Origin of the sequence: Salmonella sp. SAL04213 (assembly GCF_046550535.1) — a bacterium.
Lineage (GTDB): Bacteria > Pseudomonadota > Gammaproteobacteria > Enterobacterales > Enterobacteriaceae > Salmonella > Salmonella enterica.
The window spans coordinates 284,422-399,764 of record NZ_JBGDXS010000003.1; the positions used below are offsets into that span (position 1 = coordinate 284,422).

100 protein-coding genes, 1 pseudogene and 1 riboswitch (2 of these 102 only partly in view) are annotated in these 115,343 nt (G+C 53.8%); of the genes and pseudogenes, 55 read left to right on the plus strand and 46 right to left on the minus strand.

Annotation, left to right across the window (positions count from 1 at the left end):
* From oadA to citS, 3 genes are all read right to left on the minus strand, one after another.
* A protein-coding gene (oadA, locus tag ACLJPQ_RS10820; protein ID WP_138010016.1) for a sodium-extruding oxaloacetate decarboxylase subunit alpha crosses the window boundary here: on the minus strand, positions 1 to 1,572 show its 5' portion. 207 nt of this gene lie to the left of the window's left edge; 1,572 of the gene's 1,779 nt are visible here — the first part of the coding sequence; its start codon is at positions 1,570 to 1,572; its stop codon lies beyond the left edge, outside the window.
* A gap of 15 nt (positions 1,573 to 1,587) precedes the next feature.
* Positions 1,588 to 1,830, minus strand: a complete 243-nt coding sequence (locus ACLJPQ_RS10825; RefSeq protein WP_001537788.1) for an oxaloacetate decarboxylase subunit gamma — start codon at positions 1,828 to 1,830, stop codon at positions 1,588 to 1,590.
* Between the two features lie 158 nt (positions 1,831 to 1,988).
* The gene (gene citS / locus ACLJPQ_RS10830; protein ID WP_000183602.1) at positions 1,989 to 3,329 is read right to left on the minus strand and encodes a citrate/sodium symporter CitS; all 1,341 of its coding nucleotides are present in this window, start codon (positions 3,327 to 3,329) and stop codon (positions 1,989 to 1,991) included.
* Positions 3,330 to 3,573: 244 nt separating this feature from the next.
* Here citS and citC point away from each other — a divergent pair, with 244 nt between their 5' ends.
* The 7 genes from citC to dapB all read left to right on the plus strand — a co-directional run bounded on the left by citC (position 3,574) and on the right by dapB (position 9,775).
* On the plus strand, positions 3,574 to 4,617 hold the full coding sequence (gene citC / locus ACLJPQ_RS10835; RefSeq protein ID WP_001181445.1) for a [citrate (pro-3S)-lyase] ligase: 1,044 nt from the start codon (positions 3,574 to 3,576) through the stop codon (positions 4,615 to 4,617).
* A gap of 29 nt (positions 4,618 to 4,646) precedes the next feature.
* Positions 4,647 to 4,940 carry a citrate lyase acyl carrier protein gene (citD, locus tag ACLJPQ_RS10840; RefSeq protein ID WP_000691461.1) on the plus strand — a complete coding sequence of 98 codons (294 nt, stop codon included), beginning with the start codon at positions 4,647 to 4,649 and terminating at the stop codon, positions 4,938 to 4,940.
* A complete protein-coding gene (gene citE / locus ACLJPQ_RS10845) occupies positions 4,937 to 5,806 on the plus strand; it encodes a citrate (pro-3S)-lyase subunit beta (RefSeq protein ID WP_080185004.1) in 870 nt (289 codons plus the stop codon). Before citD ends, citE begins: the two co-directional genes overlap by 4 nt.
* Before the next feature lie 10 nt (positions 5,807 to 5,816).
* Positions 5,817 to 7,337 (plus strand): citrate lyase subunit alpha, encoded by a 1,521-nt coding sequence (citF, locus tag ACLJPQ_RS10850; protein WP_000665573.1) that lies wholly within the window; start codon positions 5,817 to 5,819, stop codon positions 7,335 to 7,337.
* Complete coding sequence (citX, locus tag ACLJPQ_RS10855; RefSeq protein WP_000679051.1) at positions 7,337 to 7,888, plus strand: citrate lyase holo-[acyl-carrier protein] synthase; 552 nt, start codon at positions 7,337 to 7,339, stop codon at positions 7,886 to 7,888. The genes citF and citX overlap by 1 nt, the downstream gene beginning before the upstream one ends.
* Positions 7,866 to 8,774 (plus strand): triphosphoribosyl-dephospho-CoA synthase CitG, encoded by a 909-nt coding sequence (gene citG / locus ACLJPQ_RS10860; RefSeq protein WP_001103238.1) that lies wholly within the window; start codon positions 7,866 to 7,868, stop codon positions 8,772 to 8,774. Before citX ends, citG begins: the two co-directional genes overlap by 23 nt.
* Before the next feature lie 179 nt (positions 8,775 to 8,953).
* The gene (gene dapB, locus ACLJPQ_RS10865) at positions 8,954 to 9,775 is read left to right on the plus strand and encodes a 4-hydroxy-tetrahydrodipicolinate reductase (protein WP_000544038.1); all 822 of its coding nucleotides are present in this window, start codon (positions 8,954 to 8,956) and stop codon (positions 9,773 to 9,775) included.
* Between the two features lie 120 nt (positions 9,776 to 9,895).
* Here dapB and ACLJPQ_RS10870 read toward each other — a convergent pair whose 3' ends face one another.
* Together ACLJPQ_RS10870 and ACLJPQ_RS10875 are read right to left on the minus strand one after the other, a co-directional pair.
* Positions 9,896 to 10,030, minus strand: a complete 135-nt coding sequence (locus ACLJPQ_RS10870) for a hypothetical protein (protein WP_254892585.1) — start codon at positions 10,028 to 10,030, stop codon at positions 9,896 to 9,898.
* 204 nt (positions 10,031 to 10,234) lie between these two features.
* Positions 10,235 to 10,426 carry a hypothetical protein gene (locus ACLJPQ_RS10875; RefSeq protein ID WP_080185003.1) on the minus strand — a complete coding sequence of 64 codons (192 nt, stop codon included), beginning with the start codon at positions 10,424 to 10,426 and terminating at the stop codon, positions 10,235 to 10,237.
* A gap of 213 nt (positions 10,427 to 10,639) precedes the next feature.
* Here ACLJPQ_RS10875 and carA point away from each other — a divergent pair, with 213 nt between their 5' ends.
* From carA to caiF, 3 genes are all read left to right on the plus strand, one after another.
* The gene (gene carA, locus ACLJPQ_RS10880) at positions 10,640 to 11,788 is read left to right on the plus strand and encodes a glutamine-hydrolyzing carbamoyl-phosphate synthase small subunit (RefSeq protein WP_000597276.1); all 1,149 of its coding nucleotides are present in this window, start codon (positions 10,640 to 10,642) and stop codon (positions 11,786 to 11,788) included.
* Between the two features lie 18 nt (positions 11,789 to 11,806).
* The gene (carB, locus tag ACLJPQ_RS10885; RefSeq protein WP_080185002.1) at positions 11,807 to 15,034 is read left to right on the plus strand and encodes a carbamoyl-phosphate synthase large subunit; all 3,228 of its coding nucleotides are present in this window, start codon (positions 11,807 to 11,809) and stop codon (positions 15,032 to 15,034) included.
* Positions 15,035 to 15,307: 273 nt separating this feature from the next.
* A complete protein-coding gene (gene caiF / locus ACLJPQ_RS10890) occupies positions 15,308 to 15,703 on the plus strand; it encodes a carnitine metabolism transcriptional regulator CaiF (protein ID WP_000333324.1) in 396 nt (131 codons plus the stop codon).
* Positions 15,704 to 15,780: 77 nt separating this feature from the next.
* On the opposite strand, the gene caiE is transcribed toward caiF, so the two are convergent.
* The 6 genes from caiE to caiT form a co-directional block, all read right to left on the minus strand.
* Entirely contained in the window at positions 15,781 to 16,377 is a 597-nt protein-coding gene (caiE, locus tag ACLJPQ_RS10895; protein ID WP_000122864.1) for a carnitine operon protein CaiE, read from the minus strand.
* Positions 16,378 to 16,486: 109 nt separating this feature from the next.
* The gene (gene caiD, locus ACLJPQ_RS10900) at positions 16,487 to 17,272 is read right to left on the minus strand and encodes a crotonobetainyl-CoA hydratase (protein ID WP_000004376.1); all 786 of its coding nucleotides are present in this window, start codon (positions 17,270 to 17,272) and stop codon (positions 16,487 to 16,489) included.
* A 53-nt stretch (positions 17,273 to 17,325) separates the two neighbouring features.
* A complete protein-coding gene (gene caiC / locus ACLJPQ_RS10905) occupies positions 17,326 to 18,879 on the minus strand; it encodes a crotonobetaine/carnitine-CoA ligase (RefSeq protein WP_080185001.1) in 1,554 nt (517 codons plus the stop codon).
* Between the two features lie 62 nt (positions 18,880 to 18,941).
* Positions 18,942 to 20,159 carry an L-carnitine CoA-transferase gene (gene caiB / locus ACLJPQ_RS10910; RefSeq protein WP_001016209.1) on the minus strand — a complete coding sequence of 406 codons (1,218 nt, stop codon included), beginning with the start codon at positions 20,157 to 20,159 and terminating at the stop codon, positions 18,942 to 18,944.
* 111 nt (positions 20,160 to 20,270) lie between these two features.
* Complete coding sequence (gene caiA / locus ACLJPQ_RS10915; RefSeq protein ID WP_000347134.1) at positions 20,271 to 21,413, minus strand: crotonobetainyl-CoA dehydrogenase; 1,143 nt, start codon at positions 21,411 to 21,413, stop codon at positions 20,271 to 20,273.
* A 34-nt stretch (positions 21,414 to 21,447) separates the two neighbouring features.
* Positions 21,448 to 22,965: an L-carnitine/gamma-butyrobetaine antiporter gene (gene caiT / locus ACLJPQ_RS10920; protein ID WP_000787073.1), complete on the minus strand. Its 1,518-nt coding sequence runs from the start codon at positions 22,963 to 22,965 to the stop codon at positions 21,448 to 21,450.
* 480 nt (positions 22,966 to 23,445) lie between these two features.
* Here caiT and ACLJPQ_RS10925 point away from each other — a divergent pair, with 480 nt between their 5' ends.
* From ACLJPQ_RS10925 to ACLJPQ_RS10955, 7 genes are all read left to right on the plus strand, one after another.
* Entirely contained in the window at positions 23,446 to 24,216 is a 771-nt protein-coding gene (locus tag ACLJPQ_RS10925) for an electron transfer flavoprotein FixA (RefSeq protein WP_080185000.1), read from the plus strand.
* Between the two features lie 15 nt (positions 24,217 to 24,231).
* Positions 24,232 to 25,173, plus strand: coding sequence for an electron transfer flavoprotein subunit alpha/FixB family protein (locus tag ACLJPQ_RS10930; protein WP_080184999.1), 942 nt, complete (start codon positions 24,232 to 24,234; stop codon positions 25,171 to 25,173).
* Positions 25,174 to 25,222: 49 nt separating this feature from the next.
* Complete coding sequence (locus tag ACLJPQ_RS10935) at positions 25,223 to 26,509, plus strand: FAD-dependent oxidoreductase (protein ID WP_001287773.1); 1,287 nt, start codon at positions 25,223 to 25,225, stop codon at positions 26,507 to 26,509.
* Positions 26,506 to 26,793 carry a ferredoxin-like protein FixX gene (fixX, locus tag ACLJPQ_RS10940; protein ID WP_000203736.1) on the plus strand — a complete coding sequence of 96 codons (288 nt, stop codon included), beginning with the start codon at positions 26,506 to 26,508 and terminating at the stop codon, positions 26,791 to 26,793. The genes ACLJPQ_RS10935 and fixX overlap by 4 nt, the downstream gene beginning before the upstream one ends.
* 146 nt (positions 26,794 to 26,939) lie before the next feature.
* The gene (locus tag ACLJPQ_RS10945; RefSeq protein WP_001187057.1) at positions 26,940 to 28,280 is read left to right on the plus strand and encodes an MFS transporter; all 1,341 of its coding nucleotides are present in this window, start codon (positions 26,940 to 26,942) and stop codon (positions 28,278 to 28,280) included.
* Positions 28,281 to 28,368: 88 nt separating this feature from the next.
* Complete coding sequence (locus tag ACLJPQ_RS10950) at positions 28,369 to 28,599, plus strand: YgdI/YgdR family lipoprotein (RefSeq protein ID WP_001172089.1); 231 nt, start codon at positions 28,369 to 28,371, stop codon at positions 28,597 to 28,599.
* A gap of 299 nt (positions 28,600 to 28,898) precedes the next feature.
* Positions 28,899 to 29,315 (plus strand): hypothetical protein, encoded by a 417-nt coding sequence (locus tag ACLJPQ_RS10955; RefSeq protein ID WP_161976238.1) that lies wholly within the window; start codon positions 28,899 to 28,901, stop codon positions 29,313 to 29,315.
* A gap of 223 nt (positions 29,316 to 29,538) precedes the next feature.
* On the opposite strand, the gene srfN is transcribed toward ACLJPQ_RS10955, so the two are convergent.
* The gene (gene srfN / locus ACLJPQ_RS10960) at positions 29,539 to 29,829 is read right to left on the minus strand and encodes a DUF1471 family virulence protein SrfN (RefSeq protein WP_000745961.1); all 291 of its coding nucleotides are present in this window, start codon (positions 29,827 to 29,829) and stop codon (positions 29,539 to 29,541) included.
* Between the two features lie 897 nt (positions 29,830 to 30,726).
* Here srfN and ACLJPQ_RS10965 point away from each other — a divergent pair.
* The gene (locus ACLJPQ_RS10965) at positions 30,727 to 32,616 is read left to right on the plus strand and encodes a sulfatase-like hydrolase/transferase (protein ID WP_080184997.1); all 1,890 of its coding nucleotides are present in this window, start codon (positions 30,727 to 30,729) and stop codon (positions 32,614 to 32,616) included.
* 351 nt (positions 32,617 to 32,967) lie between these two features.
* Here the strand turns inward: ACLJPQ_RS10965 and ACLJPQ_RS10970 are convergent.
* Positions 32,968 to 33,048: pseudogene (locus ACLJPQ_RS10970) on the minus strand (hypothetical protein); the annotation flags it as partial.
* Between the two features lie 121 nt (positions 33,049 to 33,169).
* On the opposite strand from ACLJPQ_RS10970, the gene kefF reads away from it, so the two are divergent.
* From kefF to folA, 3 genes are all read left to right on the plus strand, one after another.
* Positions 33,170 to 33,700 (plus strand): glutathione-regulated potassium-efflux system oxidoreductase KefF, encoded by a 531-nt coding sequence (gene kefF, locus ACLJPQ_RS10975; RefSeq protein ID WP_000600706.1) that lies wholly within the window; start codon positions 33,170 to 33,172, stop codon positions 33,698 to 33,700.
* On the plus strand, positions 33,693 to 35,555 hold the full coding sequence (kefC, locus tag ACLJPQ_RS10980; RefSeq protein ID WP_000377169.1) for a glutathione-regulated potassium-efflux system protein KefC: 1,863 nt from the start codon (positions 33,693 to 33,695) through the stop codon (positions 35,553 to 35,555). Before kefF ends, kefC begins: the two co-directional genes overlap by 8 nt.
* 198 nt (positions 35,556 to 35,753) lie before the next feature.
* The gene (gene folA, locus ACLJPQ_RS10985; RefSeq protein WP_080184995.1) at positions 35,754 to 36,233 is read left to right on the plus strand and encodes a type 3 dihydrofolate reductase; all 480 of its coding nucleotides are present in this window, start codon (positions 35,754 to 35,756) and stop codon (positions 36,231 to 36,233) included.
* 105 nt (positions 36,234 to 36,338) lie between these two features.
* On the opposite strand, the gene apaH is transcribed toward folA, so the two are convergent.
* From apaH to lptD, 6 genes are read right to left on the minus strand one after another with little or no spacing between them, the layout of a single operon-like run.
* On the minus strand, positions 36,339 to 37,187 hold the full coding sequence (gene apaH, locus ACLJPQ_RS10990) for a bis(5'-nucleosyl)-tetraphosphatase (symmetrical) ApaH (protein ID WP_000257211.1): 849 nt from the start codon (positions 37,185 to 37,187) through the stop codon (positions 36,339 to 36,341).
* A 10-nt stretch (positions 37,188 to 37,197) separates the two neighbouring features.
* Entirely contained in the window at positions 37,198 to 37,575 is a 378-nt protein-coding gene (gene apaG / locus ACLJPQ_RS10995) for a Co2+/Mg2+ efflux protein ApaG (RefSeq protein WP_000610894.1), read from the minus strand.
* A 2-nt stretch (positions 37,576 to 37,577) separates the two neighbouring features.
* Entirely contained in the window at positions 37,578 to 38,399 is an 822-nt protein-coding gene (rsmA, locus tag ACLJPQ_RS11000; RefSeq protein ID WP_001065397.1) for a 16S rRNA (adenine(1518)-N(6)/adenine(1519)-N(6))-dimethyltransferase RsmA, read from the minus strand.
* Positions 38,396 to 39,385: a 4-hydroxythreonine-4-phosphate dehydrogenase PdxA gene (gene pdxA / locus ACLJPQ_RS11005; protein ID WP_080184994.1), complete on the minus strand. Its 990-nt coding sequence runs from the start codon at positions 39,383 to 39,385 to the stop codon at positions 38,396 to 38,398. The genes rsmA and pdxA overlap by 4 nt, the downstream gene beginning before the upstream one ends.
* Positions 39,385 to 40,671, minus strand: coding sequence for a peptidylprolyl isomerase SurA (gene surA, locus ACLJPQ_RS11010; RefSeq protein ID WP_000800482.1), 1,287 nt, complete (start codon positions 40,669 to 40,671; stop codon positions 39,385 to 39,387). The genes pdxA and surA overlap by 1 nt, the downstream gene beginning before the upstream one ends.
* A gap of 53 nt (positions 40,672 to 40,724) precedes the next feature.
* A complete protein-coding gene (lptD, locus tag ACLJPQ_RS11015; protein ID WP_000746116.1) occupies positions 40,725 to 43,085 on the minus strand; it encodes an LPS assembly protein LptD in 2,361 nt (786 codons plus the stop codon).
* A 253-nt stretch (positions 43,086 to 43,338) separates the two neighbouring features.
* Here lptD and djlA point away from each other — a divergent pair, with 253 nt between their 5' ends.
* Positions 43,339 to 44,151, plus strand: a complete 813-nt coding sequence (gene djlA, locus ACLJPQ_RS11020) for a co-chaperone DjlA (protein WP_001200595.1) — start codon at positions 43,339 to 43,341, stop codon at positions 44,149 to 44,151.
* Between the two features lie 94 nt (positions 44,152 to 44,245).
* Here djlA and rluA read toward each other — a convergent pair whose 3' ends face one another.
* From rluA to ACLJPQ_RS11040, 4 genes are all read right to left on the minus strand, one after another.
* Positions 44,246 to 44,905 carry a bifunctional tRNA pseudouridine(32) synthase/23S rRNA pseudouridine(746) synthase RluA gene (gene rluA, locus ACLJPQ_RS11025; protein ID WP_000525196.1) on the minus strand — a complete coding sequence of 220 codons (660 nt, stop codon included), beginning with the start codon at positions 44,903 to 44,905 and terminating at the stop codon, positions 44,246 to 44,248.
* An 11-nt stretch (positions 44,906 to 44,916) separates the two neighbouring features.
* Positions 44,917 to 47,823: an RNA polymerase-associated protein RapA gene (gene rapA / locus ACLJPQ_RS11030; protein WP_001116966.1), complete on the minus strand. Its 2,907-nt coding sequence runs from the start codon at positions 47,821 to 47,823 to the stop codon at positions 44,917 to 44,919.
* Positions 47,824 to 47,996: 173 nt separating this feature from the next.
* Positions 47,997 to 50,348, minus strand: a complete 2,352-nt coding sequence (gene polB, locus ACLJPQ_RS11035; RefSeq protein ID WP_080184993.1) for a DNA polymerase II — start codon at positions 50,346 to 50,348, stop codon at positions 47,997 to 47,999.
* Between the two features lie 43 nt (positions 50,349 to 50,391).
* On the minus strand, positions 50,392 to 51,012 hold the full coding sequence (locus tag ACLJPQ_RS11040) for a YdcF family protein (RefSeq protein WP_000877512.1): 621 nt from the start codon (positions 51,010 to 51,012) through the stop codon (positions 50,392 to 50,394).
* A gap of 517 nt (positions 51,013 to 51,529) precedes the next feature.
* Between ACLJPQ_RS11040 and ACLJPQ_RS11045 the strand changes: the two genes are divergently transcribed.
* Complete coding sequence (locus ACLJPQ_RS11045; RefSeq protein ID WP_080184992.1) at positions 51,530 to 51,949, plus strand: DUF4751 family protein; 420 nt, start codon at positions 51,530 to 51,532, stop codon at positions 51,947 to 51,949.
* A gap of 5 nt (positions 51,950 to 51,954) precedes the next feature.
* Here ACLJPQ_RS11045 and araD read toward each other — a convergent pair whose 3' ends face one another.
* From araD to araB, 3 genes are all read right to left on the minus strand, one after another.
* Positions 51,955 to 52,650 carry an L-ribulose-5-phosphate 4-epimerase gene (gene araD / locus ACLJPQ_RS11050; protein WP_023209240.1) on the minus strand — a complete coding sequence of 232 codons (696 nt, stop codon included), beginning with the start codon at positions 52,648 to 52,650 and terminating at the stop codon, positions 51,955 to 51,957.
* A 140-nt stretch (positions 52,651 to 52,790) separates the two neighbouring features.
* Positions 52,791 to 54,293 carry an L-arabinose isomerase gene (araA, locus tag ACLJPQ_RS11055; protein WP_080184991.1) on the minus strand — a complete coding sequence of 501 codons (1,503 nt, stop codon included), beginning with the start codon at positions 54,291 to 54,293 and terminating at the stop codon, positions 52,791 to 52,793.
* 10 nt (positions 54,294 to 54,303) lie between these two features.
* A complete protein-coding gene (gene araB / locus ACLJPQ_RS11060) occupies positions 54,304 to 56,013 on the minus strand; it encodes a ribulokinase (RefSeq protein WP_080184990.1) in 1,710 nt (569 codons plus the stop codon).
* 340 nt (positions 56,014 to 56,353) lie between these two features.
* Between araB and araC the strand changes: the two genes are divergently transcribed.
* Complete coding sequence (gene araC, locus ACLJPQ_RS11065) at positions 56,354 to 57,199, plus strand: arabinose operon transcriptional regulator AraC (protein WP_000852387.1); 846 nt, start codon at positions 56,354 to 56,356, stop codon at positions 57,197 to 57,199.
* A 118-nt stretch (positions 57,200 to 57,317) separates the two neighbouring features.
* Positions 57,318 to 58,085, plus strand: a complete 768-nt coding sequence (locus tag ACLJPQ_RS11070) for a DedA family protein (protein ID WP_001148369.1) — start codon at positions 57,318 to 57,320, stop codon at positions 58,083 to 58,085.
* A 38-nt stretch (positions 58,086 to 58,123) separates the two neighbouring features.
* Here ACLJPQ_RS11070 and thiQ read toward each other — a convergent pair whose 3' ends face one another.
* The 4 genes from thiQ to sgrR form a co-directional block, all read right to left on the minus strand.
* Positions 58,124 to 58,831 carry a thiamine ABC transporter ATP-binding protein ThiQ gene (gene thiQ / locus ACLJPQ_RS11075; protein WP_000915973.1) on the minus strand — a complete coding sequence of 236 codons (708 nt, stop codon included), beginning with the start codon at positions 58,829 to 58,831 and terminating at the stop codon, positions 58,124 to 58,126.
* Positions 58,815 to 60,425, minus strand: coding sequence for a thiamine/thiamine pyrophosphate ABC transporter permease ThiP (gene thiP, locus ACLJPQ_RS11080; RefSeq protein ID WP_000235635.1), 1,611 nt, complete (start codon positions 60,423 to 60,425; stop codon positions 58,815 to 58,817). The genes thiQ and thiP overlap by 17 nt, the downstream gene beginning before the upstream one ends.
* Positions 60,401 to 61,384, minus strand: a complete 984-nt coding sequence (gene thiB / locus ACLJPQ_RS11085; RefSeq protein ID WP_000915326.1) for a thiamine ABC transporter substrate binding subunit — start codon at positions 61,382 to 61,384, stop codon at positions 60,401 to 60,403. The genes thiP and thiB overlap by 25 nt, the downstream gene beginning before the upstream one ends.
* Positions 61,385 to 61,415: 31 nt before the next feature.
* A riboswitch (TPP riboswitch) is annotated at positions 61,416 to 61,515 on the minus strand.
* 46 nt (positions 61,516 to 61,561) lie between these two features.
* Positions 61,562 to 63,220 (minus strand): HTH-type transcriptional regulator SgrR, encoded by a 1,659-nt coding sequence (gene sgrR, locus ACLJPQ_RS11090; RefSeq protein ID WP_001726866.1) that lies wholly within the window; start codon positions 63,218 to 63,220, stop codon positions 61,562 to 61,564.
* A 92-nt stretch (positions 63,221 to 63,312) separates the two neighbouring features.
* On the opposite strand from sgrR, the gene sgrT reads away from it, so the two are divergent.
* Positions 63,313 to 63,435, plus strand: a complete 123-nt coding sequence (gene sgrT, locus ACLJPQ_RS11095; protein WP_001248755.1) for a glucose uptake inhibitor SgrT — start codon at positions 63,313 to 63,315, stop codon at positions 63,433 to 63,435.
* Positions 63,436 to 63,769: 334 nt separating this feature from the next.
* On the opposite strand, the gene leuD is transcribed toward sgrT, so the two are convergent.
* The 5 genes from leuD to leuL form a co-directional block, all read right to left on the minus strand.
* Positions 63,770 to 64,375 (minus strand): 3-isopropylmalate dehydratase small subunit, encoded by a 606-nt coding sequence (gene leuD / locus ACLJPQ_RS11100; RefSeq protein ID WP_023206635.1) that lies wholly within the window; start codon positions 64,373 to 64,375, stop codon positions 63,770 to 63,772.
* Positions 64,376 to 64,385: 10 nt separating this feature from the next.
* Positions 64,386 to 65,786 carry a 3-isopropylmalate dehydratase large subunit gene (gene leuC / locus ACLJPQ_RS11105; RefSeq protein WP_001140632.1) on the minus strand — a complete coding sequence of 467 codons (1,401 nt, stop codon included), beginning with the start codon at positions 65,784 to 65,786 and terminating at the stop codon, positions 64,386 to 64,388.
* A 2-nt stretch (positions 65,787 to 65,788) separates the two neighbouring features.
* Positions 65,789 to 66,880: a 3-isopropylmalate dehydrogenase gene (gene leuB / locus ACLJPQ_RS11110; RefSeq protein WP_001523171.1), complete on the minus strand. Its 1,092-nt coding sequence runs from the start codon at positions 66,878 to 66,880 to the stop codon at positions 65,789 to 65,791.
* Positions 66,880 to 68,451: a 2-isopropylmalate synthase gene (gene leuA / locus ACLJPQ_RS11115; RefSeq protein WP_000082819.1), complete on the minus strand. Its 1,572-nt coding sequence runs from the start codon at positions 68,449 to 68,451 to the stop codon at positions 66,880 to 66,882. The genes leuB and leuA overlap by 1 nt, the downstream gene beginning before the upstream one ends.
* An 87-nt stretch (positions 68,452 to 68,538) precedes the next feature.
* Entirely contained in the window at positions 68,539 to 68,625 is an 87-nt protein-coding gene (leuL, locus tag ACLJPQ_RS11120; protein ID WP_001575587.1) for a leu operon leader peptide, read from the minus strand.
* Positions 68,626 to 69,281: 656 nt separating this feature from the next.
* Between leuL and leuO the strand changes: the two genes are divergently transcribed.
* From leuO to mutT, 23 genes are all read left to right on the plus strand, one after another.
* On the plus strand, positions 69,282 to 70,226 hold the full coding sequence (leuO, locus tag ACLJPQ_RS11125) for a transcriptional regulator LeuO (RefSeq protein WP_001115420.1): 945 nt from the start codon (positions 69,282 to 69,284) through the stop codon (positions 70,224 to 70,226).
* Positions 70,227 to 70,547: 321 nt separating this feature from the next.
* Positions 70,548 to 72,272 carry an acetolactate synthase 3 large subunit gene (ilvI, locus tag ACLJPQ_RS11130; RefSeq protein WP_000425612.1) on the plus strand — a complete coding sequence of 575 codons (1,725 nt, stop codon included), beginning with the start codon at positions 70,548 to 70,550 and terminating at the stop codon, positions 72,270 to 72,272.
* Between the two features lie 2 nt (positions 72,273 to 72,274).
* A complete protein-coding gene (gene ilvN / locus ACLJPQ_RS11135; protein WP_001563086.1) occupies positions 72,275 to 72,766 on the plus strand; it encodes an acetolactate synthase small subunit in 492 nt (163 codons plus the stop codon).
* Positions 72,767 to 73,049: 283 nt separating this feature from the next.
* Complete coding sequence (gene cra, locus ACLJPQ_RS11140) at positions 73,050 to 74,054, plus strand: catabolite repressor/activator (RefSeq protein WP_000762406.1); 1,005 nt, start codon at positions 73,050 to 73,052, stop codon at positions 74,052 to 74,054.
* Positions 74,055 to 74,659: 605 nt separating this feature from the next.
* Positions 74,660 to 75,118, plus strand: a complete 459-nt coding sequence (gene mraZ, locus ACLJPQ_RS11145) for a division/cell wall cluster transcriptional repressor MraZ (protein ID WP_000488294.1) — start codon at positions 74,660 to 74,662, stop codon at positions 75,116 to 75,118.
* 1 nt (position 75,119) lies between these two features.
* A complete protein-coding gene (rsmH, locus tag ACLJPQ_RS11150; RefSeq protein ID WP_000970444.1) occupies positions 75,120 to 76,061 on the plus strand; it encodes a 16S rRNA (cytosine(1402)-N(4))-methyltransferase RsmH in 942 nt (313 codons plus the stop codon).
* The gene (ftsL, locus tag ACLJPQ_RS11155; protein WP_000625651.1) at positions 76,058 to 76,423 is read left to right on the plus strand and encodes a cell division protein FtsL; all 366 of its coding nucleotides are present in this window, start codon (positions 76,058 to 76,060) and stop codon (positions 76,421 to 76,423) included. The genes rsmH and ftsL overlap by 4 nt, the downstream gene beginning before the upstream one ends.
* Positions 76,424 to 76,438: 15 nt before the next feature.
* The gene (gene ftsI / locus ACLJPQ_RS11160) at positions 76,439 to 78,205 is read left to right on the plus strand and encodes a peptidoglycan glycosyltransferase FtsI (RefSeq protein ID WP_000642235.1); all 1,767 of its coding nucleotides are present in this window, start codon (positions 76,439 to 76,441) and stop codon (positions 78,203 to 78,205) included.
* Positions 78,192 to 79,679: a UDP-N-acetylmuramoyl-L-alanyl-D-glutamate--2,6-diaminopimelate ligase gene (gene murE / locus ACLJPQ_RS11165; protein ID WP_000775065.1), complete on the plus strand. Its 1,488-nt coding sequence runs from the start codon at positions 78,192 to 78,194 to the stop codon at positions 79,677 to 79,679. The genes ftsI and murE overlap by 14 nt, the downstream gene beginning before the upstream one ends.
* Positions 79,676 to 81,034 (plus strand): UDP-N-acetylmuramoyl-tripeptide--D-alanyl-D-alanine ligase, encoded by a 1,359-nt coding sequence (gene murF, locus ACLJPQ_RS11170; RefSeq protein WP_017441561.1) that lies wholly within the window; start codon positions 79,676 to 79,678, stop codon positions 81,032 to 81,034. Before murE ends, murF begins: the two co-directional genes overlap by 4 nt.
* Positions 81,028 to 82,110, plus strand: a complete 1,083-nt coding sequence (gene mraY, locus ACLJPQ_RS11175; protein WP_000964138.1) for a phospho-N-acetylmuramoyl-pentapeptide-transferase — start codon at positions 81,028 to 81,030, stop codon at positions 82,108 to 82,110. The genes murF and mraY overlap by 7 nt, the downstream gene beginning before the upstream one ends.
* A 2-nt stretch (positions 82,111 to 82,112) precedes the next feature.
* Positions 82,113 to 83,429 (plus strand): UDP-N-acetylmuramoyl-L-alanine--D-glutamate ligase, encoded by a 1,317-nt coding sequence (gene murD, locus ACLJPQ_RS11180; protein WP_000796445.1) that lies wholly within the window; start codon positions 82,113 to 82,115, stop codon positions 83,427 to 83,429.
* The gene (gene ftsW, locus ACLJPQ_RS11185) at positions 83,429 to 84,673 is read left to right on the plus strand and encodes a cell division protein FtsW (RefSeq protein ID WP_001239803.1); all 1,245 of its coding nucleotides are present in this window, start codon (positions 83,429 to 83,431) and stop codon (positions 84,671 to 84,673) included. The genes murD and ftsW overlap by 1 nt, the downstream gene beginning before the upstream one ends.
* A complete protein-coding gene (murG, locus tag ACLJPQ_RS11190; RefSeq protein WP_080184989.1) occupies positions 84,670 to 85,737 on the plus strand; it encodes an undecaprenyldiphospho-muramoylpentapeptide beta-N-acetylglucosaminyltransferase in 1,068 nt (355 codons plus the stop codon). The genes ftsW and murG overlap by 4 nt, the downstream gene beginning before the upstream one ends.
* A 118-nt stretch (positions 85,738 to 85,855) precedes the next feature.
* On the plus strand, positions 85,856 to 87,331 hold the full coding sequence (murC, locus tag ACLJPQ_RS11195; RefSeq protein ID WP_001096072.1) for a UDP-N-acetylmuramate--L-alanine ligase: 1,476 nt from the start codon (positions 85,856 to 85,858) through the stop codon (positions 87,329 to 87,331).
* Positions 87,324 to 88,244 carry a D-alanine--D-alanine ligase gene (locus ACLJPQ_RS11200; RefSeq protein ID WP_000763895.1) on the plus strand — a complete coding sequence of 307 codons (921 nt, stop codon included), beginning with the start codon at positions 87,324 to 87,326 and terminating at the stop codon, positions 88,242 to 88,244. Before murC ends, ACLJPQ_RS11200 begins: the two co-directional genes overlap by 8 nt.
* 1 nt (position 88,245) lies before the next feature.
* Positions 88,246 to 89,076, plus strand: a complete 831-nt coding sequence (gene ftsQ, locus ACLJPQ_RS11205) for a cell division protein FtsQ (RefSeq protein WP_080184988.1) — start codon at positions 88,246 to 88,248, stop codon at positions 89,074 to 89,076.
* Entirely contained in the window at positions 89,073 to 90,335 is a 1,263-nt protein-coding gene (gene ftsA / locus ACLJPQ_RS11210) for a cell division protein FtsA (protein ID WP_000588463.1), read from the plus strand. Before ftsQ ends, ftsA begins: the two co-directional genes overlap by 4 nt.
* 60 nt (positions 90,336 to 90,395) lie before the next feature.
* A complete protein-coding gene (ftsZ, locus tag ACLJPQ_RS11215) occupies positions 90,396 to 91,547 on the plus strand; it encodes a cell division protein FtsZ (protein WP_000462785.1) in 1,152 nt (383 codons plus the stop codon).
* 100 nt (positions 91,548 to 91,647) lie between these two features.
* The gene (lpxC, locus tag ACLJPQ_RS11220) at positions 91,648 to 92,565 is read left to right on the plus strand and encodes a UDP-3-O-acyl-N-acetylglucosamine deacetylase (protein ID WP_000595487.1); all 918 of its coding nucleotides are present in this window, start codon (positions 91,648 to 91,650) and stop codon (positions 92,563 to 92,565) included.
* Between the two features lie 278 nt (positions 92,566 to 92,843).
* Positions 92,844 to 93,341 carry a secA translation cis-regulator SecM gene (gene secM, locus ACLJPQ_RS11225; RefSeq protein ID WP_000014336.1) on the plus strand — a complete coding sequence of 166 codons (498 nt, stop codon included), beginning with the start codon at positions 92,844 to 92,846 and terminating at the stop codon, positions 93,339 to 93,341.
* 61 nt (positions 93,342 to 93,402) lie between these two features.
* Positions 93,403 to 96,108: a preprotein translocase subunit SecA gene (secA, locus tag ACLJPQ_RS11230; RefSeq protein WP_000905756.1), complete on the plus strand. Its 2,706-nt coding sequence runs from the start codon at positions 93,403 to 93,405 to the stop codon at positions 96,106 to 96,108.
* A 151-nt stretch (positions 96,109 to 96,259) separates the two neighbouring features.
* Positions 96,260 to 96,655: an 8-oxo-dGTP diphosphatase MutT gene (mutT, locus tag ACLJPQ_RS11235; protein ID WP_000736059.1), complete on the plus strand. Its 396-nt coding sequence runs from the start codon at positions 96,260 to 96,262 to the stop codon at positions 96,653 to 96,655.
* 33 nt (positions 96,656 to 96,688) lie between these two features.
* Here the strand turns inward: mutT and ACLJPQ_RS11240 are convergent, their stop codons facing one another.
* Positions 96,689 to 97,678 carry an aldo/keto reductase gene (locus tag ACLJPQ_RS11240; RefSeq protein ID WP_001534422.1) on the minus strand — a complete coding sequence of 330 codons (990 nt, stop codon included), beginning with the start codon at positions 97,676 to 97,678 and terminating at the stop codon, positions 96,689 to 96,691.
* 85 nt (positions 97,679 to 97,763) lie between these two features.
* Here ACLJPQ_RS11240 and ACLJPQ_RS11245 point away from each other — a divergent pair, with 85 nt between their 5' ends.
* Positions 97,764 to 98,705, plus strand: a complete 942-nt coding sequence (locus ACLJPQ_RS11245; RefSeq protein ID WP_001622534.1) for a LysR family transcriptional regulator — start codon at positions 97,764 to 97,766, stop codon at positions 98,703 to 98,705.
* On the opposite strand, the gene yacG is transcribed toward ACLJPQ_RS11245, so the two are convergent.
* Genes yacG through coaE form a run of 3 tightly spaced genes read right to left on the minus strand, consistent with a single transcriptional unit; the run spans position 98,702 to position 100,266 of the window.
* Positions 98,702 to 98,893: a DNA gyrase inhibitor YacG gene (gene yacG / locus ACLJPQ_RS11250; protein WP_001286419.1), complete on the minus strand. Its 192-nt coding sequence runs from the start codon at positions 98,891 to 98,893 to the stop codon at positions 98,702 to 98,704. The two genes, ACLJPQ_RS11245 and yacG, sit on opposite strands and share 4 nt — an antisense overlap.
* A 9-nt stretch (positions 98,894 to 98,902) precedes the next feature.
* Positions 98,903 to 99,646 carry a cell division protein ZapD gene (gene zapD / locus ACLJPQ_RS11255; RefSeq protein ID WP_410967604.1) on the minus strand — a complete coding sequence of 248 codons (744 nt, stop codon included), beginning with the start codon at positions 99,644 to 99,646 and terminating at the stop codon, positions 98,903 to 98,905.
* Positions 99,646 to 100,266, minus strand: coding sequence for a dephospho-CoA kinase (gene coaE, locus ACLJPQ_RS11260; protein ID WP_079954552.1), 621 nt, complete (start codon positions 100,264 to 100,266; stop codon positions 99,646 to 99,648). Before coaE ends, zapD begins: the two co-directional genes overlap by 1 nt.
* 225 nt (positions 100,267 to 100,491) lie before the next feature.
* On the opposite strand from coaE, the gene ACLJPQ_RS11265 reads away from it, so the two are divergent.
* Complete coding sequence (locus ACLJPQ_RS11265; RefSeq protein WP_001217365.1) at positions 100,492 to 101,535, plus strand: GMP reductase; 1,044 nt, start codon at positions 100,492 to 100,494, stop codon at positions 101,533 to 101,535.
* Between the two features lie 30 nt (positions 101,536 to 101,565).
* Here ACLJPQ_RS11265 and hofC read toward each other — a convergent pair whose 3' ends face one another.
* The 4 genes from hofC to nadC form a co-directional block, all read right to left on the minus strand.
* Positions 101,566 to 102,768 (minus strand): protein transport protein HofC, encoded by a 1,203-nt coding sequence (hofC, locus tag ACLJPQ_RS11270; RefSeq protein WP_076735326.1) that lies wholly within the window; start codon positions 102,766 to 102,768, stop codon positions 101,566 to 101,568.
* Positions 102,758 to 104,143 (minus strand): type II secretion system protein GspE, encoded by a 1,386-nt coding sequence (gene gspE, locus ACLJPQ_RS11275; RefSeq protein ID WP_080184987.1) that lies wholly within the window; start codon positions 104,141 to 104,143, stop codon positions 102,758 to 102,760. Before gspE ends, hofC begins: the two co-directional genes overlap by 11 nt.
* A 9-nt stretch (positions 104,144 to 104,152) precedes the next feature.
* Entirely contained in the window at positions 104,153 to 104,590 is a 438-nt protein-coding gene (ppdD, locus tag ACLJPQ_RS11280; RefSeq protein ID WP_000414989.1) for a prepilin peptidase-dependent pilin, read from the minus strand.
* A gap of 221 nt (positions 104,591 to 104,811) precedes the next feature.
* The gene (nadC, locus tag ACLJPQ_RS11285) at positions 104,812 to 105,705 is read right to left on the minus strand and encodes a carboxylating nicotinate-nucleotide diphosphorylase (protein ID WP_001135136.1); all 894 of its coding nucleotides are present in this window, start codon (positions 105,703 to 105,705) and stop codon (positions 104,812 to 104,814) included.
* Positions 105,706 to 105,792: 87 nt separating this feature from the next.
* Between nadC and ampD the strand changes: the two genes are divergently transcribed.
* Positions 105,793 to 106,356, plus strand: coding sequence for a 1,6-anhydro-N-acetylmuramyl-L-alanine amidase AmpD (gene ampD, locus ACLJPQ_RS11290; RefSeq protein WP_000936326.1), 564 nt, complete (start codon positions 105,793 to 105,795; stop codon positions 106,354 to 106,356).
* Entirely contained in the window at positions 106,353 to 107,207 is an 855-nt protein-coding gene (ampE, locus tag ACLJPQ_RS11295; RefSeq protein WP_000172039.1) for a beta-lactamase regulator AmpE, read from the plus strand. The genes ampD and ampE overlap by 4 nt, the downstream gene beginning before the upstream one ends.
* Before the next feature lie 91 nt (positions 107,208 to 107,298).
* Here the strand turns inward: ampE and ACLJPQ_RS11300 are convergent, their stop codons facing one another.
* The 3 genes from ACLJPQ_RS11300 to aroP all read right to left on the minus strand — a co-directional run bounded on the left by ACLJPQ_RS11300 (position 107,299) and on the right by aroP (position 111,192).
* A complete protein-coding gene (locus tag ACLJPQ_RS11300; RefSeq protein WP_076937524.1) occupies positions 107,299 to 108,249 on the minus strand; it encodes a family 43 glycosylhydrolase in 951 nt (316 codons plus the stop codon).
* On the minus strand, positions 108,249 to 109,655 hold the full coding sequence (locus ACLJPQ_RS11305) for a glycoside-pentoside-hexuronide (GPH):cation symporter (protein ID WP_000357539.1): 1,407 nt from the start codon (positions 109,653 to 109,655) through the stop codon (positions 108,249 to 108,251). The genes ACLJPQ_RS11300 and ACLJPQ_RS11305 overlap by 1 nt, the downstream gene beginning before the upstream one ends.
* A 163-nt stretch (positions 109,656 to 109,818) precedes the next feature.
* Positions 109,819 to 111,192 (minus strand): aromatic amino acid transporter AroP, encoded by a 1,374-nt coding sequence (gene aroP, locus ACLJPQ_RS11310; RefSeq protein WP_000969487.1) that lies wholly within the window; start codon positions 111,190 to 111,192, stop codon positions 109,819 to 109,821.
* A 562-nt stretch (positions 111,193 to 111,754) separates the two neighbouring features.
* On the opposite strand from aroP, the gene pdhR reads away from it, so the two are divergent.
* Together pdhR and aceE are read left to right on the plus strand one after the other, a co-directional pair.
* Positions 111,755 to 112,519, plus strand: coding sequence for a pyruvate dehydrogenase complex transcriptional repressor PdhR (gene pdhR, locus ACLJPQ_RS11315; RefSeq protein WP_000331771.1), 765 nt, complete (start codon positions 111,755 to 111,757; stop codon positions 112,517 to 112,519).
* Positions 112,520 to 112,825: 306 nt separating this feature from the next.
* On the plus strand, positions 112,826 to 115,343 hold the 5' portion of the coding sequence (gene aceE, locus ACLJPQ_RS11320) for a pyruvate dehydrogenase (acetyl-transferring), homodimeric type (RefSeq protein WP_000003841.1). Its footprint extends 146 nt past the window's final position; the window shows 2,518 of its 2,664 coding nt (coding positions 1-2,518); the start codon lies at positions 112,826 to 112,828; its stop codon lies off the right edge, out of view.

Here is a 115,343-nt window from a genome sequence, read left to right on the forward strand (position 1 = left end):
GGTGCCGGCGCCTGCCGGGGCGGTGGCAGGAGCAGAAGAGGCAGCAGGTGCAGCCGCAGTGAGCTGGCTGATATCGCCGCCGTCGCTGACCTTCACCACAAAGGCTTTGCCTTCCACTTCCACGGTGTAGATACCGGAAGCGGCGGGTTTTGCGGTTTTTTCCTCTTTCACGGCAGGTTTCGCGGCTTCCGCCTGCGGCACCGGCTCAAACGCCGCCGGGTTATTGCGGTTCTCAAGGAATTTGAGGCCGATTTGCGGGAACAGCGCCACGGTGAGCACGTCGTCGATGGCGTTTCCCGCCAGAGTAATGCCCTTCTCCTGCGCCTGGCGCCTGACGTCGGCTTCCAGTTGCGCCAGTTCCGGCTTCAGTAAATCCGCCGGGCGGCAGGTCACCGGTTCAGCCCCTTCCAGCACGCGGGCCTGTAACGCGGCGTTCACCGGCACCGGGGTGTGGCCGTATTCGCCTTTCAGAATGCCCGCCGTTTCTTTGGCAATGGTTTTGTAGCGCTCGCCGGTCAGGACGTTGAGCACCGCCTGGGTGCCGACAATCTGCGAGGTCGGGGTCACCAGCGGGATAAAGCCGAGGTCCTCGCGCACGCGGGGGATTTCCGCCAGCACTTGGTCCAGCCTGTCCGCCGCGTTCTGCTGCTTCAGCTGGCTTTCGAGGTTGGTCAGCATTCCGCCCGGTACCTGGGCCACCAGAATACGGCTGTCATAGCCTTTCAGCTGGCCTTCAAAGGCGTGATATTTCTTGCGCACCTCGCGGAAGTACGCGGCGATGCTCTCCAGCTTCAGGATATCCAGCCCGGTGTCATGCTCAGTACCTGCCAACGTCGCCACCAGCGCTTCGGTGGCCGGGTGGCCGTAGGTGGCGCTCATGGAGGAAATCGCCGTGTCCACGCCGTCAACACCCGCCTCGATAGCCTTCAGCAGGGCCATCTCCGCCATCCCGGTGGTGGCGTGACAGTGCAGGTGCAGGCGCACCTCAAAACGTTTTTTGATTTCGCTGACCAGCTCATACGCCGCCATCGGTGTAAGAATGCCGGACATATCCTTGATGGCAATCGAGTCAACGCCGGTTTCCAGCAGTTGCTCTGTTAAATCCAGCCAGGTCTGCAACGTGTGCGCCGGACTGGTGGTGTAGGAGAGTGTGCCCTGGGCGTGCGCGCCGTGGCTGCGCACCGCCTGCAGGGCGGCCTTCATATTGCGCGGGTCGTTCATGGCATCGAAGACGCGGAACACGTCCATGCCGTTTTTCACCGCCCGCTCAACGAAGCGTTCCACCACATCATCGGCGTAGTGGCGGTAGCCGAGCAGGTTCTGGCCGCGCAGCAACATCTGCAGCGGGGTTTTGGGCATGGCTTTTTTGAGCTCGCGCAGGCGGACCCACGGGTCTTCGCCGAGGAAACGGATGCAGGCGTCAAAGGTGGCGCCGCCCCAGCACTCCAGCGAGCCGTAGCCCACGTCGTCGAGCTGAGCGGCAATTGGCAGCATATCGTCAAGACGCAGGCGGGTGGCGAAAAGGGACTGGTGGGCGTCGCGCAGGACGACATCGGTAATGGCAATGGTCATGGATTCCTCCGGGAATTAAGGGTTAAGGCGGCGATGGTGGTGGATAGCGGCGGCAATCACCGGCTTGAGGCGGGCAAAGTCGTCCGCGGCGGGAACGGCGCGCGGTGCGGGCGCGGCGACGGGTTCCGGGAAGAAGCGAGTAATCACGGCGGACATGCCGCGGATGGCAAAGATGAGCAGGAACAGAAAGCTCAGTACGAACCCCATCCCTAAAAACATCAGGGTGAAACCTTCACCTAGTAGTACAGCTTCATTCATGAATCATTTTCCATAATGAGAGGCACGACGGTGGTCTTGACGACAACCTTCCTGGTGAATCCGGCTAAGGAGTAGAGTGGATTTCCCTTGGCCACCTCTGGCTTTGGCCTCTACTTTTCTCCAGGTCGTTTGCTGCCAAGACACCGCCGTGCGTTTTTTTACACCATCATGCTGAACACGATGCTAGCGATAACCAGCACAATACCGCCGCCCAGACGAGAGGAAATTTGTGCATATGAAATGAGGTTCATACGGTTACAGGCGGAGAGCACTTCCAGATCGCCGGAGCCGCCGCGGTTGGCCATACAAAGACCCGCAGTAATGGATGATTCAATCGGGTAGAAGCCAATCAACCAGCCCCCGATAGCCGCGCCAACGACAGCGCCGACCACGATGATCGCGGCGATAACGACGTTCGCGAACGTCAGGGCATCGATGATCTCTTGCAGATCGGTGTAGCAAACGCCCACACCGACCATCAGCACCCACAGCAGTTGTTTAGAGAAGAAGTCAGAAAGACGTTTCGCCCCGGCTTTAATCTCCGGAGAGCAAAGACCTGATGCGTTCAGCGCAGCAACAATCAGAACCATCCAGGCGAAGTAGTGAATAGAGACGCCGCCGATGCTTGGCAGAATTTTCTTGGCAACAACATAGGCCAGCAGGAAGCAAGTGGTGGATAACACCATGCCAACCGCCGTTTCACGATGGGTAATCTGACCGGCCTTTTCATCATCTTCGGTTTTGAAGGAAGCCTTACGAACCAATTCACCTTCACCGCTAAGCCAGGTGTATTTTTTGCCTATCATATCGAGGAGGGCGGCGAAAATAATGGCGAAGATATTCGCAATGGTCAGAATAGCAATAGCCGTTGAGTAATACTCTTCGCGAGAACGTCCGGTAACCGAGTGATAAATTTCAGACAGAGGCACGGCGCCCGCGCCGTTACCACCGCCCATAATCGGCAGAACGTACAGCATCATGATACGGTCGACCGGGATACCGAAGCACAAACCAATGACGATACCGAAAAGGGACGCGCCGACAATCCCGGCGAGGATGGTTGGGATATAGCCCAGCAGTGATTTTAATAGCAGCTTACGGTTTACCGACAGGATCGCGCCTGTGATCAACACTGCGATAAACAGGTTAAGGAAGTTGCTTTTATCCATTACGTTGCTGATCGCATCAATTTCTTTCTGCGTAAATATGCCAGCATAGACAAAATAAGCTGCAACCAGAAATATCATAACCGGTGCGCCGCCAATATATTTATTGAAGATCGGTAAACGTTTGCCGATTTCACCAAAAATGGCCCCCATAACAAACATAAGAGCAAAACCACCGACTAAGTCAGTCGGTATAGCGTTATAGAAATGAGACAGTAATAAAGTAATTAATGCAAAGGCATAAAGCGGTAGCGGCATACCAAAGATTTTGAATCTGAGTAAATCGCTGGCCCCCTTTTTCTCCGTCGCCGAAGCCTGGGTCATGTTGGTCATAAACATTTTCCTGTGTATTGATGGGTAACAAGACCCGCGCATACTAATAAATTCAATGAACCGTGAGATGTGACTATCTTCACTGAATGGTTGTGTTTTTAATTAATTTAATTATTTTTATTAACTCTGGTTAATTAAGGAAATAAAAACCATAAAGCTTATAAAAGCAAGGGGGAAAGTGTGATGTCTATTCCAGACGAGTAATACAAACGCTGGCGAAATATGCGACGTTATTTGCTGACGGATGCAGAATAGAGTGAATCTAATATTTAAACGCATTTATTTGCAAAAGGATGTATTGCGTCGCGAGTCGGTCGCCATGTTTCTGGAGGGCGTGGGACTCGCCCTGGAAGATGATTGTGAAATCGCGGTATGCGCATATTGGCAGGGTGAGATAGTTGGATGCGGCTCGCTGGCCGGGAACGTACTGAAATGCATCGCCGTTTCCCCGGTTTTACAAGGGGAAGGGCTCAGCCTCAAACTGCTGACTGAGCTGCTTACATTGGCCTACGAGTTAAACCGCAGCGAGCTTTTCCTGTTCACTAAGCCGCAAAATCGGTTGCTGTTTTCTGGCGCGGGGTTTTGGCCCATTGCGCAGGCAGGTGAGCTGGCGGTGTTAATGGAGAACAGCAGTGAACGGTTAGCGCGCTTTTGTCGCCAACTGGCGCTTTATCGTCAACCGGGAAAAACGATCGGCGCCATCGTCATGAACGCCAATCCGTTTACCTTGGGCCACCGTTACCTGGTGGAGCAAGCGGCTGCGGCCTGTGACTGGTTGCATCTGTTTGTAGTCAAAGAAGATGCTTCATTTTTTTCCTATACCGACCGTTGGGCGCTGATCGAACAAGGAATCGCGGGCATTGACAACGTCACGTTGCATTCCGGCTCCGCTTATATGATCTCGCGTGCGACGTTCCCCGGCTATTTCCTCAAAGAAAAAGGGGTTGTGGACGACTGCCATTGCCAGATCGATCTGCAACTCTTCCGTGAACATCTGGCTCCAGCGCTGGGAATTACCCATCGTTTTGTCGGCAGTGAACCGTTTTGTCCGCTGACCTGTGCCTATAACCAGCGAATGCACGACATTTTGCACGATCCGAAGCGTAGCGGCCCGGTTATTGAGGTCGTCGAGTTGGCGCGGGTGGAGAAAAACGGCGTGGCTATTTCCGCCTCTCGCGTCAGAAAACTGTATAGCGAACGTAATTGGCCGGCGATAAGCGCGCTGGTGCCTGTTGGCACCCTGGCATATCTGCAGCGGCATGCCGCCAGACACACTGAAACCATATGACGTAACACCGTTAACAAGGAACATAACTAATGAAAATCATTAAAGATGCCCTGGCAGGCACGCTGGAATCCAGCGATGTGATGATCAGGATTGGTCCATCCAGCGAGCCAGGAATTCGGCTGGAGCTAGAGAGTCTGGTGAAGCAGCAGTTTGGCGCGGCGATTGAGCAGGTGGTTCGGGAAACGCTGGCGAAGCTGGGCGTTGAACGCGCGCTGGTTAGCGTCGATGACAAAGGCGCGCTGGAGTGTATTTTACGCGCCCGAGTACAGGCGGCGGCGTTACGCGCTGCAGAACAAACGGAAATTCAATGGAGTGCGTTATGAGACCTCGTCGCAGTATGTTGTTTATTCCCGGCGCAAATGCGGCCATGTTGAGCACCTCGTTTGTCTATGGTGCGGACGCGGTGATGTTCGACTTAGAAGACGCCGTAGCGTTACGTGAGAAAGATACCGCCCGTCTTTTGGTTCATCACGCGCTTCAACATCCGTTCTATCAGGATGTTGAAAAAGTGGTGCGCATTAATCCACTGAACACGCCGTTCGGTCTGGCCGATCTTGAGGCCGTCGTGCGTGGTGGCGCGGATATCGTGCGTCTGCCGAAAACCGACAGCAAAAACGATGTGCTGGAGCTGGAAGCGCAGGTTGAACGGATCGAACGTGAATGTGGACGTGAAGTCGGCAGTACCAGGCTGATGGCGGCGATCGAATCAGCGAAAGGCGTGGTCAATGCCGTCGACATCGCCACCACCAGCCCGCGCATGGTGGCAATTGCGCTGGCGGCATTTGATTACGTGATGGATATGGGCACCAGCCGGGGCGATGGCACCGAGCTGTTCTACGCCCGCTGCGCAGTGCTGCATGCGGCGCGCGTTGCGGGTATTGCCGCCTATGATGTCGTTTGGTCGGATATCAATAATGAAGAAGGCTTCCTGAAAGAAGTGCAGTTGGCGAAAGGGCTTGGTTTTAACGGTAAGTCCTTAGTGAACCCACGTCAGATTGAGCTGTTACATCAGGCTTATTCTCCGACACGTAAAGAAGTTGAGCAGGCGTATGAGGTGATTGCCGCCGCTGAAGAGGCTGAGTCTCGCGGTCTGGGCGTCGTTTCACTCAACGGCAAAATGATTGACGGCCCGATTATCGACCACGCGCGCAAAGTGGTGGTGCTGTCGGCTTCCGGTATTCGTGATTAAGGAAGGAACCATGAAAGAGACTGTAACCATGCTCAACCAGCAATATGTCGTACCGGAAGGATTACAGCCCTACCAGGGGGTAACAGCGAACAGCCCGTGGCTTGCCAGTGAAACGGAAAAGCGTCGGCGTAAAATTTGTGACTCGCTTGAAGAGGCTATCCGTCGTTCCGGGCTTAAAAATGGCATGACGATATCCTTCCACCATGCGTTTCGTGGTGGCGACAAAGTCGTCAATATGGTGATGGCGAAGCTGGCGGAAATGGGATTCCGCGATCTGACGCTTGCCTCCAGCTCATTAATTGATGCCCACTGGCCGCTTATCGAACACATTAAAAATGGCGTGGTGCGGCAGATTTACACCTCCGGGCTGCGCGGCAAGTTAGGGGAAGAGATCTCCGCTGGCCTGATGGAAAACCCGGTACAGATCCACTCTCACGGCGGCCGCGTAAAGCTGATTCAGAGCGGTGAGCTGAATATTGATGTCGCTTTCCTCGGCGTGCCGTGCTGCGATGAATTTGGTAATGCGAACGGCTTTAGCGGCAAGTCACGCTGCGGCTCTTTGGGGTATGCGCAGGTTGATGCGCAGTACGCTAAATGTGTGGTGCTCCTGACTGAAGAGTGGGTCGAATTCCCCAATTATCCGGCCAGTATCGCGCAGGATCAGGTTGATTTGATCGTACAGGTGGACGAAGTAGGGGATCCGGAAAAAATCACCGCGGGTGCGATTCGTCTGTCCAGCAACCCGCGTGAACTGTTGATCGCCCGGCAGGCGGCCAATGTGATCGAACACTCAGGTTATTTTTGTGATGGTTTCTCGCTGCAAACCGGCACCGGTGGCGCTTCTCTGGCGGTCACCCGTTTCCTGGAAGACAAAATGCGTCGCCACAACATTACGGCGAGTTTTGGCCTGGGCGGGATCACCGGCACCATGGTGGATCTGCATGAGAAAGGGTTGATCAAAGCGCTGCTGGATACGCAATCATTCGATGGCGATGCAGCCCGTTCGCTGGCGCAGAATCCACATCATATTGAAATCTCAACCAATCAATACGCGAACCCCGCCTCTAAAGGCGCGGCATGCGAACGCCTGAATGTGGTGATGCTGAGCGCACTGGAAATTGACGTGAATTTCAACGTTAACGTGATGACCGGTTCAAACGGCGTACTGCGTGGCGCCTCGGGCGGCCATAGCGATACGGCAGCAGGGGCCGATCTCACCATTATTACCGCACCGCTGGTGCGCGGGCGTATTCCTTGCGTGGTAGAAAAAGTGCTGACTACCGTCACGCCAGGGGCAAGCGTTGATGTGCTGGTTACCGACCATGGTATTGCGGTAAACCCCGCGCGTCAGGATCTGCTTGATAACCTGCGTGCTGCGGGCGTGGCGCTGATGACCATCGAACAACTGCAACAGCGCGCCGAGCAACTGACGGGCAAACCGCAGCCGATTGAGTTTACCGATCGGGTGGTGGCTGTGGTGCGTTATCGCGACGGTTCAGTGATTGACGTGATTCGCCAGGTTAAAGGCTGATGAAGGGCACAGACCTGCTGTACCAGGGCCAGGCAGTTACGCTGGAGGAGATGCTACAAGCGCGCGATAAACGTGCCGCCAGGCAGCGTCAGGCGTTGAACTGCTATCGGCTACCGTTGATTTCCCTCACGCTGGTTGCACCGGGCGCCGTTAAAAACTCAGCGGTCTGGCGGCGTGTCGCCGATTACGCAATTGCCGAAATACTGGCGCTTTGCGAACAGAAGGAGTGGGTCAACGTCTGGGAAATGCAGGTAAATGAACGCAGCGGCCCGGAATGGATGGCAGCGGTCTGTGCGCCGGCAATGGCGTTGAAACAGCACATGTCGACACTAGAGATGAGCCATCCGTTAGGGCGGCTTTGGGACATCGACATTATTGATAGCGACGGTAAGTCGCTATCACGCCGTGAACTCGGGTATCCTGCCCGGCCATGTTTGATATGCCAGCAGGATGCTCATCTCTGTGCCCGGGGCAAGCATCACACCCTTGACCTTTTGTTGGATGAAATTGCACGAAGGATTGAATGCTATGAACGTGAGCGTTGTGACTGAACGGCGTACGCCAGCGTACTCATCGCTGGCGGCTGGCGAACTTAATGGGTTGGTTGCAAGAGCGCTGCTGACGGAAGCCAGGCTGACACCAAAACCCGGTCTGGTCGATATTCGTAATTCGGGAGCGCATAGGGATATGGATCTGGCGGCATTTGAACGTAGTACTACCGCCATTGCTCCGTGGATGGAAAAGTTTTTTATCATGGGCAACAACACGGCGGCGCTGGCGGCAGAAAATGTCCTGGTGATGCTGCGTCCGCTGGGGATGGCCTGTGAGAACGATATGCTACAGGCGACCAATGGTGTGAATACCCATCGCGGGGCGATTTTCGCTTTTGGCCTGCTGAGCGCAGCGATTGGCCGACTTCTCGCGCGGGGAGAACCGTTGGAGCAAAATCGTATCTGCGACCAGGTTGCCCGCCTGAGTCGGAATATTGTTGCCCACGAGCTCTCAGCAAAAAAAGCGGGAAAACTGACAAAGAGTGAAACCCATTTCCAGTGTTATGGCCTGTCGGGCGCGCGGGGAGAAGCGGAAAGCGGTTTTCGAACCGTCAGAACGCAGGCTTTGCCGGTGTTTAACCGGGTCGTGCAGGAGCATGACGATACCCATCTTGCCCTACTGCAAACATTGTTGCATCTGATGGCGTGGAATGATGATACCAATCTGGTGTCACGGGGAGGCCTGGAAGGGCTTTACTACGTGCAGCAGCAGGCACAAAAATTGTTGTGGCAAGGGGGCGTATTGGTTGAGGGGGGCATTGAAGCGATGCAGTCCCTCGATGATGAACTCATCCTGCGTAACTTAAGCCCTGGCGGTAGCGCGGATTTACTGGCAGTGACCTGGTTTTTAAGTCATTTTCCTGCCGGTTCCCTCTATCCTGAGTAAGTTTCTCTTCTTTCATTCTCTCCAGCAATGATTCATCCTGCGGGATGAATCATGTCTTTTACTGATATCGCTCCCTGTTTATCATTAATTTCTAATTATCGGCGATTTTAGATGGCGGCCTCCGGGCGCGCTGGTTACTCTGAAAACGGTTTACGCAATTTTTACAAAAGAGAATAGCTATGCATGAAGCACAAATCCGCGTCGCCATTGCCGGCGCCGGTGGCCGCATGGGACGGCAGTTAATCCAGGCCGCCATGGCGATGGAAGGTGTTCAGCTGGGTGCCGCGCTGGAGCGCGAAGGCTCTTCCTTGCTGGGCAGCGATGCTGGCGAACTGGCAGGGGTGGGAAAGTCCGGCGTGACCGTTCAAAGCAGCCTTGAGGCGGTAAAAGATGATTTTGACGTTTTCATCGATTTTACCCGTCCGGAAGGCACGTTGACGCATCTGGCGTTTTGCCGCCAGCATGGTAAAGGGATGGTGATTGGTACTACCGGCTTTGACGACGCCGGTAAACAAGCCATTCGCGAGGCGTCACAAGAGATTGCGATCGTTTTCGCCGCAAACTTTAGCGTCGGTGTTAACGTCATGCTCAAGCTGCTGGAGAAAGCCGCGAAGGTAATGGGCGACTATAGCGATATTGAAATTATTGAAGCGCACCACCGCCATAAAGTGGATGCACCGTCGGGTACGGCGCTGGCAATGGGCGAGGCAATCGCCGGGGCGCTGGATAAAGATCTGAAGGACTGCGCGGTCTACTCGCGTGAAGGTTATACCGGCGAGCGCGTAGCGGGCACGATTGGCTTTGCGACCGTTCGGGCGGGCGACATCGTCGGCGAACATACCGCGATGTTTGCCGATATTGGCGAGCGCGTAGAGATTACGCATAAAGCTTCCAGCCGCATGACGTTTGCAAATGGCGCGTTGCGATCGGCGTTATGGCTAAAAACGAAGAAAAATGGGCTATTTGACATGCGGGATGTGCTGGGGCTGGATGTATTATAGCGACTAAATACCTTCGTGATGTGGTTGTGGTAATCAAGATTAATTGATTACAAAGGGCAATATATTATTGCCCTTTTGTTTTTTTGCCCCCCGGTTATTCGGCCAGATAAATAACGCCTTTCACCATTCATGTTTCGACAGTTTCTTCGCCCACGACATGTTCTGCCGCAGTGGCTTACCGTATGCAAAAGGCACCTCGACCAGACTAATAAGACTGATATCCATTGGGGGGGTAGTGCTGTTCCATGGGGTCATTTTATCTCTTTTACTTCAATGGGTTAGCTTTTTTATGCTGTAGTGAGGCTGGTTGTGTTCCAATCTTATGCGCTAGTCTTAAAGAAAAAGAAGTTGGATCTTTATATCGCGATTGTAATTCTTATTATATTGTCTTAATTTGCTGTTTTTTGTTGGTTTTATGATGCATTTGTTTTATTTTTTATGTTTTTAACATCTTGATTTTTAAAATGTTTTTGTCGTTAATTTGCTTAATTTTGAATTTTTTATGCATTTAATAGTGTTGATGGCTATTAAATGAATTTTTATCGTTGTTTTTTGTTGTTTTAATGTGAAATTTGACCATTTGGTCCACTTTTTATCATGCCAGCCAGTTTTTTGCGAACTAAAGGAAGCGCAAGCGTTTTCTATCGTCACTTAGTTGATCTTTTTGCCTCTTAAATAGAATAACTTCCTTATAATGTGCAAAATAACATAAAAAATACCCTCTTTAAGTTGACTTTTATCCGGCTTAACTTCAGAATGCCGCCGTTTGCCAGAAATCCACGGGTAAGCAAATTTGCATTGCTTCATACTGACTGAATGAATTAATATGCAAATAAAGTGAGTGAATATTCTCTGGAGGGTGTTTTGATTAAGTCAGCGCTATTGGTTCTGGAAGACGGAACCCAGTTTCACGGTCGGGCCATAGGGGCAACAGGTTCGGCGGTTGGGGAAGTCGTTTTCAATACTTCAATGACCGGTTATCAAGAAATCCTCACTGATCCTTCCTATTCCCGCCAAATCGTCACTCTTACTTATCCCCATATTGGTAATGTCGGCACCAATGAAGCCGATGAAGAATCTTCTCAGGTTCATGCGCAAGGTTTAGTGATTCGCGATCTGCCGTTGATTGCCAGCAACTTTCGTAACACAGAAGACCTCTCTTCTTACCTCAAACGCCATAACATCGTGGCGATTGCCGATATCGATACCCGCAAGCTGACCCGACTGCTGCGTGAGAAAGGCGCACAGAACGGCTGCATCATTGCAGGCGATAGCCCGGATGCGAAGCTGGCGCTGGAAAAAGCGAAAGCATTTCCTGGACTGAACGGTATGGATCTGGCGAAAGAAGTGACCACGGCGGAAACTTACCGCTGGACGCAGGGTAGCTGGACGCTGAAAGACGGTTTACCGGAAGCGAAATCTGAGGATGACCTGCCGTTCCATGTGGTGGCCTATGATTTCGGCGCCAAACGCAACATCCTGCGCATGCTGGTGGATCGCGGCTGCCGCCTGACGGTGGTGCCAGCGCAAACCTCTGCTGAAGAGGTGCTGAAAATGAATCCGGACGGCATCTTCCTGTCGAACGGCCCTGGCGACCCGGCCCCGTGCGACTACGCCATCGAGGCGATTAAGAAATTCCTCCAGACCGACATTCCTGTGTTCGGCATCTGCCTCGGCCATCAGCTGCTGGCGCTGGCGAGCGGTGCGAAGACCGTTAAGATGAAGTTCGGCCATCACGGCGGCAACCATCCGGTAAAAGATATGGACCGAAACGTGGTGATGATCACCGCGCAGAACCACGGCTTTGCGGTGGATGAAGACTCGCTGCCAGCCAACCTGCGCGTAACCCATAAATCCCTGTTCGACGGCACCCTGCAGGGTATTCATCGTACCGACAAACCGGCGTTCAGCTTCCAGGGACACCCGGAGGCGAGCCCGGGCCCGCACGATGCGGCGCCGCTGTTCGACCACTTTATCGAGCTTATTGAGCAATACCGTCAGTCCGCGAAATAATCAGGAGTAATAAGAGCCATGCCAAAACGTACAGATATAAAAAGCATCCTGATTCTGGGCGCGGGTCCGATTGTTATCGGTCAGGCGTGTGAGTTTGACTACTCCGGCGCTCAGGCGTGTAAAGCGCTGCGCGAAGAGGGCTACCGCGTTATTCTGGTGAACTCCAACCCGGCCACCATCATGACCGACCCGGAAATGGCCGATGCGACTTACATCGAGCCGATTCACTGGGAAGTGGTGCGCAAAATCATTGAAAAAGAGCGTCCGGATGCGGTGCTGCCGACCATGGGCGGCCAGACGGCGCTGAACTGCGCGCTGGAGCTGGAGCGGCAGGGCGTGCTCGAAGAGTTCGGCGTCACCATGATTGGCGCCACCGCCGACGCCATTGATAAAGCCGAAGACCGTCGTCGCTTCGATATCGCGATGAAGAAAATTGGTCTCGACACCGCGCGTTCCGGTATCGCGCACACTATGGAAGAAGCGCTGGCGGTTGCCGCTGATGTGGGCTTCCCGTGCATCATCCGTCCGTCCTTTACCATGGGCGGCACCGGCGGCGGTATCGCTTACAACCGTGAAGAGTTCGAAGAAATCTGCGAACGCGGTCTGGACCTCTCGCCAACCAACGAGCTGCTGATTGATGAATCGCTGATCGGCTGGAAAGAGTACGAGATGGAAGTGGTGCGTGATAAAAACGACAACTGCATCATCGTCTGCTCCATCGAAAACTTCGATGCGATGGGTATCCATACCGGCGACTCCATCACCGTGGCGCCCGCCCAGACCCTGACCGACAAAGAGTACCAAATCATGCGTAACGCCTCGATGGCGGTACTGCGTGAAATCGGCGTCGAAACCGGCGGTTCTAACGTCCAGTTCGCAGTGAACCCGAAAAACGGTCGTCTGATCGTTATCGAAATGAACCCGCGCGTATCCCGCTCCTCGGCGCTGGCGTCGAAAGCCACCGGTTTCCCGATTGCCAAAGTGGCCGCCAAACTGGCGGTAGGTTACACCCTTGACGAACTGATGAACGACATCACCGGCGGGCGTACTCCGGCCTCCTTCGAGCCGTCTATCGACTACGTTGTCACCAAAATTCCGCGCTTTAACTTCGAGAAATTCGCCGGTGCCAACGACCGTCTGACCACCCAGATGAAATCGGTCGGGGAAGTGATGGCGATTGGTCGCACGCAGCAGGAATCCCTGCAGAAAGCGCTGCGTGGCCTGGAAGTGGGCGCCACCGGTTTCGACCCGAAAGTCAGCCTCGACGACCCGGAAGCGCTGACCAAAATCCGCCGCGAGCTGAAAGATGCGGGCGCAGATCGTATCTGGTATATCGCCGATGCCTTCCGTGCGGGCTTGTCTGTGGATGGCATCTTTAACCTGACCAACATCGACCGCTGGTTCCTGGTACAAATTGAAGAGCTGGTGCGTCTGGAAGAGAAAGTGGCTGAAGTCGGTATTACCGGCCTCAACGCCGACTTCCTGCGTCAGCTCAAGCGTAAAGGTTTTGCCGATGCGCGTCTGGCGAAACTGGCGGGCGTGCGTGAAGCGGAAATCCGCAAGCTGCGTGACCAATACAACCTGCATCCGGTCTACAAGCGTGTGGATACCTGCGCGGCGGAATTCGCCACCGATACCGCCTACATGTACTCCACTTATGAAGATGAGTGCGAAGCGAACCCGTCTGTTGACCGCGACAAAATCATGGTCCTCGGCGGCGGCCCGAACCGTATCGGCCAGGGCATTGAGTTTGACTACTGCTGCGTACACGCCTCGCTGGCGCTGCGCGAAGACGGTTACGAGACCATCATGGTCAACTGTAACCCGGAAACCGTCTCCACCGACTACGACACTTCCGACCGTCTGTACTTCGAGCCGGTGACGCTGGAAGACGTGCTGGAAATCGTGCGCATCGAGAAGCCGAAAGGCGTTATCGTGCAGTACGGCGGCCAGACGCCGCTGAAGCTGGCGCGCGCGCTGGAAGCGGCAGGCGTGCCGGTGATCGGCACCAGCCCGGACGCCATCGACCGCGCGGAAGACCGTGAACGCTTCCAGCATGCGGTTGACCGTCTGAAGCTGAAGCAACCGGCCAACGCTACCGTCACCGCCATTGAACAGGCTGTCGAAAAAGCGAAAGAGATCGGCTACCCGCTGGTGGTACGTCCTTCTTACGTGCTGGGCGGTCGGGCGATGGAAATTGTCTATGACGAAGCCGATCTGCGTCGCTACTTCCAGACGGCGGTCAGCGTCTCTAACGATGCGCCGGTGCTGCTGGACCGCTTCCTTGATGACGCGGTTGAAGTGGACGTGGACGCTATCTGCGACGGCGAAATGGTGCTGATTGGCGGCATTATGGAGCACATTGAGCAGGCGGGCGTACACTCCGGCGACTCCGCCTGTTCTCTGCCGGCCTACACGCTAAGCCAGGAAATTCAGGATGTGATGCGCCAACAGGTGCAGAAGCTGGCCTTCGAGTTGCAGGTGCGCGGCCTGATGAACGTGCAGTTTGCGGTCAAGGACAACGAAGTCTACCTGATTGAAGTCAACCCGCGTGCGGCGCGTACCGTACCGTTCGTCTCCAAAGCCACCGGCGTTCCGCTGGCGAAAGTGGCGGCGCGCGTGATGGCCGGCAAATCGCTGACCGAGCAGGGCGTGACCAAAGAAATTATCCCGCCGTACTACTCGGTGAAAGAAGTGGTGTTGCCGTTTAACAAATTCCCGGGCGTTGACCCGCTGTTAGGGCCAGAAATGCGCTCCACCGGGGAAGTGATGGGCGTGGGCCGTACCTTCGCGGAAGCGTTCGCTAAGGCGCAGCTGGGCAGTAACTCCACCATGAAGAAACAGGGCCGTGCGCTGCTCTCGGTTCGCGAAGGCGACAAAGAGCGCGTGGTGGACCTGGCCGCTAAGCTGCTGAAACAAGGCTTCGAGCTGGATGCCACCCACGGTACGGCGATTGTGCTGGGCGAAGCCGGTATCAACCCGCGTCTGGTGAACAAGGTGCATGAAGGCCGTCCGCACATTCAGGACCGCATCAAGAATGGCGAATACACCTACATCATCAACACCACCGCAGGTCGCCGGGCGATTGAAGACTCCAGGGTGATTCGCCGCAGCGCGCTGCAGTACAAGGTGCATTATGACACCACGCTGAACGGCGGTTTTGCCACGACGATGGCGCTCAATGCCGATGCCACCGAGAAGGTAACCTCGGTGCAGGAAATGCACGCGCAGATCAAAAAGTCGTAAACAAAGGGTTCGGCAGATATTGCTCTAACCGGACCTGTAATATAATGTTGAAAGGGTTTCTGTAAAGAAACCCTTTTTTTATCTTGCGTAAGGTCATTCCTGGAGAAGTCCGTTTCCGTAACCACATTTTCAATGTAATAAGCACGATATTGCTCACACTAATCAATATTTAAGTCGCATACTATCTTGTATATCCACAATTTTAATATGGCTTAGTTTTTATTAGTTTGGACAGGCCGTAGCCAGATTTTTAATTTGTGAAATGGTGTGCTTATGTGTGAAAAATATGTTGAAAGACCGCTTTATTTGTTAATTGCTGACTGGATGATGGCAGAGAATCGATGGATCACTGCCAGGGAGATTTCCCGTCAATTTGATATTGAACATTGCAAAGCAATTAATACGCTCTCCTATATTCTGTCAGAAGTGGGGGAAATTGTTTGTGAAGTGAAGATGATCCCTAACCAAATTGCAGGACGAGGCTGCCAGTGCCAGCGTCTGGTGAAAGTCGTGAGTATCGACTCTCAACTCTATCGCCGATTGAATCATAATTTGCAGGAAAGAAAAGTGAGCGTGGCGAAAGCGCCGCGGCTGTCTGCCGTTCCCCCCACAGAGCTAAACCGTGAGCAGAAATGGCAGATGATGCTCTCCAAGAGTATGCGTCGCTAATTGTCTGTTTAACCTGATGGCGGGGTAAACGGTAATTGACGCGTAGGCCGGATAAGCGTGAGCGCATCCGGCATCAATTACTGTGCTGATTTTGGCTTCACGTCCGTCGTGCCTTTCAGGCGTGGCCGGTTTTCTTCGACCTGCGTTAACGGCTTCGTTTCAGATAACCCCGTTCGACAACGGACCGCAAGATCCTGATATTCTTTGGTATTGAGGCGTTTCCAGTGCAGCTCCTGGTCCGTAACCTGGCGTAGTACGCGCGCCGGTGATCCCACCAGCAGTTGCCTTGCCTCACCCTGAAATCCGGCTTTGACAAAACTCATGGCGGCGACAATGCTCTCTTCGCCAATCACTGCGCCGTCCATAATGACGCTATTCATGCCGACCAGGGCGTCCCGTCCCACCACGCAGCCATGTAGAATAGCGCCGTGGCCGATATGGCCGTTTTCATGCACGATGGTATCGGTATCGCAGTAGCCATGCATAATGCAGCCATCCTGCAGATTAGAGCCTGCCTCCAGGATCAGGCGACCATAATCCCCACGCAATGACGCGAGTGGGCCAATATAAACACCGGCGCCCACGATGACATCGCCAATCAGCACGGCGCTGGGATGGACAAACGCGTCCGGATGCACCACCGGGATCAGTCCTTCAAAGGCGTAATAGCTCATAGTTGTACCTCGGTTTTTTTGCCGGATGGCGGTGTAAACACCTTATCCGGCCTACGGTTGCGCATGTGCTGTAGGCCGGATGAGCGAAGCGCCATCCGGCATAGTCACATTAACGACCTTTCCACACCGGATCGCGTTTTTCGGCAAATGCCTGCGGTCCTTCGAGCGCATCTTCTGAATGCAGTACCGACGGATAATGCTTCAGCACGCCGCTGCGGATGTAGCGGTAGCCTTCTTCTACCGGCATTTCGCTGGTCGCGCGATAAATCTCTTTCAGCGCCGCGATAGCCAGCGGGGCGCTATTGACCAGTTGTTGCGCCAGTTCGCGCGCGCTATCCATCAGTTCGCTCTGGCTGACAACGCGGTTCACGATCCCCCAACGCAGCGCTTCTTCGGCGCTCATTCGTCTGCCGGTCATTACCATTTCGTTGACGATAGCCGGTGGCAGCAGCTTAGGCAGACGCAATACGCCGCCGCTGTCAGGCACGATGCCGAGCTTGGCTTCCGGCAGCGCGAAGCTGGCGTTTTCGGCGCAGACAATAAAGTCCGCCGCCAGCGCCAGCTCAAAACCACCGCCAAACGCGTAGCCGTTCACCGCGGCGATAACCGGCTTATCGAGGTCAAATATTTCGGTTAAACCGGCAAAGCCGCCGGGACCAAAATCGGCATCCGGCGCTTCACCTTCCGCTGCCGCTTTTAAGTCCCAGCCAGCAGAAAAGAATTTCTCCCCGCCGCCGGTAATGATTGCTACGCGTAATTCCGGATCGTCACGGAAATTAAGAAAAGCTTCACCCATTGCAAAGCTGGTTTTGGCGTCAATGGCATTCGCTTTAGGTCGGTCGAGGGTAATTTCCAGGATCGGGCCGTTACGGGTCAGATGTAATGACTCACTCATAGTTCATCTCCAGATAAATAGTTTTCCGGCGGGAGGGATTCCTGTCGGAAGGTTTATTTCAGATTTTTTTTGATTATTTTTCCTGAACAGTTGCGCGGCAGGTCGGTTCTGATCTCCATAAAAGAGGGAACCTTGAACTTCGCCATATTGTTTTCGCAGAAGCTGAAAAACTCGGCTTCGCTTAATGTTTCACCTTCATTAAGGACAATAAACGCTTTAATGGCTTCATCACGGATCGCGTCTTTAATACCAACCACCACAATGTCCTGAATTTTCGGATGTGCAGAAATAATATTTTCCAGCTCGACGCAGGAGACATTTTCCCCGCCGCGTTTAATCATGTTGCAGCGTCTGTCGACAAAATAGAAATAGCCATCCTCATCCTGGTAACCCGAATCACCGGTATGTAACCAGCCCTCTGGTTCCAGCGCCCTGGCGGTTGCCTCCGGCTGCATGTAATACTCTTTGAAGATAGTCTTGCCGGGGATGCCTTTAATACAGATTTCGCCAATTTCTCCGGCGGGCAGCGGGCGATTTTGATCGTCGCGGATTTCGGCTTCATAGCTAAATCCCACGCGGCCAATGGAGGGCCAGCGTCGTTTGTCTCCGGGACGGTCGCCGATAATACCGACGATGGTTTCAGTCATACCGTAGGAGGTCAGCAGCCTGACGCCAAAGCGTTCGGTAAAATCGTCTTTTTCCTGTGCGGATAGATTGAGATAGAACATCACTTCACGCAGATGATGCTGCCTGTCCGTTGGCGCGGCGGGCTGGACCATCAGCGTGCGGATCATCATCGGGATGCACTCGGTCACCGTCGCCTGATATTTACGTATCTGATCCCAGAAGGCCCTGGCGCTGTACTTCTCCAGGAGCACAAAGGTGCTGCCGGCGGAAAAGGCTGGCATTGCGGCGGTACACTGGCAGTCGATATGAAAAGCGGGCATCACCGTCATGTACACGTCATCATCGCGCAGGGCGATTTGCCAGGCAGAGTAGTAGCCTGCAAAACGCAGGTTATAGTGGGTAATCACCACCCCTTTTGGACGCGAGGTAGTACCGGAGGTAAACAGAATTTCCGCCGTATCGTCAGTGGATAACACGGGCGTATAGCACAGCGTGGTGGACTGGCGGGATTGCAGTTGGGTAAAGTGACTCACGCCATCGTCAGCCGGAAGCTGCTCGCCAATCAGACAGATATGATTAAGCGGAGTGCTATTGTCCTGGCGTATTTCACGGTACATAGGATAAAACTGGACGCTGGTAACCAGCAGACTCACCTGGCTGTTTTGCAGGATCCAGGCGCTTTCTTCGCCCAGTAAGCGGGCATTAATCGGCACCATAATGGCGCCGATTTTTGCCAGTCCAAACCAGCAAAAGATGAATTCCGGACAGTTATCCAGATGCAGCGCGACCCTATCACCCTTGCGGATCCCTAAGGAATAAAAAAGGTTCGCCGTGCGGTTAATCTCTTCATTGAGCGAAGCATAGCTAAACTGCCGAACGATTCCCTCACAGGATTCGAAAATTAACGCCGTTTTATCTCCGTACACCCCGGCCAGGTCGTCCCACATCTGACGTAAGTTTTGTCCGCCAACGATATCCATATTGCTTTATCCACTGAAATCAGGCGTGAGCGCTAACCGGAAAACCGATTAGCGCATCGCGTTTAATCCTCAACTTTGGCCAGGCCTTTGCCGACCAGTTCCTTAATATCTGCTTCGCTATAACCAATGTTTTTCAGAATGGCGGCGGTATCCATGCCGTGTGACGGCATGCCACGCCAGATTTTCCCCGGGTTGTTTTTAAATTTCGGCATGATGTTCGGCCCTTTACAGGTGCGACCGTCCATTGTTTGCCACTGAGTAATCGATTCGCGGGCAACGTACTGCGGGTTACCTTCCAGTTCCGGAATGGTGAGCACCTTCGCACAGGCGATATTCAGCTCAGCAAAACGCGCCTGAACGTCGGCGATGGTGTGTGCTGCCAGCCAGGCGTCCAGTTTCTCTTCGACGAGCGGGCCGTAAGGGCATTCCACGCGATGGATGAGCTGCGTGCCTTCCGGAACTTCCGGCGTACCGAGAATGTGGGCCAGGCCAATATCTTTAAAACACTCGTTGATTTGCGTGATGCCGACCAACTCCATGACGATGTAACCATCGGCGCATTTATACAGGCCGCAACCGGCGTAGTAGGGGTCTTTCCCTTTCGTCATACGTGGACAGATTTCGCCGCCGTTGAAGTAGTCCATCATGAAGTACTGACCCATGCGCAGCATCACTTCGTACATGGCGATATCGATGCTTTCACCTTTACCCGTTTCGCGTACTTTGTGCAGGGCTGCCAGCGCGGCTGTCGTCGCGGTCATCCCGGAGAAGTAATCGGCGGTATACGGGAAGGCTGGCATCGGTTGGTCAACGTCGCCGTTTTGGATCAGATAACCACTGAATGCCTGCGCGATGGTGTTATACGCCGGAAGATTGGTGTACTCCTCGGTACCATACTGGCCGAAGCCGGAAAGGTGGGCAATGACCAGTTTCGGGTTATGTTCCCACAGCACTTCATCAGTAATACCACGGCGGGCAAAGGCCGGGCCTTTACTGGCTTCAATGAAAATATCGGTGGTTTCCATCAATTTCAGAAACGCTTCCCGACCTTCATCTTTGAAAATATTCAGCGACAGGGCGTGCAGGTTGCGGCGTGAGAGCTGCGGGTAGTTAGGCTGTACGCGGATGGTATCGGCCCATGCGACGTTTTCAATCCAGATAACCTCGGCGCCCCATTCGGCGAACATCTGTCCGGCGAATGGACCGGCGATTTCGATTCCTGAAAAAACAACGCGTACCCCAGCAAGCGGGCCAAAGGTTGGCATTGGTAAATGATTCATCATTTTTCTCCTGGCATTTTTTGCGGTATGTAGGCCGGATAAGCACAGCGCCATCCGGCATGATTGCCTGATGGCGACGCCCCGCGTCTTATCAGGCCTACAAGGGATCGATTAGCGGTATTGCTTAAGTACCGCACGACCCAACGTCAGGATCTGCATTTCATCAGAACCACCAGAAACACGGTCAACGCGCAGGTCACGCCAGAAACGCGTGATGCGGTGGTTGCCCGCGATACCAACACCTCCCAGTACCTGCATGGCGGTGTCTACCACTTCAAACGCGGCGTTGGCGCAGAAGTATTTGCACATTGCCGCGTCGCCGGAGGTAATAGTGCCGTTATCTGCTTTCCACGCGGCTTCCAGCAGCATATTTTTCATGGAGTTCAGTTTGATCGCCATATGCGCAAACTTCTCCTGAATCAGCTGGAAACGGCCAATAGCTTCACCAAACTGCACGCGCTGATTCGCGTAACGCGCAGCGTCTTCAAAAGCGCACATTGCGGTACCGTAGTTGGTCAGCGCGACGAGGAAGCGCTCATGGTCAAACTCTTCTTTCACGCGGTTGAAGCCGTTACCTTCCCGACCGAACATGTCTTTCTCGTCCAGTTCAACGTCGTCAAAGGTGATTTCACAGCAGCTGTCCATGCGCAGACCGAGTTTCTCCAGTTTGTTGACCTTGATACCCGCTTTGCTCATGTCCACAAACCACTCGGTGTAAACCGGTTTATCCGGCGATGCACCGTCTCTCGCCATGACCACGATGTACGGGGTATAGGCGCTACTGGTGATAAAGCACTTACTGCCATTGAGATAAACCTTACCATTTTTGCGTGTATAAGTGGTTTTCAGACTACCAACATCCGATCCCGCTCCCGGTTCAGTGATAGCAGAGTTCCACATCTGCTTACCGGTGCCCCGGAAGGCCATGATTTTATCAATTTGCTCCTGAGTTCCTTCACGCAGGAAAGTGTTAAAACCTCCCGGCAATTGGTACAACACGTAAGTTGGTGCGCCAAGACGCCCCAGTTCCATCCAGACGGCGGCGACGGTAACAAAACCCGCTTCCAGACCGCCGTGTTCCTCCGGGATCAGCAGGCTATCAATGCCCATATCCGCCAGCGCTTTTACAAAACGCTCAGGGTAGACGCTGTCACGATCGCACTCGGCAAAATAAGCTTCCCAGTTCTCACTGGCCATCAGTTCGCGAATACCGGCGACAAACAGCTCCTGTTCGTCATTTAAGTTGAAATCCATCTTTCAGCCTCTTGATCAATTGGGTTAATAAGAATTACTTGTCTTTCCAGTGCACTTTGGCGTCTTTAATAAAGGACAGCGTCACCATAATGTTGACGAAGAACAGCGGGCATCCTCCGGCGATAATCGCGGTCTGAATCGGCTTCAAACCACCCAGCGCCAGCAGAACGATACCGATGATGCCGACCAGCACCGACCAGCCGATACGCACTAACAGAGGCGGCTCTTCACCATCGCGAACTTCACGACAGGTCGACATCGCCAGGGTGTAAGAGCAGGCGTTAATCAGCGTGACGGTGGCAATAAAGCAGAGGATGAAGAAGCCCCACATGGTGGCGGTGCTGAGCGGCAAGGCGGCCCAGGTTTCGATAATGGCGCGCGCCACGCCGTGTTGCTCAATGAGTTGCGGAATGTTGAGGATGTTTTTATCCATCAGCAGCAGCGTGTTGCTGCCCAGCACTGTCCACAGGATCCAGGTAGACGCGGTCAGACCCATCACCATCCCGAAGCACAGTTCACGTACGGTACGACCACGGGAAATACGGGCCAGGAAGATACTCATCTGGATGGCGTAAATAACCCACCACGCCCAGTAGAAAACGGTCCAGCCCTGTGGGAAGCCGCCTTTACCGATGGCGTCGGTATAGAACAGCATCCGTGGCAGGTGCATTAACAGCATCCCGACGGAGTCGGTGAAGTAGTTCATGATGAAGCTGGCGCCGCTGACGATAAACACCCAGCCGAGCATCAGGAAGCTCAGGTAGCTACGCACATCGCTGGCGATTCTGACCCCTTTTTGCAGGCCGCAGGCCACGCAAATCGCGTTCAGAATGATCCAGCAGGTAATGATGATGGCATCCAATTGCAGCGTATGCGGAATACCGAACAGCCATTGCATACACTCGGTGACCAGCGGGGTAGCCAGCCCGAGGCTGGTGCCCATCGCGAAGATCAGCGCCACCAGGTAGAAGTTATCGACAATGGTACCGAACAGCCCTTTCGCATGCTTTTCACCGACGAGCGGTACCAGCGTGGAGCTGGGGCGGATGACATCCATCTTGCGTACAAAGAAGAAGTAGGCGAAGGCCACGGAAAGGAAGCTATAGGTTGCCCACGGCAGCGGCCCCCAGTGGAACAGGCTGTACGCCAGACCTATCTCTTTCGCGCCCGTGGAATTGGGTTCCAGGCCGAACGGCGGGGTGGAGATATAGTAGTAGATCTCAATAGAGCCCCAGAACAGAACCGCAGCGGATGTACAGGAGGCGAACATCATGAAAATCCAGCTGGCGGTGCTAAACTCCGGTTTTTCGTCACCTAATCTCTTTTTGGCATAGGGGCCAAAAACCAGCCAGAACCAGCCGAAGAGCATGACGACCATATACCATTCAAATGCCCAACCCCAGACGTTGGTGACATAACTGAATACCGCATTAATAACGACGTTAGCGGCATCAAGATCTCTGACTGTTAGCCAGCAAAGTATCCCGACAATTATTAATGGCGGAAAAAAAACCTTCGGTTCAATTCCCGATTTTTTCTTTTCATTTTTCATAAGTGAATTCCAGTGTGAAAACGAAATTTATTTAGCGTGCCAGTCCATGAACGTTTGTTTATTTATTATTAATGATTTGTTGATAAGTTTTTAACCTCTGGGACGCCTCAATGAGTAACTCATAATGGGTATTCATTTCGGGTGATTCTGTTATCTGTGTCACACTTTTTTGCGTTGATTATTTTGTGTCTAAATTTTGATTTTTTCTTTATTTATTAATTAGTTGGTTGTGGTTTTTTAACTTTTTTAAGTATCTGACGTTCAATATTGTTGAGCCAGCAAACAATATTGAAAATTTTCATATTTGGCATATTTCTTTCAATATTGGTGAGGTGCGTAACACTATTGAAAGTTACGAATATCAATGTGTGACATTTTCAATATTGGTGATTAAGGTTTTATTTCCGAATTAAAGAGCGTGATATCTGTATTTAACACCGCCGATATAAATACGTTTCCTTCATGATTTCTGGAGATGCAATGAAGATAATTACTTGCTACAAATGCGTACCTGATGAGCAGGATATTGCGATTAATAATGCTGACGGAACACTCGATTTCAGCAAAGCGGATAGCAAAATCAGCCAATATGATCTGAATGCAATTGAAGCTGCTTGCCAGTTAAAACAGCAGTTGGGAGACGCTCAGGTTGTCGCCATGAGCGTTGGCGGCAAAGCGCTGACTAATGCAAAAGGGCGCAAAGATGTCCTCTCTCGTGGCCCTGATGAACTGATTGTGGTCATTGACGATCAATTTGAGCAGGCGCTGCCGCAACAAACTGCCAGCGCGCTGGCCGCCGCGGCGCAAAAATCAGGTTTCGATCTACTTATCTGCGGCGACGGTTCTTCCGATCTTTATGCTCAGCAGGTTGGTTTGCTGATGGGCGAAGCGCTGAACATTCCGGCGATTAACGGCGTGAGTAAAATCCTCTCTCTTACCGACAGCACATTGACAGTAGAACGCGAACTGGAAGATGAAGTTGAAACGCTGAGCATCCCGCTCCCGGCGGTGATCGCGGTTTCCACCGACATTAACACCCCACAAATCCCTTCGATGAAAGCCATTCTTGGCGCGGCGAAAAAACCGGTTCAGGTCTGGTCGCCTGCGGATATCGGGCTGAACAGCGTACCCGCGTATTCCGCACAACAGGTTGCCGCACCGAAGCAGCGCGAGCGTCAGCGTGTGGTGATTGAAGGTGACGGTGAAGAACAAATCGCCGCGTTTGTCGAGAATCTGCGCAAAATCATTTAATTATCAGGGGATGTTATGAACAAATTTTCCAGTGTCTGGGTATTCAGCGATACCCCTTCTCGTCTGCCCGAACTGATGAGTGGCGCGCAGGCTGTAGGTGAAAAAGTTAACGCGTTCGTACTGAACGAAGCGGACAGCGCGACAGCATGCCATTTGGGCGCGGATCATGTCTGGCTGCTCAGCGGCAAACCAGAAGACCGCATGATCGAAGACTACGCTGCTGCGATGGCTGAGACTATTCGTCAGCATAGCGAAGGCGGCGCGGTGCTGCTGCCGAATACGCGTCGGGGCAAGCTGTTGGCGGCAAAGCTGGGCTATCGCTTGTCGGCTGCGGTTTCCAATGACGTCAGCGACGTCGCCCTGCAGGATGGAAAAGCGGCGGTTAAACATATGGTCTACGGCGGTCTGGCGATAGGGGCAGAAACCATCGCTTCGCCGTTTGCCGTGATCACACTCAGCAGCGGAACGTTTGACGCACAACAACCGGATGCTTCTCGCAGCGGCGAGATGCACACCGTGCAGTGGCAGGCTCCGGCCACTGCCGTGACCCGCACCGCAACCCAGGCGCGTCAGAGCAACAGCGTTGACCTCGACAAAGCGCGTCTGGTGGTCAGCGTGGGACGCGGCATCGGCAGCAAAGAGAATATCTCGCTGGCCGAAGCGCTGTGCCAGACCATCGGCGCCGAGCTGGCCTGTTCCCGCCCGGTGGCGGAAAACGAGAAGTGGATGGAGCACGAGCGCTACGTCGGTATCTCCAACCTGATGCTCAAACCTGAACTGTATCTGGCGGTGGGGATCTCCGGGCAGATCCAACACATGGTCGGCGCCAACGGCGCGCAGACGATTTTCGCCATCAACAAAGATAAAAACGCGCCAATCTTCCAGTATGCGGATTTTGGCATCGTTGGCGATGCGCTGAAGATCCTGCCTGCGCTGACGGCTGCCTTAGCGCGATAAACCATTTCGGGCAGGATGCGAAGGTATCCTGCCGCTGACAGGAGTACGTATGTCCGAAGATATCTTTGATGCCATCATCGTGGGTGCAGGTCTGGCCGGTTCGGTTGCGGCGCTGGTGCTTGCTCGCGAAGGTGCACAGGTGCTGGTTATCGAGCGTGGCAATTCTGCTGGCGCGAAGAATGTCACCGGTGGGCGTTTGTATGCACATAGCCTGGAACGCATCATTCCCGGCTTTGCGGATCAGGCCCCCATTGAACGCATGATCACCCACGAAAAACTCGCCTTTATGACCGACAACGGGGCGATGACTATCGACTACTGCAATGGTGAAGATGCTTCAGCGTCGCAAGTTTCTTATTCCGTTTTGCGCAGTAAATTTGACGCCTGGCTGATGGAGCAGGCCGAAGAGGCGGGGGCGCAACTGATCACTGGTATTCGCGTGGATAATGTCGTTCAGCGTGATGGCAAAGTCGTGGGTGTGGAAGCCGATGGCGATATTCTGGAAGCCAAAGTCGTAATCCTCGCTGACGGGGTGAATTCTCTGCTGGCTGAAAAGCTGGGCATGGCAAAGCGTGTTGAGGCATCGCATGTTGCTGTCGGCGTGAAGGAACTGATCGAATTGCCGAAGTCGGTCATTGAAGATCGTTTCCAGTTACAGGGCAACGAAGGTGCCGCCTGTCTGTTTGCCGGGGCGCCAACCGATGGTCTGATGGGCGGTGGCTTCCTGTATACGAATGAAACAACCCTTTCCCTGGGGCTGGTCTGTGGACTTCATCATCTGAAAGACGCGAAAAAATCGGTCCCGCAAATGCTGGAAGATTTCAAACAGCATCCGGCCGTTGCGCCGCTGATCGCCGGTGGCAAGCTGGTGGAATATGCCGCACACGTTGTACCCGAGGCGGGAATGAATATGCAGCCTGAACTGGTGGGCGATGGCGTACTGATTGCCGGAGACGCTGCCGGCATGTGTATGAACCTCGGCTTTACCATCCGTGGTATGGATCTCGCCATATCCGCAGGCGAAGCGGCGGCGAAGACGGTGCTTTCGGCGATGAAGCGTGACGATTTTAGCAAGCAGTCGTTGGGGGAATACCGTCAGCATCTGGACGAAGGTCCGATGCGCGATATGCGCATGTATCAGAAACTGCCAGCTTTTCTTGATAATCCCCGCATGTTTACCGCCTATCCCGAAATGGCGGTCAATATCGCGCGCGACCTGTTCACCGTGGATGGCTCCGCTCCGGTGCCGATGCGTAAAAAAATCCTGCGCCATGCGAAGAAAGTGGGCTTCATCAACCTGATGAAAGATGGCCTGAAAGGAGTGACCGTATTATGACATCTCCCGTCAATGTGGACGTCAAACTGGGCGTCAATAAGTTCAATGTGGATGAAGACAGCCCACACATCATTCTCAAAACCGATCCTGATAAACAGGCGCTGGAGGTGCTGATTAAGGCCTGTCCGGCGGGACTGTATAAAAAGCAGGACGACGGCAGCGTTCGTTTTGATTACGCCGGGTGCCTGGAGTGCGGAACGTGCCGGATCCTCGGCCTCGATACGGCGCTGGAAAAATGGGAATACCCGCGCGGGACGTTTGGCGTGGAGTTCCGCTACGGCTAATAAGTACGAAGTTGTGCCCCCGTAGGCCGGATAAGATGCGGTAGCGTCGCCATCCGGCAATCATGTGGCGCCAATGCCGGATGGCGGCGGAAACGCCTTATCCGGCCTACAGATGCGCTTTGCCCGTGTTGAAACAGGACATCACCATGCAGCAGCCCAGGAACTTTGATGACCTTAAATTCTCCTCCATTCATCGCAGAATTATGCTGTGGGGAAGCGGCGGCCCGTTCCTTGATGGCTACGTGCTGGTGATCATTGGCGTGGCGCTGGAACAACTGACGCCGCTATTGCACCTTGATGCTGAATGGATTGGCGCGCTCGGCGCGGCTACGCTTGCCGGACTGTTTATCGGCACCTCGTTGTTTGGCTATATTTGCGATAAAGTCGGGCGGCGTAAAATGTTCCTGCTTGATATTATCGCTATCGGCGTTATCTCCGTGGCGACCATGTTTGTTTCCACGCCGCTTGAATTGCTGGTGATGCGCGTTTTAATTGGCATTGTTATCGGCGCGGATTACCCTATCGCCACTTCCATGATTACGGAGTTTTCCAACACCCGCCAGCGCGCGTTCTCCATCGGTTTTATCGCCGCGATGTGGTACGTCGGCGCGACCTGCGCCAACCTGGTGGGTTACTGGCTGTATGACATGGAAGGCGGCTGGCGCTGGATGCTTGGCAGCGCCTTTATCCCGTGCTTAATCATTTTGATTGGCCGCTTTGATCTGCCGGAATCGCCACGCTGGCTATTGCGAAAAGGACGGGTAAAAGAGTGCGAACAAATGATGATCAAACTGTTCGGCGAACCGGTCTGCTTTGACGATGAGCCGCCGCAGGAGACCCGCTTCCTGCAGTTGTTTAACCGCCGTCATTTTCCGTTTGTACTGTTCGTTGCGGCTATCTGGACCTGTCAGGTAATCCCGATGTTCGCTATCTATACCTTTGGGCCGCAGATCGTCGGGTTACTCGGCTGGGAGCAGGGGCGCAACGCGGCACTCGGCAATGTGGTGATTAGCCTCTTTTTTATGCTGGGCTGTATCCCGGCGATGTTCTGGCTAAACAGTATTGGCCGTCGCCCTCTGCTTATTGGCAGCTTCGCCATGATGACTATCGCGCTGGCGCTGCTGGGGCTGGTGTCAAATCTGGGCATCATACTGGTCGTGGTGGCGTTTGCGGTATACGCCTTCTTTTCCGGCGGACCGGGCATACTGCAATGGCTTTATCCTAATGAACTCTTCCCGACGGATATTCGCGCTTCGGCCGTGGGGGTCATCATGTCATTAAGCCGCATCGGAACCATTGTCTCCACCTGGGCATTACCGATTTTCATTACTCGTTACGGTATTAATAACGTCATGCTGATTGGCGCGTTGATTTCGTTAGTCGGGCTTGGCGTATCGGTGATGTTTGCCCCGGAAACCCGCGGCTTGACGCTAACACAGACCGGAAACATGACTTTGCGCGGAACGCCATCGGATAACCCTCGTTAAGAGTGTTCTGCATTTCTCCCTGCTTTTCGCCAATAACGCTACAGTTAACAGTCACATGCTAAAACAACTGAAAAGCAGGGAGAACACCATGCAAAAACGTCTTATGACCGCACTGTTTACCGCAGCAACACTATTCACCGTCGCAGGATGCTCTTCTAACCAGGCGGTTGAAACCACGGATGGCAAAACTATTGTCACCGACGGGAAACCCGAGGTCGATAACGATACCGGTATGGTGTCTTACAAAAACGCCGCCACCGGGAAAACCGAACAGATTAACCGCGATCAGCTGAAAAATATGAGCGAGCTGGATAATTAATTCAATTTTCTCTGGTTAGCCGCTCAATAATATTCTCTCTTTATGCGCATCCATTTATTCCCATGCGAATAAACGGATGCCTGAACAGGCAGGGACGCCGGAAAACGTCGAAATACGTTAGACCATTCGCCCGTGTTCCCGCTTTCCCCACCGCGCTGTCCGCTTACATGAGGTTACACTCATCGACATTTCTCTGAACAGCGGCTCAACATTTCCCGGAAAAAAACATATCGCAGGGCATTTATCCTTATGATTAGGTATAAATGATGAGGTATAAGGAACAGGAGTCTGTAATGAAACTGAAACTAATACCTTTTTATTTGCTCGCGCTATTTTCTGCCGCCTCCGGGGCTACGGAGATAAACGCCTGCAAAGACCTGATCGGAACATGGAAAACCACGGCAGATAACCCGCCTTATACCATGACAATATTGCCGCCAGTAGAAGGCTGCGGGGAAAAATGTGTGAAACTGAACGTGCAGTATGAACTTGACGTGACTCACCGCAACGCGCTTTATTGCCATGAAGGACAAGAGGGGGTAAAAGGGCAGGGACCCATGGTGATAGCATTTGAAGGGGCGTATGGTGGACACGCTATTGGAACCTATAACCGACAGCTGCAATTACTTTGGGCTGGCGTAATACCGAAAAATAAAAAGGGGAAATGGATAACGAAAATGGAAAGTTACTGGTTCAGGCAGGTAAAAGCGCACTAAACATCATCTTAAAACAGCCCGCAAAACCGTCTTATTCACGAAGGGCTTACTGTCTGCGCGCATACATTCTACCGACTTGCCTGCCCCGGATGAACTGTTGATAAAAAAGAGGGCCAGCATCTGTTTCCAGACGGCCCTGAGTGGATTGTGACGGAACATGGCACCTTGCTGGCGCTCTCTTATTATTTCATGCCTGTGCCCTCGTTATGGCGCAATCAGAGCTTTATTTCGTCGCATCGTTATAAACTTCGGCAACGGCTTCAAAATTCGGACCATGCTCACGTGCAGCGATAATATGATAATATTTTCCGCCTTTCGCATCGGCTAATTCTGACAGTTTTTCGCGTAGATCAGAGGGTGAGGAAATCTGCCCGCCACTCTGGGACACATTTATGGTGCCGACCTTAACCAGTTTGAAGTGGCTGATTTCTTGTTTAGAGACCTGCTCTGCCGCAAGTGTGCTGAATGAAGCAACCGTTGCCAGTAATGCGGCGGCAATAATGCGTTTTTTCATAGTTCTGTTCCTGTTGCATTGATGATAAGGTTTGCGCAATATCAGTAATCCGTAACGAAATTATTTATCCCCTTCATACTTCAGGTTACTTATGGGTTGGCTACGGATTACTCGGCCCATCCATGGGCCTCGCCCTGACGGGCCGTCGCACGCGACGTTCAAATCTGCTCCCGGCAAATTTGTCGCTCACCTCAGTCACATAATTATCTATGCTCCTGAGGACTCACTCCCTTGCCGCCTTTAAGCAACTCGAATTATTTTGGGTAATAACCTCGGTTGATTATCTGAAAATAGCCTTATTTGGTGTGACCGTCTTATATCTTGTTATAGTCACCTCTTTATGTTGTTGTCAATGTAAAATAATGCACTGCCAGCTAAAAAGAAACTTAACCCCCTGTAAATAATAGTTTTTATATTATTTCTTTTAATGGCGTAATTTTTATTGAATCACGCGGCAATACGCTAGTTTTATTCATAAGCAACATAACAGAATTGAGTTATGTTTTAATTTCCCGGAGTGATATTACCGGTTGTATGTCTATGGTTGCGCGGCCTGTTACTGATAGTGTTTCTTTCGGGGCGATTTTATTGTAGCGGCATAGGGTAATCACCGTAGTTGAAGGGAAAAGGCACGAACACAGAGCTATAGAGTATGTTTAATAATGTATTTTTTTATGAAGTAATGTCTGCAGTTGTATCTCTAAAATAAAAACAATGAACTTTTCATCTAAATAATTTTTCAATGAATTATGCTCATTTATTAATATATTTCTAATTTGAAATACAAATCAATTTATAACACATATTCTTACCCGGAAGGCATTGATACATATCCACGCTTCCTCGTACAGTAATAAATGAATATGTGATAAAGTTACTGACTACAGGTATAATAATATGAGTAATAAAAAAAATCTGTCCGCAGAAGAGACGGATCTTACGCGTAGGAAACTGTTAACCAGCGCCGGTATTCTTGCCGCCGGCGGTATGCTATCCGGCGCGGTAAAATCTGATGAAAAATGTGCCGTCAAGGCGAAACCGGCGTGGGATAAACCGTTTACCGGCGAAATCCCGGAAAAATTGCCAGAAGGATATAATATTCTGTTAGTCGTGACCGACCAGGAGCGTTTTTTTCCTACGTTTCCTTTCCCGGTACCCGGCAGAGAGCGGCTCATGAAAACGGGGGTGACATTCTGTAATCATCAGAATACCAGTAATGTCTGTACGCCTTCCCGCTCCGTATTGTATACCGGCTTACATATGCCCCAGACAAAAATGTTTGATAATCTGGGCTTACCCTGGATGCCTTATGACCTTGACCCCGCTCTTGGAACCACAGGCCATATGATGCGGGAACTGGGATACTATACGGCCTATAAAGGTAAGTGGCATCTTACAGAAAAACTGGAGAAGCCTTTGCCTGACGAAAAAGATGAGGATATTGATGTCGGGGATATTCCTGAACCAGAATTACATAAAATTATGGAAAAATATGGTTTTGCTGACTATCACGGCATCGGCGATATTATAGGCCATAGTAAAGGCGGCTATTTTTATGATTCAACCACCACGGCTCAGACTATAAATTGGTTAAGATGCAAGGGGCAGCCCTTGAATGACCAACACAAGCCCTGGTTCCTGGCCGTTAACCTCGTTAATCCTCATGACGTCATGTTTATTGATACCGATAAAGAGGGAGAAAAGGTACAGTGGCGTGGCGAGTTGGATCAGGATGATAATACCCTGGCGCCCACGCAGCCGCCGGAAAACGAGCTTTATCAGGCAAGCTGGCCGAACTATCCGCTGCCGGCAAACAGGCATCAATCATTCAATGAGCTGGGAAGACCGCCGGCGCATCTTGAATACCAGACGGCGCGCGCTGCGCTGGAAGGGCAGTTTCCTGATGAAGATCGTCGTTGGCGTAAACTGCTTGACTACTATTTCAACTGTATCCGCGATTGTGATACTCACCTTGACCGGATATTAAATGAACTTGATGCCCTCAAGTTAACTGATAAAACGATTGTTGTATTTACTGCCGATCATGGCGAATTAGGCGGAAGCCATCAGATGCACGGTAAAGGCGCTTCCGTTTATAAAGAACAGATCCATGTACCGATGATTATTTCCCACCCGGCGTACCCGGGTAATAAGAAATGTCAGGCGTTGACCTGTCATCTTGATATCGCGCCGACATTAGTTGGGCTGACCGGTTTGCCGGAAGAAAAACAGCACCAGGCGTTAGGCAACCGCAAAGGCGTTAATTTTAGCGGATTGCTAAAAAACCCGGAGGGCGTTGCGGTTAATGCGGTGAGAAATGCCAGCTTATATTGCTATGGCATGATCTTGTATACCGATGCCCATTATCTCCACCGCGTTATCGCGCTACAAAGAGATAAACAAAAAACGGTGGCGCAAATCAAGCAGGAAATATCCCATTTGCATCCTGATTTCAGCCATCGTTCAGGGACGCGCATGATTAACGATGGCCGTTATAAGTTTGCACGCTATTTCTCGCTAAGGGAGCATAATACGCCGGAAACCTGGGAGGATCTTATTAAGTACAACGATCTTGAACTTTACGATCTTAAAAATGATCCCGATGAGAACCATAACCTTGCTGCTGATAAACAGAAATATCAGGATCTCATTCTTACGATGAATGAAAAACTGAATAAAATTATCAAGGACGAAATTGGCGTGGATGACGGCAGTTTTATGCCGGATGCGGCCCATGAGCCGTGGGATCTTACTATTGAGCAGTTTAACCGCATGGCGAAAGATTAAGAGCCTGGCCCATTAGGCTATTTTATTCGCCATTTTGGGTCCGGGCAGTGCTCAAAATCCTCACGTACTACGTGTACGCTCCGGTTTCTGCGCGCTGGTCGGCTCCAAACTGGCTTCAACAATTACGCCTACTGGGCCAGGCTCTAAGTGTCTGACCCATTAGGCTAATTTATGCGTCGGCGATCTGGCATCCAGCGTGTCTGGAGGTTCAGATGCTGTTGGCGCTGCGCTTATTGGGCCTGTGTCATCATGTAATGGATTGATATTACAGTCATTACAGGAAAATTTAGCGCAGCGCCACCCGACAAGAAGGCCTTAAACCGATTGGTCAGCGATTTAAGACTGCTATCATCACCGACCTTTCCACACCGGATCGCGCTTTTCCGCAAACGCCTGCGGCCCTTCGAGAGCGTCTTCTGGGGGCAGGATGGCGTCAACTCCTGGCTGGCGTTAATTCAATTTTTTCTGATTAGCCGCTCAATAATATTCACTATTAGCCTGGCGAATTTGTCACTACACTTTGTAATAAAAAACAGATCATCACAGGCTAATCATGATCCTCATTATTTATGCGCATCCGTATCCGCATCATTCTCATGCGAATAAGCGGATGCTTGAACAGGCAGGGACGCTGGAAAACGTCGAAATACGTTCGCTTTATCACCTCTATCCCGATTTCAATATTGACGTTGCCGCCGAGCAGGAGGCGCTGTCGCGCGCGAGTCTTATCGTCTGGCAGCATCCGATGCAGTGGTACAGCGTCCCTCCTTTACTCAAATTATGGATGGATAAAGTCCTCACCCACGGCTGGGCTTACGGTCATGGCGGTACGGCATTGCATGGTAAACATCTGCTGTGGGCGGTAACGACCGGCGGTGGTGAAAACCACTTTGCTATCGGCTCCCATCCCGGATTTGACGTCCTTTCTCAGCCGCTACAGGCGACGGCGCTCTATTGCGGCCTTAAATGGCTGCCGCCGTTTGCCATGCACTGCACGTTCATTTGCGATGACGACACCTTACAGGCGCAGGCGCGTCAGTATAAACAGCGTTTACTGGCATGGCAGGAGGTGAATCATGGATAGCCATACTCTACTGCAGGCGCTGATCTATCTTGGTTCGGCGGCGCTGATTGTGCCGATTGCGGTACGTTTGGGCTTAGGATCGGTGCTGGGGTATCTGATTGCGGGTTGCATTATCGGCCCCTGGGGGCTACGGCTGGTGACGGACGCCGAATCTATTCTGCATTTTGCGGAAATCGGCGTCGTGCTGATGTTGTTTGTTATTGGGCTTGAGCTGGACCCGCAACGGTTATGGAAGCTGCGCGCCTCGGTATTTGGTGGCGGCGCGTTACAGATGGTGGTCTGCGGCGGACTGATTGGTCTGTTTTGTATGTTTCTTGGCCTGCGTTGGCAGGTGGCGGAACTGATTGGCATGACGCTGGCGCTTTCGTCCACGGCTATCGCCATGCAGGCAATGAATGAGCGTAACCTGACCGTTTCGCAAGTAGGGCGTAGCGCATTCGCAGTGCTCTTGTTCCAGGATATCGCGGCGATCCCGCTGGTGGCGATGATCCCGCTGCTGGCCGCCAGCGGCGCATCCACCACGCTTGGCGCGTTTGCGCTATCGGCGTTGAAAGTCGCAGGCGCGTTGGCGCTGGTGGTGCTGCTGGGACGCTACGTCACGCGCCCGGCGCTGCGCTTTGTCGCGCGTTCTGGTTTGCGGGAAGTGTTCAGCGCCGTGGCGCTATTTCTGGTGTTTGGTTTCGGCCTGTTGCTGGAAGAGGTTGGGCTGTCAATGGCGATGGGCGCGTTCCTGGCGGGCGTTCTGCTGGCGAGTTCAGAATATCGTCATGCGCTGGAAAGCGATATTGAACCCTTTAAGGGGTTGCTGCTGGGGCTGTTCTTTATTGGCGTCGGCATGTCGATTGATTTCGGCACGCTGGTGGAGAATCCACTGCGCATTCTGCTGTTGTTGGCCGGTTTTCTGGCAATCAAAATCGTCATGCTGTGGCTGGTCGCGAGGCCGCTGGGCGTACCGGCAAAACAGCGTCGCTGGTTTGCCGTCTTATTAGGCCAGGGAAGTGAGTTTGCGTTTGTGGTTTTTGGCGCGGCGCAAATGGCGGGTGTACTTGAGCCGGAATGGGCAAAAGCGCTGACGCTGGCGGTCGCGCTGTCGATGGCGGCAACGCCGATTTTTCTGGTGCTGCTGACGCGCATGGAGAAGACCGCGACGGGTGAAGCGCGCGAGGCGGATGAAATCGACGAAGAGCAGCCGCGGGTTATTGTGGCCGGGTTTGGACGATTTGGGCAGATAGCCGGGCGTTTGCTGCTGTCGAGCGGGGTGAAGATGGTGGTGCTCGATCACGACCCCGATCATATCGAAACGCTGCGTAAATTCGGCATGAAGGTTTTTTATGGCGACGCGACGCGTATGGATTTGCTGGAATCTGCCGGAGCGGCGAAGGCGGAGGTATTGATTAACGCTATTGACGATCCGCAAACCAATTTGCAACTGAGTGAACTGGTGAAGTCGCATTTCCCGCATCTGCAGATTATCGCCCGCGCCCGTGATGTCGATCATTACATTCGCCTGCGCCAGGCTGGTGTGGCGATGCCCGAACGTGAAACCTTCGAAGGCGCGCTCAAAAGCGGACGACAGGCGCTGGAAGCGCTGGGGCTAGGGCGTTATGAAGCCCGCGAGCGCGCGGATCTGTTCCGCCATTTTAATACCCGGATGGTGGAAGAGATGGCGAAAGGGGAAAACGATCCGTTATCTCGTGCCGCCGCCTATAAACGTACCAGCGCGATGTTGAGCGAAATTATTACCGAGGACCGGGAGCATCTGTCGTTGATTCAGCGCCACGGCTGGCAGGGAACGGCTGAGGGCAAACATTCCGGGGAGGCCGCTGATGAACCCGAGGTCAAACCGTCAATCTAAAGTAAAAAATGTGATGTTCTGCAAACTTTACTGCTAATTGGCTGTTTTTGAACTACTGTAATGCTGGCGCTCCACATCAAATGAGTGGCGTCGCCAGCAGAACGAAAAATTTTCGTGCTCATCCTCTTTTCGTCAGTCGACGAAAGATTGCGCTTTACGTATAGTGGCGGCAATTTTTTTTGTATCAGGAAATAATTAATGATCAGTCTGATTGCGGCGTTAGCGGTGGATCGCGTCATCGGTATGGAAAACGCCATGCCGTGGAACCTGCCTGCCGATCTCGCCTGGTTTAAACGTAACACGTTAAATAAACCTGTCGTCATGGGACGTCACACCTGGGAGTCCATCGGACGCCCCTTACCGGGACGTAAAAATATTGTTATCAGCAGCCAGGCGGGCACCGACGATCGCGTGCAGTGGGTGAAGTCTGTCGATGAGGCGATTGCCGCTTGCGGCGATGCGCCGGAAATTATGGTCATTGGCGGCGGGCGCGTGTACGAGCAGTTCCTGCCAAAGGCGCAGAAGCTTTATCTGACGCATATTGATGCGGAAGTCGAAGGCGATACCCATTTTCCGGATTATGAACCGGATGACTGGGAATCGGTATTCAGTGAGTTTCACGATGCCGACGCGCAGAATTCTCACAGCTATTGTTTCGAGATTCTGGAACGACGTTAACGCTGTAGTGCCGGATGGCGGCGAAACGCCTTATCCGGCCTACTCTTGAGCCAGATGTAGATAGATGTAGGCCTGATAAGCGTAGCGCCATCAGGCATAAACCTATCAGGCGTTGACCGCTTCGCCTTCGCCCATATCCATCTGGCGGTTTGACGGCTGCACAAAATACTGTTTATCTTCCCAGCGTAAACAGGTCAACTCCCCACCCCAGCAGCAGCCGGTATCCAGCGCGTAAATACCTTCCGGCGTCCCTTTCCCTTCCAGCGACGCCCAGTGCCCGAAAGCAATACTGTAAGCCTCGCTCACCGGTCCCGGAATGGCGAACCACGGCTTCAGCGGCGCAGGGGCATTTTCCGGCGACGCTTTGCTGTACATATCCAGTTGACCGTTAGGAAAGCAGTAACGCATACGGGTAAAGGCATTAGTAATAAAGCGTAGCCGCGCCAGACCGCTTAACTCCGGCGACCAGTTATTCGGCATATCGCCATACATCGCGTCGAGGAAAAAGGGGTACGAGTCGCTCGACAGCACCGCTTCAACATCGCGGGCGCACTCTTTTGCCGTCTGCAAATCCCACTGTGGGGTAATACCCGCATGCGCCATGACCAGCTTTTTCTCTTCATCTACCTGCAACAGCGGCTGACGGCGTAACCAATTCAACAGCTCATCGGCGTCCGGCGCTTCAAGAAGCGGGGTCAGCCGGTCTTTAGGTTTGTTGCGGCTAATCCCGGCGAATACGGCCAACAGGTGTAAATCGTGATTCCCCAGCACCAAACGCACGCTATTGCCAAGCGATTTGACGTAGCGTAACACGTCCAGCGAACCGGGACCGCGGGCGACCAAATCGCCAGTCAGCCACAGAGTGTCTGTATCTGGCGTAAATTCCACTTGCTGTAATAAGGCGATCAGTTCGTCGTAGCAACCGTGAACGTCGCCGATGAGATAAGTTGCCATTGTTATAATTTTAGTGAATGAGTGTAGGGACGGCGAGTCGAAACACGGGAATGTCGATGGTAAAGGCGTCGCCATTTTCATCGATCATTTCGTAATGACCCTGCATGGTGCCCAGCGGCGTTTCAATTACCGCGCCGCTGGTGTACTGATACTCTTCGCCAGGCGCAATGCGCGGCTGGACGCCAACCACACCTTCGCCCTGGACTTCGGTTTCACGGCCATGACCATTGGTAATCAGCCAGTAGCGGCCCAATAGCTGCACTGGCGCCCGACCCAGATTGCGGATGGTTACGGTATAGGCAAAAACGTAACGTTCATCGTCAGGTGAGGATTGCGCCTCAATGTAGACGCTTTGCACCTGAATACACACTCTGGGCGAATTGATCATGTTTAACTCTCCTTCAAAGGCGCGTTTTCCGACAGATAGTTGGCCATCTGGCAGTACTGCGCGACAGAGATATTTTCCGCGCGCATTGCCGGGTCAATACCCATTTCCGTCAACGTCTCAACGCTAAAAAGGTTGCCGAGACTGTTACGGATCGTTTTACGGCGCTGGTTAAAGGCCTCGGTGGTAATACGGCTCAACACGCGAATATCTTTAACCGGGTAAGGCATTGTTGCGTGTGGAACCAGACGCACCACGGCGGAGTCCACTTTGGGCGGCGGCGTGAAGGCGGATGGCGGCACTTCAAGCACCGGGATCACCTGACAGTAATATTGCGCCATCACGCTTAAACGACCATACGCTTTGCTGTTCGGCCCTGCAACCAGACGATTTACCACTTCTTTTTGCAACATAAAGTGCATGTCGGCAATGGCATCAGTATAGCTAAAGAGATGGAACATCAGCGGGGTGGAGATATTATAGGGCAGATTGCCGAACACACGCAGCGGTTGGCCCAACTGCGCAGACAGTTCGCCAAAGTTCATGGTCATGGCGTCCTGCTGATAAATAGTCAGCTTCGGCCCTAAAAACGGATGGGTTTGCAAACGCGCCGCCAGATCGCGGTCAAGTTCAATGACCGTGAGCTTATCCAGTCGTTCGCCGACCGGCTCCGTCAGCGCCGCCAGACCGGGGCCGATTTCAACCATCGCCTGGCCTTTTTGCGGATTAATAGCAGAAACAATACTGTCGATCACAAACCGATCGTTGAGAAAGTTTTGCCCGAAGCGTTTACGGGCTAAATGGCCCTGATGGACTCGATTATTCATTGGGTATTAACAATCATTTTGATGGCGAGATTAAGCGCCGTAATAAAACTGCCGACATCCGCTTTTCCTCGGCCCGCCAGTTCAAGCGCGGTGCCGTGATCAACGGAGGTTCGAATAAAAGGTAGGCCGAGCGTAATATTCACTCCCCGACCGAATCCCTGGTATTTTAGCACGGGCAGGCCCTGATCGTGGTACATTGCCAGCACCGCGTCGGCATTATCGAGATATTTGGGCTGAAACAGCGTATCAGCAGGTAGCGGCCCGTTGAGTTTCATTCCCTGCGCCCGCAGCTCGTCGAGCACCGGAATGATGGTGTCTATCTCTTCCGTGCCCATATGACCGCCTTCGCCCGCGTGCGGATTCAGGCCACAGACAAGAATGCGCGGTTCGGCAATACCAAATTTGGTCCGCAAATCGTGATGCAAAATAGCAATCACTTCGTGCAAAAGCGCAGGGGTGATGGCGTCTGCAATCGCCCGTAGCGGCAGATGCGTGGTCGCCAGCGCCACGCGAAGTTCTTCGGTTGCCAGCATCATCACGACTTTTTTCGCCTGCGAACGCTCTTCGAAAAACTCGGTATGACCGGTAAACGGAATGCCTGCGTCGTTAATAACGCCTTTGTGCACGGGGCCTGTGATCAGCGCGGCAAATTCACCGTTCAGACAGCCATCACACGCTCGCGCCAGCGTCTCTACCACATAGGGGCCATTTTCTACCGTCAACTGACCGGGGATGGCAGGCACGCGCAGCGAGACCGGCAATAGGGTCAGCGTTCCCGCGGGCTGCGGCGCAGCGGGGACATCAGGCGAGTAAGGGAGAAGCGAGAGGGGCAGGCCGAGCATGGCGGCCCGCTCCGTCAGGAGCGCGCCGTCCGCACAGACGACCAGTTCAATCGGCCACGCGCGTTGCGCCAGTTGGACGACAAGATCGGGGCCAATCCCGGCGGGTTCGCCGGGAGTGATAACAACGCGTTGCGCACTGCTCATTAGTTACTCAAAATCTTAACGTAAGCGCTGGCGCGCTGTTCTTGCATCCAGGTCGCCGCTTCTTCTGAGAACTTACGGTTCATCAGCATACGATAAGCGCGATCTTTCTGCGCCGCATCGGTTTTGTCTACCTTACGCGTATCCAGCAATTCGATCAGATGCCAGCCGAAAGAGGAGTGTACCGGCGCGCTTATTTGGCCTTTATGCAGCTTCGTCAGCGCGTCGCGGAACGCCGGATCGAAAATATCTGGCGTAGCCCAACCCAAATCACCGCCCTGGTTAGCGGAGCCCGGGTCCTGAGAGTACTCTTTCGCCGCAGCGGCAAATGTGGTTTTACCACTCTTAATGTCAGCCGCGATTTCTTCCAGCTTCAGGCGCGCCTGCTGATCGTTCATGATCGGCGACGGCTTAAGCAGAATGTGACGAGCGTGAACTTCGGTCACGGAGATACTCTGGCTCTGACCGCGCAGGTCATTTACTTTCAGAATGTGGAAGCCGACGCCGGAGCGAATCGGGCCGACAATGTCGCCTTTCTTCGCGGTGCTCAGCGCCTGGGCGAAAATCCCCGGCAGCTCCTGGATACGGCCCCAGCCCATCTGACCGCCTTTTAGCGCCTGCTGGTCGGCAGAGTAGGTAATCGCCAGTTTGCCGAAATCTGCGCCGTTACGCGCTTCTTCAACAATGCTTTCCGCCTGGCGCTGCGCGTCGTTAACCTGCTCGGAGGTTGGGTTTTCCGGCAGAGCAATCAGGATATGGCTCAGGTTCAGCTCGGTGCTGGCGTCGTTTTGGGTGCCAATCTGTTTTGCCAGCGCGTCAACTTCTTGCGGCAAAACGGTGATACGGCGACGAACCTCATTGTTGCGCACTTCAGAGATAATCATCTCTTTACGAATCTGGTTACGGTAGGTTGAATAGTTCAGCCCATCGTAAGCCAGACGGCTGCGCATCTGATCCATCGTCATATTGTTTTGTTTGGCGATGTTGGCGATGGCCTGATCCAACTGCTCATCCGTGATCTTCACCCCCATCTTCTGACCCATCTGCAGGATAATTTGATCCATAATCAAACGTTCCAGGATCTGGTGACGCAGCGTGGCGTCGTCCGGAAGCTGCTGACCTGCCTGACCCGCGTTGAGTTTGACTGATTGCATTAAGCCATCAACGTCGCTTTCCAGCACGACGCCATTATTGACGACGGCTGCGACTTTATCGACTACCTGGGGGGCAGCGAAACTGGTATTCGCGATCATGGCGATACCGAGAAGCAGCGTTTTCCAGTTCTTCATACTTTTTCCATTTCAATTAACCGCAATGCGGATTACGTTGTAAATCAATCAGATTACATAGAGCTTTGGTACGGCAGAATGTTCGAACGCAACATTTCTTGCGTGCCGAGGCCGTAGTTAGAGCTCAAACCGCGCAGCTCAATGTTGAAGCCAATCGCGTTATCATAAATCGCGTGTTGTTTATCGTTATCCCAACCGTTCAGCTTACGTTCGTATCCGACGCGGATCGCATAGCAGCAAGAGTTGTACTGCAAGCCGAGCATCTGGTCTGCAGGTTTGCTCGAATTGGTATCGAAGTAGTACGCGCCGACAATCGACCAGCGATCGGCAATCGGCCAACTTGCCACCGCGCCCACCTGATTGATGCCGTTTTTATACTGCTCTGCCGTGGAATAATACGAAGGCAACGTAGCCTGAATATATTCCGGGCTGGCATAGCGGTAGTTCAACTGTACCAGACGATCCTGATCCCGACGGTATTCGAGGCTGCTGCTGCTGGTAGCGACGCTATCCAGACGGGTATCGTACTGCACTCCGCTACGCAGCCCCCAGCGTTCTGAAATACGCCAGTAAGTGTCGCCTGCCCAAACCAGCGAACCGGTTTTGTCGTCATTCTCCCATTTAATGTTGTCATCGCCGGTGCGAGACTCCGTGAAATAGTAGATTTGACCAACAGAAACGTTAAAACGTTCAACGGCGGCATCATCATAAATGCGTGTTGTGACGCCGGTCGTGACCTGGTTGGCGGAAGCAATACGGTCGAGACCGCCATAAGTGCGGTCGCGGAACAGGCCGTTATAGTCGGATTGCAGCAAAGAAGAATCGTAGTTATAGATGCCGCTCTGGTCGCGGTACGGCACATACAGGTACTGCACGCGTGGTTCCAGCGTCTGGGTATACCCCGGCGCCAGCATCGCCATATCGCGTTCGAAGATGAGCTTACCGTCGACTTTAAACTGCGGCATGACGCGGTTAACCGAATCTTCCAGCTTATTTTTATTGTTTGGATCGCTGTTATAGCTGTCCAGATTCGTTTGCTGATAGTGCGTCGCCATCAGCTTCGCTTCGGTGTTCAGGCTGCCCCAGCGGTTGGAGAGCGGCAAATTGATGGTTGGCTCCAGGTGGACGCGGGTCGCTTCCGGCATATTGTCTTTGGTGTTAACAAAGTGCACCGCCTGGCCGTAAATCCGGGTATCAAACGGCCCGAGATCGTTATGGTAGTAGTTAACGTCTAACTGCGGCTCCGCAGAGTAGCTGCTGGTGTTTTGATCGTTAAAGACCTGGAATTGTTTGGTCGACACCGTAGCGTCAAAGTTTTGTACGGCGTAGCCGACGCTGAATTTCTGCGTTGCGTAGCCGTCGGTACTGGAACCGTACTTACTGTCGAAATCATTAAAGTAGCTGGAGTCGCTGACTTTGGTGTAATCGACGTTAAAACGCCACACCTGATCCATCACGCCTGAGTGCTGCCAGTAGAATAACCAGCGGTGCTTATCGCCCTCTTTGGGGTGATCGTCCTCGTAGACTTTATCAGAAGGCAGATAATCTAATTCCATCAACCCGGCGCCTGCCTGCGTGAGATAACGGAATTCGTTCTCCCACATAATATTGCCGCGGCGGTGCATATAGTGCGGGGTGATGGTGGCGTCCATATTGGGCGCGATGTTCCAGTAATACGGTAAGTAGAACTCGAAATAGTTCTTGGTCGTGTATTTCGCGTTCGGGATCAGGAAACCTGAGCGACGTTTGTCACCGACGGGTAGCTGTAAATAGGGACTATAAAAGATCGGAACCGGACCTACTTTAAACCGGGCGTTCCAGATCTCCGCAACCTGTTCTTCACGGTCATGGATGACTTCACTCCCCACCACGCTCCAGGTATCGGAGCCAGGCAGACAGGAGGTAAAGCTGCCGTTTTCCAGAATGGTATAGCGGTTTTCGCCGCGCTGCTTCATGAGATCGGCTTTACCGCGCCCCTGACGGCCCACCATCTGGTAATCGCCTTCCCAGACGTTCGTGTCTTTGGTGTTCAGGTTCGCCCAGCCCTTCGGCCCTTTAAGGATGACCTGATTGTCATCATAATGCACATTACCCAGCGCATCGACGGTGCGTACAGGTTCCGGCTGACCTTCCGCCTGCTTCTGATGAAGCTGCACTTCATCCGCTTGCAGGCGGCTATTCCCCTGCATAATGTCCACGTTGCCGGTAAAAACGGCATCGTCCGGGTAGTTACCTTTAGCGTTATCGGCATTGATAGTAACCGGCAGATCGTTGGTATCGCCTTTTACCAGAGGACGATCGTAGCTCGGCACGCCCAACATACACTGTGAGGCGAGATCGGCTGCCAGCCCCTGATGACTATAAAGGGCGCTGGCGATCATGGTGGCCAGAAGAGTGGGAATACGTTTTTTCATACGTTGTATTTATTGTTCCATCATCGGTAGCGTTGCGCGTGACAAACGGTCACAGCCTAACTTACTCATCTTCGCTGCGCCAGTGTTAATCCTGCCGTTTAGCGTCTGTGGTGTTAGGCACGGCATTGAATGACAGGTATGATAATGCAAATTATAGGCGATGTCCCACAATTGACCGTAGCCTTCATTCGCAGAAAAGCACCTTATTTTGTGGGAGATAGCCTCACCGATAGCGTAACGTTTTGGGGAGTCTATGCAGTACTGGGGAAAGATAATTGGCGTCGCCGTAGCCCTGATGATGGGCGGCGGCTTTTGGGGCGTGGTCCTGGGTCTGCTGGTGGGCCATATGTTCGACAAAGCCCGCAGCCGAAAAATGGCGTGGTTTGCCAACCAGCGGGAACGGCAGGCGCTGTTTTTTGCCACCACCTTTGAAGTGATGGGCCACTTAACCAAATCAAAAGGACGGGTGACGGAAGCAGATATTCATATCGCCAGTCAGTTGATGGATCGTATGAATTTACACGGCGATTCACGTACTGCCGCGCAGAACGCCTTTCGGGTCGGAAAAGCGGATAATTACCCATTACGTGAAAAGATGCGGCAGTTTCGTAGCGTCTGCTTCGGGCGTTTTGATCTGATCCGGATGTTTCTGGAAATTCAGATCCAGGCGGCGTTTGCCGATGGCTCGCTGCACCCTAATGAGCGGGAAGTGCTGTATGTGATTGCGGAAGAGCTAGGTATTTCCCGCGTACAGTTCGATCAGTTTCTGCGCATGATGCAGGGCGGCGCGCAGTTTGGCGGCGGTTATCATCAACAGTCCGGCGGCGGCTGGCAGCAGGCGCAGCGCGGCCCGACGCTGGAAGATGCCTGTAATGTGCTGGGGGTTAAAACCACCGATGATGCAACCACCATTAAACGCGCTTATCGCAAACTGATGAGCGAGCATCATCCCGATAAGCTGGTGGCCAAAGGTTTGCCGCCGGAGATGATGGAGATGGCGAAGCAAAAAGCGCAGGAAATTCAGAAAGCGTATGAGCTAATCAAAGAACAGAAAGGCTTCAAGTGATTGAATTGCCGGATGCGGCTAGCGCCTTATCCGGCCTACGTTAATGAATGTAGGCCGGGCAAGCGAAGCGCCCCAGCATAAATTGGCTCAGAATTTAAAAATCTGCCGGGACTTTAAACGTCATGCTGTTACCGTAAGCGGGATGGGTAATGGTCAGCATTTCGGCGTGTAACTGCAAACGCGGCGCTAGCGACAACGCTTCCGGCGAGGCGTAAAACCGATCGCCTAAAATCGGGTGGCCTAACGCCAGCATATGCACACGAAGCTGATGTGAACGTCCGGTGATCGGCTTGAGCACCACGCGGGCGGTATTATCCGCCGCAAACTCCACCACGTTATATTCCGTTTGCGCCGGTTTGCCGGTTTCATAACACACTTTCTGCTTTGGCCGGTTCGGCCAGTCGCAGATGAGCGGTAAGTCGACCAGTCCTTCCGCCGGGGAGGGATGCCCCCATACGCGCGCCACATACTGCTTTTTCGGCTCACGTTCGCGGAACTGGCGTTTTAGCTCCCGCTCCGCGGCTTTGGTCAGCGCCACTACAATCACGCCGCTGGTGGCCATATCCAGACGATGCACCGATTCTGCCTGCGGGTAGTCGCGCTGGATACGCGTCATAATGCTGTCTTTGTGCGCTTCCAGACGCCCCGGCACGGACAACAGGCCGCTGGGCTTATTGACCACCATAATGTGCTCATCCTGATACAGGATAACCAGCCAGGGTTCCTGCGGCGGATTGTAGTTTTCCATCCCCATGTACGGCTCCGTTATTGGTGCGTGACGACGATAAGACGCAGCGCGTCCAGACGCCAGCCTGCCTGATTCAGGCTTTCCAGCACCTGCTGACGGTTGCTGTCGATAGCGGCAAGTTCGTCGTCGCGAATGTTCGGGTTGACGGCGCGCAGCGCTTCCAGACGCGACAGTTCCCCGGACAGTTTTTCATCCGCCTCGCGACGCGCGTTATCAATCAGCGCTCTGGCGGACTTTTCAATCTGCGTCTCGCCCAGTTGCAAAATGGCGTGGACGTCCTGTTGCACGGCGTTAACCAGTTTGCTGCCGGTGTGGCGATTCACGGCGCTGAGCTGACGGTTGAAGGTTTCAAACTCGACCTGGGCGGCCAGATTGTTGCCGTTTTTATCTAACAGCATACGTACCGGCGTCGGCGGCAGGAAGCGGTTCAGTTGTAGCTGTTTCGGCGCCTGCGCTTCCACGACGTAAACCAGTTCGACCAGCAGCGTGCCGACGGGCAGCGCTTTATTTTTCAACAGCGAAATGGTGCTGCTGCCGGTGTCGCCGGAGAGGATCAGATCCAGTCCGTTACGGATGAGCGGATGTTCCCAGGTAATAAACTGCGCATCTTCGCGAGACAGGGCTACGTCACGTTCAAACGTGATAGTACAGCCGTCTTCCGGCAGGCCGGGGAAATCCGGCACCAACATGTGGTCGGACGGCGTCAGCACGATCAGGTTGTCGCCGCGATCGTCCTGGTTAATGCCGACGATATCGAACAGGTTCATGGCGAACGCGATCAGGTTGGTGTCGTCGTCCTGTTCTTCAATGCTTTGTGCGAGCTGTTGGGCTTTTTCTCCGCCGTTGGAGTGGATCTCCAGCAGGCGGTCGCGGCCCTGTTCTAACTGGGCTTTTAGCGCTTCATGTTGTTCGCGGCAGGATTTGATCAGATCGTCAAACCCGTCGGTTTCTTCAGGCGCGGCCAGATAGTTAATCAGACTGGCGTAGGCTGAATCATAAATCGCGCGACCGGTCGGGCAGGTATGCTCAAAGGCGTCCAGCCCTTCGTGATACCAGCGAACCAGCACCGACTGGGCGGTTTTTTCCAGGTACGGGACGTGGATCTGGATATCATGCGCCTGTCCGATACGATCCAGACGACCAATACGCTGTTCCAGCAGATCCGGGTTAAACGGCAAGTCGAACATCACCAGATTGCTGGCAAACTGGAAGTTACGTCCTTCGGAGCCGATTTCGGAACATAACAGCACCTGCGCGCCGGTATCTTCTTCGGCGAACCAGGCGGCGGCGCGGTCGCGTTCGATAATCGACATGCCCTCATGGAACACGGCGGCGCGGATGCCTTCGCGTTCGCGCAGCACCTGCTCCAGCTGTAACGCGGTGGTCGCCTTAGCGCAGATCACCAGCACTTTTTGCGAACGATGGCTGGTCAGATAGCCCATCAGCCACTCAACGCGTGGGTCGAAGTTCCACCAGGTGCCGGTATCGCCTTCGAACTCCTGATAAATTTGTTCCGGATAGAGCATATCGCGGGCGCGATCTTCCGCGCTTTTACGCGCGCCCATAATGCCGGAGACCTTAATGGCGGTCTGATACTGGGTCGGCAGCGGCAGTTTTACCGTATGTAGTTCACGTTTCGGGAACCCCTTGACGCCGTTACGGGTGTTGCGGAACAGAACGCGGCTGGTGCCGTGGCGATCCATCAGCATCGACACCAGCTCATCACGGGCGGCCTGCGCGTCGTCGCGATCGCTATTAGCGGCCTGCAACAGCGGTTCAATATCCTGTTCGCCGATCAGATCGCCCAGCCTGTTCAGTTCGTCGTTGCTGAGTTTATTGCCCGCCAGCAGCATGGCCACCGCATCGGCGACAGGGCGGTAGTTTTTCTGTTCTTCGACAAACTGTTCGAAATCGTGGAAACGGTTCGGATCGAGCAGGCGCAGACGGGCGAAATGGCTTTCCATCCCCAGTTGTTCTGGCGTGGCGGTCAGCAGCAGCACGCCCGGTACGCGTTCAGCTAACTGTTCAATGGCCATATATTCACGGCTCGGCGCATCGGTACTCCACACCAGATGATGCGCTTCGTCGACCACCAGCAAATCCCACTCGGCGTCGCACAAATGTTCCAGACGCTGCTTATTACGGCGGGCGAAATCCAGCGAGCAGATCACCAGTTGTTCGGTTTCAAACGGGTTATACGCGTCGTGCTGCGCTTCGGTATAGCGTTCGTCATCGAACAGCGCGAAGCGCAGGTTGAAACGGCGCAGCATTTCTACCAGCCACTGGTGTTGCAGGGTTTCCGGAACAATGATCAATACGCGTTCCGCCGCGCCGGATAATAACTGTTGATGCAGTATCATCCCGGCTTCAATGGTTTTACCTAAGCCCACTTCATCCGCCAGCAGTACGCGCGGCGCATGGCGACGACCCACATCATGAGCGATATTAAGCTGATGCGGGATCAGATTGGTCCGCTGACCGCGCAGGCCGCTGTATGGCATCCGGTACTGCTCGCTCTGAAATTTACGGGCGCGATAGCGCAGCGCGAACCGATCCATTCGATCGATTTGACCGGCGAACAGACGATCCTGGGGCTTACTGAAAACCAACTTGCTGTCGAGCAGAACTTCGCGCAGCGTCACATTGGTCTCTTCGGTATCCAGGCGGGTGCCGACATAAACAAGCAGGCCATTTTCTTCTTTTACTTCATCGATATGTAGCTGCCAGCCTTCATGGCTTGTAATCGTATCGCCAGGGTTGAACATGACGCGGGTCACGGGAGAATCACTGCGCGCATACAGGCGGTTTTCCCCCGTGGACGGGAAAAGTAAGGTGACGGTTCGCGCATCCATCGCAACAACGGTTCCAAGTCCCAGCTCGCTTTCTGTATCGCTGATCCAGCGTTGACCAAGTGTAAAAGGCATATGTGTTCGGCTCTATATCTTTAATTGCAGGCATTACTCGCCATTCCCAGGCGACAGCACTGGATAATTGCGAGTATACGACCCCGCTACCAGGCTAATGTGGTAGTGGCGTTAATTAGGTCCAGGAATGGAAAGGGCGCTATGGTACTGGAAGGCGGCGCTTTCGTCACGCGTCAAAATAGCCCCAGTTGCCCGGTCAGTAGTGTAGCAAAATTATCTTCAACGAAGGGAAGAATTCCTTCCGCCACGGGTTGTAGCTGGCGGGTAAGATAGTGTTCGTAATCCAGCGGCGACTGCTGGTAATCCACGGGCTCGGGGCCGTTAACAGTCCAGACATATTTTATGGCGCCGCGATTCTGATACTGCGCCGGACGACCCTGCTTCAGGTTTTGTTCATCCGCCAGCCGGGCGGCGCGAACGTGCGGCGGAACGTTACGTTGGTACTCATGTAAAGAGCGACGCAGACGCTTACGATAAACCAACTGCGCGTCCAGTTCGCCCGCCATCAGTTTATCGATAGTCTCACGCACATAGTCTTGATAAGGTTCATTGCGAAAAACACGCAGATACAGCTCCTGTTGAAAGCGCTGCGCCAGCGGCGTCCAGTCGGTCCGCACCGTTTCCAGACCTTTAAATACCATGCGCTGGCTGTCGCCTTCCTGAATCAGGCCCGCGTAGCGTTTTTTACTGCCAGTATCCGCGCCGCGGATGGTCGGCATCAGAAAACGGCAAAAGTGGGTTTCAAACTCCAGCTCCAGCGCGCTGGTCAAATTTTGCTGTTGTAACGTCTGCGCCCACCATTCGTTCACGTGACGCACCAGCCTGTGCCCGATTTCCGCCGCATCGGCTTCTGAATGCGCGCGCCGGAGCCAGACGAAAGTGGAATCGGTATCGCCATAAATCACGTCATAACCCTGCGCCTCAATCAGCGCTTTGGTCTGGCGCATAATCGCATGACCGCGCATGGTGATTGACGACGCCAGACGGGGATCGAAAAAGCGACAGGCCGTGGTGCCGAGTACGCCATAAAAGGCGTTCATAATGATTTTAAGCGCCTGCGAGAGCGGTTTATTACCCTGACGTTTGGCTTCATCGCGCCCGTGCCAGATTTGGCTAACAATTTCCGGCAGGCAGTGCTTTTCTCGTGAAAACCAGGCGTCAAGGAAACCTTCGGTACTGTGTTCCGGATCCGGCTGCGCCATGCCTTCGACCAGCCCGACGGGATCAATCAAAAACGTGCGGATAATCGACGGGTACAGGCTTTTATAATCCAGCACCAGTACTGAATCGTATAATCCGGGTTGTGAATCCATTACGTAGCCGCCGGGACTTGCCAGCGGCGGCACTTCGCCGAGATTGGGCGCGACATAGCCGGCGCGGTGCATTCGCGGAAAGTAAAGATGCCCGAATGCGGCGACTGAACCGCCGTGGCGATCGACCGGCAGGCCGTTGATCGTCGCGCGTTCCAGCAAAAACGGCATGATCTCGGTTTTATGGAAAATGCGCGTGACCAGCTCGCAGTCTTTCAGGTTGTAGGTGGCGAGGGCGGGTTTATCCTGGGCAAAGCGGCGATCGATCTCATCCATACGATCCCAGGGATTATCAATGGATTTTCCTTCGCCGAGCAGTTCCTGCGAGACGGCTTCCAGCGAAAAAGACGAAAAATTCCAGAACGCGGATTTAAGCGCGTCGATACCATCGATAATAACTCGCCCTCTGGCCTGGGCGAAAAAAACGCCGTTTTTGAAGCCATGTTCGCGCCACTCCAGTTCGCTATTGTCTCGCCCCAGCCGTAAAGGGATACGGTAGCGTTCGGCATGTTTTTGCAGCATACGCAGGTCGAACTGCACCACGTTCCAGCCGATGATGACGTCAGGATCATGTTCGGCAAACCAGGCGTTGAGTTTTTCCAGCAACTGCGGGCGGCTGGCGACATACACAAGCTCGAAGTCCAGTTGGCGGTCATCGCCATTCGCCGGACCCAGCATATAAACGGTACGCTGGCCGCATCCTTCCAGACCAATGCAATACAGTTCGCCGTGTCGCGTGGTTTCGATATCCAGCGAGACCCATTTTAGCGGCGGTCGATAGTCGGGGTGGGGTTTAAGACGCGCATTGAGGATAACGCCGTTGCGCATCTCGCCGTCTACCCAAACGGGCGACGTAATAAAACGTTCCATCAGGTAACGTTCCGGCGGGCGTACATCCGCTTCATAAACGGTGACGCCGCTTTCGCGCAGCAGTTTCTCCATCCGCATAAGCTGGCGGTGAGTGCGGCAATACAGACCGGATACCGGCTGACGATGAAAGTCTCGCAGCTGGAGCGGCGTCAGGCGATAGTCTTTTTCCGCCTGTAGCAGCGAGGCGGCGCGGGAGGTCTGGCTGGTCGGAATAAACGCCACGGACTCCTGCGGCGCCAGCGTCGCCTGCACAGGGCCGTTGTCTGTCGCCAGCCAGAAAGAGACCTCCGTTCCTTGCGGCGTATCCCGCCAGTGCCGGGTTAAAATGAAACCTGCCTGCGCCACGATGATTACCTGTCTAAAAAATTCACGCTAATTATAACCTGTTTTAGGGGGTAATACTGTTATTTTGTACAGGCATATAACGTAAAAGCCGATATCCGCTGTAATAAAAAGTTTCTCGCAGTAAGAAGCGGGTTTGCGCCCACCAGGATTTATAGCGGGTGGATCGCGTGGGTGATGAGCGGCTATCGATACCATTATCCTGAGCGATAGTTTTCAGACGCAGCATATGCAGCGGATCGCTGACCAGTAACGCTGTGCGCCATTGTTGTTGTCGCAGTATCTGTTTTGCGTAACGAATATTTTCGCGCGTCACGGTAGAGCGCTCTTCAATAAAAATCGCCTTAGCCGGAATCCCTTTTTCCAGAACGTATTGACGGGCTATCGCCGCGTCGGAAACCGTTGCGCCAGCGCCGTAGCCGCCGGTTAATACCAACGCGCGGACAATGTGTTGTTGGTAAAGCCAGATGGCATGATCCAGTCTGGCCTGAAAAACGGGAGAAGGCGTTTTTCCGCTAACGCCTGCTCCTGCGACAATCGCGCAGTCAGCTACGCGCGTCTGGTTTTGCTGACTGAACTGATAAATAGCGATGGCATTATGGATAAACACCGTAGCCATAATGAGAATTATGCCTGCCGCGATTCTGATGATGTAGCGATATTTCATGAATGAGTTCGTTCCCCGTGACGGGTGTAATGGATATTTTAACGATAAAATGGCTTTTAGCGTCAGATATTTTTGCTGACGTCTACTTATCAATATAATGATGCCGGTATATACAGCAGATATAATTACCCTATAACTGCTAATTTTGAATCATGTTTATTTACAGTTTTTACCCATGTATTAGCCGTTTTGTGTCAAGTCTGTTTTCATACATTAAGTATTTTTCAGAAAGGCGCTTGTTCGAATCTGTTACTTATTTCTCGGATTAACAAAAAAGCGATATTTTTTGTTTGTTTTACTTAATGAAAAGTGTAACAATTTCATTTGGAACATCCGCACCGTCAGGTAGAAATATAATATTCCAATTGGCCGCTATGGTTAAATAAAAATGGATTACAGTGCGAATTCGTCGGGAACTCTCTGCATAATTTAATTTTTATTTTAGAATATAATTTTATTTTGACTTTCGGGTGCGGGTGTTTTTATCAAAATTTGTGGTATTCGGGAATGATCTTTTATGAATGTGAGTATGCAGGCGCGTCTGGTAGGGAACGACCGTTATCTTTTCGTCAATACTCAACTCGCTAACCCTTCCATAAAAACCGTGAGTCGATTTTTTGAGTATAAAACATGGACAGAACAGATTTGGCGTACCGAAGTTATTGAAAACGGCAATGCTTTTTTTCACTGGCAAGGACACGACAGAAAAAACGGACATCGGGATACCATTATTAATTATCTGTTAAATGGGCAACGCTGGCAGTCAACAATCGAAGATTATATTTTCTTCCATGCGCTGGAAGGAAAAGCGTGGCAGGGACATTATGATAATATTATTGAATATGTGAGTTCTGATCATTACGTCTATCAAAGCGCATTTGCTGAATATATCACCGACCAGATTCATCAACGCGCCCCCCATGGGACGCGTTTTTAGAGGCATTACTGCCCGTAATAGGCTTTTGCGCCGTGTTTGCGTAGATAGTGTTTATCCAGCAGGGATTGCTGCATGTCGGGCAACTGCGGCGCAAGCTGGCGGCAGAAGATCCCCATATAGGCCACTTCTTCCAGCACGATGGCGTTATGCACGGCATCCTCGGCATTTTTACCCCAGGCAAACGGGCCGTGCGAATGGACAAGCACGCCGGGCATTTGAGCGGCGTCAATACCTTGTTTTTCAAAGGTTTCAACAATGACATTGCCCGTTTCCCATTCATACTCGCCATTAATTTCCGCCTCGGTCATTTTGCGAGTGCAGGGAATCGTACCGTAGAAATAGTCGGCATGGGTGGTTCCCGTCGCCGGAATCGGCTGACCCGCCTGCGCCCAGATAGTCGCGTGGCGCGAATGGGTGTGTACGATGCCGCCGATAGTCGGAAATGCCTGGTACAACAGACGGTGGGTTGGCGTATCGGACGACGGTTTCTTATGACCTTCAACGACTTCACCGGTCTCCAGACTGACCACCACCATATCCTCAGCGGTCATGACGCTATAATCGACGCCGGACGGCTTAATCACCAGTACGCCGCGTTCGCGATCGACGGCGCTGACGTTACCCCAGGTAAGGGTGACCAGGTTGTGTTTTGGCAGCGCCAGATTGGCTTCCAGTACCTGGCGTTTGAGATCTTCTAACATTGTTTTCTCCCTGCCGGATGGCGCTTCGCTTATCCGGCCTACGAGCGACGGTGTGCCGGATGGCGACATAAATGCCTTATTCGGCCTACAGGACCGTAGGCCCGGTAAACGCAGTGCCACCGGGCAATCCGTTTCACCAATTAACGTTTGAACCCGTAATACACCTCGTTCCAGCGCAGCGCGTCCTTAAAGGCCGGCAGACGGGTATCATTATCAAGTACCGCGATTTCGATATCGTGTATTTCTGCGAACTGGCGCATATCGTTCAGATCCAGCGCGTGGCTGAAGACGGTATGGTGCGCGCCGCCAGCCAGAATCCACGCTTCGGAGGCGGTCGGCAGATCCGGCTGCGCCTTCCACAGCGCGTTAGCTACCGGCAGTTTCGGCAGGGAGTGCGGCGTTTTTACGGTGTCAATGCAGTTGACCAGCAGGCGATAACGATCGCCGAGGTCGATCAGGCTGGCGACGATCGCCGGGCCGGTTTGGGTATTGAAAATCAAACGCGCCGGATCTTCCTTGCCGCCAATCCCGAGGTGCTGGACGTCGAGGATCGGTTTCTCTTCCACCGCGATGGACGGACACACCTCCAGCATGTGCGAGCCGAGCACCAGATCGTTGCCTTTCTCGAAGTGGTAGGTGTAATCCTCCATAAATGAGGTGCCGCCCTGCAGACCGGTTGACATCACTTTCATAATGCGAAGCAGAGCGGCGGTTTTCCAGTCGCCTTCGCCCGCAAAGCCGTAGCCCTGTTGCATCAGACGCTGTACGGCCAGACCCGGGAGTTGTTTCAGGCCGTGCAAATCTTCAAATGTCGTCGTAAAGGCGTGAAAGCCGCCCTGTTCCAGGAAACGCTTCATACCGAGTTCAATACGCGCCGCTTCTCGCACGTTCTGGCGTTTATCGCCGTGGATTTGGGTGGCGGGCGTCAGGGTATAGCTGCTTTCATACTCGTCAATCAGAGCGTTGATATCGCCGTCGCCGATAGAATTCACCACCTGCACCAGATCGCCGACCGCCCAGGTATTGACCGAAAAGCCAAATTTGATTTGCGCGGCCACTTTATCACCGTCAGTCACTGCGACTTCACGCATATTGTCGCCGAAGCGGCAGACTTTTAGCTGGCGGGTATCCTGTTTAGAGACCGCCTGGCGCATCCAGGCGCCGATACGCGTATGGGCCTCTTTATCCTGCCAGTGACCAGTGACGACCGCGTGCTGCTGGCGCATCCGCGCGCCGATAAAACCGAACTCGCGGCCGCCGTGCGCAGTCTGGTTCAGGTTCATAAAGTCCATATCGATGCTGTCCCACGGCAGGGCGGCGTTAAATTGGGTATGGAATTGCAGTAGTGGTTTGTTAAGGATACTCAGCCCGTTGATCCACATTTTGGCCGGGGAGAAGGTGTGCAGCCAGACCACCAGCCCTGCGCAGCGATCGTCATAATTGGCGTCACGACAAATGGCGGTAATCTCATCCGGCGAGGTGCCCAGCGGTTTTAATACCAGTTTACATGGCAGTTTGGCTTCGGTATTCAGCGCGTTGACCACATGCTCGGCATGTTGGGTGACCTGACGCAGGGTTTCTGCGCCATACAAATGCTGGCTGCCAATCACAAACCATACTTCATAATTATCAAAAATCGTCATTGTCGTGTCCTTAATGAGTCAGGATTGCCTGATTGGCCGGGGTCGTTGGCGCCGGCGCGGCAGTCGGAAGATAATGTTGTTCTGCGCTTAGCGCCCACTGCTGGTAGCGGCGGTAAAGCTGTTCGAGGCGTTGCGCCTGTTCAGGGCGGGGACGCAGAGTGCGTTCTACCGCGCTTGCCATGCTTTGCTGGGCGGCAGGAATATCGGCATGGACTTTCGCAGCGACGGCGGCAAAGATAGCGGCTCCTAATGCGCAACACTGGTCGGAAGCGACGATCTGCAACGGACGATTCAGTACGTCGCAGCAGACCTGCATAATGACCTGATTTTTACGGGCGATGCCGCCAAGCGCCATCACGTTATTGACCGCGATACCCTGATCGGTAAAACACTCCTGAATGGCGCGCGCGCCGAAGGCGGTCGAAGCGACCAGACCGCCAAACAGCGCTGGCGCGTCGGTGGCGAGATTGAGATCGGTAATGACGCCTTTCAGACGCTGATTAGCGTTTGGCGTGCGGCGACCGTTAAACCAGTCGAGCACCACCGGCAGGTGATCCAGGGACGGATTTTTCGCCCAGGCGTTGGTGAGCGCTGGCAGTAGCTGCTTCTGGCTGGCGTTAATCTGGGTTTTCAGTTCCGGGTGCTGCGCGGCAAGTTGTTCCAGCGGCCAGCTCAACACGCGGCTAAACCAGGCGTAGATGTCGCCGAAAGCAGATTGCCCCGCTTCCAGACCGATAAAGTTCGGCACCACGCTGCCGTCAACCTGACCGCAAATGCCTTTCACGGCGCGATCCCCAACGCTCTGTTTATCCGCAATCAGAATGTCGCAGGTAGACGTGCCGATGACTTTTACCAGCGTATTGGACTGTGCGCCCGCGCCGACCGCGCCCATGTGGCAGTCGAACGCGCCGCCGGAAATCACTACGCTTTCCGGCAAGTCGAGGCGCTGCGCCCATTCGGCGCACAGGGTGCCCACGGGCAGATCGGCGGTGAAGGTTTCGCTAAATAACGGGTAGCGCAGATGACGGTTAATGCACGGATCGAGTTCATCAAAGAAGCTCGCGGGCGGCAGACCGCCCCAGCTTTCATGCCACAGTGTTTTGTGCCCGGCACTGCAGCGGCCACGGCGGATATCCTGCGGGCGAGTGGTGCCGGAAAGCAGCGCCGGCACCCAGTCACACAGCTCAATCCACGAGACGGCGGCCTGCGCGACGGCGCTATCCTGCCGGGTGACGTGCAAAATCTTCGCCCAGAACCATTCGCTGGAGTAAATGCCGCCAATATAGCGGGAGTAGTCGACCTTGCCTGGCTTATGGCACAGACGAGTGATTTCGTCGGCCTCTTCCACGGCGGTGTGATCTTTCCACAGCACAAACATCGCATTCGGGTTCTCGGCGAACTCTGGACGCAGCGCCAGGACGTTACCGTCGGCGTCAATCGGCGCAGGCGTAGAGCCGGTGCTGTCAACGCCAATGCCAACGACATTTGCGCGTTGCGCGGCGCTTAATTGTGCCAGAACGGCTTTCAGCGCGGCCTCCATTGACTCCATGTAGTCGCGCGGATGATGACGGAACTGGTTGTTTGGGCCGTCGCAATAACGGCCTTCTTGCCAGCGCGGATACCACTCTACGCTGGTGGCGATCTCGTCGCCGGTGGCGCAGTCCACTGCCAGAGCGCGCACTGAATCACTGCCAAAATCGAGGCCAATTGCAATTGCCATCGTCTTACTCCATCCAGAAAAACAGGTATGGAGAAACAGTAGAGAGTCGCGGCAAAAACCGTCAGGCAGGATCCGCTAATCTTATGGACAAAAATGCTAATGCTTTGCAAAGTGTGACGCTGTGCAAATATTCAATGTGGACATTCCAGCCATAGTTATAGACACTTCTGTTACTTAATTTTATCGCCTGAACTGTACGCTTTTGTTACAAAGCGCTTTTCACAAGCGGGGTTGATACGTGCTTTCATCAAGCGCAAGGTCTTGCGGAGACGTAAGCACTGTCGTCCTGGTCAATATGGACAATTTGTTTCTTCTCTGAACATCGGGGGGTAGAGAAATCATGGCTGAAACGCAAAATGATCCGCTATTGCCGGGATATTCATTTAATGCCCATCTGGTCGCCGGACTGACGCCAATTGAAGCGAATGGATATCTGGATTTTTTTATCGATCGTCCGTTGGGCATGAAGGGATATATTCTTAACCTGACCATCCGCGGAGAGGGCGTCATTAATAATAATGGCGAGCAGTTTGTCTGTCGGCCTGGCGATATATTATTGTTTCCGCCGGGCGAGATTCATCACTATGGACGGCATCCGGACGCCAGCGAGTGGTATCACCAGTGGGTTTATTTCCGGCCTCGCGCCTACTGGCAGGAGTGGCTGACCTGGCCGACAATCTTTGCCCAGACAGGATTTTTCCGCCCGGACGAGGCGCGCCAGCCGCATTTCAGCGAACTGTTCGGACAGATCATCAGCGCCGGGCAAGGGGAAGGTCGCTATTCTGAGCTACTGGCGATCAATCTGCTGGAGCAGTTGTTGCTCAGACGTATGGCGGTAATTAATGAGTCGTTGCATCCGCCGATGGATAGCCGTGTGCGCGATGCCTGCCAGTATATCAGCGACCATCTGGCGGACAGCCATTTTGACATCGCCAGCGTCGCCCAGCATGTCTGCCTGTCGCCCTCCCGGTTATCGCATCTGTTCCGCCAGCAGTTAGGCATTAGCGTATTGAGTTGGCGCGAAGATCAGCGTATCAGCCAGGCGAAACTCCTGCTTAGCACCACGCGAATGCCGATAGCGACCGTTGGGCGCAATGTTGGATTTGACGATCAGCTCTATTTTTCTCGGGTATTTAAAAAATGCACCGGGGCAAGTCCTAGCGAGTTCAGGGCCGGATGTGAATAAAAAGTGAATGATGTGTCCACAAAGATGTCATAAGCCGTAACTATTCGGATAATTGACGGCTTGACGAAGGGGGACGGGATAAGCAGAATCCCTGCTTCATCACGCTGACGGACACACTATGCAAGCACTGCTGGAACACTTTATCACCCAATCCACTCTGTATTCGCTTATCGCTGTGTTGCTGGTCGCCTTCCTGGAATCGCTGGCGCTGGTGGGGTTGATTTTACCCGGCACGGTACTGATGGCGGGGCTGGGCGCGCTTATCGGCAGCGGCGAGCTCAATTTTTGGCATGCCTGGCTGGTGGGTATTATCGGCTGTCTGATGGGCGACTGGATTTCGTTCTGGCTGGGGTGGCGCTTTAAAAAGCCGCTACACCGCTGGTCTTTTATGAAAAAGAACAAGTCGCTGCTGGATAAAACCGAACACGCGCTGCATCAGCACAGTATGTTCACGATCCTGGTCGGACGTTTTGTCGGTCCGACGAGGCCGCTGGTGCCGATGGTGGCAGGGATGCTGGATCTTCCCGTGGCGAAATTTATTGGGCCGAACTTGATTGGCTGTTTGCTGTGGCCGCCGTTTTATTTCCTGCCGGGCATTCTGGCGGGAGCGGCAATCGATATTCCTTCCGATATGCAGAGCGGAGATTTCAAATGGCTGCTGCTGGCGACGGCGTTGCTGCTGTGGGTCGGAGGCTGGCTATGCTGGCGGCTGTGGCGCAGCGGCAAAGCGGCAGTCGATCGTTTAACCGCGTATTTCCCCCGCAGCCGTTTGCTGTATCTGGCGCCGTTGACGCTCGGGATCGGCGTGGTCGCGCTGGTGGTGCTGGTTCGCCACCCGCTGATGCCGGTATATATCGATATTCTGCGCAAAGTTGTGGGTTACTAACGATTCCTTTGCCGGATGGCGGCTTCGCCTTATCCGGCCTACAAAATATGGGATTTGATGCCCAATAGCGCTGAGGCGCTGGCTTGACCGCTTAGTAGCTCGTCTGTTTTGCCTTGCCACGCAATGCGTCCGTCGGCCACGACGATTGACCGGGGCGCAATTCGCGCCGCATCTTCCACGCTGTGCGAGACCATCAACAGCGTGAGCTGTCGCTCGCGGCAGATATCGCTGACCAACGTCAGCATCTCCTGGCGCAGCGCGGGATCGAGCGCGGAGAACGGTTCATCCAGCAGCAGTACCGGCTGTTCACGTACCAGGCAGCGCGCCAGCGCTACCCGCTGACGCTGACCGCCAGACAGTTCGCCCGGCAAACGCGCCATCAGACTCTCAATGCCCATCTGACGTGCGATAGCGTCCCGTTTTTCCCGCTGGCTGGCGTTGAGCGTTAACCCGGGGTTTAGCCCCAGACCGATATTTTGCTGCACATTCAGGTGGCTGAATAAATTATTCTCCTGAAACAGCATTGAGACCGGACGGCGTGAGGGCGGCGTAAGCGTATGATCTTCACCGGCAATAAGTAACGTACCGCTGGCAGGCGCAAGAAAACCGGCAATTAAATTCAACAACGTGCTTTTCCCCGCGCCGCTGGGGCCAAGAATCGCCACCTGCTCGCCGCGTTCTACCGCCAGCGTAAAACGCATCGGCAAATGATGGTAAAGCCAGGTGATATCAATCAGTTTTAGCATGTCGGCCCGGTAGTTTCTCTATGAGGGTAAATAACGTAAAGCAGAGCAGCAGCAGTATCAGCGCGGTCACCGCGCCGTCCTGGCTGCGGTAGGAGCCGATCTGCTGATACAGATAAAACGGCAGCGTGCGGAAATTGTCATTGCCGAAAAGCGCGACGACGCCAAAATCACCGATAGAAAGTACGCAGGCAAACGCCAGCGCCTGCGCCAGCGGACGTTTCAGCGCCCGCAGTTCCACGACCTTTAACCGCGACCAGCCTTCAATTCCTAATGACTGGCACAGCATTCCATAACGGGCGGTAATATCGCGCATTGGGTTTTCCAGGACTTTTAGCGCGTAGGGGATTGCCATCAGCGCATTGGTGAAAATCACGATGCCGTCGGCGGATTCCGGTAAGCCAACGCTGTTATTGAGCAGTAAAAAGAAGCCTGTCGCCAGCACGATCCCCGGCATCGCGAGGATCAACATCCCGCTGAGTTCCAGCGTTTGTCCGGCGAATAGTTGCTGGCGTTGGCGTAGCTCGCGGCTACTCCACAGCAGCATCATGGTCAGCACCACACACAGAACGCCCGCCGCCAGCGCAATGCGTAGCGATGTCCAGACAGCCTGCCACAGAATGGGTTGCGCCAGCACCTCCGGCAGGCTGCGGTTGACGCCATCGACCACCACGGCGACCAGCGGCGGAAGCAGCAGCAGCAGCGCCAGCACGATTAATAAGGCGTCAGTCAGACGGCTGTGGAGACGATCGTCAGGATCGCGCCAGCCCTGCGTCAGCGTCATCCCCGGCGCAATCGCTTTGCTCAACCGTTGGCTTAGCAGTACCAGCGCCAGGCAGCAGACCATCTGGATTAATGCCAGCATCGCCGCGCGGGCGGGATCGTAGTCATAACTGAGCGCCTGAAAGATAGCCAGTTCGATAGTGGTGGCCTGCGGGCCGCCGCCGAGCGACAGAACCGTTGCGAAACTGGCGAAGCAGAGCATAAAAATCAGCGCCGCGACGGGCGGAATTTGGCGGCGCAGCCACGGCCATTCGACAAAACGGAAAAAATGCCAGCCGCGCATACCGAGCTGGGCGGCGAGCTGGCGCTGCTCGCCGGGAATGCTTTCCAAAGATTGCAGCAACAAACGGCTCGCCATTGGCAGGTTAAAAAAGACGTGCGCCAGTAAAATGCCCTGCAAGCCGTAGGGGGAGAATGTCCACTGAAGCCCCAGCATCTGCCACAGCGAGGCCAGCCAGCCCTGACGGCCATACACGCTAAGAATACCGAACACGGCAACCAGTACCGGCAGAATCAGCGTCATGGCGCACAGACGCAGCAGCGCCAGACGTCCAGGAAAACGGCGTCGATAAAGCGCGCGGGCGAGAAAAACCGCCGGGACCACAGACAGCACTGCGGACAGAAACGCCTGCCAGAATGAGAAGCGCACCACATGCCACAGGTAGCTATCCCGCCAGATTGTCGACCACGCGCCCGACGGCGCGTTCAGCCAAAGCGCCAGAAAGGCCGCCAGCGAGACGGTTATCATCAGCGCGGCGGCGCACAGCCCCGGAATCAGCCAGCCGGGAATTAACGGCTGACGGCGCGTTGCCATTCGCTAATCCATGCCTGGCGTTGTGCTGCCACTTGTTGCGGCGTGAATTCCAGCGTTGTGGCGGGTTTTGCCAATGATTCAAACCCTGCTGGTAGGGCGACGTCCGCTACCGGGTACATCCAGTTGCCGGTGGGTATGGCGTTCTGAAACGCCGGAGAAACCATAAATTTGAGGAATTTCTCCGCCAGTTCCGGCTGCTTGCTGGCGACGGTACGCGCCGCGACCTCTACCTGTAAGTAATGGCCTTCGCTGAAGTTCGCGGCGGCGTAATTGTCCTTCTTCTCTTCAATAATGTGATACGCCGGAGAGGTGGTGTAACTGAGCACCAAATCGCTTTCACCTTTCAGAAATAAACCGTAGGCCTCGCTCCAGCCTTTCGTCACCGTCACCGTTTTGGCCGCCAGTTTTTGCCAGGCCTGCGGCGCGTTATCGCCATAGACTTTGCGCATCCACAGTAACAGCCCCAGCCCTGGCGTACTGGTACGCGGGTCCTGATAAATCACCCGCCATTTTTGATCGCTCTCGACCAGTTCTTTCAGGCTTTTCGGCGGATTTTTCAGCTTGCTTTTATCGTAGACAAAGGCGAAATAGCCGTAATCGAACGGCACAAATGTGTCGTTTTTCCAGCCGCCGGGCACCTTGACCGCTTCATTCGCCACGCCGCTTTTGGCAAAGAGTTTAGTTTGCGTGGCCGCTTCCAGCAGATTATTGTCCAGCCCCAACACCACATCGGCTTTGCTGTTCTTCCCCTCCATCCGCAGGCGGTTGAGCAGTGAAACGCCATCCTCCAGCGCCACCAGTTTCAGCTCGCAGTTGCAATCGGCTTCAAACGCTTTTTTCACCGCCGGGCCTGGCCCCCAGTCGGCGGCGAACGAGTCGTAGGTATAGACGGTGAGAACGGGTTTGGCGAAAGCAGGCGCCGCGCACAGGAGTAAAAGCGGAAGATATTTTTTTAACACTTTGCACCTCAGTTAAAGAGTGGCAAAGGACTTGAGAGGTAGCCTCAAATCCCTTCGCCGGCATTATCCGGATCAGGTTCGACGGGTATTTTCTCAGCGCGCGCATGAGCGCGGCACCCCGTTGAGTTCGGCGTTAGTGTAGTGATTTTGTTGCCGGGCAGCAATCAAGAGCTGGCGTTAAGGATCTGGCGGCGCAAACCACGCCGATTTAAAATCAAACCAGCCGAGGGTATTCATGCGCAGCCCGCGCATACTGCGCTGTCCCTGGATAATCAGCCAGTGGTGGATCAACGGCACAATCGCTTTGTTGACCAGCAGTTGCTGGCACCAGTTCGCCAGGTTCATCTCGCCAGCGCGCCACTGCGCGGCGTCGTCTTGCCAGTCGCGCGGAATGCAGTTCTGCAAGAGCGGTACTTCGCACAGGTGCGCGAACAGCGAGAAATCCAGCGGCAGCGTAAAGTTAGCGCTATTGAGCCAGATATCGCTTTCGATCTCGCCGGCGTGCCATTGATCGTAGTCGATCTCCTGAATATGCAGATGCACCTGATGTTCAGCCAGAAGCGCGCTCATGATACGGGCGATAACCCGGTGCTCAATGTGTTCGCGATAGAAGGTCAGCGTGAGGGTTTCCAGCCCGGCGGGTTTTTCGCCCGGGCCTGGACGGGCGTGATGCCAGCGCGGTAAAAGCCCATAGGCCGGGAACCAGAGCTGCTGTAGCGGTTCATCGGCATGATAGAGTAAATTGGTGGGGGAGAGGACGTGGCTTACCCATTCTCTGACCTGCGGATGCGCGCCGCGCGGCGTTCTGGCGTCGAATAGCAGGTAATAGCACCCCTCTTCCAGTCGGCTTTCTATCGCTTTTTCACCGCCTTGTATCGGCCCTTCCAGCATCAAGCCGCAGGCTGGTTCTTCACTGATATCCGGCAGTACCCAGACGTTCACTTCGTCTATCAACGCCCGATAGCCGAAGTAGTCATCAAAGGCGAGTATCTTGAGTTGGTTCGGCGTATTACGCCGCACGGCATAAGGCCCGGTGCCGATAGGGTGGCTGGCGAAATTAGCCAGCGTTTCCCACTCCCGCGGCAAAATCATCGCCGGGACCTGGCCCAGCAGCCACGGCAACCAGCGATCCGGCTGGGAAAGATGAATATCCAGCGTCCACGCGGTAGGGGAGTCTATCTTTGTGATGTGCGAGTAAAGCGGAAGCGTATTGATACGCGTCAGCGAGGCGATGACATCTTCCATCTCCAGCTCGCGGCCATGATGAAAATGAATGCCGGGGCGCAGGTAGAAGCGCCACAGTAAAGGGGAAATTTGCTGCCAGTGGTGCGCAATGTCCGCTTCCAGTTCCCCGTTTTCCTCATTTACCCGCGTGAGCGAACTGAAAATTTGCCGGGCAATATGGGTTTCCGAGCGACGTAATGCGGTTCCCGGCAGGAGATTGTGCATCGGACGATAGTAAAGAACCCGCAGAATATGCCGCCCCTGGCGGAAGCTGCGTCCCAGATGGGAAATCAGCATTTGCCTGACAGCGCTTTTATCGCCGACCAGTTGTACCAGTTGATCGATTCGATCTTGTTCCAGCAGGTCTTCCGCCCGCTGCTGTTGCAGCGCCAGTCCGGTATACAGGAACGTCAGACGCGAACGCTTTCCGCGTCCAACCTCGGCCTCCCATGTTAGCCAACCGCGCGCCTGCATCGTATTTAGCAGCGTACGCATATGGCGACGCGAACAGTTCAGCAGATCCGCCAGCTCATTAAGCGTGGTGTCTTGCGTTTTACCGTCACAACATTGCCAGAGACGGATAAATTGTTGTTGCAGGCGACCTGAGGGCATAAAAGGGGAACTCCGATGAAAAACTCAGCAATTTTATTATCCCTATATTAGGCCAATAATATCTTTCGATGAAGCAAGAGGAAGAGGTCACTATGCGCCAGTTCTGGTTGAGATATTTTGCCGCGACGGAAAAAACGTCCTGGCTGGCTTGCCTGAGCGCGCCGCAGCGCTTAAAAATGCTCGCGGAACTGATGCAGTGGGAGGCGACCGATTGAAGCCAATTGCAGACATCATGTGTGACTGAGTATTGGTGTAGGCGATAGCCTAAAATCACCCGCCAGCAGATAATATCTGCTGGCTTTTTTTATTTCGGCTGTTTCTGGATGACGACGATGGGACGGCGTCTCAACGGGATTTATGCGGCGGTTTCTGTGGTCACGCGGGGGGGAGCGGGCGAATAAAAGACGTATAAAAAATGCCGGAGTATCCCCGGAATGAGCGACTGATGAGTAACCCGGCGCTTGATGGCGCTACGCTTATCAGGCCTACAGGATATAGTGGCAACCTGGTGATATTGCATAACCTGTAGGCCCGGTAAGGCGTGAAAGGTTACTGCATAAATGCCGGTTGTTTATTTTCGTAGGCGGCAATCGCGTCTTCGTGCTGCAGCGTCAGCCCAATGCTGTCCAGACCGTTCAACATGCAGTGGCGGCGGAAGTCGTCGATTTTAAAGCTGTAGGTCTTATCGCCTGCTTTCACCACCTGTGCTTCCAGATCCACTTCAAATTTAATGCCCGGATTGGCTTTCACCAGAGCAAACAGCTCATCGACCTGTTCGTCGCTTAATTTCACCGGCAGCAGTTGGTTATTGAAACTGTTGCCGTAGAAGATGTCGGCGAAGCTTGGCGCGATCACCACTTTAAAGCCGTAATCGGTCAACGCCCACGGCGCGTGTTCGCGTGAAGAGCCGCAGCCAAAGTTTTCCCGCGCCAACAGTATCGACGCGCCTTGATATTCCGGAAAGTTCAACACGAATTCCGGATTTGGCTGTTGACCCTTTTCATCCAGGAAGCGCCAGTCGTTAAACAGATGGGCGCCAAAACCGGTGCGCGTAACCTTCTGCAAAAACTGTTTAGGGATAATTGCATCGGTATCGACGTTGGCGGCATCCAGTGGGACAACCAGGCCGGTATGCTGGGTAAATTTCTCTGCCATGGTAGTTTCCTTATTTGATGCTGCGAATGTCGGCGAAGTGGCCGGTAACGGCGGCAGCGGCGGCCATCGCCGGGCTGACTAAATGCGTGCGACCCCCGCGGCCCTGACGGCCTTCAAAGTTACGGTTGCTGGTGGAGGCGCAGCGCTCGCCCGGGTTCAGGCGGTCATTATTCATGGCCAGGCACATGGAACAGCCCGGTAAGCGCCATTCAAATCCTGCTTCGATAAAGATCTTGTCCAGACCCTCCGCTTCCGCCTGCGCTTTCACCGGACCTGAACCCGGCACCACCAGCGCCTGCACGCCCGGCGCAACTTTGCGCCCTTTGGCGACTTCCGCCGCCGCGCGCAAATCTTCAATGCGCGAATTGGTACAAGAGCCGATAAAGACTTTATCGATAGCAACGTCCGTTAACGGTACGCCCGGCTGTAAGCCCATATAAGCCAGCGCTTTTTCGGCGCTGGCGCGCTCAACCGGATCGCTAAAGGAGGCGGGATCGGGAATGATGTCGGTGACGGAAATCACCTGGCCCGGATTCGTGCCCCAGGTCACCTGCGGCGCGATCTCTTCTGCTCGCAGGGTGACGACAGTATCAAAGGTCGCGCCGTCATCGGTTTTCAGCGTTTTCCAGTACTCGACGGCTTCGTCAAAATCGCGGCCCTTCGGCGCGTGTAAACGTCCTTTTACGTAGTTGAAAGTGGTTTCATCCGGGGCGACCAGACCGGCTTTGGCGCCCATCTCAATCGCCATATTGCACAGCGTCATGCGGCCTTCCATACTCAGCGCGCGGATAGCGTCGCCGCAAAATTCAACCACGTGCCCGGTGCCGCCGGCGCTGCCGGTTTTACCGATGATCGCCAGCACGATGTCTTTGGCGGTAATGCCCGGCGCGGCGTTGCCCGTGACTTCAATCTTCATGGTTTTAGCGCGCCCCTGTTTCAGGGTTTGCGTCGCCAGTACATGTTCTACCTCAGAAGTGCCGATGCCGAAGGCCAGCGCACCAAACGCGCCGTGGGTGGCGGTGTGGGAGTCGCCGCAGACGATGGTCATGCCCGGCAGGGTGACGCCCTGTTCCGGCCCCATCACATGGACGATGCCCTGATACGGGTGATTCAGGTCATACAGTTCGACGCCGAACTCGTTACAGTTCTTAATCAGCTCCTGCATCTGGATACGCGCCATTTCACCGGAGGCATTAATGTCTTTAGTCTGCGTCGAGACGTTGTGATCCATCGTGGCGAAGGTTTTCCCTGGCTGACGTACCGGACGATGGTGCGCGCGCAGACCATCAAACGCCTGCGGCGAGGTGACTTCATGCACCAGGTGGCGGTCGATGTACAGCAGCGGCGTTTCGTTTGGCGCCTCAAAGACCACGTGGGCATCAAATAATTTTTCGTATAACGTTTTGGCCATGATTACACCCCTTCTGCGACATAGCGGGCGATAATATCGCCCATCTCATCGGTACTGACTGCGGCAGCGCCCCTGGCTAAATCGCCGGTGCGAACGCCCTCTTCTAATGCGCGATTGATCGCCTGTTCAATGGCCGTTGCCGCATCGTTGGCATCCAGGCTGTAGCGCAGCAGCAGCGCCAGCGACAGGATCTGCGCAATTGGGTTGGCGATATTTTTCCCGGCGATATCCGGCGCGGAGCCGCCAGCCGGTTCATACAGGCCAAATCCTTGCTCGTTCAGGCTGGCGGAGGGCAACATCCCCATTGAGCCGGTGATCATGGCGCATTCGTCGGACAGAATGTCGCCGAACAGGTTAGAGCACAGCAGTACGTCAAACTGCGACGGGTCTTTAATCAACTGCATGGTGGCGTTATCGATATACATGTGCGCGAGTTCCACATCGGGATACGTTTTCGCGACATCATTGACGATTTCACGCCACAGGATAGAGCTTTGCAGTACGTTGGCTTTATCAATAGAGGTGACTTTACGGCGGCGTTTACGCGCCGATTCAAAGGCGATACGGGCAATGCGCTCGATCTCAAAGCGGTGATAAACTTCGGTATCAAAGGCTTTTTCGTACTGACCGCTGCCTTCACGGCCTTTTGGCTGTCCGAAATAGATCCCGCCGGTCAGCTCGCGCACGCACAGGATATCGAAACCGTTAGCGGCGATATCGGCGCGCAACGGGCAAAATGCTTCCAGTCCCTGATACAGTTTCGCCGGACGCAGGTTACTGAATAATTTGAAATGCTTGCGCAGCGGCAGCAGGGCGCCGCGCTCTGGCTGGCTTTCCGGGGGCAAATTTTCCCATTTCGGACCGCCGACGGAGCCAAACAGAACGGCATCCGCCTGTTCACACCCTTCAACGGTGGCTTTCGGCAGTGGATGACCATGATTGTCGATAGCAATACCGCCGACGTCATAGTGGCTGGTGGTAATACGCATATCAAAACGGCTGCGTACCGCATCCATAACTTTCAGGGCTTGCGCCATGACTTCCGGGCCGATACCGTCGCCCGGCAGTACGGCAATATGATAGTTCTTCGACATTACACGGTTTCCTTGTTGTTCTCTTTATTTTGAGCTTTGCGTTGCAATTCTTTTTCAACTTCGGCGGCGCGCCAGATATTGTTCAGTACGTGCACCATCGCTTTGGCGGAGGATTCGACGATATCCGTCGCCAGCCCGACGCCGTGGAAGCGGCGACCATGATGGTTCACGACGATATCGACCTGACCCAGCGCGTCTTTGCCCTGGCCTTTGGCGTTCAGGTCGTATTTAACCAACTCAACGTCGTAGCCAGTGATGCGGTTAATCGCCTGATAGATGGCGTCGACCGGGCCGTTGCCGTTCGCCGCTTCGGCCTTGATCTCTTCACCACAGGCCAGCTTCACGGAAGCGGTGGCGATATCGCTGGAGCCGGACTGCACGCTGAAGTAATCCAGACGGAAATGCTCTGGTTCTTCTTGCTGTTTATTAATAAACGCCAGCGCTTCCAGGTCATAGTCGAACACCTGGCCTTTTTTGTCCGCCAGCTTCAGGAACGCGTCGTACAGGTGGTCCATGTTGTAGTCTGTGTCCTTGTAACCCATCTCTTCCATGCGATGTTTCACGGCGGCACGGCCAGAGCGGGAGGTCAGGTTCAGCTGTATCTGGTTCAGACCGATGGACTCTGGCGTCATGATTTCATAGTTTTCGCGGTTCTTGAGGACGCCATCCTGGTGGATGCCGGAAGAGTGGGCAAAAGCGCCGCTGCCGACAATCGCTTTGTTGGCCGGGATCGGCATGTTACAGATCTGGCTGACGGTCTGGCTGGTGCGCCAGATTTCGTGGTGATTGATGTTGGTGTGTACGTTCATGATGTCTTTGCGCACTTTAATCGCCATGATCACTTCTTCCAGTGCGCAGTTACCGGCACGTTCTCCGATACCGTTCATCGCGCCTTCAACCTGACGAGCGCCCGCATGTACTGCCGCCAGCGAGTTGCCTACTGCTATCCCTAAATCGTCGTGGGTATGAACGGAGATGATGGCTTTGTCGATATTGGGGACACGTTCATACAGGCCGGAAATGATTCCCGCAAACTCAAACGGCATGGTATAGCCCACGGTATCGGGAATATTAATGGTTCTCGCGCCGGCGTTTATAGCGGCTTCCACCACGCGCGCCAGATCGTCAACAGGCGTCCGGCCAGCATCTTCGCAGGAGAACTCTACGTCATCAGTGTAATTACGCGCCCGCTTAACCATATATACCGCGCGTTCGATGACCTCATCCAGCGTGCTGCGCAGCTTGGTGGCGATGTGCATTGGCGAGGTGGCGATAAAAGTATGGATGCGAAACGCGTCGGCGACCTTCAGCGCCTGTGCCGCGACGTCGATGTCTTTTTCTACACAACGCGCCAGGGCGCAAACGCGGCTGTTTTTAATGGTGCGGGCGATGGTTTGGACGGATTCAAAATCACCCGGAGAAGAGACCGGGAAGCCCACTTCCATGACATCAACACCCATGCGCTCAAGGGCCAGGGCAATCTGCAGCTTCTCTTTCGCGCTCAGGCTGGCCTGTAACGCTTGTTCGCCGTCGCGTAAGGTCGTATCAAAAATAATGACTTGCTGGCTCATGATGTGGTCCTTGTCTCCAGGGGCGCCTTGCGTCAGGCATAAAAAAACCCGCGCAACGGCGCGGGTTTTGTTTGACGTCGAGCTGACTTAATGTTGAATGCCGCCCACCGGTCTACCGCGCACAATAAATGCGTTGAGTAGTAGTAGCCCAGTGAAACGAACGATATGTGACATTAATTCAGCTCCAGCGAATGCGTTATGCTTTTAGTGGTACTGGATATGCCGTTTAATGTCAACTCTATTTTCTGTCGCCATTGCATTTTGTTGACGATATCCGGATACGTACTTTAGCTAATTGTGCTGGGCTGCGCGTCCAATAAAGGATAAAAGAACGAGTGGACATTCATACTTTTCATTGTTTGAAATATTTAGGCATTTTTGTTTGCAAATTGGTTAGGGGAATGGCCTGTTAAAGGTATGCTAAAGGTTTGGTTTATCTTTTTGATTTGTTTTATATTTTAACAAATAACCTTGTTTACTTAATGGATAAGGATAAAGTTATTGATAAATTAATGTTAACTTTTTAGCTATTAATAATATAAACATTTAATTGAAACTTAAATGATCATTCACTTGGTGTATGATTGTGTATTCGCCATAGTTATGGTTATATTGCTTGCGTAATTTAAACATTATGAATCGCAATGGTGTGACTCAGGACACATTACGCTTGCGCTGGCATTCTATTTGTCTCTGTCAGCGTCTTTATGTTTTCCGAATTTTAACGCTTTCCCTTTTTCTTATTTTATATGCATGGTAAATCATATTTTCAGGAATTATTTCTGCCTTCAGCCAGAAAAAGGGAGTTAAGCGTGACAGTGGAGTTAAATATGCCAGAGGTCAAAACCGAAAAGCCGCATCTTTTAGATATGGGCAAACCACAGCTTCGCATGGTTGATTTGAACCTATTGACCGTGTTCGATGCGGTAATGCAAGAGCAGAATATTACGCGCGCCGCCCACACGCTGGGAATGTCGCAGCCTGCGGTCAGTAACGCCGTAGCGCGTCTGAAGGTTATGTTTAATGACGAACTTTTTGTTCGATATGGACGAGGAATTCAGCCGACTGCCCGTGCATTTCAGTTATTTGGTTCAGTCCGTCAGGCGTTACAATTGGTGCAAAATGAATTGCCGGGATCGGGGTTTGAGCCGACCAGCAGCGAACGTGTATTCAATCTTTGCGTGTGCAGTCCGCTGGATAATATCCTGACGTCACAGATTTATAATCGTGTAGAAAAAATTGCGCCAAATATTCATGTCGTTTTTAAAGCGTCGTTGAATCAGAATACTGAGCATCAGTTACGCTATCAGGAAACCGAGTTCGTTATTAGTTATGAAGAATTCCGTCGTCCTGAGTTTACCAGCGTACCGCTATTTAAAGATGAAATGGTTTTAGTCGCCAGCCGAAAACACCCGCGTATTAGCGGCCCGCTACTGGAAGGCGATGTTTATAATGAACAACATGCGGTTGTTTCTCTCGATCGTTATGCGTCATTTAGTCAGCCGTGGTATGACACGCCGGATAAACAGTCGAGCGTGGCTTATCAGGGCATGGCGCTTATCAGCGTTCTGAACGTGGTTTCGCAGACGCATTTGGTCGCTATTGCCCCGCGCTGGCTGGCGGAAGAGTTTGCGGAGTCGCTGGATCTGCAAATATTGCCGTTGCCTTTAAAACTGAATAGCCGGACATGCTACCTTTCCTGGCATGAAGCGGCTGGGCGTGATAAAGGGCACCAATGGATGGAAGATTTATTAGTTTCTGTTTGTAAGCGATAAAACCGGGCAGAATAAATCAGAAACAAATTCTGGTTTATTCTGCTTTTTAGCGTATATAAAAAATTTTATGCTGAATTAACGGCGAGCGATTCTTTTCGTCGTTGTGAAAAATAGATGAATTGCTGTAAGTCTGCATTTATAAGCGATTATTTATTACCTGGTGTGATTCAGACGGAGTATTTCTCCATTTCTTCTCTTCTTGCCTCCTGATTATTCTAACCTTCCCCATCTTTACGTCATTCCACCCAATTGCCAGGCGTGATAGCGAGCGGTTAAGGTGTCCGTCAAACCGTGATGACAGGTATAAAGTGGAGGCAAGCCGTGGAGATGTTGTCTGGAGCCGAGATGGTCGTCCGATCGCTTATCGATCAAGGCGTAAAGCAGGTGTTCGGCTATCCTGGAGGCGCAGTGCTTGATATTTATGATGCGCTACATACCGTTGGAGGGATCGATCATGTGCTGGTGCGTCATGAGCAGGCCGCGGTGCATATGGCGGATGGCCTGGCGCGAGCCACTGGCGACGTTGGCGTGGTGCTGGTGACTTCCGGACCGGGAGCGACCAATGCGATTACCGGGATTGCTACGGCCTATATGGATTCCATTCCGCTGGTGATTCTTTCCGGCCAGGTCGCCACCTCATTGATTGGCTATGATGCCTTTCAGGAGTGCGACATGGTGGGGATTTCCCGACCGGTGGTCAAACATAGCTTCCTGGTCAAACAGACGGAAGATATTCCCCAGGTGCTTAAAAAGGCCTTCTGGCTGGCGGCAAGCGGACGTCCTGGGCCGGTGGTCGTGGATCTGCCGAAAGATATTTTGAATCCGGCGAAAAAAATGCCGTATGCCTGGCCGGAGACGGTCAGTATGCGCTCTTACAATCCCACAACATCAGGACATAAAGGACAAATTAAGCGTGCCTTGCAAACGCTGGCGTCGGCAAAAAAGCCGGTGGTCTACGTTGGGGGAGGGGCGATAAGCGCGGCCTGCTATGCGCCGCTGCGCCACATCATTGAAACCTTTAACCTGCCGGTGGTCTCTTCATTAATGGGACTGGGCGCGTTTCCTGCTACTCATCGCCAGTCGTTAGGAATGCTGGGAATGCATGGCACTTATGAAGCCAATATGACCATGCATAACGCCGACGTGATTTTCGCTGTTGGCGTACGATTTGACGACCGCACGACGAATAATCTCGCTAAATATTGTCCGAACGCGACGGTATTACACATCGATATTGACCCGACGTCCATATCCAAAACGGTTAACGCTGATATCCCGGTGGTGGGCGATGCCCGCCTGGTACTGGAACAAATGCTGGAGCTACTGGCGCAGGATGCGCCGTCTCAGCCGCAGGATGATATTCGCGACTGGTGGCAGCAGATAGAGATCTGGCGCGCCCGTCAGTGCCTGAAATATGACGCGGAAAGCGAAAGCATTAAACCCCAGGCGGTGATTGAAACCCTCTGGCGTCTGACGAAGGGCGACGCGTACGTGACGTCCGATGTAGGACAACATCAGATGTTTGCCGCCCTCTATTACCCGTTCGATAAACCACGTCGCTGGATTAATTCCGGCGGGCTCGGCACGATGGGTTTTGGCCTACCGGCTGCGCTGGGCGTTAAAATGGCCCTGCCGAAAGAAATGGTGGTCTGCGTGACCGGCGATGGCAGCATACAGATGAACATTCAGGAGCTGTCGACAGCCTTACAGTATGAACTGCCGGTACTGGTTCTGAACCTGAACAACCGTTATCTGGGGATGGTGAAACAGTGGCAGGATATGATCTATTCCGGTCGCCATTCTCAGTCTTATATGCAGTCGTTACCGGATTTTGTGCGCCTGGCGGAAGCATATGGCCATGTCGGGCTGCAGATTAACCGTCCGGATGAGCTGGAAAGTAAACTCAGCGAAGCCCTTGAGCATGTGCGTAATAACCGGCTGGTGTTCGTCGATGTCACCGTTGATGGCAGCGAGCATGTCTATCCGATGCAGATTCGCGGGGGCGGGATGGACGAAATGTGGTTAAGCAAAACGGAGAGGACCTGATGATGCGCCGGATTTTATCGGTATTACTGGAAAACGAATCTGGGGCGTTATCGCGGGTTATCGGCCTCTTTTCGCAACGCGGATATAATATTGAAAGCCTGACCGTCGCGCCGACAGACGATCCGACGTTGTCGCGCATGACTATCCAGACGGTAGGCGATGAAAAAGTGCTTGAGCAAATTGAAAAGCAACTGCACAAGCTGGTTGATGTGCTGCGCGTCAGCGAGCTGGGACAGGGAGCGCACGTTGAGCGGGAAATCATGCTGGTGAAAATCCAGGCCAGCGGCTACGGACGGGAAGAGGTGAAGCGTAATACGGAAATTTTCCGTGGTCAGATTATTGACGTTACGCCAACGTTGTATACCGTTCAACTGGCGGGCACCAGCGATAAACTGGATGCTTTTCTGGCCTCGCTGCGCGACGTGGCGAAAATTGTTGAAGTGGCGCGTTCAGGCGTCGTCGGGCTTTCGCGCGGCGATAAGATTATGCGCTGAGCAGATTCGCCGGATGACGACGCGGTTGCGTTTTATCCGGTCTACAGGCTGATATCTGGCCCAGGTCCGATAAGCGTAGCGCCATCAGGCAGGTTTGCCGGATATCAGCCAACAGGAATTATCGCCCAACCCAATATCACCGGTTGGGCTTTTTTTTGCGAAATCCGTGGTAACCCGGAATAAAAGCGGTTGCCGGAGTGATCAAACTGCGCTTAGATGTTAACGATTTTAACCCATGCCGACATAAAGGTTATGGTTTGTACAATTTACACAAGGGGCAATTGTGAAACTGGATGAAATCGCTCGGCTGGCCGGTGTCTCGCGCACAACTGCAAGCTACGTTATAAACGGTAAAGCAAAGCAATACCGCGTGAGCGACAAAACCGTAGAAAAAGTCATGGCGGTAGTGCGTGAGCACAATTACCATCCTAACGCTGTGGCTGCCGGGCTGCGTGCTGGACGCACACGTTCCATTGGTCTGGTGATCCCGGACCTTGAAAACACGAGCTACACCCGTATCGCAAACTATCTTGAGCGCCAGGCACGCCAGCGTGGCTACCAACTGCTGATCGCCTGTTCTGAAGATCAGCCGGATAACGAAATGCGCTGCATTGAGCACCTTTTGCAACGCCAGGTGGATGCAATCATTGTTTCAACTTCGTTACCGCCGGAGCATCCCTTCTATCAACGCTGGGCCAACGATCCGTTCCCCATCGTCGCGCTCGACCGCGCGCTGGATCGCGAACATTTCACCAGCGTGGTCGGCGCCGATCAGGATGACGCCGAGATGTTGGCGGAAGAGCTGCGTAAATTCCCGGCGGAAACGGTGCTTTATTTGGGCGCGCTGCCGGAGTTGTCCGTCAGTTTCCTGCGCGAGCAGGGGTTCCGCACCGCATGGAAAGACGATCCGCGGGAGGTGAATTTCTTATATGCCAACAGCTATGAGCGCGAAGCCGCCGCGCAGCTGTTTGAGAAATGGCTGGAAACGCATCCTATGCCGCAGGCGCTCTTTACGACATCATTCGCGCTATTACAGGGCGTGATGGACGTTACGCTGCGGCGCGATGGAAAACTGCCCTCGGATTTGGCGATTGCGACCTTCGGCGATCATGAGCTGCTGGATTTTCTGCAATGCCCGGTACTGGCGGTGGCGCAGCGTCATCGTGATGTCGCGGAACGCGTGCTGGAGATTGTGCTGGCAAGTCTTGATGAACCGCGTAAACCGAAACCCGGCTTAACGCGTATTCGGCGAAACCTGTATCGTCGCGGCATTCTGAGCCGTAGCTAAAGGACCGGCGGTAAAAGACTCTCTCTTCTGCCGCCGTCAAACAAATGCGTATCAGTAAAAATATCCCTTAAATAATTAAGATTATTCCTTAAAATTATCCGAAAATTCTTTTTTATTACCTTTCTTTTGTCCGAAATCGTCCATATTCCACTAATTAAGACGTAACGAGTCTTTTCCTTTGTCTTGTTTTGTTACAAGCAGGCAAGAAATCGTCGAATTAACAGCCACTTTTTGTCTTTGGCGCGACAGTCGCTCGTAGGCGCTGGTATAGCAGGCGCTGCACACGTTAAACAGGCACTGTTAACACGGTGCAATATGTCCTAAAATGCCGCTCGCGTCGCAAACTGACACTTTATATTTTTCTCGGATTATATTGAGTCCGTTTTAAACGGCGGTGGGTCTTTGGTTTTTTTCTTACAAATATTCATAACGTTAATTTGGCTTGCACGCTGGGTGGAAATTAATCAACGCAGATATTCGCCGTAAACATTGGCTTTTTTACTTAGGTAAGCGTTGTGACTTGCTTGACAAGCTTTTCCTCCGCTCCGTAAACTCCTTCGAGTGGGAATTTGTGGGATAAAGTGGTAAGAAGGGGTGAGACTGGCATGTTCCGGGGGGCAACGTTAGTCAATCTCGACAGTAAAGGGCGCCTGACCGTGCCGACCCGTTATCGGGAGCAACTGATCGAGAGCGCTACCGGTCAAATGGTATGTACCATTGACATCCATCACCCATGCCTGCTGCTTTACCCCCTGCCTGAATGGGAAATTATTGAGCAAAAGTTATCTCGTCTGTCGAGCATGAACCCGGTAGAACGTCGCGTACAGCGTTTACTGTTGGGCCATGCCAGCGAATGTCAGATGGATGGTGCAGGTCGATTACTGATCGCGCCAGTTCTGCGGCAACATGCCGGACTGACGAAAGAAGTGATGCTGGTTGGACAGTTCAACAAATTTGAGCTGTGGGATGAAACGACCTGGTATCAACAGGTCAAGGAAGATATCGACGCTGAACAGTCAGCTACCGAAACGTTATCGGAGCGGCTGCAGGACTTGTCTCTATAAGATGATGGAAAATTTTAAACACACTACGGTACTGTTGGATGAAGCCGTTAATGGGCTGAATATTCGTCCGGATGGTATCTATATTGATGGCACATTTGGTCGCGGCGGCCACTCGCGCCTGATCCTCTCGCAACTGGGCGAAGAGGGGCGCTTGCTGGCGATCGATCGCGATCCGCAGGCGATCGCCGTTGCGCAGACCATTAATGATCCTCGCTTCTCCATCATTCATGGACCTTTTTCCGCGCTGGCTGATTATGTAGCCGAGCGCGAGCTTACCGGCAAGATTGACGGGATCCTTCTCGATCTTGGCGTCTCTTCTCCGCAGCTTGACGATGCGGAGCGCGGTTTTTCATTTATGCGCGACGGTCCGCTGGATATGCGAATGGACCCGACGCGCGGCCAGTCTGCCGCCGAGTGGTTACAAACGGCGGAGGAAGCGGATATCGCTTGGGTGCTGAAAACATTCGGCGAGGAGCGTTTTGCCAAACGTATTGCTCGCGCCATTGTTGAGCGCAATCGCGAACAGCCGATGACCCGCACCAAAGAGCTGGCGGAAGTGGTTGCGGCGGCGACCCCGGTAAAAGACAAATTCAAACATCCCGCGACCCGTACCTTCCAGGCGGTGCGCATCTGGGTAAACAGTGAACTGGAGGAGATAGAGCAGGCGCTAAAAAGCTCGCTCAGCGTACTGGCCCCAGGCGGGCGGCTTTCAATCATCAGTTTCCACTCGCTGGAAGACCGTATTGTGAAACGCTTTATGCGTGAGCAAAGCCGCGGTCCGCAGGTGCCGGCGGGATTACCGATGACGGAAGCGCAGCTCAAAAAACTGGGCGGTCGTGAGTTACGAGCGTTAGGCAAGTTGATGCCGGGTGAAAAAGAGGTAGCTGAAAATCCTCGGGCCCGTAGTTCAGTTCTGCGTATCGCAGAGAGGACGAACGCATGATCAGCAGAGTGACAGAAGCCCTAAGCAAAGTGAAGGGATCGATAGGAAGCAACGAGCGCCATGCCTTGCCTGGCGTGATCGGTGACGATCTTTTGCGGTTCGGGAAGCTGCCACTCTGCTTGTTCATTTGCATCATTTTAACGGCGGTGACGGTGGTCACGACGGCGCACCATACTCGTTTACTCACCGCGCAGCGTGAACAACTGGTTCTGGAGCGCGATGCATTGGACATTGAATGGCGCAACCTGATCCTTGAAGAAAATGCGCTCGGCGATCACAGCCGGGTGGAGCGGATCGCAACGGAAAAGCTGCAAATGCAGCATGTTGATCCGTCCCAAGAAAATATCGTAGTGCAAAAATAAGGATAAACGCGACGCATGAAAGCAGCGGCAAAAACGCAAAAATCGAAGCGCCAGGAAGAACAGACCAACTTCATCAGTTGGCGTTTTGCGTTGCTGTGCGGCTGTATTTTACTGGCGCTGGTTTTTTTACTTGGACGCGCGGCGTGGCTACAGATTATCGCCCCGGATATGCTGGTGCGTCAGGGCGATATGCGTTCGCTGCGTGTTCAGGAAGTCTCCACCTCACGCGGTATGATTACCGACCGTTCCGGGCGTCCACTGGCGGTCAGCGTACCGGTTAAGGCGATCTGGGCCGACCCGAAAGAAGTTCATGACGCCGGCGGCATCAGCGTTGGCGATCGCTGGAAAGCGCTTTCTACTGCGCTCAATATTCCGCTCGATCAGCTCTCCGCCCGTATCAACGCCAACCCGAAAGGGCGTTTTATTTATCTGGCGCGCCAGGTAAACCCTGACATGGCGGACTACATCAAAAAACTCAAACTGCCGGGGATTCATTTGCGTGAAGAGTCCCGCCGCTACTACCCGTCAGGAGAAGTAACCGCTCACCTCATCGGTTTTACCAACGTCGACAGTCAGGGGATTGAAGGCGTTGAAAAGAGCTTTGATAAGTGGCTTACCGGTCAGCCTGGCGAGCGAATCGTGCGTAAAGACCGCTATGGCCGCGTGATTGAGGATATCTCCTCCACTGACAGTCAGGCAGCGCACAACCTGGCGTTAAGCATTGATGAACGCTTACAGGCGCTGGTTTACCGCGAACTGAACAACGCGGTGGCGTTTAACAAGGCGGAATCCGGTAGCGCGGTGCTGGTCGATGTCAATACCGGTGAAGTACTGGCGATGGCGAATAGCCCTTCCTATAACCCCAACAACCTTGCCGGTACGCCGAAAGACGCGATGCGTAACCGTACCATCACCGACGTGTTTGAACCAGGTTCTACGGTTAAGCCGATGGTGGTGATGACTGCGCTTCAGCGCGGTATCGTCAACGAAAATACGGTGTTGAATACCGTTCCATACCGAATTAACGGCCACGAAATTAAAGACGTGGCGCGCTACAGCGAATTAACCCTGACCGGGGTTCTACAGAAGTCGAGTAACGTCGGTGTATCCAAACTGGCGTTAGCGATGCCGTCCTCAGCGTTAGTAGATACTTACTCACGTTTTGGGCTAGGAAAGGCGACCAATTTGGGGTTGGTCGGAGAACGCAGTGGCTTATATCCTCAAAAACAACGGTGGTCCGACATAGAGAGGGCCACCTTCTCTTTCGGCTACGGGCTAATGGTAACGCCGTTACAGTTAGCGCGAGTCTATGCAACGATCGGCAGCTATGGCATTTATCGCCCGCTGTCGATTACCAAAGTTGATCCGCCTGTACCCGGCGAACGCATCTTCCCTGAATCCACCGTACGCACCGTGGTGCATATGATGGAAAGCGTAGCGCTGCCGGGCGGCGGCGGCGTGAAGGCGGCAATTAAAGGCTACCGTATCGCGATTAAAACCGGTACGGCGAAAAAAGTGGGGCCGGACGGTCGCTACATCAACAAATACATTGCTTACACCGCAGGCGTCGCGCCTGCGAGTCAGCCGCGCTTCGCGCTGGTGGTTGTCATCAACGATCCGCAGGCGGGTAAATACTACGGCGGCGCCGTTTCCGCGCCGGTATTTGGTGCCATCATGGGCGGCGTTCTGCGCACCATGAACATCGAACCGGACGCGCTGGCAACGGGCGAAAAAAATGAATTCGTAATTAATCAAGGCGAGGGAACAGGTGGCAGATCGTAATTTGCGCGACCTTCTTGCTCCGTGGGTGGCTGGACTACCCGCGCGAGAACTGCGAGAGATGACGCTCGACAGCCGTGTGGCTGCGGCGGGCGATCTCTTTGTGGCAGTAGTGGGTCATCAGGCGGACGGGCGTCGATATATCCCGCAGGCGATAGCGCAAGGCGTAGCTGCCATTATTGCAGAGGCGAAAGACGAGGCGGCCGACGGTGAGATTCGCGAAATGCACGGCGTACCGGTCGTCTATCTCAGCCAGCTCAATGAGCGTTTATCTGCGCTGGCGGGCCGCTTTTACCATGAGCCATCTGAAAACATGCGTCTGGTGGCGGTGACCGGCACCAATGGCAAGACCACCACTACTCAACTACTGGCGCAGTGGAGCCAGTTGCTCGGCGAAACCAGCGCAGTGATGGGAACGGTAGGCAACGGACTGTTGGGTAAAGTGATCCCGACGGAGAACACAACCGGTTCCGCTGTGGATGTTCAGCATGTGCTGGCCAGCCTGGTTGCGCAGGGCGCGACCTTCGGCGCGATGGAAGTCTCTTCTCACGGCCTGGTGCAGCATCGCGTGGCGGCGCTGAAATTTGCCGCCTCCGTGTTTACTAATTTGAGCCGCGACCATCTCGACTATCATGGCGATATGGCGCATTACGAGGCGGCAAAATGGATGCTTTATTCCACCCACCATCACGGTCAGGCAATCGTCAACGCCGATGATGAAGTTGGACGCCGCTGGCTGGCGTCGCTACCCGATGCGGTCGCGGTTTCAATGGAAGGGCATATCAACCCTAACTGTCACGGTCGTTGGCTGAAAGCGGAGGCGGTGGAGTACCACGACCGCGGAGCGACGATTCGTTTTGCTTCAAGCTGGGGTGAAGGCGAAATCGAAAGCTGCCTGATGGGCGCGTTTAACGTCAGCAACTTACTGCTGGCATTGGCGACGCTGCTGGCGCTGGGCTATCCGTTAACGGATTTGCTGAAAACCGCCGCGCGTTTGCAGCCGGTTTGCGGGCGTATGGAAGTGTTCACTGCGCCAGGCAAACCGACGGTGGTGGTGGATTACGCGCACACGCCGGATGCGCTGGAAAAAGCGTTGCAGGCGGCGCGCCTGCACTGCGCCGGAAAATTGTGGTGCGTCTTTGGCTGTGGCGGGGATCGTGACAAAGGTAAGCGTCCACTCATGGGGGCCATTGCCGAAGAATTCGCGGATATCGTCGTGGTGACTGACGATAACCCGCGTACCGAGGAGCCGCGCGCCATTATCAACGATATTCTGGCCGGAATGCTGGACGCCGGGCAGGTCAGGGTAATGGAAGGCCGCGCTGAGGCGGTAACCAATGCCATTATGCAGGCAAAAGACAATGACGTCGTGCTGATTGCAGGTAAAGGGCACGAGGATTACCAGATTGTCGGCACGCAGCGTCTTGATTATTCAGACCGCGTGACCGCAGCGCGTTTGCTGGGGGTGATCGCATGATTAGCGTAACGCTCAGCAAAATTGCCGATGTCCTTGGCGCCGAACACCGCGGGGCGGATCTCACGCTCGATACGGTCATTACCGACACACGGAAAGTGACGCCGGGATGCCTGTTCGTGGCGCTGAAAGGGGAACGCTTTGATGCGCATGATTTTGCTGATAAAGCAAAAGCGAACGGCGCTGGCGCCCTGCTGGTCAGTCGTCCTCTGGATATCGATCTCCCGCAGGTGATTGTAAAAGACACGCGTCAGGCATTTGGCCAACTGGCCGCCTGGGTACGTATGCAGGTACCGGCGCGGGTGGTGGCGTTAACCGGTTCGTCCGGCAAAACCTCGGTCAAAGAGATGACCGCCGCGATTCTTAGCCAGTGCGGAAATACTCTGTATACCGCAGGCAATTTTAACAACGACATCGGCGTGCCGATAACGCTGCTGCGCTTAAACCATGATTATGACTATGCGGTGATCGAGTTAGGCGCTAATCACCAGGGAGAAATCGCCTGGACCGTTAGCCTGACGCGCCCGGAAGCGGCGCTGGTCAATAACCTGGCGGCGGCGCATCTGGAAGGTTTCGGCTCATTGGCCGGCGTGGCGAAAGCGAAAGGCGAAATCTATACCGGTTTGCCTGAGAACGGTATCGCGATTATGAATGCCGATAATAATGACTGGCTGAACTGGCAAAGCATTATTGGCGATCGTCAGGTGTGGCGCTTTTCGCCGAATGCGGCAAACAGCGACTTTACCGCTGCGAATATCCACGTGACGTCACACGGTACCGAATTTACCCTGCAAACGCCGACGGGCAGCATTGATGTGCTGCTGCCGTTGCCGGGGCGGCACAATATTGCCAACGCGCTGGCGGCCGCTGCTTTATCAATGGCGGTGGGGGCGACGCTGACGGCGATTAAAGCAGGGCTGGCGGCGTTAAAAGCCGTACCCGGGCGTCTGTTCCCGATTCAACTAAGTGAAAACCAACTGGTACTGGATGACGCTTATAACGCCAACGTCGGTTCGATGACCGCCGCAGTGCAGGTCCTTTCTGAAATGCCCGGCTACCGCGTGCTGGTGGTAGGCGATATGGCCGAGCTGGGCGCAGAAAGCGAAGCGTGCCACCTCCAGGTTGGCGAGGCCGCAAAAGCGGCGGGTATTGATCGCGTGTTAAGCACCGGAAAACTCAGTCAGGCTATCAGCCACGCCAGCGGCGTCGGCGAACATTTTGCCGATAAAGCCGCGCTCATTGCGCGTTTACACGCTCTGCTTCAGGAGCAACCGATGATGACTATTTTAGTGAAAGGATCACGCAGCGCCGCGATGGAAGATGTGGTTCATGCGTTACAGGAGAAAGGTTCATGTTAGTTTGGCTGGCCGAGCATTTGGTCAAATATTATTCCGGCTTTAACGTCTTTTCTTATCTGACGTTTCGCGCCATCGTCAGCCTGTTGACCGCGCTGTTCATCTCTTTATGGATGGGCCCGCGTATGATCGCTCGTCTGCAAAAACTCTCTTTTGGCCAGGTGGTACGTAACGATGGCCCGGAATCGCACTTCAGTAAACGCGGTACGCCGACGATGGGCGGCATCATGATCCTGACGGCGATTGTGATTTCCGTTCTGTTATGGGCTTACCCGTCTAACCCGTACGTCTGGTGCGTGCTGGTGGTATTGATTGGCTACGGCATTATCGGTTTTGTCGATGACTACCGCAAAGTGGTGCGGAAAGATACCAAAGGGCTGATTGCGCGCTGGAAATATTTCTGGATGTCGGTTATCGCGCTCGGCGTGGCCTTTGCGCTTTATCTCGTCGGGAAAGACACGCCCGCGACCCAACTGGTGGTGCCGTTCTTTAAAGATGTTATGCCGCAATTGGGGCTGTTTTACATTCTGCTGTCCTACTTTGTCATCGTCGGTACGGGTAACGCCGTAAACCTGACTGACGGGCTTGATGGTCTGGCGATTATGCCGACTGTTTTCGTTGCCGCCGGCTTTGCGCTGGTGGCCTGGGCGACCGGGAACATGAACTTCGCCAATTACCTGCATATTCCGTATTTACGCCATGCGGGCGAGCTGGTGATTGTCTGTACGGCGATTGTCGGCGCGGGATTAGGATTCTTGTGGTTTAACACCTATCCGGCGCAGGTTTTTATGGGCGACGTCGGATCGCTGGCGTTGGGCGGCGCGTTGGGCATTATCGCCGTGCTGCTGCGTCAGGAGTTCCTGCTGGTGATCATGGGCGGCGTCTTTGTGGTGGAAACTCTGTCGGTCATCCTGCAGGTGGGTTCCTTTAAACTACGCGGACAGCGTATTTTCCGTATGGCGCCTATCCATCACCACTATGAACTGAAAGGCTGGCCGGAACCGCGCGTGATTGTGCGCTTCTGGATTATTTCGCTGATGCTGGTGCTGATTGGCCTGGCAACGCTGAAGGTACGTTAATCATGGCTGATTACCAGGACAAAAACGTCGTCATTATCGGTCTGGGCTTAACCGGACTCTCTTGCGTGGACTTTTTTCTCGCCCGCGGCGTGACGCCGCGGGTGATGGATACTCGCGTGACGCCGCCGGGTCTGGATAAGCTGCCGCAAGAGGTTGAGCGTCACGTTGGCGGCCTGAACGACGAGTGGCTCTTAGCGGCGGATTTAATCGTCGCCAGCCCTGGTATTGCTCTGGCGCATCCCTCTCTTAGCGCTGCCGCCAGCGCTGGAGTGGAAATTGTCGGCGATATCGAACTGTTTTGCCGCGAAGCGCAAGCGCCGATTGTGGCCATCACCGGCTCGAACGGCAAAAGCACCGTGACCACCTTAGTGGGCGAGATGGCGAAAGCGGCGGGCGTCAATGTCGGCGTTGGCGGCAATATCGGTCTTCCGGCGCTGATGCTGCTGGATGCCGATCGCGAATTGTACGTGCTGGAATTATCCAGTTTCCAACTGGAAACTACCTCAAGTTTGCAAGCGGCGGCGGCAACGGTGCTCAACGTCACTGAAGATCATATGGACCGGTATCCGTTTGGTTTGCAACAGTACCGGGCGGCGAAACTGCGCGTCTACGAGAAGGCGAAAGTGTGCGTAGTGAATGCCGATGACGCGTTGACGATGCCGGTACGCGGGGCCGATGAGCGCTGCGTCAGCTTTGGCGTCAATATGGGTGATTATCACCTTAATCGTCAGCAGGGCGAAACCTGGCTGCGAGTCAAAGGCGAGAAGGTGCTGAACGTGAAAGAGATGAAGCTTTCCGGGCAGCATAACTATACCAATGCGTTAGCGGCGCTGGCGCTGGCGGATGCCGTAGGTCTGCCGCGCGCCAGCAGTTTGAAGGCGTTGACGACATTTACCGGTCTGGCGCATCGCTTCCAGCTGGCGTTGGAGCATAACGGCGTACGTTGGATCAACGACTCGAAAGCGACCAACGTCGGCAGTACCGAAGCGGCGCTAAACGGTTTGCATGTGGACGGTACGCTGCATCTGCTGCTGGGCGGCGACGGTAAGTCGGCAGACTTTTCTCCGCTGACACGCTATCTGACCGGCGATCGTATCCGCCTGTATTGCTTTGGGCGCGATGGCGCGCAGCTTGCCGCACTGCGTCCGGAAATCGCCCAACAGACTGAGACGATGGAAGAGGCGATGCGTTTGCTGGCGCCGCGCGTTCAGCCGGGTGATATGGTGCTGCTGTCGCCCGCCTGCGCCAGCCTCGATCAGTTTAAAAATTTTGAGCAACGGGGCGATGTCTTTACCCGTCTGGCGAAGGAGTTAGGTTGATGCGTTTATCTCTCCCCCGTCTGAGAATGCCGCGCGTACCAGGCTTTGGCCTCCTGGCCTGGCTGTTTGCGGCGCTTAAAGGCTGGGTGATGGCTTCGCGCGATAAAGACGCCGACAGTCTGATCATGTATGACCGCACGCTGCTATGGCTGACCTTCGGGCTGGCGGCGATTGGTTTTGTCATGGTGACGTCGGCCTCCATGCCAGTCGGGCAGCGCCTGGCGAACGATCCGTTTTTGTTTGCCAAACGTGATGCGCTCTATATCTTCCTGGCATTTTGTCTGGCGATGGTCACGCTACGTTTGCCCATGACCTTCTGGCAAAAATACAGCACGACGATGCTGATTGCGTCGATCATTATGCTGCTTATCGTGCTGGTCGTCGGGAGCTCGGTCAACGGGGCGTCGCGCTGGATTGCGCTGGGGCCGCTGCGTATTCAGCCTGCGGAGTTTACCAAGCTGTCGCTGTTCTGCTACCTCGCGAACTATCTGGTGCGTAAGGTTGATGAGGTGCGAAATAACCTGCGCGGCTTTTTAAAACCAATGGGCGTGATTCTGGTGCTGGCGGTGTTACTGCTGGCGCAGCCTGACCTCGGGACGGTGGTCGTACTGTTTGTCACCACGCTGGCGATGCTGTTTCTCGCCGGGGCGAAATTATGGCAGTTCATCGCCATTATCGGGATGGGCATCTCGGCGGTGATTCTGTTAATCCTCGCCGAACCGTATCGTATTCGCCGCGTTACCTCGTTCTGGAACCCCTGGGAAGATCCGTTCGGCAGCGGTTATCAGCTGACGCAGTCGCTGATGGCTTTTGGTCGCGGTGAGATATGGGGGCAAGGGCTGGGGAATTCGGTGCAGAAACTGGAGTATTTGCCGGAGGCGCACACCGATTTCATCTTCGCCATTATTGGGGAAGAACTGGGTTATATCGGTGTGGTATTGGCGCTTTTAATGGTATTCTTCGTCGCTTTTCGCGCGATGTCGATTGGCCGTAAGGCATTGGAGATTGACCACCGTTTTTCCGGATTTTTAGCGTGTTCTATCGGTATCTGGTTTAGTTTCCAGGCGCTGGTAAACGTTGGCGCGGCCGCGGGGATGCTGCCGACCAAAGGTCTTACGCTGCCGCTGATCAGTTATGGCGGGTCGAGTCTGTTGATTATGTCGACGGCCATTATGTTTTTATTACGTATTGATTATGAAACGCGTCTGGAAAAAGCGCAGGCGTTTACACGAGGTTCTCGATGAATGGTCAACCGAAGCGGTTAATGGTGATGGCGGGCGGTACCGGCGGGCACGTGTTCCCGGGACTGGCCGTTGCGCATCATTTAATGGCCCAGGGCTGGCAAGTTCGCTGGCTGGGTACCGCCGATCGTATGGAAGCGGATTTAGTGCCGAAGCATGGCATCGACATTGACTTTATTCGGATCTCCGGTCTGCGCGGTAAAGGCGTAAAAGCGCTTCTGGCGGCGCCGCTGCGGATTTTTACCGCCTGGCGGCAGGCGCGGGCGATCATGAAGCGGTTTAAGCCGGATGTCGTGCTGGGAATGGGCGGTTATGTTTCCGGCCCCGGCGGTCTTGCCGCCTGGTCATTGGGTATTCCGGTCGTCTTGCATGAGCAAAACGGTATCGCCGGGCTAACCAATCAGTGGCTGGCCAAAATCGCGACCACGGTGATGCAGGCGTTTCCCGGTGCATTCCCGAACGCGGAAGTGGTGGGTAACCCGGTGCGTACCGACGTACTGGCGTTGCCGTTGCCGCAGGTGCGTCTGGCCGGTCGTGACGGCCCGATTCGCGTGTTGGTGGTCGGCGGTTCTCAGGGGGCGCGAGTCCTGAACCAGACGATGCCGCAGGTTGCCGCCAGACTGGGCGATACGGTTACAATCTGGCATCAAAGCGGAAAAGGCGCGCAGCTCACGGTAGAGCAGGCATATGCCGGGGCGGGACAACCGCAGCATAAGGTGACGGAATTTATCGATGACATGGCCGCCGCCTATGCGTGGGCGGATGTGGTGGTATGTCGTTCCGGCGCTTTAACGGTGAGCGAGATCGCCGCCGCCGGATTACCGGCGATATTCGTGCCGTTTCAGCATAAAGACAGGCAGCAGTACTGGAATGCGCTGCCGTTAGAAAACGCCGGCGCAGCTAAGATTTTTGAGCAGCCGCAGTTTACTGTAGAGGCTGTCGCCGACACCCTGGCGGGGTGGTCGCGCGAGGCGTTGTTAACCATGGCGGAGCGTGCCCGCGCGGTATCCATTCCGGATGCTACCGAGCGCGTCGCCAGTGAAGTCAGCCGGGTTGCCCGGACATAATTTGTGGCGGTGCCTTTTGCATCGCAGGGTTTTTCTACCCTCAATAATTTGGGTTGCAGGCAAGCCAACGCATCTGCAATTTGAAGTATGGCGGGTATTGGAGTTAATGGCGTAAAGAATGAATACACAACAACTGGCAAAACTGCGTTCCATCGTGCCCGAAATGCGTCGCGTTCGGCACATTCACTTTGTCGGCATCGGTGGTGCTGGTATGGGCGGTATTGCCGAAGTTCTGGCCAATGAAGGGTATCAGATCAGTGGTTCCGATTTAGCGCCGAATCCGGTGACCCAGCAGTTGACGAGCCTGGGGGCGACGATTTTCTTTAATCATCGTCCGGAAAATGTGCGTGATGCCAGCGTGGTCGTCGTTTCCAGCGCAATTTCCGCGGATAACCCGGAAATTGTCGCGGCGCATGAAGCGCGTATTCCGGTTATTCGCCGTGCGGAAATGCTGGCGGAACTGATGCGTTTTCGCCACGGCATCGCCATTGCCGGGACGCACGGAAAAACCACAACGACCGCGATGGTGTCCAGTATTTATGCCGAAGCGGGGCTGGACCCGACTTTCGTGAATGGCGGACTGGTGAAAGCCGCAGGCGTTCATGCGCGTCTGGGCCATAGTCGTTACCTGATTGCCGAGGCAGATGAGAGCGACGCGTCCTTCCTGCATTTGCAGCCGATGGTCGCGATCGTCACCAACATCGAAGCCGACCATATGGATACCTATCATGGCGACTTTGAAAATTTAAAGCAGACGTTTATTAACTTCCTGCATAACCTGCCGTTCTATGGTCGCGCGGTAATGTGCGTCGACGATCCGGTCATCCGCGAGTTGCTGCCGCGGGTGGGGCGTCAGACCACGACGTATGGCTTTAGCGAGGATGCTGACGTCCGCGTAGAAGATTATCAGCAGATAGGGCCGCAGGGGCACTTTACGCTGTTGCGCCAGGGAATGCCGGATCTGCATGTCACGTTGAATGCGCCGGGTCGCCACAATGCCCTGAATGCCGCCGCAGCAGTGGCGGTAGCGACCGAAGAAGGCATCGACGATGACGCTATCCTGCGCGCGCTGGAAAGCTTCCAGGGGACCGGGCGTCGTTTTGACTTCCTCGGCGAGTTCCCGCTTGAGCCGGTGAATGGTAAAGCCGGGACGGCGATGCTGGTGGATGACTATGGTCATCATCCGACCGAAGTGGACGCCACCATTAAAGCTGCGCGAGCAGGGTGGCCGGATAAAAACCTGGTGATGCTGTTTCAGCCGCATCGTTACACGCGCACGCGCGATCTGTATGACGATTTCGCCAATGTGCTGACCCAGGTCGATGCGCTGCTGATGCTGGACGTTTACCCGGCGGGCGAAGCGCCGATTCCGGGCGCGGATAGCCGTTCTTTATGCCGTACGATTCGTAATCGGGGAAAAATTGACCCGATTCTGGTTTCCGATCCGGCTCAGGTTGCGACAATGTTAGCGCCGGTGCTGACGGGTAACGACTTGATATTAGTGCAAGGCGCAGGAAATGTTGGCAAAATTGCGCGTTACTTATCTGAAATCAAGCTGAAGCCGCAAATCCAGGAGGAAGAGCAACATGGCTGATAAAATCGCGGTCCTGTTGGGCGGAACTTCTGCGGAGCGGGACGTTTCGTTAAATTCCGGCGCGGCAGTGTTGGCCGGGTTACGTGAAGGCGGCATTGATGCGCATCCCGTCGATCCGCAAGAGGTCGATGTCGCGCAGCTTAAAGCAATGGGCTTTCAGAAGGTCTTTATTGCGTTGCATGGCCGTGGCGGTGAAGATGGCACCTTACAGGGAATGCTTGAACTGCTCGGCCTGCCTTATACCGGCAGCGGCGTGATGGCCTCGGCGCTTTCCATGGATAAACTGCGCAGTAAATTGCTGTGGCAGGGCGCAGGCTTACCGGTTGCGCCGTGGGTCGCGCTGACGCGCGCTGAGTTTGAAAAAGGCCTTAGCGAAGAACAAAAAGCGCGAATTTCGGCGCTGGGTTTACCGCTGATCGTCAAACCCAGCCGTGAAGGCTCCAGCGTCGGTATGACGAAAGTAGTAGAAGAAAATGCTTTACAGGGTGCGTTATCATTGGCTTTTCAGCATGATGACGAAATACTGATTGAGAAATGGCTGTGCGGTCCGGAATTTACGGTGGCGATAGTTGGCGAAGAAATTTTACCGTCAATTCGTATCCAACCGGCAGGAACCTTCTATGATTATGAGGCGAAGTATCTCTCTGATGAGACTCAGTATTTCTGCCCTGCCGGTTTAGAAGCGTCCCAGGAAGCCGCGCTACAGTCTCTCGTCCTGCAGGCATGGAAAGCTTTAGGCTGCACGGGATGGGGGCGTATTGACGTCATGCTGGACAGCGATGGTCAGTTTTATCTGCTGGAAGCCAATACTTCTCCGGGGATGACCAGCCATAGTCTGGTGCCGATGGCGGCGCGTCAGGCGGGAATGAGCTTCTCGCAGTTAGTGGTACGAATTCTGGAGTTGGCGGACTGATATGTCGCAGGCTGCGCTGAACACGCGAAGCAGTGATGAAGAGACGCCTTCTTCACGCCGCAATAATGGAACGCGTCTTGCAGGAATTTTATTCCTGCTGACGGTACTGTGCACCGTGTTTGTTAGCGGGTGGGTCGTGTTAGGGTGGATGGAAGATGCGCAGCGTTTACCGTTATCAAAGTTGGTATTAACCGGCGAGCGTCACTACACGCGTAACGATGATATCCGTCAGGCGATACTGGCTCTGGGCGCGCCGGGAACCTTCATGACGCAGGATGTGAACATTATCCAGAGCCAGATTGAGCGTTTGCCGTGGATTAAACAGGCCAGCGTCAGAAAACAGTGGCCTGATGAATTGAAGATTCATCTGGTTGAATATGTGCCGATTGCGCGTTGGAATGATCAACATATGGTCGATGCTGAAGGGAACACCTTCAGCGTGCCGTCAGACCGCATCGGCAAACAGGTTTTACCCATGTTGTATGGCCCGGAAGGCAGCGCGAGTGAAGTGTTGCAGGGATACCGCGAGATGGGGCAGGTGCTGGCTAAGGATAAATTCACTCTAAAGGAAGCGGCGATGACCGCACGTCGCTCCTGGCAATTGACGCTTAATAACGGCATTAAGCTCAATCTCGGCAGGGGCGATACGATGAAAAGGTTGGCTCGCTTTGTAGAACTCTATCCGGTTTTACAGCAGCAGGCGCAAACCGATGGCAAACGGATTAGCTACGTTGATTTGCGTTATGACTCAGGTGCGGCAGTTGGCTGGGCGCCGCTCCCCCCTGAGGAATCTAATCAGCAACAGAATCAGGCACAGGCAGAACAACAATGATCAAGGCGACGGACAGAAAACTGGTAGTAGGACTGGAGATTGGCACCGCGAAGGTTGCCGCTTTAGTAGGGGAAGTTCTGCCCGACGGTATGGTCAATATCATTGGCGTGGGCAGTTGCCCATCGCGGGGTATGGATAAAGGCGGGGTGAATGACCTTGAGTCAGTGGTGAAATGCGTTCAGCGCGCCATTGACCAGGCGGAATTGATGGCCGATTGCCAGATCTCCTCGGTATATCTGGCGCTTTCCGGCAAACATATTAGCTGTCAGAATGAAATTGGTATGGTGCCCATTTCCGAAGAGGAAGTGACGCAAGAAGATGTGGAAAACGTCGTGCATACTGCGAAGTCAGTGCGCGTGCGCGATGAACATCGCGTGCTGCATGTGATTCCTCAGGAGTACGCCATTGACTACCAGGAAGGCATTAAAAATCCGGTCGGTCTTTCCGGCGTGCGTATGCAGGCGAAAGTACATTTGATTACCTGCCACAACGATATGGCAAAAAACATTGTCAAAGCTGTTGAACGTTGTGGTCTGAAAGTTGACCAACTGATATTTGCCGGACTGGCGGCCAGTTATTCCGTGTTAACGGAAGATGAACGTGAACTGGGCGTCTGTGTCGTGGATATCGGCGGTGGTACAATGGATATCGCCGTTTATACTGGCGGCGCGCTGCGTCATACCAAAGTGATCCCTTACGCGGGGAACGTGGTGACCAGCGATATCGCTTATGCCTTTGGTACGCCGCCGAGCGATGCTGAAGCCATTAAAGTCCGCCACGGTTGCGCGCTGGGTTCCATCGTCGGTAAAGACGAGAGCGTTGAAGTACCGAGCGTAGGCGGGCGTCCGCCGCGCAGCCTGCAACGTCAGACGCTGGCGGAAGTGATTGAGCCGCGTTACACCGAGCTGCTCAATCTGGTCAACGAAGAGATATTGCAATTACAGGAACAGCTTCGCCAACAAGGGGTAAAACATCACCTGGCGGCGGGGATTGTGTTAACCGGCGGCGCGGCGCAAATCGAAGGGCTTGCTGCTTGCGCTCAGCGCGTGTTTCATACGCAGGTGCGTATCGGCGCGCCGCTGAATATCACCGGTCTGACGGATTATGCCCAGGAGCCGTATTACTCAACGGCGGTGGGCTTGCTTCACTACGGGAAAGAGTCCCACTTAAACGGTGAAGCAGAAGTGGAAAAACGTGTTACGGCATCAGTTGGCTCGTGGATCAAGCGACTTAATAGCTGGCTGCGAAAAGAGTTTTAATTTTTATGAGGCCGCCAGATATTACGGCCTCAGGCGACAGGCACATGACGGAGAGAGATTATGTTTGAACCTATGGAACTAACCAACGACGCGGTGATTAAAGTCATCGGCGTCGGTGGTGGCGGCGGTAACGCTGTTGAACACATGGTGCGCGAGCGCATCGAAGGTGTTGAATTCTTCGCGGTGAATACCGACGCTCAGGCGTTGCGTAAAACGGCGGTTGGCCAGACTATTCAAATTGGTAGCGGCATTACCAAAGGTCTGGGCGCTGGCGCTAACCCGGAAGTCGGTCGTAACGCGGCGGACGAAGACCGTGAAGCGCTGCGTGCGGCGCTTGAAGGCGCAGACATGGTATTTATCGCGGCAGGCATGGGCGGCGGTACCGGAACCGGCGCGGCGCCAGTGGTTGCTGAAGTGGCAAAAGATTTAGGTATTCTGACCGTTGCCGTGGTGACTAAGCCTTTCAATTTTGAAGGCAAAAAGCGCATGGCATTTGCGGAGCAGGGTATCACCGAGCTGTCCAAGCATGTGGACTCGTTGATCACCATCCCGAACGACAAGCTGCTGAAAGTGCTGGGCCGTGGTATCTCCCTGCTCGACGCGTTCGGCGCGGCTAACGACGTGCTGAAAGGCGCGGTTCAGGGTATCGCAGAGCTGATCACCCGCCCGGGCCTGATGAACGTCGACTTTGCTGACGTGCGTACCGTGATGTCTGAAATGGGCTACGCAATGATGGGCTCCGGCGTGGCGAGCGGTGAAGACCGTGCGGAAGAAGCGGCTGAAATGGCTATTTCTTCTCCGCTGCTGGAAGATATCGACCTGTCCGGCGCGCGCGGCGTGTTGGTCAACATTACGGCGGGCTTCGACCTGCGTCTGGACGAGTTTGAAACCGTCGGTAACACCATTCGCGCGTTTGCGTCGGATAACGCCACCGTGGTTATCGGTACCTCTCTGGACCCGGATATGAACGACGAACTGCGCGTGACCGTTGTTGCCACTGGAATTGGTATGGACAAACGTCCGGAAATCACTCTGGTCACCAATAAACAGGTGCAGCAGCCGGTGTTGGATCGTTATCAGCAGCACGGTATGGCGCCGCTGACGCAGGAGCAAAAAACGGTCGCGAAAGTGGTTAACGACAATACACCACAGGCGGCGAAAGAGCCGGATTATCTGGATATCCCCGCATTCCTGCGTAAGCAAGCTGATTAAGAATTAGCTGGAATTTGGGATTCTGGGCTCTTTGTGCTAAACTGGCCCGCCGAATGTATAGTACACTTCGGTTGGATAGGTAATTTGGCGAGATTATACGATGATCAAACAAAGGACACTTAAACGTATCGTTCAGGCGACTGGCGTCGGTTTACACACCGGCAAAAAAGTCACCCTGACATTACGCCCTGCGCCGGCCAATACCGGGGTCATCTATCGTCGCACCGACTTGAATCCACCGGTAGATTTCCCGGCCGATGCCAAATCTGTGCGTGATACCATGCTCTGTACGTGTCTGGTGAATGAGCATGATGTACGGATTTCAACCGTTGAGCACCTGAACGCTGCTCTGGCGGGCTTAGGTATCGATAACATCGTTATTGAGGTTAATGCCCCGGAAATCCCGATCATGGATGGCAGTGCCGCTCCGTTTGTCTACCTGCTGCTTGATGCCGGTATTGATGAACTGAACTGCGCCAAAAAATTCGTACGCATCAAAGAGACTGTTCGGGTTGAAGATGGCGATAAATGGGCTGAATTCAGACCGTACAATGGTTTTACGTTGGATTTCACCATCGACTTTAACCATCCGGCGATCGATTCCAGCAGCCAGCGCTACGCGATGAACTTCTCTGCGGATGCGTTCATGCGCCAGATCAGCCGTGCGCGTACCTTCGGTTTTATGCGTGATATCGAATATCTGCAGTCCCGCGGCCTGTGCCTGGGCGGCAGCTTCGATTGTGCCATCGTTGTTGACGATTATCGCGTATTGAACGAAGACGGCCTGCGTTTTGAAGATGAATTCGTTCGTCACAAAATGCTCGACGCGATCGGTGACTTGTTCATGTGTGGTCACAATATTATTGGTGCGTTTACCGCGTATAAATCCGGTCACGCATTGAATAACAAATTGTTACAGGCAGTCCTGGCAAAACAGGAAGCCTGGGAATTTGTGACCTTCCAGGACGACGCAGAACTGCCGTTGGCTTTCAAAGCGCCTTCGACGGTACTGGCATAACGACATACGCTGTCGTATAAAATTCGACTGGTTAACCTGGCACTCTCTCCGGCCAGGCGAGCCAGTCGTTTTTTTTACTATCCTTTATCTGCGCTTTCCTTAATACAGCCATTTTGACAGGGTTAAATGGAAACACGGCGCGTTCGCTGTTTTCTTAGCCGATTTTCACCTTAGCTTCTCGTCATTACTGCTGTAGCGCGTACGCTTTAATGATAAGATTTGTGCGCAAATTGTTTTGATTCCGTAAGCCCATGAGGGGCATATCAGGTGGCAATGACGTGAGTGGAATACTGACGCGCTGGCGACAGTTAGGCAGACGATACTTCTGGCCGCATCTCTTATTAGGGATGGTCGCGGCGAGTTTTGGTTTGCCCGCGCTCAGTAACGCCGCTGAAACCAATACGCCTGCAAGGACGACCGCCAGCACCGCGTCTAAAGTTAACTTTAGCCATCTTGCGCTGTTAGAAGCCTCTAACCGTCGTCCCAATTTCACCGTAGATTACTGGCATCAGCACGCTATTCGCACGGTGATTCGCCACCTTTCTTTTGCAATGGCGCCGCAAACGCTGCCCGTTGCCGACGCGCCGTCGCCATTACAGGCGCATCATATCGCCTTACTGAATACGCTCAGCGCGATGCTCACGCAGGAGGGCACGCCGCCGGCGATTGTTCGCCGCCTCTCCCTGGCGTATTTTGCGCCACAAACCGCATTTAGCATCCCGGCCTGGATAAGTCAGGCGCAGGGTATCCGCGCCGGTCCGCAACGTCTCAGCTAACGAAAAAAGACCCTTTTACTTTATTTGTAGCTCCGCGGCGCGGGGCATTTGAGACTTTATTATGCTAATCAAATTATTAACCAAAGTATTCGGTAGCCGTAACGATCGTACGCTGCGTCGTATGCGTAAGGCCGTCAGCCTTATTAATGCGATGGAACCGGAGATGGAAAAACTCTCCGATGACGAACTGAAAGCGAAAACCAACGAATTTCGCGCCCGTATTGAAAAAGGCGAAAGCGTAGAGAGCCTGATTCCGGAAGCGTTCGCGGTGGTGCGTGAAGCCAGTAAACGCGTCTTTGGGATGCGTCACTTCGACGTTCAGCTATTGGGTGGTATGGTGCTCAACGATCGTTGTATCGCCGAAATGCGTACTGGTGAAGGTAAGACGCTGACCGCAACCCTGCCAGCCTACCTGAACGCGCTGTCCGGCAAAGGCGTTCATGTGGTAACCGTGAACGACTATCTGGCGCAGCGTGACGCCGAAAACAACCGTCCGCTATTCGAATTCCTCGGTATGTCCGTTGGTATCAACCTGCCAGGTATGCCTGCGCCCGCCAAACGTGAAGCTTACGCTGCCGACATCACTTACGGCACTAACAACGAATACGGTTTTGACTACCTGCGCGACAACATGGCGTTCAGCCCGGAAGAGCGCGTGCAGCGTAAACTGCATTATGCGCTGGTGGATGAGGTCGACTCCATCCTGATCGATGAAGCGCGTACCCCGCTAATTATTTCCGGCCCGGCGGAAGATAGCTCGGAAATGTACAAAAAAGTGAACAAAATCATTCCGCACCTGATTCGTCAGGAGAAAGAAGATTCTGACACTTTCCAGGGCGAAGGCCACTTCTCCGTTGATGAGAAAGCGCGCCAGGTTAACCTGACCGAACGCGGTCTGGTGCTGATTGAAGAGCTACTGGTGCAAGAAGGCATTATGGATGAAGGCGAGTCGCTCTACTCGCCTGGCAATATTATGCTGATGCATCACGTCACCGCCGCGCTGCGCGCGCACGCGCTGTTTACCCGTGACGTGGATTACATTGTGAAAGACGGCGAAGTCATCATTGTTGATGAACATACCGGTCGTACCATGCAGGGGCGTCGCTGGTCTGACGGTCTGCACCAGGCGGTAGAAGCGAAAGAAGGCGTTGAAATTCAGAATGAAAACCAGACGCTGGCGTCTATTACCTTCCAGAACTACTTCCGTCTGTATGAAAAGCTGGCCGGTATGACCGGTACGGCGGATACTGAAGCCTTCGAATTTAGTTCTATCTATAAGCTGGACACCGTCGTTGTTCCGACCAACCGTCCGATGATCCGTAAAGATTTGCCGGATCTGGTCTACATGACCGAAGCGGAAAAAATCCAGGCCATTATCGAAGATATTAAAGAGCGTACCGCGAACGGTCAGCCAGTGCTGGTCGGGACGATTTCTATCGAGAAATCTGAAGTGGTCTCCAGAGAGCTGACCAAAGCGGGCATCAAACATAACGTACTGAACGCAAAATTCCACGCCAACGAAGCAGGCATCGTTGCGCAGGCTGGTTATCCAGCGGCGGTCACTATCGCTACCAACATGGCGGGTCGTGGTACCGATATTATGCTGGGCGGTAGCTGGCAGGCGGAAGTCGCTGCGCTGGAAGCGCCGACGGAAGAACAGATTGCGCAGATTAAAGCGGACTGGCAGGTACGCCATGACGCGGTTCTGGCTGCCGGCGGCCTGCATATCATTGGCACCGAGCGCCATGAATCCCGCCGTATCGACAACCAGCTGCGTGGCCGTTCCGGTCGCCAGGGCGATCCGGGTTCTTCCCGTTTCTACCTGTCGATGGAAGATGCGCTGATGCGTATTTTCGCCTCCGATCGTGTCTCCGGTATGATGCGTAAACTGGGGATGAAGCCGGGCGAAGCGATTGAGCACCCGTGGGTGACGAAAGCTATCGCTAACGCGCAGCGTAAAGTAGAAAGCCGTAACTTCGATATTCGTAAGCAACTGCTGGAATATGATGATGTGGCGAACGATCAGCGCCGTGCAATTTATACCCAGCGTAACGAACTGCTGGATGTGTCTGACGTGAGCGACACCATTAACAGCATTCGCGAAGATGTCTTTAAGGCGACTATCGACGCCTACATTCCGCCGCAGTCGCTGGAAGAGATGTGGGATATCCCGGGTTTGCAGGAACGCCTGAAAAACGACTTCGACCTGGAGATGCCGATTGCCGAATGGCTGGATAAAGAGCCGGAGCTGCATGAGGAGACGCTGCGTGAGCGCATCCTGGCGCAGTCCATCGAGGTGTATCAGCGTAAAGAAGAGGTGGTTGGCGCTGAAATGATGCGTCATTTCGAAAAAGGCGTGATGCTGCAAACGCTCGATTCCCTGTGGAAAGAGCACCTGGCGGCGATGGATTACCTGCGTCAGGGTATTCATCTGCGCGGCTATGCGCAAAAAGATCCGAAGCAGGAATACAAGCGCGAATCCTTCGCTATGTTCGCCGCGATGCTGGAATCGCTGAAATATGAAGTGATCAGTACCCTGAGCAAAGTCCAGGTACGTATGCCTGAAGAGGTCGAAGCGATGGAAATGCAGCGTCGCGAAGAGGCGGAGCGCCTGGCGCAGATGCAGCAGCTAAGCCATCAGGATGACGATGCCGCTGTGGCTGCCGATCTGGCCGCCCAAACCGGCGAACGTAAGATTGGACGTAACGATCCTTGCCCTTGTGGTTCCGGTAAGAAATACAAACAGTGTCACGGTCGCCTGAGCTAATGCGATAAACTTACCGGCCTGATAAGACATAATGTGTTGCCATCAGGTCGGTGCTGGCATTATTGCCGAAGGGCGCTACGCTTATTCGGCCTGGCATTGAACACAGATAAAAAGGCGCAGGCGACTGCGCCTTTTTTATGGATGCAACAAGATGAAAAAACTGCAAATCGCGGTTGGGATTATCCGCAACCCGAACGACGAAATTTTTATTACCCGACGCGCCGCTGATGCGCATATGGCGAACAAGCTGGAATTTCCCGGCGGAAAAATTGAAGCCGACGAAACACCAGAGCAGGCGTTGATCCGGGAGCTACAGGAAGAGGTGGGGATTACGCCAACACAGGTGACATTATTCGACACTCTGGAATATCAATTCCCGGATAGACACATTACGCTGTGGTTTTGGCTGGTTGAACGCTGGGAGGGCGAACCGTGGGGGAAAGAAGGACAGCCGGGACGGTGGATCGCGCAGAACGCGTTGAATACGGAAGATTTTCCGCCGGCCAATGAACCGATTATTCGTAAATTACGCCAATTTGCGTCTTAGTGGGGGATCGCAACACGATCCCCATCGATCTTATTAGCGATTTAATGTCGACATAATTTCCGGCCAGTAGCGGGGGCCGGCCGCGGCGTCGTGAGGAAAAACCGCCTCAATTGCCGCCAGCTCCTGCGGGCTGAGGGTCAGTGATAACGCGCCGAGGTTTTCATCCACCCTGGCGCAGTGGCGGGTGCCGGGAATGGGAACGATGTGCCTGTTGCGGGCCAGCAGCCAGGCCAGCGCTAATTGTGCGGGGGTACACTCTTTTTCGCGTGCCATTTGTTTTATTGCTTCAGCCAGACGTAAATTGCGCGAGAAGTTCTCACCCATGAACCTGGGATTTGTGCGACGGAAGTCATTCGCAGCAAAATCTTCTGGCGTTTTAATCGTACCGGTCAGAAATCCGCGTCCCAGCGGGCTGTAAGCGACGAATCCTATACCCAACCGTTCACAGGTGGAAAGTGCTGAAATTTCCGCTTCGCGGGACCAAAGCGAATACTCACTTTGCAGCGCGGTAATAGGGTGAACGTGATGGGCGCGTTCCAGCGTTTGCGTTGATGCTTCGGATAGCCCGAGATAACGCACTTTTCCCTCGCGCACCAGGTCCGCCATTGCACCGACAGTCTCTTCTATGGGGACTGATGGATCAACGCGATGTTGGTAGTACAGATCGATATGATCGACCCCCAGGCGTTGCAGACTTTGCTCACAACTACGGCGAACGTACTCCGGTCTGCCATTGACGCCACGCGCCATAGGGTTAGCAGGGTCGAGAACGATACCAAATTTCGTCGCTAAAAATACCCGATCGCGACGATCGGCGATGGCTCTTCCGACTAACCTTTCATTGGTATAAGGGCCATACATATCTGCGGTATCGAGCAGTGTTACCCCCTGATCTAACGCATAATGTAGCGTCTTAATTGAGGTGCTGTCGTCATGAGCGCCGTAAAATGCGCTCATGCCCATACATCCCAGTCCGATGGCTGACACTCGCGGTCCGTTTGCGCCTAATGTACGATATTGCATACTGCCTCCATGAGGATATTTTGTGCATGGCAGGCAGTCTATACCTGGCGTATAAGATGAAAAATAGGGGGAATAAGCATGGTTTATGAAGGCTGGCTTAATAATGCGTCATGATGTGATGTCCATATTGCATGCTTTTTGCATGATTGCTGAAAACCATAGCTTCACGCGGGCAGCGGCGCAGTTACATATTTCCACGTCGGCGTTAAGTCAGAATATGCGTCAACTGGAGGATGAACTTGGCGTAAAATTGTTGAACCGAACCACCCGGCGTGTCGGTTTGACAGAAGCAGGACATGCCTTTCTTGCCAGTATCAGGCCCGCATTGAACCATATTGATGAGGCGATGGAACATGCTCGCCAGAGCCGCGATATACCCGGAGGGACATTACGCCTGACCGTACCGCGCACGGCGGCTACGCTTTTGTTACAACCTAATCTCGCCGGTTTCATGCGCGATTATCCCGATATTCGGCTGGATATCGACGTGAATGACGGTTTTGTGGATTTAATTAACGAACGCTTTGATGCCGGTATTCGCTTTGGCGATGCGGTACAACTTGATATGAATGTCGTTCCGCTCGGTGATGTTTTACGCCCGGCGATCGTAGCATCCCCTGCATACCTTGCGCGTTTTGGCACGCCGCTGCATCCTCAGGAACTCATCAATCACCGCTGCCTTTGCCATCGTTTTACGCGTGAGAGCGGGCTATATCGGTGGGAGTTTGTTCATGGAGCGCAACGGCTGGAAATTACGCCGGAAGCCGCGTTAATGGTGAATGATAAAGCGTTGCGTCTCTCCGCCGCGCGTGATGGGGCAGGGCTAACCTATGTTTTTGAACAGGATGTCCACGAAGACTTACAGGATGGGCGGTTGTGTTCCGTGCTTGAGGAGTGGCTGCCTGCGGCGGACCGGTTTTATTTGTATTATCCCGGCCGCGCGCATATGGCGCCAAAACTACGCGTATTTATTGATTATTTTTGTCATAAGGCGATATTGCCATCTCAACAGAGCCATCACTGTTAGCGCTCTTCGCTCCAGTCGTCGCTATCAGACTGATCGCCGCTGCTGGCGATTCGTTTCTCTTCGGCGGCCCATTCGCCCAAATCAATTAACTGGCAGCGTTTAGAACAAAATGGGCGGAAGGGGCTAATTTCCCCCCAGACGACCGGTTTACCGCAGGTCGGACAGTTTACGACGGTCACGTCAGACATTTTTACTCCTTAGCAACAGGCCAGTTCAAAATCAAGACGCTCCGGCACCAGACCATTTTCACTATCCAGCGGCATAAAGCGAATGGCAAAACGGCTCTTATGGCCGGAAATTTGCGGATAAAGTTGTGAATCGAGCGTCAGCATAAGACGCAGCAAATCGGCGTCGTCCCCGTTATCCTGATAAAAACCGTTCAGGCTGGTTTGCTTACGGAAAGGCGCTGAATTACGGATCAGATCAAGCACCAAAGTCAGCGCCTGGGTGAGGGGATTCAGGCTGGCAAGCCAGCTTTCAATCTGGGCGTCGCGCTGCGCCTGTTGTAGGTGCAACCAGATATGCAGAGTGGGTAAATCGAAACTGCAATAGCCGCCAGGAATACTTAGGCGTTGACGCACAAGGGCAATCAAGCGATCTTCGCGTAGCTGCTGGCCAATCCTCGGGGCGGAGATTAGCACGCTGCCCGCGGATTTTAACTGCTGGCGCAGGGCTTCAATACGGTCTTGATCGACGCCGGGAACCTCAACCCAGGCCTGTAATTTACGCTGCTGGCGCTCCAGTTCTTTCAGCAGTTCGGTACGGACTTCGCCCCGTTCGAACACATCCAGTAGATCGCTGATGTTACGGAAAAAATGCAGTGCGCCAGCATGGTCTGCAATTGGCAGGTTGATGGAGAGCTGTTGGATCAAAAACTCTATGCGCAGCCACGTACGCATCTTCTCATTGAGAGGGTGTTCAAATAGGACCTGGGTGTGCATTACGGTTTTTCCTGTGAGACAAACTGCGACGCGAGCTTAAGATAACTGGCGTGCAGGCGGGCCACATCTGATGCGATAGCATCCGGTGCGCCGTTATTATCAATAACATCGTCCGCCACGGCAAGGCGCGCTTCACGCGTCGCCTGCGCAGCGAGAATGTGTTCAACATGCTCGCGCGTAACATCATCACGCTGCATTGTGCGTATGAGCTGCGTTTCGGGCGTCACGTCAACCACCAGTACGCGGTTGGCTTTTTGATACAGCCTGTTTTCAACCAGCAGAGGCACAACCCATAACACATAGGGCGACGTAGCCTGTTGAAACTGTCGTTGGGTTTCCTGCTGAATTAAGGGATGAAGCAGAGCGTTAAGCCAGGCTTTTTCTTCCGGATGCGAAAAAATACGCTCACGCAGCGCCCGGCGACGTAACGTGCCGTTGGCGGCGATAAGTTCAGAACCAAAATGTTCCGCTATTGCGTTCAGGGCGGGCTGCCCTGGCTCAACCATCTGGCGCGCGATAATATCCGCGTCGATGACGGTTATTCCGAGGTCAGCGAAGGCATCAGCGACGGTACTTTTACCGCTGCCAATACCGCCGGTTAAGGCTACGGTATACCTCATATCTCCAGCTTCCGGAATTTTAGTTTGATAATCAAAAGGTTAAATTTTAAACATACAAAGACGATGCGCTCTGAGCATTAACCTACTATTCGCCAGGTAAATTTATGGGATTGTAACGTAAAAAAAGAGAATTTCGCAGTCTTGTACGGCCATGATTAGTGCGTATGATAGCGTCACTGGAGTTGTGAGTTTCGATTTTTCGCCATTAACCCCAGGAATCCGCACATGCGTATTGAAGAAGATCTGAAGTTAGGTTTCAAAGACGTTCTTATCCGTCCTAAACGTTCTACCCTCAAAAGCCGTTCCGATGTCGAACTGGAACGTCAATTCACCTTTAAACACTCAGGTCAGACCTGGTCTGGCGTACCGATTATCGCGGCCAATATGGATACCGTCGGGACGTTTGAAATGGCGCAAGCATTGGCCGGGTTTGATATTCTGACTGCTGTACATAAACATTATACCGTTGAAGAGTGGGCAGCTTTTATCAACACGGCTTCGGCTGATGTTCTGAAGCATGTGATGGTTTCCACCGGGACCTCTGATGCTGATTTCGAAAAAACCGTGCAGATTCTGGCGCTGAATCCTGCGCTGAACTTTGTCTGTATTGATGTGGCCAATGGCTATTCAGAACATTTTGTGCAGTTCGTCGCGAAAGCACGTGAAGCATGGCCGACAAAAACAATCTGCGCAGGCAATGTGGTAACGGGCGAGATGTGCGAAGAGCTTATCCTCTCCGGCGCCGATATCGTGAAAGTGGGAATTGGTCCCGGCTCCGTATGCACGACGCGTGTAAAAACTGGCGTTGGTTATCCGCAACTGTCGGCGGTTATCGAATGTGCTGACGCGGCGCATGGCCTGGGCGGCATGATCGTCAGCGATGGCGGCTGCACCATGCCAGGCGACGTAGCAAAAGCCTTCGGCGGCGGCGCGGATTTCGTTATGTTGGGCGGCATGCTGGCGGGTCACGAAGAGAGCGGCGGCAGCGTGGTAGAAGAGAACGGCGAGAAATTTATGCTGTTCTACGGCATGAGTTCGGAATCTGCGATGAACCGTCATGTCGGCGGCGTTGCGAAATACCGCGCGGCAGAAGGTAAAACGGTTAAATTGCCGCTGCGTGGGCCGGTGGGCAATACTGCCCGCGATATCCTGGGCGGTCTACGCTCAGCCTGCACTTATGTCGGCGCGTCTCGCCTGAAAGAGTTGACCAAACGCACCACCTTTATTCGGGTGCAGGAACAAGAAAACCGCATTTTCAATAGCCTCTAATATTCTGGCTGGCGTAAATGTGCGCCAGCCTTATCCCATCCCGCTCATCGCGTCTCCCAGATGAAAAATCGGCAAATACATCGCCACCACCAGCGTACCGATAATTAAACCGGTGATGATCAATAACGCCGGTTCCAACAGCGACGCCAGATTATCGGCCAGCGCCAGCGTAGTTTCACTGTGGTGACGGGCAAGGTTATGCAGCATGATATCGAGTGAACCGGACGCTTCGCCCGTTCTGACCAGTTGCAGGCATAGCGGACTAAATTCCTGGGTATTTTTTAGCGCCAACCAGACCGGATTGCCTGCGGCGATCTCCTGATGTACCTGCGTTAAACGCTGTGACCAGTAAGGGCAGCCGAGACTCTCGATAGCGCTTTCCAGTCCCTGAAGAAAAGGAATGCCTGCGCTTTGGGTCAATGCCAGTACGGTGAATATTTGCGCTAGTTTCTGGCCTCTTATCAGGCGACCCATAACGGGAAGCCGTAGCAGAAGACGCTGCCGCTGCGCTTGCCAGGACGGCTTTTGTTTTACCCTGCGGTGAGCGATAGCAATGAGCATCGTCAGGAACAAGATGAGCCAACCCCATGCCGCCCCCCATTGCGCTATCGCGATAATACCGCGCGTCAGAAGAGGGAGCGGGGTATTGAAGCTACGGTAAATGGCGGCAAATTCCGGCAGAACAAAGTGCAGCATGGCGAAAACGACCAGGGCGGCCATTGTCAGAATAATGGCGGGATAGCGTAGCGCCTTTTTTACGCTAACCGTAATCTGCCGTTGCGCTTTTTGCTGACGGGCCAGTTCAAAGCAGCAGTCGGCCAGTTTGCCGGTCAGTTCTCCGGTGCGGATCATCGTCTGGTAGAGCGGCGGAAATACCTGCGGCCAGGAGACTAATGCGCTGGAAAAAGGGACGCCCTGTTCAAGCTCGTGAGCCAGCGTGCGCAACAGCGCTTGCCATTGTCGGTGTGGATGCTGTTTCGCAAGGAGTTCCAGCCCTTCAGAAAGCGTCAGCCCGGCATGAATGAGCGTGGCCAACTGATGAATAATTTCAGCGCTTTGCTCTTCTTTCCACAGTGCGGCGTTAACGCCCATGCGCTTGATGCGAAGCGGCATAATGCGCTGATGTTGCAGGGTGATGATCAGCGCCAGACGATTGTCCGCCCATACAACGTCTTGTTCCAGTTGACCTTTATCGTTAACGCCTTGCCAGCGCCAGAGCTGTTTAACGCTCATGGGGCATTCCCAGAACGCGCAGTATCTCTTCAAAGGACGTCATGCCTTGCTCAACGGCGCGACAGCCATTTTCAAAAAGCGTCCCTGTACCGGTCTGTTGGAGGTGGGCTTCCAGTGCTTGCGCCGATGCGCCGCTCGCAATTAACTGACGTAATGCCGGGGTAACGGTTAACACTTCGAATAACGCGGTTCGGCCATAAAAGCCGTGGTAGCAATGCTGACAGCCGCTTGCCTGCCAGCGCGGTAGCGCGCTGGGCCAAAGATTGGGCGATAGCACCACGGGATCGCTCAGACGCTGTTTGCAGTGCGGGCAAAGCCTCCTTACCAGGCGTTGCGCTACCACCAGCGTAAGCGCCGATGAGATCATCCAGCGTGCTACGCCCATTTGCTGCAAACGTATCAGGGTTTCGCTGGTGGAGTTTGTATGGAGCGTTGAAAGTACCAGATGGCCCGTTTGTGCCGCCTTAATGGCGATTTCTGCGGTGTCGCCGTCACGAATTTCACCTACCATGATGATGTCAGGGTCCTGGCGTAAAAGCGCGCGCAGCACATTTTGAAAGGTGAGCCCGACGCGGGGATGGACCTGCGTCTGGTTAATCCCATCCAGTGGAATTTCTATCGGATCCTCAACGCTACAGAGGTTGATACCCGGCGTATTCCGGGTTTGTAGCGCGCTGTATAGCGTGACCGTTTTTCCGCTACCGGTGGGGCCAGTCACCAGTACCAGCCCCTGAGGTTGCTGTAGGGCTTGTCTAAAAGCGGTAAGTTGTGCCCCGTACATGCCCAGCGTGTCCAGATCCAGCGTTTGTTCAACCTGATGCAACAACCGTAAGACGACTTTTTCGCCTTCTTTACAGGGAAGCGTGGCGATACGAAAAGAGATGCTGTCTCCCGACAGGTCAACGGTAAATTGCCCGTCCTGCGGCAGCCGATGTTCAGCGATGTCCAAATTTCCCAGGACTTTCAATCTGGCCGTCAGCGCAAGCCCCGTCTCTTTGGCGATGTCCTGCAGAATATGAAGAACGCCGTCGATGCGGAGTCTTATTCGGTAGCGGCTGGCGCCTGGTTCGAGATGGATATCAGAGGCGCGTTTCGCCATCGCCGAGCGTAATGTCTGATTGAGAAGCTGGGCCGCGGTTTCTCCACCTTTCGCGGCGTTTGCCGAGGGAGCCTGATCCGGCTTATGCCGATGATTTTCCATTTGCTGGCGAGTCCAGCACACAATATCAATCTGTTTTTGCGTGGCGAAATGCAGAGCGTCCAGTAACGCATGAGAGGGCGCGTCGACCACCGCAACAGTGATACTGTTGCTGGCGGTATTGATCAGTACAGCCTGATGACGTTGACACAAGGTGTTGAGCTGAGCGTCTTTCATCTTGTCTCCTTAGTTGGCGTCAAAACGGAAGACATCTTCACAAGCCTGTTGTAACGCGCTGTCGCTTTGAATATTGCAGTTACGCGTCCAGCCGGTAATGCCGTTAGCATTGTCCCAGGCGGGCGTCATGATGACGCTAAGCCCGCTCAGACTCTCCTGGCCGGTAAGCGTGATGACGCCTTTTTCCACGCTCATGCCCGAAACATAACGGGTGATGACGGGCGAGGGGATACCGTTGACGCCCGCATCGCATGTGCTTGTCCCACCATGTTCCAGAGCGCAGAGTTCGACGGCGGTACGGTAGGGGACAAACGTTTGCAACATATCCGTCAGCGCCGCTTTACGCAGATAGTTCTGGTAAGCCGGAATACCAATGGCGCTTAAAATGGCGATGATGCCAATAACGACCATCAATTCGATAAGCGTGAAACCGCGTTGTTTTTCCATTGTTCGCTCCTTGAGTTAGCTGGCGCTACTGTGGCAAACGCGGGAAGAGCGGGCGAGCGGCAAAAGGTAAAACGGGAAGGCGGATTCTGAAGATTTTTGCTGCGTTACATGACACGGCAACGTTATTGCGAGGCGCTACGAATATTTTACCGAATCACGACGCGGATCTACGGACAGGTGATTTATAGACCCGACGGCGCAGCGCCATCGGGTGGAGAGGATCAGCGAAAACGCATGGAGAGATCGAGCGCGCGTACGTGCTTGGTCAGCGCGCCAACGGAGATGAAATCCACCCCGGTTTCAGCAAATTCGCGTAAGGTTTCCGCGGTGACGTTGCCGGATACTTCCAGCCGCGCCTGGCCGTTGACGCGTTTCACCGCCTCGCGCATCTGGTCGGTGTTGAAATTATCCAGCATGATAATATCCGCGCCTGCTTTCAGCGCATCGTCCAGTTCATCCAGATTTTCGACCTCGACTTCTACCGGCACGTCCGGATGTAGCCAGAACGCTTTTTCCACCGCCTGACGAACTGAACCGGAGGCGATAATATGGTTTTCTTTAATCAGGAACGCGTCAGTGAGGCCCAGGCGATGATTGGCGCCGCCGCCGCATAAAACCGCATATTTGAGCGCGGTGCGCAGACCAGGCAGCGTTTTACGCGTGTCGAGCAACTGGGTTTGGGTGCCAGCCAGCAGTCCAACGTAGCGGCGTACTTCACTGGCGACGCCGGAAAGGGTCTGGACAAAGTTTAGCGCCGTGCGCTCGCCGGTCAGCAATACGCGAGCCGGGCCGTTCAGTTCAAACACTGTTTGGTTGGCGTGAATGGCGTCGCCGTCATCGACATGCCAGGTGAGGCGCACATCATCGCCCGCCAGTTGGATGAAGACCTCTTCAACCCAGCGCTTGCCGCAGAAAACGCCGTCTTCACGAGTGATCACCGTGGCATGGGCTTGCGTATCTGCCGGCAAAAGTTGCGCGGTGATATCGTTGCCAGCATCGACTTCTCCACCTAAATCTTCACGCAGCGCCTGAGCAACGGCGGCAGGGATATCGAGATTAATGCGTTCCAGTAGCGCGTCACGTCGGTCGTCTGGGTTATAACGGCGAGGCGGCATGATAAAACTCCAAATTGCTAACGAATCATAAGGTAGAAACATGCTACTCTGAAGCAGCTATAAGCACCACTCAAAAGGAGACTCCGCATGTTGCCAGATAAGGGTTGGTTGGTAGAGGCGCGACGCGTCCCTTCTCCGCATTATGATTGCCGTCCGGATGACGAAAAACCGTCCTTGCTGGTGGTGCATAATATTAGCCTGCCCCCCGGCGAGTTTGGCGGTCCGTGGATCGATGCATTATTCACCGGAACGATAGATCCAGACGCCCATCCTTTTTTTGCAGAAATCGCTCATCTTCGTGTTTCGGCCCATTGTCTGATTCGTCGCGACGGTGAAATCGTCCAGTATGTGCCTTTTGATAAGCGTGCGTGGCATGCGGGCGTGTCAAACTATCAGGGGCGGGAACGTTGTAATGATTTCTCCATTGGTATTGAGCTGGAGGGGACGGATACGCTGGCTTATACCGATGCGCAGTATCAGCAGCTAGCCGCCGTGACGCGCACGCTTATCGCTTGCTATCCGGCGATCGCCGACAATATGACCGGACACTGCAACATTGCGCCTGACCGCAAAACGGACCCTGGCCCTGCCTTTGACTGGCCGCGCTTTCGCGCTTTGGTAGCCCTCTCGTCGCACAAGGAGATGACATGACGCTGTTTACGACATTACTGGTGCTGATTGTCGAGCGCCTGTTTAAGCTGGGCGAGCACTGGCAGCTCGATCATCGGCTGGAGGCGCTATTCCGTCGGATTACGCATTTTTCGATGTTGCGCACGATGGGAATGACGGCGATCGCGATGGTGGTGACTTTTCTACTGCTCCAGGCGTTAAAAGGGCTGCTATTTAACGTGCCGACACTGGTGGTGTGGATTCTCCTGGGCGTGCTGTGTATCGGCGCGGGCAAAGTGCGAGTACATTATCACGCCTGGCTGAAAGCGGCGTCCCGTAACGATCCGCATCCTTGCGAGGCGATGGCCAGCGAGCTTACGCTGATTCACGGCGTGCCGCCGGATTGTAATGAGCGTGAATTTTTGCGTGAGCTGCAAAATGCGTTGTTATGGATAAATTTCCGTTTTTACCTCGCACCGCTATTTTGGTTTATCGTTGGCGGTCCATGGGGGCCGGTAACGCTGGTGGGCTATGCGTTTTTACGGGCCTGGCAGACCTGGCTGGCGCGCTATCAGACGCCGCACCAACGTTTGCAATCCGGCATTGACGCTATTCTTCATGTGCTGGACTGGATTCCGGTACGTCTGGCGGGCGTAGTGTATGCATTACTGGGGCATGGCGAGAAAGCGTTGCCGGCCTGGTTTGCCTCGCTGGCGGATCTGCATACTTCGCAGTATCAGGTGCTCACACGTCTGGCGCAGTTCTCACTGGCGCGCGAACCGCATACTGACAAAGTAGAAACCCCCAAAGCGGCGGTATCGATGGCGAAGAAGGCCTCGTTTGTGGTGGTGGTGATTATTGCGTTGCTCACCATTTATGGGGCATTAGTGTAGCGTTGTGCCGATGGCGCTAACGCTTATGCGGCCTACAATGGAAAAACCTGTAGGCCCGGTAAGCGTTAGCGCCACCGGGCAGTGCAACGGCTTAGATCGTATCGGCTGGCGGCACGCCAAAATCAGGCATCCCGTTTTCGTCCCAGCGCACCCGTTTCAGACGCGTATGGCGGTTGGGATCGTACAACGGATCGCCTTCAATTTCGGTGTAATTTCTCGCGTGGTACACCAGTACATCTTCACCTTCCGGCGTTTGCGTAAAGCTGTTGTGTCCCGGCCCATACTGGCGATTTTCATAGCTGGTGGTAAAGACCGGGCGCGGTGATTTATGCCAGTTGGCCGGATCGCGCGGATCGTCGTTTACGTTAATCCACAGTAACCCCATACAGTAGTTTTCATCGGTGGCGCTGGCCGAATAGCTGATAAACAGCTTGTCGCCATGCACCACGACGGCCGGACCTTCGTTAACCCAAAAACCCCGGCATTCCCAGTCGTACTCTGGCTTACTGAGTCTTACCGGCTCGCCTTTAATCGTCCACGGATTTTCCAGTTCAGCCAGATAAATATTTGAGTTACCGGCAATATCCGGCGCTTTTTGCGCCCACAGATACCACTGCTTTCCCTGATGATAAAAAGTGGTGGCATCGAGGGCGAAGGTATCAAACGGCGTTTTAATTTGGCCTTTCTCCGTCCACTTGCCGGTGAGTGGGTCGGCATCGGCGCACTCCAGGGCAAACATGCGGTGCTGGAACATTCCCTGCTTATCAAGCGCTTGAGTATGGGTAGCGGCAAAATAGATGTACCACTTGTCCGCCAGATGATGAAGTTCCGGTGCCCAGATGAGCTGGCTCATAGGGCCGCTTTCCGGTTTGCGCCAGACGACAACGGGGTCGGCGGCGCGCAACCCTTCCAGCGAATCAGCCCGGCGTATTTCCAGCCTGTCATATTCCGGTACGGAGGCAATAAAGTAGTAATCGCTGCCGTCGCGTAAAATAAACGGATCGGCACGTTGTTCAATAAACGGGTTTGGCCAGTTTGCCATCAGGCTTTCCTTACGCTTTCAGCGGCTTTGAGCTCCTGCAACTCACTCAATTCGCGGTAATTAGTGCGACGTTTTTCCAAATCGTCCTGGATTTTTTTCATCAGTTCACGGTCAACTTTCAGCAGACGTACCACGCCTGCGGTAATCAGATATCCAACGCCGGGGATAACGGTAAACAACAGCATAATACCGTTCATCGCCGAGGCGCTTTGCGCTTTGGCGCTGGCGTCATAACCGTACCAGGAGAGCAAAAAGCCGACCATCGCCCCGGCAATCGCCAGGCCCAGTTTCAGGAAGAACAGATTACCGGAGAAGCTAATACCGGTAATGCGTTTGCCGGTTTTCCATTCGCCGTAATCATCGACGTCCGCCATCAGCGACCAGTGCAACGGGGAAGGGATCTGATGCAGAATATTGAGCAGGAAGTAGAGCGCCACTATCATCACGGTAGCTTTCGGATCAAAGAAATAGAACGCGCAGGAGAAAATCGCCAGCGCGATATTGGTCCAGAAAAATACCTTCAATTTACACCAGCGATCGGTTAAGACTTTTGCCAGCATACTGCCGATCATCATACCGACCACGCCAAGACTAATAAAAAGCGTAGCGAAATGGGTGCTTTGTCCCATCACCCAGGTGACGTAATACATGGTCGCCGCCATACGGATAAACCCCGGGCAGACGTTACATAAGGTCAATAGCAGAATGCGTACCCATTGATCGTTTTTCCACACGTCTTTGAAATCATTCTTCATATCATCGTGCGTCGGAACGGCAGGGCGAACGCGTTCGCGGACGCTGGCAAAGCAGAACAGAAACATACCCATGCCGATAATCGCCAGCACGGTCATCGCCAACTGATAGCCTTTGGCTTTGTCGCCGCCGCCAAACCAGTCCACCATCGGCAATAGCGTTAACGATAGCAACAGCGTCGCGATGCCGACTAACACGAAGCGATAAGCCTGACAGGCCACGCGCTCTTTTGGATCATTGGTGATCACGCCGCCCAGTGAGCAATAGGGAATATTGATGGCGGTGTAGGTCACAGAAAGCAGAAAATAGGTGACGAAAGCATAGACAACTTTGCTGTTATAGCCCCAGTCCGGCGTCGTGAACATCAGCACGCTGAACAGCGCGTAGGGAAATGCAATCCACAGTAGCCAGGGGCGGAAACGACCATATTTACTTTGGGTACGATCGGCAAGCGCGCCCATCACCGGATCGGTAACGGCATCGATAACGCGTACTGAAAGGAGTAAAACACCGACTAACGCCGGGGCAAGACCAAAAATATCCGTATAAAAGTAATTAACAAACAGCATGATAGCGCCAAAAATAATGTTACATCCGGCGTCACCCATGCCATACCCGATTTTCTCTCTTACCGAAAGTCTGCCCTTATCCATTGAGACTTCTCCCCATCAGATGATGGCGGTAATTATTCGCCTGCGAGCTTTTTTTTGCGTAGCAGGATCACGCCGCTGATATGGATAAAATGGTTATACGTGGGAAACTGTGAGGCAGATAACACCCTCCCCGGACGGGGAGGGCGGAAAAGTAACGTCACGATCAGTGGGCTTTCACCGTTTTTGCCGTTTTTTCTTTACACAGATAGCCGACGCCCAGGATAAGCAGCCATACCGGAATCAGCCACACGGAGATCGCCATACCTGGCGTCATCAGCATAATGATCAATACCGCCGCCATAAACAGCAGGCAGAGAACGTTGCCGAACGGATAAAACAGGGCCGGGAAGCGGGTTTTCACGCCCTGCTGCTGTTTCGCGCGACGGAACATCATATGGGCAAGGCTAATCATCGCCCAGTTAATGACCAGCGCGGAGACCACCAGCGCCATCAGCAGTCCGAATGCGGACTCTGGGGCCAGGTAGTTGAGCAGCACGCACAACGCAGTCACGACGGCGGAAACCAAAATGGAGCTCACCGGCACGCCGCGTTTGTCGACGTTCAGCAGCGCTTTCGGCGCATTTCCCTGCTGGGCCAGACCGAACAGCATACGGCTGTTGCAGTAAACGCAGCTGTTATAAACCGATAGCGCGGCGGTGAGAACCACGATATTCAGCGCATTGGCGACAAACGTATCGCCCAGCTCATGGAAGATAAGGACAAACGGGCTGGTATCGGCGGTGACGCGAGTCCATGGCAGCAGCGAAAGCAGAACCGCCAGCGAGCCGATATAAAAAATCAGGATGCGATAGATAACCTGATTGGTAGCTTTGGGAATGCTCTGTTCCGGGTTATCGGCTTCAGCGGCGGTGATCCCTACCAGCTCCAGTCCGCCGAACGAAAACATAATAATGGCCATCATCATCACCAGCCCGGTCCAGCCATGCGGCAGAAAGCCGCCCTGTTCCCACAGGTTGCGCACGGTGGCCTGCGGACCAGCGGTATCGCTGAAGAGTAACCACGCGCCGAACAGAATCATAGCGATGACGGCGATCACTTTAATAATGGCGAACCAAAACTCCATCTCACCGAACACTTTAACGTTGGTCAGGTTGATGGCGTTGATAATCACAAAGAAGGCTGCCGCAGAAGCCCAGGTGGGGATCTCCGGATACCAGAACTGGATATATTTACCCACTGCGGTCAGTTCCGCCATGGCAACTAATACGTACAGCACCCAGTAGTTCCAGCCGGAAGCGAATCCGGCAAAGCCGCCCCAGTATTTATAGGCGAAGTGGCTAAAAGAGCCGGCGACCGGTTCTTCAACCACCATCTCTCCCAGCTGGCGCATAATCAGAAAGGCAATAAAGCCTGCAATCGCATAGCCCAGGATAATTCCTGGCCCCGCCGACTGAATAACGGAGGCGCTTCCCAGGAACAAGCCTGTCCCTATCGCGCCGCCCAATGCGATAAGCTGAATATGGCGGTTTTTCAGGCCGCGCTTGAGCTGCTCGCCGTGCTGCTGACTGTCCATTATAAAACCTCGTGTATCGGGCGCGGTTTATTCATAACGCGCTTATTTTGAACGATGCAGTAGTGCGTGTGTAAGTTTGCAATTCCGCTTTTTGTATTGATTTATTTACAGATTCGTTTTTTTAAATGTCACTTCAACTCTTTCGTCTTGATCAGAATAATGGTATGTGGCCGCGAATGCACCTGCTTTGTGCAGGGGTGATGACGAGTTGCGTAAAAAGAAAGCACTTGTAAATACCTCCTTTTATTTTCCCTTACAGATGTTAATTTGTTTTTATTCATTATTTATGCATAAAAATGCATTTAATCTACTGTTGAATCGGTTCAGATGAGATTTTTTATCGTTTCAAATACGTTAAATCTACCTCCTGGTGGGTAAATTTAACATTTGTGCACAGTTACAGTTTTGAAACATGATTTCTGTAAAATTGTTAAAATGTGCCTCCTTTACTGATTTCAATCAAAACCTGTATGGACAGAAGGTGAATACTTTGTTACTTTAGCGTCACAGACATGAAATTGGTAAGACCAATTGACTCCGGGCAAATGGCTTAAGACAGGAAATCATGGCCTACAGCAAAATCCGCCAACCAAAACTCTCCGATGTGATCGAGCAGCAGCTGGAGTTTTTAATCCTTGAGGGAACATTGCGTCCCGGAGAAAAACTCCCACCGGAACGTGAACTGGCAAAACAGTTCGACGTCTCCCGTCCCTCCTTGCGCGAGGCGATTCAACGTCTCGAAGCGAAGGGATTGTTGCTTCGTCGTCAGGGCGGCGGAACCTTCGTGCAGAGCAGCCTGTGGCAGAGCTTTAGCGACCCGCTGGTGGAACTGCTCTCCGATCACCCTGAATCCCAGTTTGACCTGCTCGAAACGCGCCATGCGCTGGAAGGCATTGCGGCTTATTACGCGGCGCTGCGCAGCACCGATGAAGATAAAGACCGTATTCGCGAGCTGCACCATGCTATTGAGCTGGCGCAAGAGTCCGGCGATCTGGATGCCGAGTCCGAAGCCGTGCTCCAGTATCAAATCGCCGTCACCGAAGCGGCGCACAACGTGGTATTGCTTCATCTGCTAAGGTGTATGGAGCCGATGCTGGCGCAAAACGTGCGGCAGAACTTCGAATTGCTGTATGCGCGTCGGGAGATGCTGCCGCTGGTGAGTACGCATCGCACCCGTATATTTGAAGCCATTATGGCCGGAAAACCAGAAGAAGCGCGTGAAGCGTCACACCGACATCTGGCGTTTATCGAAGAGATTATGCTGGACAGAAGCCGTGAGGAGAGCCGTCGTGAACGCGCTTTACGCCGCCTGGAACAGCGCAAGAATTAGTTTTTTCTGGCAGAACGTTAACCAGAAGATGTTGTGAATAAAGCGCAAAAATGTGCGCGGCAACTAAATGCCAGGCCCATAAGGCTATTTTATTTGCCATTTTGGTCCTGGGCAGTGCTCACAATCCTCACGTACTACGTGTACGTTCCGGTTGTTCCGCGCTGTCCGTGACCAAACTGGCTGCAACAATTACACCTTATGGGCCAGGCAATAAACGCAGAACCTGTCTTATTAAGCTTTCTGACGAAAGTTTAATGGGACAGGTTCCAGATAACTCAACGTATTAGATAGATAAGGAATACCCCCATGTCAGAACGTTTCCCAAATGACGTGGATCCGATCGAAACTCGCGACTGGCTACAGGCGATCGAATCGGTCATCCGTGAAGAAGGTGTTGAGCGCGCTCAGTATCTGATTGACCAACTGCTTTCTGAAGCTCGCAAAGGCGGCGTGAAAGTCGCGGCAGGCGCAGGGGCCAGTAATTACATCAACACTATTGCCGTTGAAGACGAACCGGAATACCCGGGCAATCTGGAGCTGGAACGTCGCATTCGTTCTGCTATCCGCTGGAACGCCATCATGACCGTGCTGCGCGCGTCTAAAAAAGACCTTGAGTTGGGCGGCCACATGGCGTCCTTCCAGTCTTCCGCCACGATCTATGATGTCTGTTTCAACCATTTCTTCCGTGCGCGCAACGAACAGGATGGCGGCGATCTGGTGTACTTCCAGGGCCACATCTCTCCGGGCATCTACGCTCGCGCGTTCCTGGAAGGTCGTCTGACCCAGGAACAGATGGATAACTTCCGTCAGGAAGTGCATGGCAATGGCCTCTCTTCCTATCCGCACCCGAAACTGATGCCGGAATTCTGGCAGTTCCCGACCGTCTCTATGGGTCTGGGCCCAATCGGTGCTATCTACCAGGCGAAATTCCTGAAATATCTGGAACACCGCGGCCTGAAAGATACCTCTAAACAGACCGTTTACGCCTTCCTCGGCGACGGCGAGATGGATGAGCCGGAATCCAAAGGCGCGATCACCATCGCCACCCGTGAAAAACTGGACAACCTGGTCTTTGTTATCAACTGTAACCTGCAGCGTCTTGACGGCCCGGTCACCGGTAACGGCAAGATTGTTAACGAACTGGAAGGCATCTTTGCAGGTGCTGGCTGGAACGTTATTAAAGTCATGTGGGGCGGTCGTTGGGATGAGCTGCTGCGTAAAGACACCAGCGGTAAACTGATCCAGCTGATGAACGAAACCGTTGACGGCGACTACCAGACCTTCAAATCCAAAGACGGCGCTTACGTACGTGAGCACTTCTTCGGTAAATACCCGGAAACCGCAGCGCTGGTGGCCGACTGGACTGACGAGCAGATTTGGGCGCTGAACCGTGGTGGTCACGATCCGAAGAAAGTTTACGCGGCACTGAAAAAAGCGCAGGAAACTAAAGGCAAAGCGACCGTAATCCTGGCCCATACCATTAAAGGTTATGGCATGGGCGACACCGCGGAAGGCAAAAACATCGCTCACCAGGTGAAGAAAATGAACATGGACGGCGTGCGTTACGTCCGCGATCGTTTCAACGTGCCGGTTGCCGATGCTGATCTCGAAAAACTGCCGTACATTACCTTCCCGGAAGGTTCTGAAGAACACAAATACCTGCATGAACGCCGTCAGGCGCTGCATGGCTACCTGCCAAGCCGTCAGCCGAACTTCACCGAGAAGTTAGAGCTGCCTCAACTTTCAGATTTCGGCGCGCTGCTGGAAGAGCAAAGCAAAGAGATTTCCACTACGATCGCTTTCGTGCGTGCCCTGAACGTGATGCTGAAGAACAAGTCGATCAAAGATCGCCTGGTACCGATCATCGCCGACGAAGCGCGTACTTTCGGTATGGAAGGTCTGTTCCGTCAGATTGGTATCTACAGCCCGAACGGCCAGCAGTACACCCCGCAGGACCGTGAGCAGGTTGCTTACTACAAAGAAGACGAGAAAGGCCAGATTCTGCAGGAAGGTATCAACGAGCTGGGCGCAGGCGCATCCTGGCTGGCTGCGGCGACCTCTTACAGCACCAACGATCTGCCGATGATCCCGTTCTACATCTACTACTCTATGTTCGGGTTCCAGCGTATCGGCGACCTGTGCTGGCAGGCTGGCGACCAGCAGGCTCGCGGCTTCCTGATCGGCGGGACTTCCGGTCGTACAACGCTGAACGGCGAAGGTCTGCAGCACGAAGATGGTCACAGCCACATTCAGTCGCTGACTATCCCGAACTGTATCTCTTACGACCCGGCTTACGCTTACGAAGTGGCTGTCATCATGCATGATGGTCTGGAGCGTATGTACGGTGAGAAACAAGAGAACGTTTACTACTACATCACCACCCTGAACGAAAACTACCACATGCCGGCCATGCCAGCAGGTGCCGAGGAAGGTATCCGTAAAGGTATCTACAAACTCGAAACCCTCGAAGGTAGCAAAGGTAAAGTTCAGCTGCTGGGCTCCGGTTCTATCCTGCGTCACGTGCGTGAAGCGGCACAGATTCTGGCGAACGACTACGGCGTAGGTTCTGACGTGTACAGCGTGACCTCCTTCACCGAACTGGCGCGTGATGGCCAGGATTGTGAACGCTGGAACATGCTGCACCCGCTGGAAACCCCGCGCGTACCGTACATCGCTCAGGTGATGAACGACGCTCCGGCAGTGGCATCTACTGACTATATGAAATTGTTCGCCGAGCAGGTTCGTACTTACGTACCGGCTGACGACTATCGCGTACTGGGTACGGATGGCTTCGGTCGTTCCGACAGCCGTGAGAACCTGCGTC

Coding starts and splice junctions, on each gene's coding strand:
- citS (WP_000183602.1), bottom strand. CDS start 3,329: ATGACCAACATGACCCAGGCTTCGGCGACGGAGAAAAAGGGGGCCAGC.
- murC (WP_001096072.1), top strand. CDS start 85,856: ATGAATACACAACAACTGGCAAAACTGCGTTCCATCGTGCCCGAAATG.
- coaE (WP_079954552.1), bottom strand. CDS start 100,266: ATGAGGTATACCGTAGCCTTAACCGGCGGTATTGGCAGCGGTAAAAGT.
- rapA (WP_001116966.1), bottom strand. CDS start 47,823: ATGCCTTTTACACTTGGTCAACGCTGGATCAGCGATACAGAAAGCGAG.
- ACLJPQ_RS10945 (WP_001187057.1), top strand. CDS start 26,940: ATGCAGCAGCCCAGGAACTTTGATGACCTTAAATTCTCCTCCATTCAT.
- ftsW (WP_001239803.1), top strand. CDS start 83,429: ATGCGTTTATCTCTCCCCCGTCTGAGAATGCCGCGCGTACCAGGCTTT.
- citF (WP_000665573.1), top strand. CDS start 5,817: ATGAAAGAGACTGTAACCATGCTCAACCAGCAATATGTCGTACCGGAA.
- pdxA (WP_080184994.1), bottom strand. CDS start 39,385: ATGAGCAGTGCGCAACGCGTTGTTATCACTCCCGGCGAACCCGCCGGG.
- caiB (WP_001016209.1), bottom strand. CDS start 20,159: ATGAATCATTTACCAATGCCAACCTTTGGCCCGCTTGCTGGGGTACGC.
- folA (WP_080184995.1), top strand. CDS start 35,754: ATGATCAGTCTGATTGCGGCGTTAGCGGTGGATCGCGTCATCGGTATG.
- ilvN (WP_001563086.1), top strand. CDS start 72,275: ATGCGCCGGATTTTATCGGTATTACTGGAAAACGAATCTGGGGCGTTA.
- rsmH (WP_000970444.1), top strand. CDS start 75,120: ATGATGGAAAATTTTAAACACACTACGGTACTGTTGGATGAAGCCGTT.
- zapD (WP_410967604.1), bottom strand. CDS start 99,646: ATGCACACCCAGGTCCTATTTGAACACCCTCTCAATGAGAAGATGCGT.
- caiE (WP_000122864.1), bottom strand. CDS start 16,377: ATGAGCTATTACGCCTTTGAAGGACTGATCCCGGTGGTGCATCCGGAC.
- citX (WP_000679051.1), top strand. CDS start 7,337: ATGAAGGGCACAGACCTGCTGTACCAGGGCCAGGCAGTTACGCTGGAG.
- ACLJPQ_RS10870 (WP_254892585.1), bottom strand. CDS start 10,030: ATGACCCCATGGAACAGCACTACCCCCCCAATGGATATCAGTCTTATT.
- thiQ (WP_000915973.1), bottom strand. CDS start 58,831: ATGCTAAAACTGATTGATATCACCTGGCTTTACCATCATTTGCCGATG.
- caiA (WP_000347134.1), bottom strand. CDS start 21,413: ATGGATTTCAACTTAAATGACGAACAGGAGCTGTTTGTCGCCGGTATT.
- apaH (WP_000257211.1), bottom strand. CDS start 37,187: ATGGCAACTTATCTCATCGGCGACGTTCACGGTTGCTACGACGAACTG.
- ACLJPQ_RS10925 (WP_080185000.1), top strand. CDS start 23,446: ATGAAGATAATTACTTGCTACAAATGCGTACCTGATGAGCAGGATATT.
- leuO (WP_001115420.1), top strand. CDS start 69,282: ATGCCAGAGGTCAAAACCGAAAAGCCGCATCTTTTAGATATGGGCAAA.
- caiD (WP_000004376.1), bottom strand. CDS start 17,272: ATGAGTGAGTCATTACATCTGACCCGTAACGGCCCGATCCTGGAAATT.
- citE (WP_080185004.1), top strand. CDS start 4,937: ATGAGACCTCGTCGCAGTATGTTGTTTATTCCCGGCGCAAATGCGGCC.
- ftsQ (WP_080184988.1), top strand. CDS start 88,246: ATGTCGCAGGCTGCGCTGAACACGCGAAGCAGTGATGAAGAGACGCCT.
- ampE (WP_000172039.1), top strand. CDS start 106,353: ATGACGCTGTTTACGACATTACTGGTGCTGATTGTCGAGCGCCTGTTT.
- rsmA (WP_001065397.1), bottom strand. CDS start 38,399: ATGAATAATCGAGTCCATCAGGGCCATTTAGCCCGTAAACGCTTCGGG.
- ampD (WP_000936326.1), top strand. CDS start 105,793: ATGTTGCCAGATAAGGGTTGGTTGGTAGAGGCGCGACGCGTCCCTTCT.
- araA (WP_080184991.1), bottom strand. CDS start 54,293: ATGACGATTTTTGATAATTATGAAGTATGGTTTGTGATTGGCAGCCAG.
- apaG (WP_000610894.1), bottom strand. CDS start 37,575: ATGATCAATTCGCCCAGAGTGTGTATTCAGGTGCAAAGCGTCTACATT.
- ftsL (WP_000625651.1), top strand. CDS start 76,058: ATGATCAGCAGAGTGACAGAAGCCCTAAGCAAAGTGAAGGGATCGATA.
- srfN (WP_000745961.1), bottom strand. CDS start 29,829: ATGAAAAAACGCATTATTGCCGCCGCATTACTGGCAACGGTTGCTTCA.
- djlA (WP_001200595.1), top strand. CDS start 43,339: ATGCAGTACTGGGGAAAGATAATTGGCGTCGCCGTAGCCCTGATGATG.
- nadC (WP_001135136.1), bottom strand. CDS start 105,705: ATGCCGCCTCGCCGTTATAACCCAGACGACCGACGTGACGCGCTACTG.
- gspE (WP_080184987.1), bottom strand. CDS start 104,143: ATGAAAGACGCTCAGCTCAACACCTTGTGTCAACGTCATCAGGCTGTA.
- kefF (WP_000600706.1), top strand. CDS start 33,170: ATGATCCTCATTATTTATGCGCATCCGTATCCGCATCATTCTCATGCG.
- murF (WP_017441561.1), top strand. CDS start 79,676: ATGATTAGCGTAACGCTCAGCAAAATTGCCGATGTCCTTGGCGCCGAA.
- ACLJPQ_RS10930 (WP_080184999.1), top strand. CDS start 24,232: ATGAACAAATTTTCCAGTGTCTGGGTATTCAGCGATACCCCTTCTCGT.
- araD (WP_023209240.1), bottom strand. CDS start 52,650: ATGTTAGAAGATCTCAAACGCCAGGTACTGGAAGCCAATCTGGCGCTG.
- ACLJPQ_RS11300 (WP_076937524.1), bottom strand. CDS start 108,249: ATGGCAAACTGGCCAAACCCGTTTATTGAACAACGTGCCGATCCGTTT.
- citC (WP_001181445.1), top strand. CDS start 3,574: ATGCAGAATAGAGTGAATCTAATATTTAAACGCATTTATTTGCAAAAG.
- leuL (WP_001575587.1), bottom strand. CDS start 68,625: ATGTCACATATCGTTCGTTTCACTGGGCTACTACTACTCAACGCATTT.
- surA (WP_000800482.1), bottom strand. CDS start 40,671: ATGAAGAACTGGAAAACGCTGCTTCTCGGTATCGCCATGATCGCGAAT.
- hofC (WP_076735326.1), bottom strand. CDS start 102,768: ATGAGCGTTAAACAGCTCTGGCGCTGGCAAGGCGTTAACGATAAAGGT.
- leuD (WP_023206635.1), bottom strand. CDS start 64,375: ATGGCAGAGAAATTTACCCAGCATACCGGCCTGGTTGTCCCACTGGAT.
- thiP (WP_000235635.1), bottom strand. CDS start 60,425: ATGGCAACGCGCCGTCAGCCGTTAATTCCCGGCTGGCTGATTCCGGGG.
- ACLJPQ_RS11305 (WP_000357539.1), bottom strand. CDS start 109,655: ATGGATAAGGGCAGACTTTCGGTAAGAGAGAAAATCGGGTATGGCATG.
- caiT (WP_000787073.1), bottom strand. CDS start 22,965: ATGAAAAATGAAAAGAAAAAATCGGGAATTGAACCGAAGGTTTTTTTT.
- araB (WP_080184990.1), bottom strand. CDS start 56,013: ATGGCAATTGCAATTGGCCTCGATTTTGGCAGTGATTCAGTGCGCGCT.
- yacG (WP_001286419.1), bottom strand. CDS start 98,893: ATGTCTGACGTGACCGTCGTAAACTGTCCGACCTGCGGTAAACCGGTC.
- mutT (WP_000736059.1), top strand. CDS start 96,260: ATGAAAAAACTGCAAATCGCGGTTGGGATTATCCGCAACCCGAACGAC.
- dapB (WP_000544038.1), top strand. CDS start 8,954: ATGCATGAAGCACAAATCCGCGTCGCCATTGCCGGCGCCGGTGGCCGC.
- caiC (WP_080185001.1), bottom strand. CDS start 18,879: ATGGATATCGTTGGCGGACAAAACTTACGTCAGATGTGGGACGACCTG.
- ACLJPQ_RS10950 (WP_001172089.1), top strand. CDS start 28,369: ATGCAAAAACGTCTTATGACCGCACTGTTTACCGCAGCAACACTATTC.
- ACLJPQ_RS10965 (WP_080184997.1), top strand. CDS start 30,727: ATGAGTAATAAAAAAAATCTGTCCGCAGAAGAGACGGATCTTACGCGT.
- mraZ (WP_000488294.1), top strand. CDS start 74,660: ATGTTCCGGGGGGCAACGTTAGTCAATCTCGACAGTAAAGGGCGCCTG.
- carB (WP_080185002.1), top strand. CDS start 11,807: ATGCCAAAACGTACAGATATAAAAAGCATCCTGATTCTGGGCGCGGGT.
- ppdD (WP_000414989.1), bottom strand. CDS start 104,590: ATGGAAAAACAACGCGGTTTCACGCTTATCGAATTGATGGTCGTTATT.
- ACLJPQ_RS11200 (WP_000763895.1), top strand. CDS start 87,324: ATGGCTGATAAAATCGCGGTCCTGTTGGGCGGAACTTCTGCGGAGCGG.
- leuC (WP_001140632.1), bottom strand. CDS start 65,786: ATGGCCAAAACGTTATACGAAAAATTATTTGATGCCCACGTGGTCTTT.
- citD (WP_000691461.1), top strand. CDS start 4,647: ATGAAAATCATTAAAGATGCCCTGGCAGGCACGCTGGAATCCAGCGAT.
- ACLJPQ_RS10825 (WP_001537788.1), bottom strand. CDS start 1,830: ATGAATGAAGCTGTACTACTAGGTGAAGGTTTCACCCTGATGTTTTTA.
- leuB (WP_001523171.1), bottom strand. CDS start 66,880: ATGTCGAAGAACTATCATATTGCCGTACTGCCGGGCGACGGTATCGGC.
- citG (WP_001103238.1), top strand. CDS start 7,866: ATGAACGTGAGCGTTGTGACTGAACGGCGTACGCCAGCGTACTCATCG.
- caiF (WP_000333324.1), top strand. CDS start 15,308: ATGTGTGAAAAATATGTTGAAAGACCGCTTTATTTGTTAATTGCTGAC.
- kefC (WP_000377169.1), top strand. CDS start 33,693: ATGGATAGCCATACTCTACTGCAGGCGCTGATCTATCTTGGTTCGGCG.
- ACLJPQ_RS11265 (WP_001217365.1), top strand. CDS start 100,492: ATGCGTATTGAAGAAGATCTGAAGTTAGGTTTCAAAGACGTTCTTATC.
- ACLJPQ_RS11040 (WP_000877512.1), bottom strand. CDS start 51,012: ATGAAATATCGCTACATCATCAGAATCGCGGCAGGCATAATTCTCATT.
- ftsA (WP_000588463.1), top strand. CDS start 89,073: ATGATCAAGGCGACGGACAGAAAACTGGTAGTAGGACTGGAGATTGGC.
- sgrR (WP_001726866.1), bottom strand. CDS start 63,220: ATGCCCTCAGGTCGCCTGCAACAACAATTTATCCGTCTCTGGCAATGT.
- fixX (WP_000203736.1), top strand. CDS start 26,506: ATGACATCTCCCGTCAATGTGGACGTCAAACTGGGCGTCAATAAGTTC.
- lpxC (WP_000595487.1), top strand. CDS start 91,648: ATGATCAAACAAAGGACACTTAAACGTATCGTTCAGGCGACTGGCGTC.
- ftsI (WP_000642235.1), top strand. CDS start 76,439: ATGAAAGCAGCGGCAAAAACGCAAAAATCGAAGCGCCAGGAAGAACAG.
- ftsZ (WP_000462785.1), top strand. CDS start 90,396: ATGTTTGAACCTATGGAACTAACCAACGACGCGGTGATTAAAGTCATC.
- araC (WP_000852387.1), top strand. CDS start 56,354: ATGGCTGAAACGCAAAATGATCCGCTATTGCCGGGATATTCATTTAAT.
- pdhR (WP_000331771.1), top strand. CDS start 111,755: ATGGCCTACAGCAAAATCCGCCAACCAAAACTCTCCGATGTGATCGAG.
- ACLJPQ_RS11240 (WP_001534422.1), bottom strand. CDS start 97,678: ATGCAATATCGTACATTAGGCGCAAACGGACCGCGAGTGTCAGCCATC.
- lptD (WP_000746116.1), bottom strand. CDS start 43,085: ATGAAAAAACGTATTCCCACTCTTCTGGCCACCATGATCGCCAGCGCC.
- sgrT (WP_001248755.1), top strand. CDS start 63,313: ATGCGCCAGTTCTGGTTGAGATATTTTGCCGCGACGGAAAAAACGTCC.
- secA (WP_000905756.1), top strand. CDS start 93,403: ATGCTAATCAAATTATTAACCAAAGTATTCGGTAGCCGTAACGATCGT.
- ACLJPQ_RS10935 (WP_001287773.1), top strand. CDS start 25,223: ATGTCCGAAGATATCTTTGATGCCATCATCGTGGGTGCAGGTCTGGCC.
- ACLJPQ_RS11045 (WP_080184992.1), top strand. CDS start 51,530: ATGAATGTGAGTATGCAGGCGCGTCTGGTAGGGAACGACCGTTATCTT.
- rluA (WP_000525196.1), bottom strand. CDS start 44,905: ATGGGGATGGAAAACTACAATCCGCCGCAGGAACCCTGGCTGGTTATC.
- murG (WP_080184989.1), top strand. CDS start 84,670: ATGAATGGTCAACCGAAGCGGTTAATGGTGATGGCGGGCGGTACCGGC.
- murD (WP_000796445.1), top strand. CDS start 82,113: ATGGCTGATTACCAGGACAAAAACGTCGTCATTATCGGTCTGGGCTTA.
- leuA (WP_000082819.1), bottom strand. CDS start 68,451: ATGAGCCAGCAAGTCATTATTTTTGATACGACCTTACGCGACGGCGAA.
- ACLJPQ_RS11245 (WP_001622534.1), top strand. CDS start 97,764: ATGAAGGCTGGCTTAATAATGCGTCATGATGTGATGTCCATATTGCAT.
- ACLJPQ_RS11070 (WP_001148369.1), top strand. CDS start 57,318: ATGCAAGCACTGCTGGAACACTTTATCACCCAATCCACTCTGTATTCG.
- mraY (WP_000964138.1), top strand. CDS start 81,028: ATGTTAGTTTGGCTGGCCGAGCATTTGGTCAAATATTATTCCGGCTTT.